Genomic DNA, 110515 nt, shown 5'->3' on the forward strand with positions numbered 1-110515 from the left:
ATCCGCGCGGTCCTGAACCGAATCGATGAACCCCTGGCTCACCTTCGCCTTGTCATGACCATAAGGCAGCAACTCCTCCGCCCCGATCCCCAGCTTCGCGCCAATCTCCAAGATCGGCTTCTTGTTTGCCTCGCGGGCGATTTCTATGTCGGATTTATAGGCCATGGGTGCAATCCCTGCTTGGTGTCCTGGTATACCGGCGCACACGCGCCGGGCTGGTGACAGGAGTAACGTCGCATTTGCAGGGGCAGGATATGGATTCCGACATATTCGCGACGCGAAACGTCGCGCGCTGATTTCGCGGGTCGCGGATCGGAAACCGGTTCCGCGTTATGGTGCCCAGGGGCGCTGATCGGGAATGAACAGCGTCAGGTCATCGCCCAGCCGCAAAGTACCGGGCCGTTCGACCCAGGCGGTGACGCCGCGCCGATCCTGTGCCGCGGGCTTGAAGGCCGCGCCATGACCGGGCTTGTCGGCCTCGACTTCGCGTCCCGGCAGGACACAGGGGCGATTTTCCATGTCGATGGTCAGGGTGGTCCCGTCCCTGCTCTGTAAACGCGAAGAGGGCGGTACATGGGTGAAATCGGGAATGCCACTGACCACGATCGAGGCGCCGAGCCAGGCCGGGTCGAGCCGGTCCAACCCCATTTCAGTGGCGATGGCAGCCAGTTCCTCGGCCGACAGAATCGTCAGCTGACGCACATTGCGGATCTCGGTATCGCGGTCATAGAGGTTGCGCACTCGCACGCAGGACGGACGCGTGGCGCCCTCGTGCCGCTCGCCTGTTACCCCGGAAAAGCTAAGCTCCAGCATATCGACAGGTTCCGCCCGCAGCACCCCACCCGCAGGCACCCACCCCAGCCATTCAACCCGGCCTAAATGACCGCTTTTATCAAGAACCGGCATTAGTCCACTTTCCTTACAGCAACGGTGGCAACCTTAGCTGCCTCGCTGTCGGTGACCAGCCAAAACGAAAAAGGCCCGGGCGGATGCCGGGCCTTTCTGTCAATTCGGTCGCGATCAGGTTGTGGGTTCGGGTTCCAACCCACCCGCAGGCGGCGCCTTGGGCTTCGTTTTGGGGATCGCGGTCACGCTGGCGGCGTTGCCCTGATCCTTGCCCGGATCCTCGTCATCGCTTTCATGCGGAGGTTCACCCTTCATGACCCGCTTGATCTCGTCGCCGGTCAAGGTCTCGTACTCCAACAGACCCTGGGCCAGACGTTCCCAGTCCTCGCGGCGCTCGGTCAGGATGGCATGGGCCTGATCATAGCCTTGCTGGATGAAGCGTTTGACCTCTTCCTCGATCAGCTCCTTGGTATGGGCCGAGACCGAGAAACCGGCAGTATTGCCCGAATATCCCTCATGCGCTTCGGCATAGTCGATATTGCCGACCTTGTCCGACATGCCCCAGCGCATCACCATGGCGCGGGCCAGCTGGCTAGCCTGCATGATGTCACCCGCCGGTCCGTTCGAAACATGGTCCTCACCATATTTGAGAACTTCCGCCGCCTTGCCCGCCATGGTCATCGCCAGTTTCTGCTGGCATTCGTCGCGATGCCAGTTCAGCCGGTCCATTTCCGGCAGGCTGACCACCATGCCCAGCGCGCCGCCGCGCGGGATGATCGTGGCCTTGTAGACCGGGTCGCACATCGGCAGGGCAAGCCCCACCACCGCGTGACCCGCCTCGTGATAGGCGGTCTTTTCCTTCTGGTCCTGGGTCAGCACCATCGAGCGGCGCTCGGCCCCCATCATGACCTTGTCCTTGGCGTTCTCGAAATCCTCCATGGTCACGAAACGCCGGCCCACGCGGGCGGCCATCAGCGCCGCCTCGTTCACCAGGTTGGCCAGATCGGCACCCGAGAAGCCCGGCGTGCCGCGCGCAATGATGCGCAGATCGACATCGGGGCCCAGCGGGGTCTTGCGCGCGTGCACGCCCAGGATTTTCTCGCGGCCCTTGATGTCGGGGTTGCCGACGGTGACCTGACGGTCGAACCGGCCCGGACGCAGCAGCGCGGGATCCAGCACGTCCTTGCGGTTGGTGGCCGCCAGGATGATGACGCCCTCGTTGGCCTCGAACCCGTCCATTTCCACCAGCAGCTGGTTCAGCGTCTGTTCGCGCTCGTCATTGCCGCCGCCGTAACCGGCGCCACGATGGCGGCCCACGGCGTCGATCTCGTCGATGAAAACGATGCAGGGCGCGTTTTTCTTGGCCTGTTCGAACATGTCGCGCACACGGCTGGCACCCACACCCACGAACATTTCCACGAAATCCGAACCGGAAATGGTGAAGAAGGGCACGCCCGCCTCGCCCGCGATGGCGCGCGCCAAGAGCGTTTTACCGGTGCCCGGAGGGCCCACCAAAAGCGCGCCCTTGGGAATCTTGCCCCCCAGACGGCTGAATTTCTGCGGATTGCGCAGAAATTCGACGATCTCTTCCAGCTCTTCCTTGGCCTCGTCGATGCCCGCGACGTCATCAAAGGTGACGCGACCATGCTTCTCGGTCAGCATCTTGGCCTTGGATTTTCCGAAACCCATGGCGCCACCGCGCCCGCCGCCCTGCATCCGGTTCATGAAATAGACCCAGACCCCGATCAGCAGCAGGAAAGGCAGCAGCGTGATGAGGAAGGACTGGAACCCCGATTGCTGCTGCTTTTCGGCGCGCACCGGGATGTTCTTGTCGATCAAGAGGGTGGTCACCTCGGCATCGCCAGGCTTGATCGTGACGAAATCGCGACCATCAGAGGTGCGGTAGCGAATCTGCTCACCGTCGAGGATCACCTTTGTCACATTGCCTTCATCGACGGCACTGACAAATTCAGAATAGGTCTTTTCCTGGCTCTGCAAGGTTCCGCCCGACCCGCTGAACAGGTTGAACAGAGCGAGAATCAACAGGAAAAGGACGACCCAGAAGGCGATGTTACGTGCGTTGCCCAAGGACATTCTCCCAATACTTTCCGGCCGCGGAACTCCGCAGCCAGCTTGTTTCTTAAAATAGAGAGGATCGGGCGAGGTTCAATGCGATAAAAGGGACGCGTAGAAGTCTTCTTCACCGCTTTCCAATTCGGCAGTCCAACCATTGGGCAATCCGGCCAGTGGCGCGGCGACCAGAGTGTCGCCGCTCCAGACCGACGGGCTGGCGATCAGCGCCGCATGGGGGCGCCCGGTCAGACGCCAGTCCGGGCAGAGTTTCAACCCCGCCGCGCCCAGAGCGCGCAACTCTCCGTTCTTGACCACCGGGCCGCGCAGCACCCAGCGCCCATCCCACAGTTCGCCCTGCGGTGCGGTGTGGGTTTCAACCGCCTTGTGTTCACGACAAAACCGGATACGGCGCCCCTGCCCCAGGATCAGGCACCCTCCTAACTGGCCGGAACGCTCGTGGCGCAGCGCAGCAAGTGCCTCTGCCACCGCGGCGCGGCGCGGCGGATATTCGCCACCACCGATCCAGCCAACGATATGCAACAGCATCCGTCGCGCGATCTCGTCAGGCAGGGTGCGAAAACTGCGCGGCTCGAGCAGGACGTCGCCGCCATCGATCCGGGTCAGGTCGCGCGCCGCCAGAAAAGTGTACCAGTCCAGTGCCTCGCGCGCGCGCGCCATGTTGGCCGCCACCTCTGCCAGACCCTGCGCGTCTATGCCCAAGGGTGCCAGATCCGCCAGCGCCCGACGCGCCTTGATGCGGTCATAACGGGCATCCTCGTTTGACGGGTCGTCGGCCCAACTGATGCCTTCGATACGCAAAAAGTTGCGCAGCGTGTCGCGGGTGATGCCCAACAGGGGCCGGATCAGCATCACCCCGTTCTGCATGCGTCGCGGCGCCATGGCGGCAAGCCCGGATACACCGGCGGATCGACTCAGCCGCATCAGCAGCGTTTCCGCCTGATCGTCGGCGGTGTGAGCCAGCGCCAGCGTGGTCACACGGTTGCGCAGCGCCCATTCGGTCAGCAACGTATAGCGGGCGCGGCGGGCCTGGTCCTGAAGATTGCCCTCGCCGGTCCAGCCGGTCCAGCGCAGGGTTTCATGCGACAGACCCAAGCCAGCGGCCTGGCGGGCGACCAGCGCCGCCTCGGAGGCTGCCTCGGGCCGCAAGCCATGGTCGACTGTCGCGACCAGCAGCGTGACGTCACGACCCGGGAAACTGCGGGCCAGCAGATGCATCAGAGCAATCGAGTCCCCACCCCCGGAAACGGCAACGCCCAGCCGCCGAGGCGGCTGGGCGGAGAACTGCGCCCTGAGATGGTCGACGAGGTTCTGGCCGCCAGCCGTCAAGAGCACCCCAGCGAGGACATTTCCCGATTTGCCTCGGCGACGGCAGCCGCCGAAGGGAACCGGACCGATACTTCGCCCAGCGTGATACAAGCCTGGCTGGTCTGCCCCAGTCGACCCAACGCTGCACCCAGCTGGAAAAGCGCCTCGGCGGCAAGCGGCCCGGTGCTGTCACCGGTAAAGCTGGCCAGATAGGCGCGGGCCGCCTCGCGGGTGTCGCCCGTTCCGTCCAGTGCCTTACCGCGTTTCAGATGCGCCTCGGCGGCCAGCGGACTGCCGGGATAGGAGGCCTCGAACTGCGCAAAGAGGTCAGCCGCCTTGGCATAGTCGCCCGCCTCGAGTGACTCGCTGGCGCTGTCGAACTCGGCCTGTTCGCCCACCGCAAGTTCGGTCTTTGGCTGGCTGGATTGCGGCGCCGCCGCAGGTGTCGCCGGCGCCTCACCGCCCAAGGTTGTGCCCTGAGACAGGGTCGAGATGTCGCAATCGGCTTCCAACTCGCACAGACGGAATTCCAGATCGCCCACCCGGTTGCTGCCATCGGCCACCACCCGGTCGATCCGGGCATTGAGCTGTTCGGTCAGCCGGGTAAGTCGCTGCAATTCTGCCTCGATGGCATCGACCCGCTCCAGCACCGTGCCTCCCGCCGCCGAAGACGAGGGCGATCCGGTGGTCGAGAACTCGCGCTTGAGCCGCTGCACCTCGACATGCAGGACGTTCAGTTCCTGCCGGATATCGGCCAGGGTCTGCTGATCCTGCGCCGGAGCTTGCCCCGCAAACGCAAGAGAAACCGCCAGAACCGCGCCTGCAACTCTCATCAGATTACCCCGTCAGATCCGTCGTCAGAACCGTCACCGCACGGCGGTTCTTGGAATAGCAGGCCTCGTCGCTGCAAATCTCGATCGGGCGTTCCTTGCCATAGCTGACAGTCTTGAGCCGGCTACCGGCCACCCCGCGAGAAATCAGGTATTCGCGGGCAGCGTTGGCGCGGCGGGCGCCGAGCGCAAGGTTGTATTCGCGGGTGCCCTGTTCGTCGGCATGACCTTCGATGGTGGCCGTATAGTCGGTGTTGGTCAGCAACCACTGCGCCTGCGCGCCCAGTGTTGCCTGCGCCTCGGCGCTGAGCGTCGACTGATCGACCGCAAACAGGACACGATCACCGATTGCCTGATTGAAATAGGCCGGTGAGGTCGGATCACTCACCAGTCCGCTGCCGACGCCCGTGCCGGCGCCGTTCAGATCGACGGAATTCCCATCGCCCAGATCCTCGGGATTTGTGCAGGCGGCCAGCGCCACCAGCGCGCCCAGGGCGGCAAGCTTGCTCAATACGTTCATTTCAGGTGCCTCGCCTATGCTTTTTGTTGGCTCTTTCATACCACATCGGCTCGCCCATGTGAACGCGAACCGAGGTGGGGAAAACCGGGGTTTACTTTTGCAGCGGCGACCACGAAGGATCGCTGCCGCCATCGGGGGTGCGGACCGGGCGCAGATTGCGGCCCGAGATATCGACGGAATAGAGCGCGGCGCGCCCGCTGGCGCCCTGCGTCTCGCGGGTGAACATGATCACGCGGCCATTGGGAGACCAGGTCGGCCCTTCGTCCAGGAACGAAGCGGTCAGCAGGCGCTCTTCGCTCCCATCGGTGCGCATCACGCCGATATGGAACCTGCCCTTGCTCTGCTTGGTGAATGCGATCAGGTCGCCACGCGGCGACCAGACCGGCGTGCCATAGCGGCCCTGACCGAAACTGATCCGCGTGGCCTCGCCGCCCGAGGCGGACATGACATAGAGCTGCGGCGTGCCGGACCGGTCACTTTCGAACACGATGCGGCTGCCGTCCGGAGAATAGCTGGGTGCGGTCTCGATCGAGGGGGCGCTCGTCAGCCGGGTGCTTTGCCCTGAGGCGATGTTCATCGCGTATAGGTCGGTATTGCCGCCTTGAGCCAGCGAGAAAACAACCGTCTGGCCATCGGGCGAAAAGCGCGGCGCGAAACTCATGGTGCCGTCCTGACTTTGCAGGACGCGCTGCTGAACCTGCCCCACATCAAGAATATGAATACGCGGGAAACCGCCCTGATAACTTGTATAGAGAACCCGGTCGCCGGACGGAGAAAAGCGCGGAGCCAGCACGATCGACGAACTGTCGGTCAGATACTGCACGTTGGCGCCGTCGTAATCCATGATCGCCAGCCGCTTGCGGCGCTGGTCCTTGGGCCCGCTTTCCGAGACAAACGCAACGCGGCTGTCGAAATAGCCGCCTTCGCCGGTGATCCGGCTATAGACCGCATCGGCCACCTTGTGTGCCATGCGGCGCCAGCCGTCGGTGGTGCCTGCGAATTGCAGGCCGCTGCCCAGTTCGGCCCCGGCGAACACGTCCCACAGGCGGAACCGCACCGTCAGACGGTTGCCCGATACACTGACCGCGCCGGTGATCAGCGCCTGCGCGTTGATCGCCTTCCAGTCGGCGAATTGCACCGGCGCATCAAACGAGGTTACCTGGCTGATATAGGCGCTGGACGGGATCTCACGGAACAGACCGCTGCCGGTCAGGTCCGCAGCGACGACACGCGCGATCTCGACCGCGTATTCGGTGGCCGCGGCACTGTCGGGCACGAAATTCGGCGCTGCATAGGGCAAGGGTTCGATGATTCCCTCATCGATGGTGATCCTGAGCGGTTGGTTCTGCGCCTGGGCCGCTCCGGCCAGCAGCGCTGCACCCAGAACAAGGCTGGTCAGAAATCTCATCATTTGATCCGCATCCTCTCGGGATTGAATGTCATTTCGATATCGCGCCAGTGATCGTATTTTTCACTGGGAAGTTTATAGCCCTTGGCCCCGCAACGGATGATAGCACGGCGCGCGGCCTCGTAGGCCTGTTTCGCGGCCCCCGACGATCCGCCAGAGCTTTCGATCATGCGGATCGAGCCGGTATCGGGTGTGCCGTCGGCATTCATCCGCACCGAAACCACCACTGTCGTCCTCAGCGCCTCGCTGGAAAGCGAGCCCACGTTCCAGCATTGCGACACCGCCACGCGCAGCGCGTCCTTCTCGCCGCTTGTCAGCGGCGGGCCACTGGGGGCCGGTGCGGCGGCCGGTTCCTCGGTCGCGGCCAGCGCTTCGGCCAGGGCGTCGTTGACCGCGCTGCGGGTCTCGGCGGCCTGGGCGGCGGGTGCCGGCTTTGCCTCGGGTTTTGCTGTGGGCTTTGCCTCTGGTGTGGCCGCGGGCTTGGCCTCGGCTGTCTGAGTCGGCTGCTGGGGGCGCGTCTTCGGGCGGGGCGAGCGCGACGGTGCCACCTCGGCCTGGGGGTCAGCCTCAGGTTCAATCCGGTCGGTCGCCTCCTCGGGCGCGGTGGCGGGCTGCTCGGGCTGCGGTGTCTCGGCCCCTTCCTCGGCACTCACGGGCGGGGTTTCAACAGGATCCGGGCGTGCATCGGGCGGCGGTGCTGCTACCGGTTCGGGGGCGACGCGCTCAACCGGGCGCGGTTTCGGACGTTTGCCCGGTGGTTCCGGCAGCAGCACGGTTTCGGGTTCGGGTCGCTCCAGGCTGGGCGCCTCGCTGGGCACCTGCGGTTCCGGGGTGGGCTCGACCGGTTGCGGCGCGGGTTCGGGCTCGGGTTCGGGCCGGGCCACCGGCTGCGGCTCGGGGCGCGCGGGCTCCGGCTCGGGCGCGGGCTCCGGCTCGGGCGCTACCGGCGCGGGCTGTTCGATGGGCGCGGTGGGTTGCTCCGGTTCGACGGGCTGAGGAATGATCTCGGGCGCCTCGCGCGGCGCGCTCAGCGCCGCGAACTCCTCGGCCGAAATGACCGAGACCTCCTGCACCTCGAAAGGTAAAGGATCTGAGCGGAAGGCACCGCCCAGAAAGGCCCATGCAACCAACGTGACATGGGCGAGCGCGGAAATCTTGGTGCCGGTCTGCAAACCGCTGCCTCACTCTCCGCCACTGTCGAGCCGTGGTCCGCCGGTATCAGTGACCAGCCCGACATTGGAAAATCCGCCCGCGTTCAGCGCGCCCATCACCTGCATGACCTGGGCATAGGGTATGCCGCCATCAGCGCGCAGATAGACGCGGTCGCTGCTGCGTTCGGCAGCAATGGCACGCAGACGCGCAACCAGTTCGTCGCGCGGCACGGCAGTCGTCTGGATCTGCACCTCACCCGCTGCCGTGACGGTTACGGTCAGCGGCTCCTCGTCATCCGAGGGCAGCGCGCCGGCGGCGGTCTTGGGCAGTTCGACCGGCACCCCGACGGTCATCAGCGGCGCCGCCACCATGAAGATGATGAGCAGCACCAGCATCACGTCCACAAACGGGGTAACGTTGATCTCGGACATCGGCCGGGCGCGTCCGCGACGGCGCCCGCGCCGACGCCCGCCTGACCCGCCTTCGGATTGCTGAACCGCGGCCCCCATGGCTCAGCTGTCCAGCTGACGCGAGAGGATGGTGGCGAACTCGTCGGCAAACGCCTCGTAGCCCGCAACGATCCGGTCGCTGTCGGCGCTGAGCTTGTTGTAGAAGATGACCGCCGGGATCGCGGCCAAGAGGCCCAGACCGGTGGCCAGCAGCGCCTCGGCGATGCCCGGCGCCACAACGGCCAGGTTGGTGTTCTGCTGCTCGGCAATCTCGATGAAGGCGGTCATGATGCCCCAGACGGTGCCGAAAAGACCCACGAAGGGCGCGGTCGATCCGACCGTCGCCAACACCGGCAGGCCGCGTTGCAGCCCTTCGGCCTCCTTGGCGATGGCCACGTCCATCGACCGGTCAATGCGCGCCTGCGCCCCGGCGATCAGGCCGCCGTCGTTGCGATGCGAGCGACGCCATTCGATCATGCCGGCGGCGAATATCTTCTCGGAACTGCCCTCCGGATCCGTCCCGATCTGCTCAAACAACTCGTCCAGCGGCTCGCCCGACCAGAAAGACCGGTCGAACCGGTCCGCCTCGCGCCGGGTCGCGCGATACAGGATGTGTTTCTGAATGATGATGGCCCAGGCCCAGAACGATGCCAGAAGCAGCAACAGCATGACCAGTTTGACCGTCAGCGTCGCGCGGGCAAAAAGCCCCCACATCGAGAAATCGATTTCCTGCGCCAATGCCAGGGCTTCTGTTTCCATGAACCTGCTCTTTATTGCCCTATGACCGGTTTTCCGGCCTTGTTTCGCACGACGCTATAGCAGATTCCCGGCGATTTCCAACAGAACAGCAGAGGCGCCGAAAATTGTTACAGCAATGCGCGAATCTCCGCCGGAAGACGCACCGGGCGTCCCTCGCTGTTCATGCAGACGGCGGTGACGGTGGCCCGAAAGATCTCGGTCTCGCCGCGCCGGACGCTCTGCGCCATGGTCAATCGCACCCCCGACAGTGAGACCACCTCCGTCAGCACCGTCAAGTCGTCCTCGAACCGTGCGGGCGCCAGGTATTCGGCCTCAATCTTGCGCACCACCCAGACCAACCCGGCCTCGCGCATCGCGTTCTGGTCGTTGCCCAGGTTGCGTACCCAGTCCGAGCGCGCCCTCTCGACGTACCGCAAATAGTTGGCATGATAGACGATGCCGCCCATGTCGGTGTCTTCGTAATAGACCCGAACGGGAAACACATGCGTCATTGCGGGCGCTCCATGCGGGCAAAAAGTCTGAGCGCATGAGAGGCGTCCCGCGCCGCCCCTGGCAGGATCGGATCATAGGCCGCACGGATCAACCCGGCAATCTCGGGCCGCAGAATCGTTGCGTCACCCGCCAGCCCAAGCGGCGATTGTTCGCGGAACGCGGCCTCGGACCACAACAGCATGACTTGCACAACCTGGGCCAGCGCCAGCGTCTGGGCCGGCTGTGCCGCCATCTGCGCATCCATACGCAAAAAGACGAATGCCGCGCGGATCGCGCCTCCTTCGTCAAAACGAAAGGCGCGATACTGGTTCGCACTTGCTGCTGTCAGCCGCTCGACCAGCGGCGCCAGATCGGGAATCAGCCTGTCCAAGTCTGGCACCGCCAGCAGTTCCTCCCAGTCACGAAAGAAGAAAACCATGCAGTTGGCCCCCAATTCGGGATCTGTCTCGGCCATCTTGTGGTCCGTCAGCGCCATCACCGCCTCGAACGCGCCCTTTACCACCGACAGCGTTTCATCCTCGACCCCGAACACGATCGGCACCACCGGCCGCCCCCAGCGGGCGAATTGAAAGCTGCCGTCGTCGCGGGTGAACATGGCTTCGATTGTCTCAGGTGTCAGCATGGTGGACAGGCTCCGCAAGAAAGCGCCCCGTTTCTTGTCGAAACCGGCGCCAAGGTCCACCCCCGCCATTGCAAAATCGCAACCTGCGCCCCTTCACTTTGCCCAAAGTACTCCGGGGGAGCCTACAAAATTCGGCGAATTTTGTAGGTGGGGGCAGCGCCCCCTTGCACATCCCCCCTAGCCGAACAGGTCGCTCTGCCCGGGCGGGCGCGGCGCGTCCAGGCCCAGATGCGTCCAGGCCTTCTGCGCCAGCATGCGCCCGCGCGGGGTGCGCTGGATCAATCCCTGCTGCAAAAGATAAGGCTCGATCACTTCTTCCAGCGAATCCCGGCTCTCGCTCAGCGCCGCTGACAGGGTCTCGATCCCCACCGGCCCGCCGCCGTAATTCTCGGCGATCAACTTCAGATAGCGGCGGTCGGCCCCATCAAGCCCCAATTGGTCGACCCCCAGCCGGGTCAGCGCGTGATCGGCCAGTTCGCGGGTGATGCGCCCGTCGCCCTCGACCACGGCGAAATCCACCACCCGGCGCAGCAGTCGCCCGGCGATCCGCGGGGTACCACGAGCACGCCGCGCGATCTCGCGCGCGCCGGCCTCGTCGGCGGGGGCACCCAATTTGCGTGCATTGCGGCTGACGATCTCGAACAACTCGTCCACCGTGTAGAACAGCAACCGGGTGGGAATACCGAACCGGTCGCGCAGCGGCGTGGTCAAGAGACCCATCCGCGTGGTCGCCCCTACCAGGGTAAAGGGCTGCAACTCGATCCGCACCGTACGTGCGGCGGGCCCGTCCCCGATCACAAGATCCAGCTCGAAATCCTCCATCGCAGGATAGAGCACCTCTTCGACCGCCGGGTTCAGCCGGTGGATCTCGTCGATGAACAGCACATCGCGCGCTTCGAGATTGGTCAGGATCGCCGCCAGATCGCCCGCCTTGGCCAGAACCGGCCCCGAAGTCATGCGGAAATTCACTCCCAACTCGCGCGCCATGATCTGTGCCAGCGTGGTCTTGCCCAGGCCAGGCGGGCCATGGAACAGCGTGTGATCCATCGCTTCGCCCCGCTGGCGAGCCGATTGCACGAAGATGCGCAGGTTGGCCCGCGCCTCGGCCTGACCGATGAATTCGTCCAGCGCCTGCGGACGCAGGGCGCGGTCATTGTCCTCGGGCAAAGGGTCGGGCCGCAGGGTCGGATCGGCGTCGGTCATCTGTCATCTCCCGCGAGGACGCCCGCCAGGGCGGATCGAGCGTGCCTCATGTCTTGGGCGCCAGTAGGCGCAGCGACGCGCGGATCAACTCTGACTCTCCGGCCTCGGGCGCTTCAGCGGCGGCCTGTGCCACGGCGGCGGCGGCATCCGAGGGTCCATAGCCCAGGTTCGACAGCGCCGAAAGCGCGCCAGCGGTCGCCGCGCCGGCACCGCTGGGCGCCGCGGTCTTGCGCGGGGCCGGGGTAACCGGCTCGATCACCTCGACCACCTCTGCCGCGCCCTCCATTGCCTGCGCCACCGTGCCGCCCATCGCCATCACGCCCGGCGCCTTGTCCTTGAGGTCGAGCACGATGCGCTGCGCCGTCTTCGGCCCCACGCCCTTGGCCGATTTGACCGAGGCCCAATCGCCCAGCGCAATCGCCCGGCTTACCCCGTCCGGCCCCAATGCGCCCAGAATGGCCAGCGACGCCTTGGCCCCGACCCCCTGGACCGAGCACAGCAGCCTATGCCATTCCTTCTCGGCCAGCGACATGAAGCCATAAAGCTGCATCAGATCCTCGCGCACCACCATATCGGTATAAAGCGCCACAACCTCACCTACGCCGGGCAGTGCCGCCAGCGTCCGATCCGAGCAGTAGACGATATAGCCGACCCCGCGCACATCGATCAGCACATGGTCGCTCGCGCGATAATCCAGCCGCCCTGTCAGCTTGCCGATCATGCCCGCACCTCCCTCTGGCTCAGCGCCCGCGCGCCTCCGTAATAGGCGTGGCAGATGGCGATGGCCAGCGCGTCCGCCGCATCCGCCCCCTTGGGAAGGCAGCCGGGCAATTGCAGCTTGACCATGTGAATGACCTGTTCCTTTTCCGCGTGGCCCACGCCCACAACCGTCTTCTTGACCCGGTTCGGAGCGTATTCGCCCACAGGCAGCCCGGCCTGCGCCAGCGTCAGCAGCGCCACACCCCGGGCCTGACCCAGTTTCAGCGTGCCCGCCCCGTCCTTGTTGACAAAAGTCTGTTCGATCGCCGCCTGATCAGGTCGGTGCGCGGCGATCACCTCGACGATCTGATTGTGCAGCGACAACAGCCGCTCGCCCAGATCGTCGCCATCGGAATGACACAGCCCGTTGGCCACATGCGACAGCCGACTGCCCCGCGACTCGATCACGCCCCAGCCCAGCGTTCTCAAGCCTGGATCAATGCCAAGTATACGCATGTGTCCGCCCTGCCCGCCCGTTGTTGTAACTTTTTTCACGAATTAGCACGAAAGGGGAACATTTTCCAAGCGCTTTACGCTCACGCATGATTCCGACGCCTCGGATCCCGTTTTCGACTTTCTGCACAAAAGCGACATGCTGCAATGCAGAAAGCGACAGGTTTTCACAGTCGATTTACCCAATATTTCATAAGGGTTTCGGTGATTTTGACCTATGCGCACAGCGCATGCCCAACATGCAATTTGCGCGCTTGCTTTGTCGATTTTCGGCGCCTAGATGCCCGGCTGAAACAACGACCACTACTCACAACCCTATAGAGGACGCACGGATATGGCCGCACTGGACACCACCCGCTTCGCTCAAGGCTCCTTCGGCCTCGTTGGCCGTTTCGCTGCTCTTGGCACCACCATCGCAACCGCGATTGCCGCCTGGAACGACGCCCGCGCAACCCGCAATGCGCTGACCGCGCTGAGCGACCGCGAGCTGGAAGATATCGGCCTGAGCCGCGCCGACATCGACACCGTCGCCGCAGGCAAGACCGTCTACTAAGTTCATCCCGCTCCCTCGGGACAACAGCAAACGCCGCATGCACCATAAGATGCATGCGGCGTTTTTTCTTTGCCGAGGGAAATCAGCGCAGAATGGGTCCGATCTGTTCAGCCACGAACCGGCTTGCCGGATCGGCCTGCATCACCCAAGCTCCGGCCTTTTCGACCGGAGTGCCCTCTGCCAAGCGCGACAGGCGGGCGTCATAACTGTCCGGGCCGAGGCTGGCCAAGAGAAATGCCTTGAACGCCAGGATGGCTAGGCACAGCAGCAACAGAGCCCTGAGCGGGGAACGACCGCTCCCCCGCCGCGGCTTCAACTCGATCAGCCCGTCCGTGCGCATGCGGGCTGTATACCCGCGCGACAGGGCCGCGTGCTTCTTGTTCAGTCGACGAATGCGTTGGTCGAAGTCGACATTGTTATCGACCATGGCAGCCTCCATACACCGGCCCCCACCAGCGTTGTATCCAAGCTACGGTCGAAATGAGGCAAAACCAAGGCCCATGCCTACAATGCCTTTAAAACTGGCTTAAAATGCGTCGTTTTTGCGAAGCAGCAGCGTGGTCCAGTCACCAATCACCCCGCGATCTACAAGATTGGTTCCGGCATGTGAATAAACAGCGATCACGTCATCGGCCTGTTCGTTCAGGATGCCGGATAGAATCGCATAACCGCCGGGTCGCAGATGGGCCACCAGATCGGGGGCCAACGCCACCAGCGGCCCTTTCAGGATGTTGGCAAAGATCAGGTCATAGGGCGCATGCGCCGCCAGTTCCGGATGGTCGAAGCCTGCCGCCTCCAGACAGGTGACCGCGCCCTCCATGCCGTTGGCCTTGAGATTGGCTTCGGCGACCTCGACCGCGACCGCGTCGATATCCGAGGCCAGGAATTCGCCCCGCCAGACCCGCGCCGCCGCCATCGCCAGAACCGCGGTGCCGCAGCCGATATCGGCCACCTTGGCGGCGCTGAATCCCTGCTCGATCAGCCCATCAAGCGCGCGCAGACAGCCCAGCGTGGTGCCGTGGTGCCCGGTGCCAAAAGCCATCGACGCCTCGATCAGCAGTGGGATGCGATCCGCTGGCACCTTGTCGGCGTCATGGCTGCCATAGACAAAGAAACGCCCCGCCTCGACCGGTGCCAGTTCGCGTTTGACATGAGCGACCCAATCCGTTTCGGGCAGTTCCGACACCACGAAGGGCTGGGCGCCATGAACCGCCGCCAGCAGCGCCAGTGAAGTGTCGTCGGGGGTCTCGGTGAAATAGCCGCCGACCTCCCACAGGCCCGAGCCGTCCTCCAGCTCGAACACGCCGATACCGGTGGGTTCGGGGGTCAGGCTCTCCATCGCCTCGCCCAGCGCCTCGGCCTGGGATTTGCCGGTCAGGGTGGTCAGCGCGGTAAAGGTGGGCATCAGCGTCTCCTGTATCTGTCCGGATGCGCGTAGGGCCGTGGCGGCGCGAGGTCAAGCCGTGGCAGGTGACAGCGGCCCAGGCTGACCACGAACCGCCAGCCCCAGAACGCGGCCCCCAGCCCCACCACGAGGCTGCACAGCGCTTGCGCATAGATCACGCCCTCGGCCCCATAGGCACCCGCCAGCCAAAGCGCGGCGGGCAACGTCAGCGCCCCGTCGCGCAGCCAGTTGGTCAGCGTCGCCCGCCGCGCCTTGCCCATCGCGTTGAAGGCCGCATTCGAGACAAAGAGCAGCGCGGCAAAGACAAATCCGCCCGCGCCCACATGGGTAAAGGCATGCAGCACGTCGAGCGCCGGTCCCTGCAGGTCGAACACCGCCCCGATACCGGGGGCGGCAAGGCTGAGCAGCGCCCACATCACCAGCGTATAGCCAAGGCCGAACAGCACCGCGTCACGATAGGTGCTGCGCAGGCGGGCGTGCTCTGCGGCGCCGAAGTTCTGGCCGAAGATACCGCCGATGGCCCCCGCCAGCGAGAAGATGCCGCCAAAGGCCACCACCGTCAGCCGCCCCACCACGGCCCAACCCGCCATCGCTTCATCGCCAAACTGCGCCATGACCGAGGTCAGGATGTAATTGCCGACCGGGGCGGCCAGCTGGGTCAGGATCGCCGCAATCGCAATCGCCATGAAAGGCCGCAGCGTTCCCATGAGGTCGCGCCGCCGGGGCCGGGCCAGCAGGTCATGCGACCCGGTCGCGAAACGCAGCGCCATGGCCAGCATGACAAACCGCGACAACACCACGCCCAGCGCGGCGCCATCCAGCCCCATTTCCAGCCCGTAGATCAGGAACGGGTCAATCACCATCGCCACTCCGCCCGAGGTCAGGGTGACCGACATCGAGCGCATGCCGTCGCCCTCGGCCCTGAGTGCCCCATTGGCGACCATTCCCGCCGCCATCACGCCAAGCGACGGGACCGTCAACGCCAGATAGCGCGCCGCCAATGCCGCCGTTTCACCGGTTGCGCCCGACAGGGCGACGATCTGGTGGCGGAACAGGAAAATCAGCAGCCCGGCAAGGCTCTGAACCGCGAAGGCGATCATCATCGCGCTGGTGGCATGCCGCCGCGCCAGCCCGCGCCGCCCCTGCCCGATCCCGCGCGAGATGAGCGCCACTGCACCGATCATCAGCCCGATGCCGACGCTGACCGACAGGAACTGGATGGCAAAGGAAAAGCCGATCGCCGCCATCAGGCGCGGATCCCCTAGCCGGGAAATCCAGTAGAGATTGGCGGCATCGACCAGAAAGACAAAGGTGATCCCCATCGCGCCGGTCAGGGTCATGCGGATCACATGCCCCATTGTTGCGCCTTCGAGGAACCGCCCGCGCCGCTCCATCCGTTTATTCCGCCGGGGCGGCGGGCATGTATTTCGACAGCACCGTCTCGTTGCCCGGCTCGGGGTGGCGCGGAATCAGCAGCGACAGGCCAAGCGAGATCAGCGCCATGCAGGCCGCCAGCCCGAACACCGCCGCAGGGGACACCACCCAGAGCAGACCCAGCAACACCGGCAGGAACACCGCCGCGATATGGTTGATGGTAAAGGCGACAGCAGCGGTGGGGGCGATATCGGCGGGGTCGGCGATCTTCTGGAAATAGGTCTTCAGCGCCAGCGCCAAGGCGAACAGGATATGGTCGATCACGTAAAGGATCGCCGCCAGCATCACGCCCCAGCCGAACCAGTAGATGCCACCATAGGCGGCAAAGACCATCGCCAGACCGGCATACTCGAATATCAGTGTGCGCCGTTCCCCGAACCGGGCCACCGCCCGTCCCAACAGCGGCGCCACGATCATGTTGATCACCAGGTTGATCAGGTAGAGGCCGGTCAGTTCGTGCACGTCAAAGCCGAACTTCTCGACCATCATGAATCCCGCAAAGACCACAAAGATCTGCCGCCGTGCGCCCGCCATGAATTGCAGCGCGTAGTAAAGCCAGTAGCGGCGGCGCAGGATCAGTTTCTTGGTCTGCGGTGTCGGCGCATCGAATTGCGGATAGGCCAGCAGGCAAAAGAGGGCAATCACCACGGTCAATCCGCCCGCCGCCATGAACACGGTGTTATAACTCAGCTCGAACCGGTCCCAGGTCAGCACGATCAGCCCATAGATCACCAACGTCGAGGCCGATCCGGTGGCCACCAGCCAGCCCAGCATCTGCGGGGCCCGCTCCTTGGACAGCCATTGCAGTTGCAGCGATTGGTTCACCGTCTCGTAATAGTGAAAACCAATCGAACTGAAGAGAGTGACCATCAAGAGCCCGCCAAGGCTGGGAAACCAGGCGGTGACCGCCGTGGCCAGCCCCAGCAATATCAGCGAAATCAGCCCCAGCACCTGCTCGCGCATCACCAGGATCACCGCGATCACCCCAACGGCCAGAAAGCCCGGAATCTCGCGCACCGTGTGCAGCAGGCCGATATCGGCGCCGTCGAAGTTCGCCACCTCGATAACGAAGTTGTTGAGCAGCGCGCTCCACGCGTTGAAGGCGATCGGCATGGCAATGGCCATCGCGAACAACAGCGTGATGGGGCGGCGCCAGAACGGCAGGCCGGCGGCCTGAGACAGGGGAACGGGTCGAAACATGGCAAATGCCTTACGCCCATTCCCCGATCTTGGCGAGAGCAAAGCCAGCGCCGCACATCCACCCTGCACCAGCGCGCAGGACGGTTTGACGCCGCCGCATGACCTAAATCAAATCACAAATTGGAATGTATCGCTATAACGGCGCAACTATTGCAGCGCGGAGTGCGTCATGGATCTTGTCAGCCTTGTCGAGCGCATCGGCGAATCCCCCACCGCCGCCCTGTTCGGGCTGATCACCGGCATCACCTTTGGCGTCGCTGCGCAGCGGTCGCGGTTCTGCCTGCGGGCCGCGACGGTGGAGTTTGCCCGAGGCCAGATGGGTGACAAGGTGGCGGTCTGGCTGCTGACCTTTTCGACCGCGCTGGTCTGGGTGCAGGCGGCACAGCTGATCGGGCTGATGAACGCGGCCGATGCCCGCATGATGGCGGTGCCCGGCAGTTGGTCGGGGGCGATCATCGGCGGGCTGATGTTCGGCGCCGGAATGGTGCTGGCGCGCGGATGTTCGGGGCGCCTGCTGGTGCTGGCGGCGACCGGCAACCTACGCTCGGTGGTGTCCGGGCTGATCTTTGCGGTGGTGGCACAGATGAGCCTGTCGGGTCTGTTGTCGCCGCTGCGCGACAAGCTGGCGGCGCTGTGGATCACCGAGGGCGGGCGCAACATGAACCTGCTCACCACCTTTGGCCTGCCGGAATACGGCGGTTTGGTGCTGGGCCTGATATGCGCGGTGATCGCGCTGGTGATCGCGCGTCGCAACGAGATTGGCGCCGCAAGGCTGGTCTTTGCCTCGGGCGTGGGGTTTGCCGTGGCGCTGGGTTGGGTGCTGACCTATGCGCTGAGCCAGGTCGCCTTTGAACCGGTGCAGATCGAAAGCGCCACCTTTACCGGCCCATCGGCGCACACGCTGATGTTCTTTCTCGACCGCAACGCGGTTCTGGAATTCGACGTCGGGCTGGTGCCCGGCGTGTTCATCGGCGCGATGATCGCCGCGGCACTGGCGGGCGAGATGAAGATCCAGGCCTTTGACGGGCCGGTCACCATGCGCAAGGCGATGATCGGCGCGGCGCTGATGGGGTTCGGCGGCATGCTGGCGGGCGGTTGCGCCATCGGCGCGGGCGTGACCGGAGGTTCGATCTTCGTCGGCACGGCCTGGGCGGCGCTGTTCTTCATGTGGGTCGGCGCCATGGCCACCGATTTCCTGATCGACCAGCGCGCCGCCAGCCCGTCGCCCGCCTGATCACGAAACTGCGAGGACACGGATTATTTCCGGCGCGGCGGCGTCCTTTGTTCTGCCGGTTGCATGAGGCGCCGGTTGCATGAGATCAGAAGGACACCCGATATGACCCTGAAACACAGCCTTGCCCTGGCCGCCCTGTCGTTGGCCATTGCCACATCCGCCCTGGCCGCCACCGCGATCCAGACCGGCGACACCGCCAAGGGGGCGGTGCTGACCGATGGCAATGGCCTGTCGCTTTACACCTTTGACAAGGACACGCCCGTCGTATCGAACTGCTATGACGATTGCGCGGCGAAATGGCCGCCGCTCGAGGCCGCCAACACAGCCCGCCCGCAGGGCGCGTTCGGGATCGTGCTGCGCTCCGACGGCTCGCGCCAGTGGACCCACAAGGGCATGCCGCTTTACACTTGGATCAAGGATGCCAAGGCCGGTGACATCACCGGTGACGGGGTCAAGGGCGTCTGGCATCTGGCCCGTCCCTGAGGGCGGAGCGGTAGAATGGCGATCCTCGACCAGATCGAAGCCCTGATCCCCGACTTGCGCCGCTATGCCCATGCGCTGATGGGGGACCGCGAGGCGGGCGACGACCTGGTTCAGGATTGCCTGGAACGGGCGGTGGCCGGTGTTGGTGGCCGCCGCCCCGACGGTTCGCTTAGAGCCTGGCTGTTTCGCATCCTGATCAACCGGCATCGCGACCTGCGCCGCCGCGCGGCGCGCGCGGGACATCTGGTTGCGGTCGAGGATCTGGTGGTGGAACCGGCCCGTCCCGCCGGGCAGGGCAGCCACATGGTCCTGCGCGAGACCGAGGCCGCCATCGCCCGCCTGCCCGGGGATCAGCGCCGCGCGCTTTTGCTCGTGGCGCTCGAGGGCGCCAGTTTCGACGAAGCGGCGGCGGCGCTCGACATACCCAAGGGCACGCTGATGTCGCGGCTGGCGCGCGCGCGGGCCAATCTGAGATCCATGACCGGGCGCGGGGACCCCTCCGCTGGCCCGGCCCAAAGGGGTAAAGGCGTATGACCCAGGACCCGCTGAGCGACGAAGAGCTGATCGCCTATTTCGAGGATGCGCTGCCAATGGACGAGCGCGCCGCGCTGGGGGCGCGGCTGGCGCAGGATCCGCGCGCGCAAGCGCTGTTGTCGGACTGGGCGCGGCAGAACGCCGATATCCGCGCGCTTTACGGCGAGGCCGATGCCGAACCGGTGCCCACGCGGCTGAGTGAGGCCCTGCGCCCACCCCCGGCGCCGCGCGCGGCGCTGCTGCGGCAGGCGCTGGCGGGGATGGCCCTGTTGGCGCTGGGTCTCGTGGGCGGCTGGGCGCCCCCGCCCCGGCGCTGGCCGATGCGGCGCTGACTGCGCATAACACCTATGTAGTCTAGGTGCAGCATCCGGTCGAGGTCCCGGCCAGCCAGCGCGACCATATGGACAGCTGGATGTCTAAGCGCATCGGCGCGCCGGTCAGCCCACCGGACTTGTCGGCCTCGGGCTTTGCCCTGATGGGCGGGCGCATCCTGCCCGCGGACGATAGCACCGCCGGGCTTCACATGTATGAAAATGCCCAAGGTCTACGGATTACCCTCTATGTGGCGCGACAAGAGGCAGGCGACAGCGCCTTTCGCTTTGGCGGGGACCGGCAGACCGAAAGCCTGCACTGGGGCGAGGGCGGATTGGGTTATGTCCTGACCGGCGCCCTGCCCCGCGACGCTCTGCGCCAGATGGCCACCAGCGCCTATGAGCAGTTGCTGTAACCGCGGAGAGGCCGGACAGGGGGCGCTGCCCCCTCGGCCTTCGGCCTCACCCCCGGAGTATTGCCGACCAGAAAGAAACTGGAATGCGGATACTGCTTCTTTCTGGTTCAAAATACTCCGGAGCGCGAGGCGGAGCCTCGCAAAAAGATCAAAGAAAGCTTTGCGGGTCGATATCGACGCTTAGGCGCAGGTCGCCCTTGAGGCGCAGCGGCGCGATCCAGCGGGCGATCGCCTCTTGCAGCGGTGCGCCCTTGGGCGCCTTGACCAGGAGCCGCACCCGGTGACGACCCCGGACGCGGGCGATGGGCGCGGGCGCGGGGCCGAAGACCTGCGCCCCGATCTGGCGCAGGGGCGCATCGTTGCGCGCCATGGCGGTCCCCAGATCGAAGACCGGCCCCGCCTCGGGGCCCGACAGGATGATCCCGGCCATCCGCCCATAGGGTGGCACTCCGGCGGTTTGACGCTCAGCCGCCTCGGCGCGCCAGAACCGTTCCTCGTCGCCGGCAAGAATGGCCCGTATCACAGGGTGGTCAGGCTGATAGGTCTGCAACAGCGCCTGTCCGGTCTTCTCGGCCCGCCCTGCCCGGCCCGCCACCTGCCGCATCAGCTGAAAGGTGCGCTCGGCGGCGCGCAGGTCCGAACCCTGCAGGCCCAGATCGGCATCGATCACCCCCACCAGCGTCAGCAAGGGAAAGTTGTGCCCCTTGGCCACCAGCTGGGTGCCGATGACGATATCTGCCTCACCCGCCGCGATCGCCTCGATCCGCTCCTTCAGCGCGCGGGCGGTGCCGAACATGTCCGAGCTGAGCACCGCGATGCGGGCCTCGGGAAAACTGGCGGTGGCCTCTTCGGCCAGCCGCTCGATACCCGGGCCGACTGGGGCGAGCCGCCCCTCGGCGCCGCAATGGGGGCAGGTTTCAGGGATCGGCTTGGTCTCGCCGCACTGGTGGCACATCAGCCGTTTCAGGAACCGGTGTTCGACCATGCGCGCGTCGCAATGGTCGCAGCCGATCTGCTGGCCGCAGGCTCGGCACAGCGTTACCGGGGCATAGCCGCGCCGGTTCAGGAAAAGCAGCGACTGTTCCCCCTTGGACAGCCGATCGCTTACCGCCCGGCGCAAGCTGGGCGAGATCCAGCTGGAAGGCTGCATCGTCTCGGCCCGCATGTCGATGGCCTGCATCTGCGGCAACACCGCCAACCCATAGCGCGAGGTCAGCTCCAGCCGCTCGTATTTGCCCGCATCCGCATTGGCCCAGCTTTCCAGCGAGGGCGTGGCACTGGCCAGCACCACCCGCGCGCCGCAGATCGCCGCCCGCAGCACCGCCATGTCACGCGCATTATAGAGGACGCCATCCTCCTGCTTGTAAGATGTGTCGTGTTCCTCATCGACGATGATCAGGCCAAGATCCCGAAACGGCAAGAACAGCGCCGAGCGCGCGCCCACCACGAGCTGTGCCTCGCCCTGCCCCACCATGCGCCAGACGCGGCGGCGTTCGGTCATGGTGGCACCTGAGTGCCATTCGGCGGGCCGCGCACCGAACCGCGCCTCGACCCGGGTCAGGAACTCGGCTGTGAGCGCGATTTCCGGCAGCAGCACCAGCGCCTGTCGCCCCATGCGCAGCGCCTCGGCCACCGCCTCCAGATAGACCTCGGTCTTGCCGGCACCGGTCACCCCCTTGAGCAGCGTGGTGCCGTAGCGCCCGCTGCGCAGCCCGGCGCGCAGGCTGTCGGCGGCGCGGGCCTGATCCTCGGTCAGCGCCTTGCCAGGCAGATCGGGATCGAGATGCGGATAGGGCAGATCGCGCGGGCTGTCCTCTTCACGCACGGCCCCCTGTTTGACCAGCCCCTTGACCACCGATGCCGTAACCCCCGCCATTTCGGCCAGTTCCTTGAGGGTGAAGGCCAGCCCGCCATAGTCGCGCAGCACCTCGAGAACGCGGGCGCGCGCATCGGTCATGCGGTCGGGGTCTCCCCCGCCCAGCCGATAGACCTTGCGCATAGAAGGCGGATCGCCCAGACCCGGCGCGCGGGTGGCCAGGCGCAGCATCGCGGGCATCGGAGTCAGCGTGTAGTCGGCGGTCCGGCCCAGAAAGGCGCGCATTTCCTCGCGCATTGGCGCTACGTCGAGCACCCGCAATACCGAGCGCACCTTGGACCGGTCAAAGTCACCCCGACCGGCCCCCCAGACCACGCCCAGCACCTTGCGCGGGCCCAGCGGCACCTCGACAAAGGCACCTGAGAAACAGCCGCCCTCGGGTGCCTTGTAGTCAAGCGTCCGGTCGAGCGGCTGGGTGGTCAGGACCGAGACCAGCGCCCCCTCTTCGAAAAACCCGCCGCTGTCCAAGCCGCCCGTGTCCAAGCTGATAGCTCCCGTCAAACCTCATCCGCCGGCACAGCCCGGCATTCGGGGTTTGCGCCGCCTGTCTCATGAGGTAAAGGCAAGCCAGACCGAGGCCAACCCATCAAAGGACTGCCCCATGAAATTCTTCGTTGATACCGCCGAGATCGACGCCATCGCCGAGTTGAACGACCTGGGCATGGTGGACGGCGTCACCACCAACCCCTCGCTGATCAAGAAATCGGGCCGCGACATCATCGAGGTCACCCGCGAGATCTGCGCCATGGTCGACGGGCCGGTGTCCGCCGAGGTGACCGCAACCGACGCCGATACCATGATTGCCGAGGGTCGCAAGCTGGTCGAGATCGCTGGCAATATCGCGGTGAAGGTGCCACTGACCTGGGATGGCCTGAAGGCCTGCAAGGTGCTGTCGGACGATGGTCACATGGTGAACGTGACGCTGTGCTTTTCGGCCAACCAGGCTCTTTTGGCGGCCAAGGCAGGCGCGACCTTCATCTCGCCTTTCATCGGGCGGCTCGACGATATCAACCTGGACGGGATGGACCTGATCCAGGACATCCGCACCATCTATGATAACTACGGGTTCGAAACGCAGATCCTGGCGGCCTCGATCCGCTCGGTGAACCATATCCTCGACAGCGCGCGGATCGGCGCCGACGTGATCACTGCACCGCCCGCCGTGATCAAGGCGATGGTAAACCATCCCCTGACCGATAAGGGTCTCGATGCGTTCCTGTCGGATATCAAGGCCGCCGGTATCAAGATCCTCTGAGACATAACCTTTGTGGCGTGGCCGCGCGCTGTGAAAAGTCGGGGAAAGGCCGAAGAAAATTCGACGAATTTTCTTCGGCGCCCCGTAATGTCAGCATGCTTACACGAACCGTGTCAGAGCACATCCGGTAGTAGAATTCCGCACGGATGTTGATTTTTCGGCAGAAAAATCGCAATCCCGTGTTATAAAACGTCCCAACATAAAACGAGGCGTGAATGAGCAGCAGCCCGAAACTGGACGAAACCCTGCGCGAAGCGATCATCGCCAAGCCGCAGGCGGTACTGGATGACAAGGACATCATGCATGCGCTTGTCGCCGCGAACGAGCGAGCGATGGGCGGCAATGTGGTCGATCTGCGCGGCATCGCGATGGAGCGGCTCGAGGCCCGGCTCGACCGGCTCGAGGACACGCATCGCTCGGTCATCGCGGCCGCTTACGAGAATCTTGCCGGCACCAATCAGGTGCAGCGCGCGGTCCTTAGGCTGCTCGACCCCGTGGATTTCGAAACCTTCCTGCGCGATCTCGGCACCGAAGTGGCCGAGGTTCTGCGCGTCGATGCGATCCGGCTGGTGCTGGAAAGCAACCAGGCCGAGCGCGGGGCCTCGCTGGAACGGCTCGACGATGTTCTGACCGTGGCACAGCCCGGATTTGTCGACAGTTACCTGACCGCCGGGCGCAACGCGGTGGCGCGTCAGGTCACGCTGCGCCAGCTGCAACAGGCCACGCCGCAGGTCTATGGCCGCCGCGCCGACTGGATCCGATCCGAGGCCTGCCTGAAACTCGACCTGGGGCCCGGACGCCTGCCCGGTATGCTCGCAATGGGAGCCGAGGATCCGCATCAGTTCACCCCGCAACTGGGTACCGACCTGCTTTCTTTCTTTGCCGGCGTGTTCGAACGCACGATGCGCCGCTGGCTGTCGTGAGCCTGATCTCACCCGCCTGCCGCGATGCGTTGCAGCTTTGGCTGGATACGCAACGGGCACTGGCGGGTCGGGCAGAGAATACCATCACCGCCTATCGCAGCGATGTGGTCGAGTTCATTTCCTTCATGACCTTGCATTTCGGCGCGACGCAGGGGCTGGCGCCGCTGGCCCGTATCGGGGTGCCCGATATGCGGGCCTGGATGGCGCAGATGCGCGCCGACGGGATCGGACCGCGCTCGCTGGCGCGCAAGCTTTCGGCGGTCAAGAGCTTCTATCGCTGGCTGGCCGAACGCGAGGGGTTCGAACCCACCGCCGTGCTGTCGACCCGGGCGCCAAAGTTCCAAAAGAAACTGCCCCGCCCACTGGCCGAGGATGCGGCGCGCGCGATGATCGACACGGTCGAGCTGCAATCGACCAAACCCTGGATCGCTGCCCGCGACATGGCGGTGGTGACCCTGCTCTATGGCTGCGGGCTGCGCATCTCAGAGGCGCTGTCGCTGACCGGGCACGCGGCACCACTGCCCGCCACGCTGCGCATTCGCGGCAAGGGCGGCAAGGAACGTCTGGTGCCGGTGATCCCGGCCGCTCGTGCAGCGGTCGACGCCTATCTGCGGCTCTGCCCCTGGCCGCTGGAACCCGAGGCACCGCTGTTTCGCGGTGCCCGGGGCGGCCCGCTGAACGCCCGCAGCATCCAGGCGGTGATGGCCAAGGCACGGATGCAGCTGGGCCTTCCCGCCACCGCCACCCCGCATGCGATGCGCCACAGCTTTGCCACCCACCTGCTCGAAGCCGGCGGCGACCTGCGCGCGATTCAAGAACTGCTGGGCCATGCCTCTCTGTCGACCACACAGGCCTATACCGCCGTCGACACCGCCCACTTGATGGAAGTCTACAACCGTAGCCACCCCAAGGCCTGACGCACACGCCCCGGAACCGATTGCTGCAGACGAATTGCAACCCGAACATTTTTCCGTCATGAGGGGCAGATGACACCTCAGTTCCGTGCCCTCTTCGTCCATCTCTTTACCGCCACCGGCGCTGTCTTTGCCATGCTGGCGATGCTGGCGGCGGTAGATGCCAAATGGGACCTGATGTTCCTGTGGCTGGTTGTGGCCTTCTTTGTCGACGGGCTCGACGGGCCTATGGCCCGCCGATATCACGTCAAGACCTATGCCCCCGAATTCGACGGTGTGTTGCTGGACCTGATCATCGACTATCTGACCTATGTGTTCATACCCGCCTTTGCCCTGTTCAAATCCGGGTTAATGGATGGTTGGACCGGCTGGTTCGCGATCATCATCATCACCTTTGCCAGCGCCATGTATTTCGCCGACACAAGGATGAAGACCAAGGACAACTCGTTCTCGGGCTTTCCGGGCTGCTGGAACATGGTTGTCCTGGTGATATTCGCGCTCGAGCCAAATTTCTGGGTCAGCCTTGTGCTGGTCACCGTGCTGGCGGTGTCGATGTTCCTGCCGCTGAAATTCGTTCATCCGGTCAGAACTCAGCGCTGGCGCGCGGTAACCCTGCCGATGGCGCTGGCCTGGACCTTTTTCGCGGGCTGGGCCGCCTGGGTCGGGTTTCACCCCGAAAGCTGGGCGCATTGGGGCCTGGTGGTGACCAGCCTCTACCTGATTTTTGCGGGGATTGCCCAGATGGTCATTCCCGAGAAAGACATAGCCAGTCCCTTCTGACCCCCGACGCCCGGTTGCCGGGCTGAATCGAGGGCACTCCCCGGATCAGGCGCCGGATCCGCATCCCCTGCGCCGTGGCACTCGCAACCAATGCGTCGGTATCGACCGGGTGGCCCGGCCTCGCTGCCGGGTTCGGCCCATGGCGCAATGACAGGATCATCCGGCCCCGCGGCGACAACTGTGCCAAAGCGGTGATCAATCCCTCTTGCTGCGCTTGCGGCGACAGGTGATGAAACACCCCGATCGTCAGGATCAGGTCAAAGCGCAGTCCCAACCCGCGAAGCCGGGTCAGGTTGGGCAATCTGTCATCGACCCAAATGATCGGGTGGCCGCGATGACGCTGCCGCCCCGCAATGCGAAAGGCAGCCACCGGTTCGACTGCCCAGACCCGATGTCCGCGCGCTGCCAGCCAGGCCGCATCCCGCCCACTGCCGGCCCCGAGATCCAGACAAAGACCGGGGGTTTCAGGCAGATCATCAATGACCGGAGCCAGCACGTCTGCACTGTCCAGCGCCTCGAAAGCGGTAATCAGCGCTTCGGCCTCGGCCGCATAGCCACACCGCACCGGCCGTCTACGCAAGCCGCTCACATGATATCTTCGATCTCGAAGTCCTGGCCGTTATGGGCAAAGCTCTCTCCCGCCCGCAGGTCCTTCATCGCCAGATAGATCGGACTCTGGGTCGAGATGCCCATATAGGTTTTGCCATCGACCTCAAACCGGGTGGTCGAGACACAGACGACGAAGTTGCGACCGCCAAACGAGACCACCGCGCCCGGCCCAACCGTGTCGGTCAACGCAAAATCGGTGTTTTCGATCACGTCGATCTTGGCGTGATGCGCCTGCACCGGCGCATCGAATGCAGCGGCCAGATCGCGGTTCTCGCGCGCGGCCACCAGATCGTCCTTGTCATGCACCTCCCGGTCGCCCAGTTGCGCCTCCTTCAGGAAGGCTTCGTAATGCGCCTTGGCCGCAGCCAGTTCGGCTGCCTCCAGCGACATCAGCTTGTCATGCACGGCCTGTTTCTGCGCGGCGCGGTCGGTCATCTTCGTCTCCTGTCCATGTTCCAGACGATATCTGAATGGGTTGACGCCCAGCTTGCCTTGATCTGGGTCAGATGAGCAAGCCCGCAGCCCCTTCCAGTCGCAAAAGAGCCACCTTGGTCTCCACGCCACCCTCTCCGGAAAACCCGGTCAGGCCTCGGGCGCCCATCACCCGGTGACAGGGGATGATTACCGGGATCGGATTGCCGCCACAGCACTGGCCCACTGCCTGGGCCGAGGAGCCGAGATCGCGCGCGATCTCGCCATAGGTGCGGGTATAGCCATAGGGGATCGCAGCAATCGCGTCGCAAACGGCGCGTTGCAAGGCCGAGCCGCGCACCTTCAAGGGCAGCTCGAACTGCTCCAACTCGCCCCTGAAATAGGCCCTGACCTGCGCCGCCGCCCGTTCCAGCAGAGGCGTGTGGTCCGATCCGCCAAGCCCCCAGGTGGCGCGGATGATCGCACCATCCTCCTCGGTCAGGACAAAGGTGCCGGTCGGCGTATCAACGGTCAGGCTCGGCATGCCCCGACCATGGCGCCGCAGCGGATCATGCACAAGATGTCGCGCCCTGTTCCAACTTCATTTCGCCACAAATACTCCGGGGAGCGCGAGGGGCAGCGCCCCTCGCCCCGGTCGCTGCCGCCCGGCAGCGATCCCCTCAGCCCAGCGCCGCGTCACAGCGGCCGCAGACCCCGGCATGCGTGTGACGCCCGACATCGGGCAGGATCTTCCAGCAGCGCTGGCATTTCTCACCCTCGGCGGTTTCGAACACCACGCCGACGCCTTCGACTTCGGGCAGGCGGAACGCCTCGGAAGGGGCCGGATCACCGGTCACCGTCAGGCCCGAGGTGATGCAGAGATCGTCCATGTCGAGCCCGGCGAGCAACTCGCGCAGGCCCGCATCCTCGACATGCACCACCGGGGCCGCCTCGAGGCTCGACCCGATCACCTTGTCACGGCGCTGGATTTCCAGCGCCGAGGTCACCACCCGGCGCACCCGGCGGATGCGGGCGACGCGCGTCTCCAGCTCGGCGTCGCGCCAGCTGGCGGGTGTGTCAGGGAAATCGACCAGGTGGACCGAGCTGTCCTCGCCCGGATAGCGCTCCAGCCAGACCTCTTCCATGGTGAACACCAGCACCGGCGCCAGCCAGGTGGTCAGCCGGTGGAACAGCAGATCGAGCACTGTGCGCGCCGCCCGGCGGCGGGTGGTGTCGCCGTCGCAATACAGCACGTCCTTGCGGATATCGAAGTAGAAGGCCGACAGGTCCACGGTGGCGAAGTTGAACACCGCGCTATAGACGCCCTGGAAGTCGAAGGCCGCATAGCCCTTGCGCACCTGCTCATCCAGTTCCGCCATGCGGCTCAGCACCCAGCGTTCCAGCGGCGGCATCTCGGCCGGATCCTCGATCCGGTCGGCCTCGGTGAAATCCGAGAGCGAGCCCAGCATGAAGCGCATGGTGTTGCGCAGCCGGCGATAGCTGTCGGCCACGCCTTTCAGGATCTCGGGCCCGATGCGCTGGTCGGCGGTATAGTCGGTCTGCGCCACCCAAAGCCGCAGGATATCGGCGCCGTATTGCTTGACCACTTCGTCGGGCACGATGGTGTTGCCCAGCGACTTGGACATTTTCATGCCCTTCTCGTCGAGGGTGAACCCGTGCGTGACCACGTTGCGATAGGGCGCGCGGCCCAGCGTTCCGCAGGCCTGCAACAGAGAGGAGTGGAACCAGCCGCGATGCTGGTCGGTGCCCTCCATATAGACATCGGCAATGCCGTCCGCGGTACCGTCTTCGCGGTCGCGCAGCACAAAGGCATGGGTCGAGCCGCTGTCGAACCAGACGTCGAGCACATCGAACACCTGATCCCATTCGTCACCCTTGTAATCGTTGCCGAGGAAGCGCTCCTTGGCGCCCTCGGCATACCAGCAATCGGCGCCCTCGGCCTCGAACGCGGCAAAGATGCGGGCGTTGACGGCCGGATCACGCAGCAGGAAGTCCGGGTCGGTCGGCAGCGCGCCCTTGCGGGTGAAACAGGTCAGCGGCACGCCCCAGGCGCGCTGGCGCGAGAGCACCCAGTCGGGCCGCGCCTCGATCATCGAATAGAGCCGGTTGCGCCCGGTTTGCGGGGTGAACTTCACCAGCTGGTCGATCGAGGTCAGCGCGCGTTCGCGGATGGTCTTGCCATAGGTATCCTGCCCGTCATTGACGGGACGGTCGACGCTGGCGAACCATTGCGGCGTGTTGCGATAGATGATCGGCGCCTTGGACCGCCAGCTATGGGGATAGCTGTGCTTGATCTTGCCGCGCGCCAGCAGCCCGCCGACCTCGACCAGCTTGTCGATCACCGTCTTGTTGGCATCGCCCTCGCCGCCCTTGCGGGACAGGATGTACTTGCCGCCGAAAAACGGCAGGTCGGCCCGGAACGAGCCATCGTCCATCACGTTATAGGTGATGACCTGCTCCAGCATGCCCAGATCGCGGTAAAGCTCGAATTCCTCCATCCCGTGGGATGGGGCACAATGCACGAAACCGGTGCCCTCGGTATCGGTCACGAACTCGGCGGCGCGGAAATCGCGGATGTCGTCCCATTCGCCATTACCACCTTCGGCGCCGTGCAGCGGGTGGGTCAGGAAAACCCCAGCAAGGTCACTTGCCGGAACATCTGCGGTACGTTTCCATTGACCTTCGTCAAGCCGTGCACGGCGGAACACATCCCCTGCGAGCTTGTCGGCTAGGATGTATTTGTCGCCCACAGACGCCCAACACTCGTCTGGAGCGCCGGTTACCTCGTAGAGACCGTAGGCAATATCCTTGCCATAGACCACCGCCTTGTTCGATGGGATGGTCCAGGGCGTGGTGGTCCAGATGACGACATAGGCTCCGCGCAGATAGTCTGTCTTCGAAAGGTCCGTGTCATCGTCTTGCGACACCGAATGGACCCGGAACTTCACCCAGATGGTGAAGCTTTCCTTGTCGTGATACTCGACCTCGGCCTCGGCCAGCGCCGTTTGTTCGATGGGCGACCACATCACGGGTTTGGAACCCTGATACAAAGTGCCGTTCATCAGGAACTTCATGAACTCGTCGGCGATCACCGCCTCGGCGTGATAGTCCATGGTGACATAAGGGTCGGCCCAGTTGCCGGTGATGCCCAGGCGCTTGAATTCCTCGCGCTGGATGTCGATCCAGCCCTCGGCAAAGCGGCGGCATTCCTGGCGGAACTCGACAACGTTGACGTCGTCCTTGTTCTTGCCCTTCTTGCGGTACTGTTCCTCGATCTTCCATTCGATCGGCAGGCCGTGACAGTCCCAGCCGGGCACGTAACGCGCGTCGAACCCCATCATCTGGTGGCTGCGCACGATCATGTCCTTGATCGTCTTGTTCAGCGCGTGGCCGATATGCAGGTGGCCGTTGGCGTAGGGAGGGCCGTCATGCAGGGTAAAGGGCGCGCGGCCCTGCTTTTCGCGCAGGCGGTCATAAACGCCGATGCGTTCCCAACGCTCCAGCCATTGCGGTTCGCGCGCGGGCAATCCGGCGCGCATCGGGAAATCGGTTTTCGGCAGGTTCAGCGTGTCTTTGTATTCGGGCGTTTCAGCGGTCGTGTCGGCGCACATCTCGGGCGTCCTCTGGCAATCATGTCGGTTGGGGGATATTCGGTTCGGTGCGATGGCTCAAGCACCTTTGCCCGGCGTCTCGATCTGGTCAGAGCGCCGGGGAGGTAATTCGAATAATGATGGCCGCACGGTGGGTCATGGGCGCCTTATAGGCAATTCCCGAACGGGGGGAAAGCGCCGTTATGACACAGCCGGGTTGCCTTACGCGCATTGGCGTCAAATGGGCTTGCAAACGAGTGCCTGGTTACGCATTCCAAGGGCGAACAGCAATCCACGACAAAGACCAAAATGAACAAACCCCTCCTGCCCTTTTTCGCCCTTGCGCTGACAAGCAATCTTGCAGGTTGTACCGAACCGGCCTCTCCCGGCGCGCAAGCCGCACTGACACTTTCCAACAGCGTGCAACTGAGCGCTGCCGGCAAGGCGACCGCCCCGGAAAAGATCACCCCGGTGCGGATCACCTTTCCCGACAGCCGGTCTTATTCTGCCGTTCCGCCAGCGTTTAAGCCCAAGACCTGCCAGCTTACCAGCAGCCATTTCACCGCCGAGGTGAAAATTCCGGGCGAGGTCAATCTGCCCTCTTATGGCACCAAGACACCGCCGATGCGGGTGCGCTGTACCTCGGAGCAGTTCGAATTCGACGAAACGATCAAGCCGGTGAATCTGACGCAACAGGCCTATTCGGCAGCCGCAGCGGCACATGTTTTGATAGGCTATGGTCTGGTTGGCGCCGCCGTCACCGCCAGCCAGGCAAGCCAGAGAGACAAGACACAGGATCTGTATGGCTATCCGCTGAAGATCGAACTGCAATAACGCGCCTTACCGGCGCTTCAGGCGTGAAACAGCGTTCCCACCCCATAGGCGATGGCCGCCGCGGCCCCGCCTATGGCCAGCGTCTCCAGCCCCGACCGCCACCACGGCGCCAGCGACCATCGGCTTTTCAACGCGCCGATGGCAAAGAACACCGCCGCAGTCATCCAGGCTGAAACGGTGAACGCGCCGTCCAAGTCGAACAGGAACGGCAACAGCGGGATCATGCCCGCCAGCAGAAAGGCCGCGAATGTCGCCAGCGCCGCGCGCATCGGATGCGGGTCGACACTGCCAAGGCCGTATTCACCGTCGATCATCAGCGCGACCCAGTTGCCACGATCGGCGGTGATTGCGTCGGTGGCCTGTTCCAGAACTTCGCCCGACAGCCCCTTCTGCGCCAGGATCTCGCGCACCTCCAGCCGTTCGCCCTCGGGGTAGTGGGCGATATGGCGCTCTTCGACCACGCGCAGGCGCCGGACGTTGTCGAGATCGGCCTTGGTTCCCGAGTAGTTGCCCGCCGCCATCGAAAACCCGTCGGCCAGAACATTGGCCAACCCCAGCGCCACGATGACAAAGGGCGGCAGGCCCGCCCCTGCCACGCCCGCCACGATGGCGAAGGTGGTCACCGACCCGTCGATGCCGCCATAAACAACGTCGCGCAACACGCCGCGCCCGGGCGGGGCGCCGATCCGCTGCGAGACCTCTTTCGGGCTATGTCCATGTTCTTTCATGGCGCTAGCCTTCCCGTTTGCCCGGTGGGCTGTCCTTGTCCCAGATCAAGCGCCCGCCTGTGACAGTATGGCGCTTGCGGATCGGAACCCTATATCCGACTTTAACAGTCAGAAAAGAGACGCCAATGCCCAGCCCCCTGCCCCTGTTCCAGATCACCGCCCCCCAGATCGACCGCGTCGTGAGGGTCTTCTATGCCCGCATCCGCGCCCATGGCGAACTGGGCCCGGTCTTTGCCGCCCATGTGCGCGACTGGCCAGCGCATGAGGCGCGGATCGCCGCCTTCTGGCGCAATTCCATCCTGAAAGAGCGCTGCTACGACGGCAACCCGATGCGGGTGCATGTCGCGCGCCCCGATATACGGCCCGATCATTTCCCGCTCTGGCTTGCCCTTTTTCACGAGGTCCTGGCCCAAGAGCTTGCCGCCGACACCGCCGCCCGCTGGGGGGCGCTGGCCGACCGGATCGGCCATGGGTTGCGGATGGGGCTCACCTCGATGCGACAGAACTCGGACGAGATTCCCTCGCTTCTCTGACCCTGTCTTCATTTCGCCTAAAATACTCCGGGGGAGCCGGTAAAATTCGACGAATTTGTCGGCGGGGGCAGCGCCCCCTTACCACCCGAAGTCAGCCATTGGCCTTGCTGACAATTCCCGTCAGGGCGCGGCGCACCACGCCCCGGACCGAAGGTCGGCGCCGTGCCGAAAACGGCAGGGGCCGGCAAACCTCCATCGCTGCGACACCTACCCGCGCGGTCAGCGCGCCGTTTACCAGCCCCTCGCCGAACCGGCGCGACAGCTTACTCAGGACAGAGCCGCCCAGCACCGGCTCCAGCAGGTCGTCACCCACTGCGACAGCGCCAGTGGCCACCAGATGCGCCATAACCGCGCGGGTCAGCCGCCAGCTGCCCAGCACGCCGGACCGACCTCCATAAATCTCGGCCACACGCCGGATCATTCTGAGCGAAGAGGCCAGCGCGGCGACCACATCGGCCAGCGCCAGCGGCACCAGTGCGGTGACGGTGGCCACCCGGCGCGCGGCCGCCTCGACCTCGCGCTGCGCCTCGGCATCCAGCGGGGCCAGCAGACTGTCCTCGGCCAGCGCCAGCAGGTCATGCGCCTCGAACTGCTCGCCTGCGCGTTCGGCCAACCGTTCGCGACCCCAGCGGGTTTCTTCGCGCCCACGATAGAAGGTATCGAGCTTTCGGCACACGGCGCGCGCCTGAGCCAGGTCATTCTCGGCCAGTGCCGCATCGGCGGCGCGGCGCAGCCCGTCGACCCGGCCCAGCCGCCCGATCGCCGCGAACTCCCGCAGCGCGATCAGCAAAGCCACCAGCACAAAACCCGCCAGCAGCGCGCTCATCGCCCAACCCAGCACCGGGACACGATCCATCAGCCCGGTAACGAAATCCCAGGCCGCGACCGAGATCACCGCCCCCAAAAGCGCAGCGGCCAGACCCCAGAACCAACGCGCCAGCCGCGAGGGGCGCCGCGCCGCCACGCGGGCGGCAGTTTGCATGGCCGCACCCTGCGGGCGATCCGCATCGGGCACCGGCGGCGCCTCGACCACCGCGGGTGGCGGCGTTTTCTCGTCCTTCAGATCGAACAGGATCGGGCCTTGGGTCATGACCGCCTCCATTCATAGCGGATATCGGGCAGGCGCTCTTCGTTGCCCGCGCCATCGGTGCGTGCGGCCTCGACAAAGCCGTGCCGCGCATAGAAACGCTGCGCTCCGGTATTGTGCTGAAAGGTCCAGAGTTCCAGCCGGTCGCTCTGGCCCATCGCATCAGCCAACAGGGCCGCGCCCAGCCCCTGTCCCTGCGCCGCTTTTGCAAGGTAGAGCGAACAGATCTCCTGCCCGTCGCGGGCGATGAATCCGACCACCTGCCCGCCGATAACAGCAACGCTTACCCAGCCACGCCCGATCATGATACCGCAGAAACCCACCGTCTCGGCCCGTTCATAGAGCTTGGGCATCCAGGGCGTGTCCTGTGCAAACCTATAGAGGATGTCTCCGGTCGCCTCGGCATCACCGGGCCGGGCCAGGCGCAGCACCGCGTTCATAGCCGGTCCCCGAACAGGAACTGCGCCGCCCGGTCAAGCCGGATATGCGGCGGCCCGTCGCCCGGCTTCAGCTGCAGCGGCGCGGGCGAAAAACTCATCGCCTGGAACCCCGCCCCCAACCAGGCCTCGGCCCCGGCGCGGGCCGGGCTCAGCAGCTGGCCCGGGTCCTCGGGCAGGGCACCGGGATAGAAGGCCGCCTGCCGTCCACCCTCCAGCAGGGTGCCACGCACGCAAGGCAGATCGCGCCCGTCATGGGCGCGCATCTCCTCGGTAGTGACGCGCAGCGAAGCAAGCGCCAGTGCGGCGGTCTCGGCTCCGGCGAACTGCGCCCGGTCGCGCGCTTCACGGGTCAGCGCCTCGATGATCGCGGTCAACTGCGGGTGCTGTTTATGATGCAGGTGATCGGCTTTGGTGGCGGCAAACAGGATTCGGTCGACCCGGCGGCCCAGCAGCAACCGGTTCAGCCAGGCATTGCGGCCGGGCCGGAAGGCGTTCAGGATATCCGCCATCGCAAGGCGCATGTCCTCAACCGCCTGTGGACCCTTGTGAATGGCGCCCAGCGCATCGACCAACACGACCTGCCGGTCGATACGAGCGAAATGATCGCGAAAGAACGGGCGCACCACCTGCGCCTTGTAGGCCTCGAACCGGCGCGCCATTTCCCGGTGCAGCGAACGGCGCGGCGCGGCGCCCGTCACCGGCAACGGCGCAAAGGTCAGCACCGGCGAACCGGCCAGATCGCCGGGCAGCAGGAAACGCCCCGGCGTGCAGTCGGAAAACCCCGCCCCGCGTGCCGCCTCCAGATAGGCAGTAAAGCTCCGTGCGAGCTCCTGCGCCAAGGGCTCGTCATGGCGCGCGGTCGGGTCCACGGAACCCAGCGCCGCCAGATAAGCCTTCGCCTGGGACCGGCTCCCGATCCGCGCCAGCACGTCGGCAGACCAGTCTTCATAGCTCTTGTCCATCAGACCCAGGTCGAGCAGCCATTCACCGGGATAATCCACGATATCCAGATGCACCGTGCGCGGACCCTGCAATCCGCCTAGCAGACCACCGGGCCGTACCCTGAGCGACAGGCGCAGCTCGCTCACGGCGCGGGTGCTGTCGGGCCAGTGCGGCGCGGGGCCGGTCAGTGCCGCCAGATGCGCCTCGTAGTCAAAGCGCGGCACGGTGTCGTCAGGCTGGGGTTGCAGGAACGCCGCCTCGATCCGTCCCTCCTGTGCCGCGACAAGGCCGGGCATACGGCCCCGGTCGAGCAGGTTGGCGACCAGCGAGGTGATGAACACGGTCTTGCCCGATCGCGCCAGTCCGGTCACGCCCAGCCGGATCACCGGCTCGAAAAGCGCCTCGCTCAGCGTATCCGCAACGGTCTCGACGCCGCGCACCACGCGGTCTGCGATGGAGGTTATGACCAAGTTCTGCCCCTGCCTGTTTCCCCGCCAAGATAAAGAGCGCGCCGCCCGGTTGCTAGGGTTGCAATGTTTTTTGCGAGGCTCCGCCTCGAACTCCGAAGTATTTCCCACCAGAAAGAAGCCCATCCGCCCCGACTTCATTCCGCCGGAAATACTCCGGGGGACTCGCCGCTTGCGGCGGCGGGGGCAGCGCCCCCACTGGACAGGGCGACGGGCGCACGGTACCAGCGCGGCCATGCCACGCTATGCACTGAAAGTCGAATATCTGGGCGCCCCGTTTGCCGGTTGGCAGCGGCAGAAGGACCTGCCCTCGGTGCAGGGCGCCATCGAGGCGGCGCTGGCGCGGCTGGAACCGGGGCCCCATACCATCGCTGCGGCCGGGCGCACCGATGCAGGCGTACACGGCTTGGGTCAGGTGGCCCATTGCGACATGACCCGCGACTGGGACCCGTTCCGCCTGTCGGAGGCGATGAACTATCACCTGAAACCGCAACCGGTGGCGATCACCGCCGCCGCGCGAGTCGCCGAAGACTGGCACGCCCGTTTCTCGGCCACCGAAAGGCAATACCTGTTCCGCCTGCTGATGCGGCGGGCTCCGGCGACCCATGATGCCGGGCTGGTCTGGCAGGTCGGGCACCGGCTGGACGCGCGCGCCATGCAGGCCGCCGCCGACCTGTTGCTGGGGCGGCACGATTTCACCACCTTCCGCTCGTCGATCTGCCAGGCCGCCAGCCCGGTCAAGACGCTGGACGAGCTTCGCGTCGAAGAGGTCCAGAGCTTCGCCGGCCCAGAGATCCGGTTCCACGTCCGAGCGCGCTCGTTCCTGCACAACCAGGTGCGCAGTTTCGTGGGCACGCTGGAGCGCGTGGGTGCCGGTGCCTGGGCGCCCGAGGACGTGCGCCGCGCACTGGAGGCGCGCGACCGTGCCGCCTGTGGGCCGGTCTGCCCGCCGCAGGGCCTCTACCTGGCACGGGTGGGCTATCCGGAACCGGTCTTTGCCTCAGATATGCCCGCCGCCTCCTCGTGATCCCAGCTATAGGCCCAGTGAACCAGCCCGGCGCGGCCTTCGTCGGTCAGGGCATAGACCCCCTTTTCGACCCGTTCGAACCAGCCATAGTGATTATCGCGCATCAGCCGGGTCGCGGCGACAACACCCGTTACGCGTGCTACGTCAGCGCCGCGTGACGCCCCCCTGTCGGCCAGATGAGCCGCGCAGCGCAGCGCATCCTGACGATAGGCGGTGACGATGCCGTGGCGGGTGGCGCCGCCCGCGTTGGGGTCTCCCTGAAGCCTGTCGAACTCGCGCAGCAACCGTCCCTCGCGCGCCTTCGACTTGCGCGGGCGGTAGGGACCGGGATCGCATTGGACCTCGACCCGGCCATCGGCGCGGAGGGTGATCAGGCCCAACCCCAGCCGCCGGCACAGCGCCAGATTGTCACGCAATGCCCGCCGCGCCGTGCGCCCGATCGGGCGCGGCACTGCGACATAGACACTGTCGCTGAGCGCGAGCCGTGCCACCGCCTGATGAAACAGCGACAGCGAGAACCGCAGCTTCATCTCGACGATCACCGGCGGCTCGTCACCCCGGCGCGCGACCAGGTCGGCCGCGCCGACCTCGCCCTTGACGACATAACCCTGCCGCTCGAACATCGCCTTGAGCGGAGGGTAGAGATCCTGTTCGCGTAGCATGGTTGCACGCTAGGCACATCGCCGCGGCAATACAATCGTGCCCCTGCCCCGGGGTTGTCCCCCCGACCCGGGCGGCCTAGCTGTGGGGAAAGCCGGAAATTGCAGGAGCCTTGTCATGTTTCGCGTGTTTTTGATCTGCCTCTGCCTGTTGGTGGCAGGCGGAGCAGCGGCCCGCTGCACCGGAACCGACATGCGCGACCGGCTGACTCCCGAGGCCGAGGCGCGCCTTGCACGCGACATCAAGCAGGTTCCCTTTGCCTATGGTAATCATTGGGTCGCAACCAAGGGCAACCGTCGCATCCATGTCATCGGCACACAGCATACCGGTGACAGTCGGATGCGGGCGGCGATGCGCAACCTGACGCCGGTGATCCGGTCGGCCGATGCGGTGCTGCTCGAGGTGACACAGCAGAAGCTGGCCACGCTCGACACCGTGTTGCGCAACACACCCGGCCTGCTGACCATCCCCAAGGGGCCCGGACTGAACGAGATGATGCGGGCCGAGGACTGGCGCCTGCTCAGCGTCAAGATGGCCATGCTTGGGGTCGACGAGCGGGTGCTGGCCCGGATGCAGCCCTGGTTCATCTCGATGAGCCTGTCTACCTCGGGCTGCGGCGGGCGCGGGTTGTTTGCCTATCAGGGCCTGGATGACCGCATCGAAAAGACCGCGATCCGGGCCAAGGTGCCGATCGGCTCGCTCGAGAATGTCGGCGACGGGATGCGGGCGCTGTCAGCAATCCCGATCCGCGACCAGATCCAGTTGTTGCTGCTCGATCTGAAGAGCGAGATGAACTACGATGATCAGGTCGTTACCATGGCCAATGCATATTTCGAACAGCGCCTGGCCGAGGCAATGCTGATCGAAAGTTGGACACTCTATCGCGACCTCAAGGTGTCGCGCAGCGAAGTCGCGCGTCTGCTGCGCCAGTTCGACGCTCATATCCTGGACCGGCGCAACCGGGCCTGGTTGCCGGTGATCCTGCGTGCAGACGTTCCGGTTCTGGTCGTCGCGGTGGGGGCTGCCCATCTACCGGGCAAGACCGGCATCCTGAACCTGCTGAAACGGCAGGGCTACAGCCTTAGCCGGGCCGAATTCTGATCTTTGCGGGGGCTTGGGATGCGTTTTCTCTCTGTCCTGCTGTTTCTCCTGATGCCGCTGGCAGCGCAGGCCGCCTGCGAGGGGCACGATCTGCGTGACGATCTGCTGGACAAGCACCGCGCCGAGCTGGAGCAGGCCGCAGCAGCCACCCCTTTTCCCGAAGGCAATCATTGGGTCGCGACCCGGGGCGATACCACGCTGCACCTGATCGGCACCCTGCATGTGAACGATGCCCGCATGAGCGTCGCGGCCCAGCGGCTGGCACCGGTGATCGAAAGTGCCGATGCGGTCTGGTTCGAGATGAACACCCCCGATCTGGCGGAATTCGAGCGTGAGGTGATGAGCAACCCCGAAGTGGCGCTGATCACCGAAGGCCCGACCCTGATAGAGTTGATGAGCGAAGAGGGATGGAACCGCATTGCCACAGCCTTGGCAGAACGCAATATCCCGGCCTGGATGGGGGCCAAGATGCAGCCTTGGGTTCTGGGCTCGGTCCTGTCACTGCCGCCCTGCCTGCTGCGCGATCCCAAGGCGAAACTGGGCATGGACCGGCGGCTTGCTGTTCTGGCAGATCACCATGGCCTGCCGCAGCACTCGCTGGAGACCAGCGCCGAACTGCTGGCCTTGTTCACCGCCACCCCGATCGAAGAACAGGCGCGCGACATGGAACTGTTCTCGAACATGCTGGGCGCCAATGCCGACCAGCTGGTAACGCTAAGCGCGATGTATTTCGAAGAGCGCCACGCTGAATTCTTGGAATTCTCGCGACGCGACGCGATGGCGCGCAGCGGTTTGACGCGCGAAGAGTTCGCCCCGCTCTGGGACAGTTTCATGCTGGAGCTGGTCGAGGGGCGCAATCACAACTGGATGCGCCATATCCTTGAGATTCGCGACCAGACCGCCGTGGTCGCCGTGGGCGCCGCGCATCTGCATGGGCGACAGGGTCTGCTGAACCTGTTGGCCGAGGCGGGTTACAGCCTGAAACGGGCCGAATTCTGACGCCGGGACAGACCAAGGGTCGCAGCCCGCACAGCGCCCCGTGACAAGCCCAGTCCACGCCCCTATAAGGCGCGCAAATTCGACCATCCGCAGGATAGAGACATGACCATTCAGGTATTCGGCCACAAATCCCCCGACACCGATTCCACCGGCTCGCCCATCGTCTGGGCCTGGTATCTGACCGAGGTGAAGGGCCAGGCCGCCAAACCGGTGCTGCTGGGCGAACCCAACACCGAAGCCGCCTTTATGCTGAACCGCTGGGGTCTCGACAAGCCCGAGATCATCTCAGACCTGGCAGCAGACGCCCCGGTCGTGATCGTTGACACCAACAACCCCGCCGAACTGCCCGCCAGCGTCAATGACGCCGATATCCGCCAGATCATCGACCATCACGCGCTGATCGGCGGGCTGAAGACCAAGGGCCCGATCGACATCACCCTGCGCCCGCTGGCCTGTACCGCCACCATCATGGTTGACCTTATGGGCGACGATGCCGCCCGCATGCCCGAAGCGATCAAGGGTGCGGCGCTGACCTGCATCCTCAGCGACACGCTGGAATTCCGCTCGCCCACCACCACCGATCACGACCGCGCCGTGGCCGAGAAACTGGCCGCCGATCTGGGCATCGACATTCCGTCCTATGCCGCCGAAATGTTCGCGGCCAAGTCGGACGTGTCGTCCTTCTCGGATGCCGAACTGCTGCGGATGGACTCGAAAGAGTACAATGTCGACGGCAAGGAATTCCGGGTCTCGGTTCTGGAAACCACCGCGCCGCAGGTGCTGCTGGACCGCAAGGACAGCCTGATGGCCTCGATGATCGACGTGGCCAAGGAAGACGGCGCCGATCAGGTGCTGCTGTTCGTGATCGACATCCTGAACGAGGAAGCCACCCTGCTGGTACCCAACGATCTGGTCAAGACGGTGGCCGAAAAGAGCTTTGGCGCCTCGGTTTCGGGCGACACGGTTGTCCTGCCCGGCATCATGAGCCGCAAGAAACAGATCATCCCGAACCTCAAGGTCTGACAGCCACTTCTGTCGAACCGGTTCAAACCGGAGAAAGGGCGCGGATACGCGCCCTTTTTTTGTGGCCGCGATAGTGAGACACTTTGTTCAGCAACCTCGGGAATCGGGCTGTCCGATCTCTGCGTGCTGGCGGGGTTCAGTGCTCCGACCTTTAGAATTGATAACTCATTTTCAATAACCGGAGGTACTAAAATGCCGCTTCTACTGGACCGCCGTTCCTTTATCGGCGCAACCGCCGGCTTTATCGCGCTGCATCCGTTCTCGGCAAGGGCATCCGGGATGCAGGCCCATTTGCGGATCATGGAGACGACGGATCTCCACGTACATGTCTACCCCTATGACTATTACGCCGACAAACCGATCGACACCGTCGGCCTGTCACGCACAGCGGCGCTAATCCAGTCGATCCGGGACGAAAGCACCAACTCGTTGCTGATCGATAACGGCGATTTCCTGCAAGGCAACCCGATGGGCGATTACATCGCCTATGAACGTGGCATGGCCGAGGGCGACAGCCATCCGATCATTACCGCGATGAACACGCTGGGATTTGACGGATCGACCTTGGGCAATCACGAGTTCAACTATGGGCTCGATTTCCTGACAAAGTCGCTGGCTGGCGCGAATTTCCCGGTTGTCTGCGCCAATATCGCCCGCGAGGCGGGCAGTTCCCCGCGCGAGGACAAGACGCTGTTGCCGCCCTATGTCATCTTGGATCGTGAGGTCATCGACGGCGACGGGACACCCCATCCGATCCGGATCGGTCTGATCGGTTTTGTCCCGCCACAGGTGATGAACTGGGACCGGCGGCATCTGGAAAACAACGTGGTCGCGCGCGACATAGTCGATACCGCCCGGGCCTATGTGCCGCAGATGAAGGAACAGGGCGCGGATATCATCATCGCGCTGTGCCATTCGGGCATCGGCGAGGCCAATCATGTGGACGGGCAGGAAAACGCCGCTATTCCGCTGGCCGCCGTCGACGGGATCGACGCGATCCTGACCGGCCATCATCACCGCGTCTTCCCCGGCCCGCAATACGAGGGGACCGCGGGCGTCGACTCGACTGCCGGAACCATCATGGGCAAACCTGCGACCATGGGCGGCTTCTGGGGCTCTCACATGGGGCTGATCGATCTGATGCTGGAACGTGACGGCGGGGCATGGCGCATCGTGGCCCATACCGCCGAGGCGCGCCCGATCTCGAAGCGCAACGAGGATCGCTCGATCACGCCGTTGGTCGAAAGTGTTGCCAAGGTCGAAGAGGCCGCGCGCGCCGAGCATGAGGCGACACTCGCCTATGTCCGCCGCCCGGTGGGCAAGACCGACGCAGCGCTGCACAGCTATTTCGCTTTGGTGGCAGATGACCCCTCGGTGCAGATCGTGTCGATTGCCCAGACCTGGTACATCGCCGAAATGATGAAGGGCACCGAACACGAGGGCCTGCCCATTCTGTCGGCCGCAGCGCCGTTCAAGGCGGGCGGACGTGGCGGGCCGCAGTACTACACCGATGTCCCGGTGGGCGACGTGGCGATCCGCAATGTTGCGGACCTTTACCTTTACCCCAACACGGTGCGCGCCGCGCGGGTGAACGGGGCGCAGCTGCGGGGCTGGCTGGAACGGTCTGCCGGGATCTTCAACCAGATCACGCCGGGCGAGGCCGACCAGGTTCTGCTGAACCCCGATTTCCCGTCCTACAATTTCGACGTGATCGACGGGGTGACCTATCAGATCGACCTCAGCCAGCCGTCACGCTTTACCGCCAAGGGCGACATGGCCAATCCCGAGGCCCAGCGCATCGTCAACCTGTCCTTCAATGGCAAGCCGGTGACGGATGACATGGAATTCGTGGTCGCAACAAACAACTACCGTGCCAGCGGCGGCGGAAGCTTCCCGGGCGCCTCGCCGGATACGATAATTTTCGAGGGACCCGACACCAACCGGGACGTGATCGTGCGCTACATTGTCGAACAAGGCACGATCAATCCCAGCGCCGATGCAAACTGGTCGTTTGCGCCCCTGCCCGGCACCTCGGTCCTGTTCGACACCGGGCCGGCCGCCGCGCAATATGCCGACGGGATAAAAGGTGTGAAGATCGAGGCCGCGGGCGATGGGCCGGACGGGTTCGCCCGGTTCCGCATCGCGCTGTGATCTGACCCGGCGGGATAGCTCCCTGCTAAGCGGGGGGCAGCCCGTCAAAGGCGTGTACGCCCTCGGGAATGATGTGAAACGCCTGTTTCTCGGCGGCGAATACCGCTGCCCTGGGCCCCTTGAACAGGGCCGGATCGTCCAGCGTGCCGATCTTGAGGATCACCGCTGGCAGGCCGGGCCGGTGCGAGGCGACCCCGGTGCCGCAGGTGGCGCAGAAATCGCGGGTCACGCGGTCGGGCCGGTCCTCCAGCCGAAAACTCTTGGGCGTGCCTTTGACATAACGAAAGCCAGCGGCGGGCATCACCATGAACAGGTTGGGCGCGCCGCCCGAATAGGTCTGGCAGGCGCGGCAATGGCATTGTGCCTTGAGCATTGGCGCGCCCTCGGCCTCGTAGCGCAGCGCGCCGCAATAACATCCGCCTGTAAGTGTCATTCTGGTCTCCTTGTGTCGGTGTCACGGCACAGGATGGACGCGGGTCTCACAGGTCGCTAGTGTCACAAATGACATTAATCAAGCCAAAATGGACAACTCGCCATGGACGTCCTTCTGCTGCATCCAACCCCCTGCCAGCGGTCGAGCCTAGCTATCGCCGAGGACATGCTGGACAGCGCCAACCGCGTGGCCGCGTTGCGCGGCGAGCCGGCGCCATTTCGCTGGCGCACCCTGCGACCCGAGGCGGTCAGCCCTGAAACACCCAGGCCCGAGTTGGTGCTGCTGCCGGGCATGGGGCTTGCCTCGGCGCAAGAGTTGCGCACCGCGATGAACGGGTCGGGCTTTGCCATACTGACGGATGCGTTGCACCACCTTGCCCGGCCCGGCACCCGCATCGCCAGCGCCTGTTCCGGCGTTTTTGCACTGGCGGCGGCGGGACTTCTGGATGGGCGACGTGTCACCACCACCTGGTGGCTGGCGCCACTTTTGCGCTCATGGTTCCCCAAGGTCCGGGTCGAGATGGGCGAGGTGCTGTGCAGCGATGGGGCGCTGGTGACGGCAGGGGCCTCCTTTGCCCAGATCGACCTGATGCTGCACCTGATCGAAACCCAGGCCGGTTATGCCCTGGCCGAGGATTGTCGCCGCTTTCTGCTGGCTGACAGCCGACCCAGCCAACTGCCCTATCTGTCGGTGGCGACGCTGGTGGCGGGGGATCCGGCGCTGCAACGGGCCGAGCTGTACCTTCGCCGCCATATCACCCGGCAGGTGCCGCTGGCCGAACTGGCCGATGCCGCCGGGCTGGGCGCGCGCACCTTTGCCCGTCGTCTGTCGCGGGTCGCGGGCATGACCCCGGGCGAGTTCGCCCAGACCCTGCGGGTGACCGAGGCGATCCGCCTTTACCGCACGGGCGGGCTGAGTCTGGAACAGATCGCGCATCGGGTCGGATATGGTGATGCCACCGCGCTCCGCCGCGTGATGACGCGCCGCACCGGGCGGCGGCTGGAAAGCTTTCGCACTTGATGGTCAGCGCTTGCCCATGGTCATCGTCCGGCGCATGCGGCATACACGGCCTGCGACAGTTACAAAGCCGGACCTCGAAATGACCCAGATCATCAACACCCTCTCCGACATCTCCGACCGTTATCGCGCGCTGTTCGTCGATCTGTGGGGCTGTGTCCATAACGGGGTGACGGCCTACCCCGAGGCGGTCGCCGCGTTGCAGGCCTATCGCGCGGCGGGCGGCATCGTGGTGCTGGTCACCAACTCGCCCAAGCCGCGCGCGGGTGTGGCGACGCAGCTGACCCAGTTTGGCGTGCCGCAGGACGCCTATGACACCATCGCCACCAGTGGCGACAGTGCCCGGTCCGCCATGTTCCGGGGCGCGGTTGGGCAAAAGGTCTATTTCATGGGCGAATGGGACCGCGACGCGGGCTTTTTCGAGCCGCTCAAACTGCTGGACAACCCGGTCGAGATCACCCGTGTTCCGTTGCAAGAGGCCGAGGGCATCGTCTGTTGCGGTCCCTTCGATCCCATGGCCGACCCGGCGGTGAACCGGCCCGATTTCCTCTATGCCAAGACCAAGGGGATGAAGCTGCTATGTGCCAATCCCGATATCGTGGTCGACCGCGGCGAAATCCGCGAATGGTGCGCCGGGGCGCTGGCGCGGCTTTACACCGAGATGGGGGGTGAGAGCCTCTATTTCGGCAAACCGCACCCGCCGATCTATGATCTGGCCCGCCGTCGGCTGACCGCGCTGGGCCAGGATGTGGGCGATGGCGAGATCCTGGCCATCGGCGATGGCATCCAGACAGACATCGCCGGGGCGATGGGCGAAGGAATTGATTCCCTCTTCATCTCGGGCGGTCTGGCCGCATCGGAAACCAAAACTGGCCACAGCCCCGACCCCGCGGCGCTAACGGCCTATCTGGACAGGGAAAACCGGACCCCGACCTATACTATTGGACAACTGCGCTGAGCAGAAAGGACTTGATTTTCTGCACCTGCAAAGTAATAAAGTTGCCAAACTCAGGTGGAGACTTGTTCAAAGTTGCTCCGCCACCAGGATAGAGAGGGTGACATGTTGGACAACCTGCCGCGCGGAACGATCTGTATCGAAGATATCGAGATGGGCATGACCCGGTACCTGCGCAAGCAGGTCACCGACGAGGATATCGAGATGTTCGCCCAGGTCTCGACCGACCGCAATCCAGTGCATCTGGACGACGAATACGCCCGCGACACCATCTTTGAGGGACGCATCGCCCATGGCATGCTGACCGCCGGGCTGATCTCGGCGGTGATCGGCGAGCAGTTGCCGGGACATGGCACGGTCTACATGGGCCAGTCGCTGAAATTCCTGGCGCCGGTGCGCCCCGGCGACACGGTCTATGCCGAGGTCAAGGTGATCGACATCGACTTTGCCAAGCGCCGGGTCAAGCTGGACTGCCATTGCGCCGTCGATGGCAAAAAGGTGCTGGTGGGCGAAGCGATGGTGCTGGCCCCCTCACGCAAGTTCGACTGAACCCGACTGCTGTCGAATGCAACCGCAGCACCTCTGGTGCTGCGGTGTTCCCTTGTTCGTCTCGGCCACGTCATCGGCCAAGCTCGGCCAGCTCTCCCATGAACAGATTTTCAAACCCCGTCGGCATCACCATGCCCGGCGCGTGATAGGGATTGGCAAAGGCGACCACAAAGAACACGATCAAGCCGGTATAGGCCGCGAAGATCGACAACAGAAAGATGTTGTTTGTGTTTGGCGCATGGGTGAACAGGCCCGCAGATGTCAGGACCAGCCCGGCGACCGCGGCCATCATGAACAGGTCCTGCACATTGGCGATCGCCGCATTCTCGCGCAATCGCCGCAAACCGGACACCTCGCGCAGGTGGTCGATGACAACTCCCTTCAGCACGTTCTGCCGATCCGTCGCGGGTTCCAGTTCCAGGGCCCCAACATAAGCCGTTTCCCAGGCCGCCCAGGCCTCGGGAGAGAGGATATCCGCCTCTGCAAGGCTATCCCATTCCTGCTCAAGGACAAGACGCACATAAACCGCCAGGTCCTTGCGGATAGGCAGCGTTTCCTCCGGATCATAGCGCTTGAGATCATAGAACGCGTCCCCCACCAGAACCGCCTCGCGCGCGCTGGCGGTGCTGATGTCGCGCACATTGATCAGTTCCTGTGCGAAAACCAGCGCCAGGATCAGTGCATGCAACGCCCCGACACGGGTAAAGATCGGGCCGGCCAGGTCGGACTTTGCCTCACCCGAGCGGCACAGTATCGCCCGGGTCAGCCCATAGGCCGACAATGCCAGCACCAGCGTTGCTGCAACGAACACGAACGCCGCAACCGGAACCGGCAGTTGGAACAGAGTTTGCATCCGATTGTAACTCCTGTCGGGAGGGTCGAAAACACCCCCGCCGATCCCGGAGTATGCGTTGCCGAACCGGTTCCGGCAAGCAGCGCTTGATCCCGCCGTCGCGGGACGCTAGGCCTGCTGCCATGCGGATCATTCGGGATTACAAATTCGTCGAACCTGCCGACCGGGGCGCCAGTGTCGCCATCGGCAATTTCGATGGTGTGCATATCGGGCATCGCTCGGTGATCGAGCTGGCGCGGCAGGCCGCGCCCGACGTACCGCTTGGCGTGATGACCTTCGAGCCACATCCGCGCGAGTATTTCGCCCCCGACAGTCCGCCCTTTCGCCTGATGCGTGGCCCGGCACGCGCGCATCGGCTGCAAAAACTGGGTGTAGAACGGTTGTATGAGTTGCCTTTCAACGCCGCGCTGGCCGGGCTGACACCCGAAGAATTCGCGCGCAGCGTCATCTGCGACGGGCTGGGCCTGGCTCATGTCGTGATCGGTGCCGATTTCTGTTTCGGCAAGGGCCGCAGCGGCAATGCCGCCGACATGGTCCGGTTTGGTCAGGAAATGGGGTTCGGCGTCACCGTTGCGCCGCTTCTGGAACAGACCGAGCGCGTGATCTCGTCGACCGCGATCCGCACCGCGCTGAGCGACGGCCGCCCGCGCGACGCCGCCGCGATGCTGGGCCATTGGCACCGGATCGAGGGCGAAGTGATCGGTGGCGAGCAGCGCGGGCGCGAATTGGGCTTTCCCACCGCCAACATGTCCATCGACGGGCTGCACCCGCCCCGGTTTGGCGTCTATGCGGTGCTAGTCGATGTGCTGGACGGACCGCACAAGGGCAGCTATCGCGGTGCTGCTTCGGTCGGGGTACGGCCGATGTTCAACGGCGAGCAACCCAATATCGAAACCTTTCTGTTCGACTTCTCCGGCGATCTCTATGGCGCAACGCTGAGCGTCGGGCTGGTCGAGTATCTGCGCCCCGAAATGACCTTTGACGGGCTGGACGCCCTTATCGCGCAGATGGACGCCGATTGCGCCCGCGCCCGCGACATCCTGGCGGCGCCATGAAGGATCCGATCGAGCGCTACGGGCTGCGCCCGCGGTTCTGGGAGCGCAAGCCGTTGGCGCGGCTGAGCAAGACCGAGTGGGAGGCGCTATGTGATGGCTGCGGCAAATGCTGCCTGAACAAGCTCGAGGACGAGGATACCGGCGAGGTCGAGCTGACCCGGGTCGCTTGCCGACTGCTGGATGACGAGAGCTGTCATTGCACGCAATACCCGATCCGGCACCAGTTCGTGCCCGATTGCATCGTGCTGACCCCCGACAACCTGGACAGCCACGCCTATTGGATGCCCCGCACCTGCGCCTATCGATTGCTGTGGGAGGGCAAGCCGCTTTACGACTGGCACCCGCTGATCTCGGGCGACCCCGAAAGCGTGCATCGCGCGGGCGTATCGGTGCGCGGCATCACCGTATCCGAGTTTGAAACCCCCGAAGAAGACTGGGAAGACCATATCATCGAGGAGCCGATCTGATGTTCTTTGCCTCTGACAATTCCGGTCCCGTCCATCCCGAGATCCTTGCGGCCCTGACCGAGGCCAACCAGGGCTATGCCATGGCCTATGGGGCAGACCCGCAGATGCAGGCGGTGCAGGAGAAAATTCGTCGAATTTTCGAGGCGCCTGACGCGGCGGTTTATCTGGTGGCAACCGGAACGGCGGCCAACTCTCTGGCACTCGCAACCCTGTCTCAACCGTGGCAGACGATCTTCTGCTCGCCCGTCGCCCATATCCACGAGGACGAGTGCAACGCGCCCGAGTTCTATTCGGGCGGCGCCAAACTGACGCTTGTGTCCGGCGGCGACCGGATGACACCCGAGGCGCTGCGCGCCTCTATTACCGGCGAGGAGACCCGTGGCGTGCACGGGCCGCAGCGCGGCCCGGTCTCGATCACCCAGGTGACCGAACGCGGTGGCGTCTATTCCATTGCCGAATTGCAGGCGCTTTGCGCTGTGGCCAAGGAGTACGGCCTGCCGGTGCACCTGGATGGCGCACGCTTTGCCAATGCGCTGGTCGCCCTCAACGCCTCACCCGCCGAGATGACCTGGAAGGCCGGCGTTGACGCGGTCAGCTTTGGCGGCACCAAGAACGGCTGCATGGGGGTGGAGGCGGTGATCTTCTTCGACCCGAAACATGCCTGGGAATTCGAGCTGCGCCGCAAGCGCGGCGCGCATCTCTTTTCCAAACACCGCTATCTGTCGGCACAGATGGGTGCCTATCTGACCGACGATCTCTGGCTGCGCTCGGCGCGGCGGGCCAATGACAATTGCGCCCGCCTGGTCGAGGGACTGCGGGCGGCGGGCGCCAGCTTCCTGCACGAGCCGCAGGCCAACATCGTCTTTGCCAGCTTTCCCCGCGCGACCCACCGACGACTGATGGGTGCGGGCGCGTCCTATCACCTGTGGGGCGCGGAGCTGGAGGGCGCGGACGAGAACGAGATGCTGGCCTGTCGCATGGTTTGCGACTGGTCTATCGGTACGGATCAGATAGACCAGTTCCTTTCCTTGCTCTGAAGGGGTGCAGGGGGCGCTGCCCCCGGTGCAAAATTCGTAGAATTTTGTCACCTCCCCCGGAGTATTTTTGGCGAAATGAAGAGGCGTGCTCAGCCTGCCCGCGACCAGAGCGCGCGGATATGGGTCGCCGTCTCTGCCGGGTGGCTGATGGGCAGCATATGGCCCGCACCCGAGATAACCTTTTCCGCTGCATTGGGCAGGCGACGTTCGAGGCCCTTCGAAATTGCCTCCATCACGGGGTGGGTCAATGCGCCCCGCAACAGCAGCACCGGCATCGCCGCACGATCGAGCCTCCCTGGCGCCAGAAGCTCGGCGGTGTCGTCGAACAGCGCCGCATCCATCGTCGGCACCACATGGATGCCCCGGATCATGGCAGCGCGGGTCGCTTCGGGCAGATCGGGCCAGCGCGGGCTTGAGGCGGTGCTCCACATCCGGTTGAAAAGCCGCGCGGCAAGCGCACGGTCTCCGGCCAATAGCGCATCGAGATAGGGCTGTGCGTCGCTCGCGTGGCTGTCGATCAACTCGGGCGCGTCCTGGCGGGCCACAGCAAAAAAGACCGGTTCAATCAGGGTCAGGCTGCGCACCCGTTCGGGGTGTTCCACCGCCAGGCGCAGCGCCACCGTGGCGCCGAAGGAATGGCCGATCACATCCATCGGTGCCTCGGTCAGGCAGGTCTCGGCGATGCCCAGTATACGGTCCTGAAAACAACCCTGCCCGTCCCAGTCCGGGCTGCGCCCGTGGCTGAGCATGTCGGGGGCGGTAAAGCGTGCCTCTTCCCCCAGAATCCGGGTCAGCCCCTTCCAGGCGCCGGAATGGGCGATGGTGCAATGCAGAGCCAGCACCGGGCGTGGACCATGGCCGAAATGGCTGACATGGGCGACTTGCGGCAGGGTCTGCGCCACCCTCACCCCTTCATCTCCGCCAGATGGGCGTCGAGATCGTCGAGCCTATCCTGGCCCCAGAACCGCTGTCCGTCAGCGGTGATGTAGAAAGGTGCGCCAAAGACACCGCGCTCGACCGCCTCTTCGAGATTGGCGGCATAGGTTTCGGACCCGGCCAGCAGGCCGCTATCGGCCAATCCCGGGTCGAACCCGGCGCTGGACAGGCAGTCGCGGATCACTTCATCCTGAGCGATATCGCGATCCTCTGCCCAGCAGGCGCGCAGGATGCCATGGCAGAGCGCACCCAGATCGCCACCGCCTGCTTGCCCAGCCGCGATGATCGCATAGGAGGACGGTGCGGCATTGGTCGGCCAGAAAGCCGGCTTCATGTTCAGGGGCAATCCTGTCTTTCGCGTCTGGCGCTGCAACTCTTGCGCGCGATATTCGATACGCGACGGGTGGCGATCCTTGGGCGGCACGCCACCGGTACGGGCAAACAGCGCCATGATGTCTATCGGCTTGTAGGCGATTTTCACCTCATGGCGGGCAGCGATCTCCTCCAGACGCTGCCCCGCGAGATAGGAGAAAGGGGAAAGTGTCGCAAAAAAGTAGTCGATATCAGCCATATTCGTTTTCTCCGCTGCCTGCGCTTTGCGGGACCGTACGCCCATGCTAAGCGGTGTCAACATCACGAATCTGTCACAACAGACAGTGCTGCCTGGGGATAATCGTCATGCCGTCACTCACCGAGCCCAAGCTGATCGCTGGGAACGCCAACCTTCCGCTTGCCCGCTCCATCGCCCGCCGTATGAGCCTCTATCGCGGGGTCGACCAGGGGCTGGTCAATGCTCGGGTAGAGCGGTTTAACGACGGCGAGATTTTCGTCGAAGTGTTCGAAAATGTCCGCGGCGAGGACATGTTCATCATCCAGCCCACCTCGAACCCGGCGAATGACAATCTGATGGAGTTGCTGATCATCGCCGATGCGCTGCGCCGGTCGTCGGCCAGCCGGATCACCGCGGTCATACCCTATTTCGGCTATGCCCGGCAGGATCGCCGCACCAAGGCGCGCACCCCGATCAGCGCCAAGCTGGTCGCCAACATGTTGACCGGCGCCGGGATCGAACGGATCCTGACCATGGACCTGCACGCGGCCCAGATTCAGGGCTTCTTCGACATTCCGGTCGACAACCTTTATGCCTCGCCGATCTTTGCGCTGGATGTGCGCACTCAGTTCAAAGAGCGGATGGCCGATCTGATGGTGGTGTCTCCGGATGTGGGCGGCGTGGCCCGCGCGCGTGAACTCGCCAAACGGATCAATGCACCGCTCTCGATCGTCGACAAACGCCGCGAGAAACCTGGTGAAGTGGCCGAGATGACGGTGATCGGTGATGTGACCGACAAGATCTGCCTGATCGTCGACGACATCTGCGACACGGCCGGAACCCTTTGCAAAGCAGCTCAGGTGCTGCTCGACAATGGCGCGCGCGAGGTTCATTCCTATATCTCGCACGGGGTGATGAGCGGTCCAGCGGTCGAGCGGGTCAGCAACTCGGTGATGAAATCGCTGGTAATCACGGACTCGATCCAGCCAACGGCCGAAATTCTGGCGGCGCCGAATATCCGCGTGGTCCCGACCGCGCCGATCTTTACCCAGGCAATCCTGAATATCTGGAACGGCACGTCGGTTTCATCGCTGTTCGAAGACAAGACTTTGCGCCCGATCTACGAGTCGCTCTATCACATGGACTGAGACCGGATTCCGGTTCAAACGAACCGGAATCCGGTCGGCGCCCCAGAAAATTCGACGAATTTTCTGGGGTCACCGCAGCTGGTCAGATCACCTCCCAGTCGTCTTCGTTCTGGACCTCGCCGATCGCAGTCCATCCCAGCCGCAGACGAGCGACGCGGGTATCGGCCCAGGTTCGGAATACCAGATCAAAACCTTCGGGCGAGACATTCTCCGCCTTGACCTCGGCCCGCACAGCCGCACCGGTATCCACATCCCACAGCGAGATTGAAACCATCACTACCGGTGCAGACCGAAAGGGCTGCTCGAAACCGATGGGTTTGCGCCTTTCGCGGGTGCCCGAGCCGGTCCACATGTCACCGCCATTCTCGAAATCAGAGAACATCGTCTCGTCGCCCTGCTGAATGGCGACGGAATGGGAAGAAAGAAGCTTCATTGGCTCTAAATCCGGGCAGTCCTTGTTTGTTACCTGCGTCTTACCCGGTCAATCGGGCCAAAGCTTGACGCAAAAAGGGCCAGCCCGTTGCCCGGCTGGCCCATGTTCATCTCCCGTGCGCGACAGAGGCTCAAAGCCCCATATGTGTGCCCAGGGCCTCCATATCGGCCAAGAGCTTGGCTGCGTCGTCAACGACGCTGGTATGCTCTTGCCCTTTGGCAGCCTCGTGCGAGCTGCGCGCTTCGGCGATCAGTTCGTCCAGATGCGCACGCGTCACCTCGGTTACCGGAATGGCTTTCTCGGCCAGCACCGACAGCGTGTCGGCGCCGATCTGGGCAAAGCCGCCCGTGACCAGGTATTCGCTGGTGCCTTCGGGTCCTTCGACCTTGAGCACCCCGGGGCGCAGCGTGGTGATGGTGGGGGCATGATCGGGCATCGCCGTCATGTCCCCGTCCGCGCCGGGAATCTGGACCGCGCTGACCTGAAGCGACGCGAGGCGGCGCTCCGGGCTGACGAGGTCGAATTGCATCGTGTTTGCCATCAGGGATACTCCTTAGGCGGCTTCTGCGGCCATCCGCTCGGCTTTGGCGATCACTTCATCGATGCCGCCAACCATGTAGAAGGCGCCTTCGGGCAGGTGGTCGTACTCACCGGCCACAACCGCCTTGAACGACGAGATGGTGTCTTCCAGCGGAACCTGCACACCGTCCGAGCCGGTGAACACTTTCGCCACGTCGAAGGGCTGGCTGAGGAAACGCTGGATTTTCCGGGCGCGGGCCACGGTCAGCTTGTCCTCTTCGCTCAGTTCATCCATGCCGAGGATGGCGATGATGTCCTGAAGCGACTTGTAGCGCTGGAGGATACCCTGAACGTCACGGGCAACCTGATAGTGCTCTTCACCGACAACCTGCGGGTCGAGGATCCGCGACGACGAGTCGAGCGGGTCCACGGCCGGATAGATACCCAGTTCCGAGATCGCACGCGACAGAACGGTGGTCGCGTCGAGGTGCGCAAAGGTGGTTGCCGGCGCGGGGTCGGTAAGGTCGTCCGCGGGAACGTAGACGGCCTGGATCGAGGTGATCGAGCCTGCCTTCGTCGAGGTAATGCGTTCCTGCATCGCGCCCATGTCGGTGGCCAGCGTCGGCTGGTAACCCACGGCCGAGGGGATACGGCCGAGCAGAGCGGACACTTCGGAACCGGCCTGGGTAAAGCGGAAGATGTTGTCCACGAAGAACAGAACGTCGGTACCGGACTGGTCGCGGAATTGCTCGGCCAGGGTCAGGCCGGTCAGGGCGACGCGGGCACGGGCTCCCGGAGGCTCGTTCATCTGGCCGTAAACCAGGGCCACCTGCGACTCTTCCAGGTTATCCGGTTTGATAACGTTGGATTCGATCATCTCGTGGTAGAGGTCGTTGCCCTCACGGGTCCGTTCACCCACACCCGCGAACACCGAGAAACCCGAGTGCACTTTTGCGATGTTATTGATCAGTTCCATGATGAGAACGGTCTTGCCCACGCCGGCGCCGCCGAACAGGCCGATCTTGCCGCCCTTGGAGTAAGGGGCAAGCAGGTCGATGACCTTGATGCCGGTGACCAGGATGTCGGTCGCGGTCGACTGTTCTTCGAACTCGGGTGCAGGCTGGTGGATGGCACGGGTCTCGGTCGCGTTGACCGGGCCCTTTTCGTCCACCGGCTCGCCGATCACGTTCAGGATGCGGCCCAGGGTGGCATTGCCAACCGGCACCGAGATCGGGCCGCCGGTGTCGGACACCACCGCGCCACGGACCAGACCTTCGGTCGCGTCCATCGCGATGGTGCGGACGGTGTTCTCGCCCAAGTGCTGAGCCACTTCGAGAACGAGGCGCTTGCCGTTGTTCTCGGTTTCCAGCGCGTTCAGAATTTCAGGCAGTGCGTCATCGAACTGGACGTCGACGACGGCCCCGATGATCTGCGTGACTTTGCCTTTTGCATTCGCCATGTTTCGTCTCCGGATTTTCTTACAGCGCCTCGGCGCCGGAAATGATTTCGATCAGCTCGTTGGTGATGACGGCCTGACGCGAGCGGTTGAATTCGATGGTCAGCTTGTCGATCATCTCGCCCGCGTTGCGGGTCGCGTTGTCCATCGCCGACATCCGGGCACCCTGTTCCGAGGCCCCGTTTTCGAGCAGAGCCGAGAAGATCTGCGTCGCCACGCCACGCGGCAGCAGGTCGGCAAGGATCGCCTCTTCGCTGGGCTCGTAGTCAAACAGCGCAACTTCGTCGCCCTCGCCTTCGGTTTCGAAGGCCGCCGGGATGATCTGCTGCGCGGTCGGCACCTGGGTCACGACGTTCTCGAACTTCGCGTAGAAGATCGTGGCAACGTCGAATTCACCGTCATCGAACCGCGCAAGAACGTCGCGTGCGATATCCTGTGCATTGGCGTAGCCAAGGGATTTGACACCGCTCAGGTCAACGTGACCCACCATGTTGGCGGCAAAGTCACGTTTGATCGAATCGCGGCCCTTCTTGCCGACGGTCAGGATCTTGACCGTCTTGCCCTTGGCCAGCAGCTCGTGTGCCCGAGCGCGGGCCAACTTGGCGATGTTCGAATTGAACCCACCGCACAGACCGCGTTCGGCCGTCATGACGACCAGCAGGTGCACCTGATCGCTGCCCGTACCACGGAGCAGAAGGGGCGCACTGTCGCTGCCGCCGACCGAGGCCGCCAGCCCCGCCATCACGGCATTGAACCGTTCGGCATAGGGGCGGGCCGCTTCAGCGGATTCCTGGGCGCGGCGGAGCTTTGCCGCCGCGACCATTTGCATGGCTTTGGTGATCTTGCGGGTCGATTTGACCGACTCGATCCTGTTTTTAAGGTCCTTGAGAGAAGGCATGTCCCAACTCTCTCCTTATGCGAACGTGGCGGCGTATTCGTCGATCGCTGCCTTGAGTTTGTCCTCGGCGTCGCCCTTGATCTTGGGATCGTCCTTGGTGATCCACTCAAGAACATCGGCCCGCTTGCCGCGCATATGCGCGATCAGGCCCGCTTCCCACCGGCCAACGTCCTTAAGGGCGATCTTGTCGAGATAGCCTTTGGTGCCAGCAAAGATGACGCAGACGATTTCCGCGTTGGTCAGCGGCGAATACTGCGGCTGTTTCATCAGCTCGGTCAGGCGCGCGCCACGGTTCAGCAGCTGCTGGGTTGCGGCGTCCAGGTCAGAACCGAACTGGGCAAAGGCCGCCATCTCGCGATACTGGGCCAGCGACAGTTTCACCGGACCAGCAACGGTTTTCATCGAGTTGGTCTGGGCCGAAGAACCCACGCGCGACACCGACAGACCGGTGTTCACAGCGGGGCGGATGCCCTGGTAGAACAGTTCGGTTTCCAGGAAGATCTGGCCGTCGGTGATCGAGATCACGTTGGTCGGGATAAAGGCCGACACGTCGCCGCCCTGGGTTTCGATGACGGGCAGAGCGGTCAGCGAGCCAGCACCGAAGTCCTCGTTCAGCTTTGCCGAACGCTCCAGCAGCCGCGAGTGCAGATAGAAAACGTCGCCCGGATAGGCTTCGCGTCCGGGCGGACGGCGCAGCAGCAGCGACATCTGACGATAGGCCACAGCTTGTTTGGACAGGTCATCGTAGATGATCAGCGCGTGACGGCCGTTGTCGCGGAAATACTCGGCCATCGCAGTTGCGGCATAAGGCGCCAGGAACTGCATCGGCGCGGGGTCGGATGCGGTGGCTGCCACGACGATGGAGTATTCCATCGCGCCGTTCTCTTCGAGCTTCTTGACCAGCTGGGCCACGGTCGAGCGCTTCTGGCCAACAGCCACGTAGACGCAGTAGAGCTTCTTGCTCTCGTCGTCGCCAGCGGCATCATTATAGGATTTCTGGTTCAGGATGGTGTCGAGCGCGATTGCGGTCTTGCCGGTCTGACGGTCGCCGATGATCAGCTCGCGCTGGCCGCGGCCGATCGGGATCATCGAGTCGACGGCCTTGAGGCCGGTCGCCATCGGCTCGTGCACCGATTTACGCGGGATGATGCCGGGCGCCTTGACGTCGGCAACGCCGCGCTGCTTGGCATTGATCGGGCCCTTGCCGTCGATCGGGTTCCCCAGACCGTCGACAACGCGGCCCAGCAGCTCGTCGCCCTGCGGCACGTCCACGATGGAGTTGGTGCGCTTGACGGTGTCGCCTTCCTTGATGTCCCGGTCGGAGCCGAAGATCACGACGCCGACGTTGTCGCTTTCCAGGTTCAGCGCCATGCCCATGATGCCGCCCGGGAATTCGACCATTTCACCGGCCTGAACATTGTCGAGGCCGTAAACGCGGGCGATACCGTCGCCGACGCTCAGCACCCGGCCGATTTCGGCCACTTCTGCTTCCTGACCAAAATTCTTGATCTGGTCCTTCAGGATTGCAGAAATCTCTGCAGCTTGGATACCCATTTATCCGACCTCTTTCATTGCATTCTGGAGGGAGTTGAGCTTGGAGCGGATCGAGCTGTCGATCATCTTCGAGCCAACTTTGACGACAAGACCGCCGATGAGGCTTTCATCCACGGTCGCATTGATGGTAACCGATTTGCCAACCTTTTCGCTCAGCGTCTTGGTCAGCTTTTCGATCTGGGTCTTGGTCAGCGCCTTGGCCGATGCGACCTCTGCCGTGACTTCGCCGCGCGCCTCTGCCAGCGCATCGCGCAGCGCGTTCAGCAGTTGCGGCAGCACGAACAGGCGCCGTTTCTGCGCCATCAGGCCCAGCGCGTTGGCCAGCACCGGATTCAGTTTCATCTTCTTGGCAACCGCCGTGATCGCGGCCTCCTGATCGGCGCGCGAGACCAGCGGCGAGGCGATCAGGCTGCGCAGATCGGCGCTTTCACCCAGGGCGGCGGTCAGATCGTTGATGCCGGTTTCCAGCCCCTGGAGGTCGTTATTGTCTTGCGCGATCGCAAAGATCGCGGTGGCATAGCGCTCGGCGATGCCTGCGGAAATCGAAGCTGGTTCGGACACGTCCACCCTTCCGATATTTTGGCCCCGAACGCGCGTGGCGCGCGACCCCGGGGGCGTGAAGATACCCCGCCCTGGCGGCAGGTCATCAAAATCAGGGGGGATGTAGCAGAGCAGTCCCAGTGTCGCAATATAGTATAGCGATAACGGCTTTGGACCCAAATCCTGCGTTTTCAAGGCGTTACCTGAACTGCGACCCTTTGGACCCTCTTAAGTGCTTGAAAAATGTTACCCGTTTGCAGCTTTTCGCGATTCCTGTGACGCATCCGGGGCCTGATCAGGCCGGCTTCAACAACCCGTCCAGCGCCTTGACCGGGCGGCGCGTGGCGTCGCGCACCGGGTTTCCGCGCGGCGGATGCACCCGTTTCGAAACCTCGACGATGAACACCCCACCCGCCATGATGGTGGGCAGGCGGGTTCCGGTCCGCTCGATCAGAGCGCCCGATTTCAGCCAGAACCGTTTGAACGAGGGCGGCTGATACAGGGCCGAGCAATGAAACTCGGGCAGGAACTGGTGCTTGCGCAGCTGGGTCTCCAGCTGGCCAAGTGTATAGGGGCGGCCAAAGCCGAATGGCGTCTTGTCCGAACGTGACCACAGCCCGGCCCGGTTGGGTACCACGAATATCGCCTTGCCCCCCGGCCCCAGCACCCGCCAGCATTCATCAAGCACCTGGGTTGGGTGTTCTGAGGTTTCAAGCCCGTGCATCACCACCAGCCGGTCCACATGACCGGTCTCGATCGGCCACAGCGTCTCTTCGCACAGGACCGAGACATTGGGCATTCCAGCGGGCCAGGGCATCACCCCTTGCGGGCCGGGCATCAGGCCGATCACCCGCCGCGCCTCGGCCAGATAAGGCCTGAGCAGCGGCACCGCAAAGCCGAAGCCAGCTACCGTCTGGCCCTTGGCCTCGGGCCAGATCTCCAGCAGTCGGCCACGGATCGCCGCCTGCGCCGCCCGCCCCAATGTGCTGCGGTAGTAGAAATTCCTCAAGTCCTGCACGTCCAGATGCATTGCAGCCGCTCGCCCGATCTGTTTGGCTGGGGCAGTCTAGCAACGAAAGGCCAAAAGACCATGCCCCTTGAAATCGTTACGGTCCCATGCCTAAGCGACAATTACGCCTTCCTCGTACATGACAGCGATAGCGGCAAGACCGCGCTGGTCGACGCCCCCGAAGCAGCGCCCATCCAGGCCGAACTGAACCGCCACGACTGGTCGCTGGATCAGGTCTGGCTGACTCATCACCACTGGGACCATGTCGACGGGCTCGAGGCGCTGCGCACCCGCTATGACCCCACGGTGATCGGGGCCGAGGCTGATGCCCATCGCCTGCCTCCGCTGGACATGGCCGTGTCCGAGGGCGACCGGTTCGAGTTCGGAGGCGCAACGGTCGAAGTCATCGACGTCTCGGGCCATACTGTCGGGCATATCGCCCTTTACCTGCCCGCAGCCAAGGCAGTCTTTACCGCCGACAGTCTGATGGCGCAGGGATGCGGTCGCCTGTTCGAGGGCACGCCGGACCAGATGTGGGCCAGCCTTTCGAAACTCGCCGCCCTGCCCGACGACACGCTGGTGTGCAGCGGCCACGAATACACCCAGTCGAACGCCCGTTTCGCGCTGACCGTCGATCCCGACAATGCAGCCTTGAAAACTCGCGCCTCAGAGATAGATCAAGCGAGGGCCGAGGGGCGTGCTACCGTTCCCAGCCTGCTGTCGCTGGAAAAGTCCACCAACCCGTTCCTGCGCGCAGCCGATCCCGGTATCCAGAGCCATCTGGGCATGCAGGGCGCCGACCCCGCCCGTGTCTTCGCGGAAATCCGCGCCCGCAAGGACCGGTTCTGATGCCGCAAATGCAACATTCGCGCCACCTGTCACCAGAAATGTGAGCGGCAAAGTCAAGAAAACCCTTGAAGAGCCGCACACATCAACCAAACTCTAATACTATGAGCACATGGTTGGATGTGGGGTCCGACCGCTACTCGGCCCCCTCCCGACCCAAGACAGAGGAGCACGCCTGTGCCTTCATTCTCGAGCACACTTGAGCAGGCCATTCACGCCGCCCTCGCGGCTGCAAACGAACGGCGCCACGAATTCGCCACTCTGGAGCATCTGCTGCTGGCGCTGCTGGACGAACCCGACGCCATTCGGGTGATGCAGGCGTGCAGCGTCGATCTGAAGGAATTGCGCGATACCCTGGTGGAATTCATCGACGAGGATCTGTCGAACCTCGTCACCGATATCGACGGGTCCGAGGCGGTACCGACCGCCGCGTTCCAGCGCGTGATCCAGCGCGCCGCGATCCATGTGCAAAGCTCGGGCCGAACCGAGGTGACAGGCGCCAACGTGCTGGTCGCGATCTTTGCCGAACGGGAATCGAACGCCGCCTATTTCCTGCAGGAACAGGACATGACCCGCTATGACGCGGTGAACTTCATCGCACATGGCGTCGCCAAGGATCCCGCCTATGGCGAGAACCGCCCGGTGACCGGCGCCGAACATGGCGAGGAAGAGACATCGAGTGCGCCCTCCGGCGACGGCGAGCAGAAGGAAAGCGCGCTGTCCAAGTATTGCGTCAACCTGAACGCCAAATCGCGCGCCGGCGACATCGACCCGCTGATCGGCCGTGACCACGAGGTCGAACGCTGCATCCAGGTCCTGTGTCGCCGCCGCAAGAACAACCCGCTTCTGGTGGGCGATCCCGGCGTTGGCAAGACTGCCATCGCCGAGGGGCTGGCACGCAAGATCGTCGCCGGGGACATCCCCGAGGTGCTGTCAAAGACCACCATCTATTCGCTCGACATGGGCGCGCTGCTGGCGGGCACCCGCTATCGCGGCGATTTCGAAGAACGGCTCAAGGCCGTGGTCAACGAGCTTGAGGATCATCCCGACGCGGTGCTGTTCATCGACGAGATCCATACCGTGATCGGTGCCGGGGCCACCTCGGGCGGGGCGATGGATGCCTCGAACCTGCTGAAACCTGCGTTGCAGGGCGGCAAGCTGCGCACCATGGGGTCGACCACCTACAAGGAGTTCCGCCAGCATTTCGAGAAGGACCGCGCGCTCAGCCGCCGGTTCCAGAAGATCGACGTGAACGAACCCACGGTCGAGGACAGCGTCAAGATCCTGAAAGGGCTCAAACCTTATTTCGAGGAGCATCACGAGGTCCGCTATACCGCCGACGCGATCAAGTCGGCGGTGGAACTCAGCGCACGCTACATCAACGACCGCAAGCTGCCCGACAAGGCGATCGACGTGATCGACGAGGCCGGAGCGGCGCAGCATCTGGTTGCCGAAAGCAAGCGGCGCAAGACTATCGGCGTCAAGGAGATCGAGGCCGTGGTGGCCAAGATCGCCCGCATACCGCCCAAGAACGTCACCAAGGACGATGCCGAGGTTCTGAAAGATCTCGAAGCCAGCCTGAAACGGGTGGTGTTCGGCCAGGACAAGGCGATCGAGGCCCTGTCGAGCGCCATCAAACTGGCGCGCGCAGGCCTGCGCGAGCCGGAAAAACCGATCGGCAACTACCTGTTCGCCGGTCCCACTGGTGTCGGCAAGACCGAGGTGGCCAAGCAACTGGCCGAGACGCTGGGCGTGGAACTGCTGCGCTTCGACATGTCGGAATACATGGAGAAACACGCCGTCTCGCGCCTGATCGGCGCACCGCCGGGCTATGTCGGCTTTGATCAGGGCGGGCTTCTGACCGACGGCGTCGACCAGCATCCCCATTGCGTGCTGCTGCTAGACGAGATCGAAAAGGCGCATCCGGATGTATACAACATCCTGTTGCAGGTGATGGATCACGGCCAGCTGACCGACCATAACGGGCGCACGGTCAATTTCCGCAACGTAGTGCTGATCATGACCTCGAACGCAGGGGCTTCGGAACAGGCGAAATCGGCCATCGGTTTTGGCCGCGACCGGCGCGAGGGCGAGGATACCGCCGCCATCGAGCGCACCTTCACGCCCGAGTTCCGAAACCGTCTGGACGCAGTGATCTCGTTTGCGCCGCTGCCCAAGGAGGTCATCCTGCAGGTGGTCGAAAAGTTCGTGCTGCAACTGGAGGCCCAGCTGATGGACCGCCATGTGCATATCGAACTGACCCCGCAGGCCGCCGAGTGGCTGGCCGACAAGGGCTATGACGACAAGATGGGCGCCCGCCCGCTGGGCCGCGTGATCCAGGAGCACATCAAGAAACCGCTGGCCGAGGAACTGCTGTTCGGCAAGCTGGCCAAGGGCGGTGTCGTCCGGGTCAGCGTCAAGGGCGGCGAACTGGTGCTGCAGATCGACGGGCCCGACCGGCCGCGAATTTCCGGCGACAAGCCACCGCTGCTGACCGCCGATTGATGCGCCTGGGGCTGACGCTCCTGTTTTCGCTCGCCGCCTTGCCCGCGGCGAGCGATCCTGTTCTGGACCTGCCAATAGCCTGTACTCTGGGCGAGACCTGCCACATCCAGCAATATGTCGACCGCGATCCCGGCTCGGGTGCGCGCGACTTCACCTGCGGCGGACTCAGCTATGATGGGCACAAGGGCACCGATTTCGCGCTGGCCACCATGGCCCGGATGCGTGCCGGTGTCGATGTTCTGGCCACGGCGCCCGGCATCGTTACCGGGCTGCGCGACGGGGTTGAGGACCGCGTCTATGGCCCCGACAATGCCGCGGCGGTCAAGGGCCGCGAATGCGGCAATGGGGTTGTGCTGCGGCACGAAGACGGCTGGGAAACTCAGTATTGCCATCTCAAGAATGGCTCGGTCAGCGTGCGCAAAGGCGACCGGGTCGAAAGCGGCACGGTTCTGGGTCAGGTCGGGATCAGCGGCAAGGCCCAGTTTCCGCATGTGCATCTTTCGGTTCGCTACAACGGAGCGGTGGTCGACCCGTTCCACACCGGCGACGTGACGCAGTGCGGCGCATCCTCGGGCAGCCTCTGGCGAGAAACGCCCGCCTACGCGGCCAGCGGGCTGCTCGACGCGGGCTTTTCCGACGCGGTTCCCGACTACGACCAGGTCAAGGACGGGACCGCCGCCCGCCCCGATCTGCCTGCGGACGCAGGTGCGCTGGTATTCTATGTTCTGGCCTTTGGCGGGCAGGCCGGCGATATCGTTCGGCTGACCATCGAGGGTCCGCAAGGGCAGCTGATCCAGCAGGATTCGGCGCTGGACCGCGCCCAGGCCCAATTCTTTCGCGCCGCGGGCCGACGGCTCAAGGGCGCGTCCTGGCCCGGTGGAATATATCAAGGTACAGCAACGCTGTTGCGCAGCGGGGTCGAGGTTGACCGGGTACGGTCAGCGGTATCGGTGAACTAGCCGCTATTTCTCGGTCAGCTTCAGTTCGATCCGCCGGTTCTGCGCCCGCGCCTCGGCCGTATCCGCAGGATTGACGGGCTGGTATTCGCCGAACCCGTTCGCTGACAGGCGGTCAGGCGGCAGACCCAGCGCATCGACCATGTAGCGCACAACCGACAGTGCCCGGCCCTGGCTCAACTCCCAGTTATCGGCATATTTGCCGGTGCCCAAGAGCGGCACGTTGTCGGTATGCCCATCGACCCGGATCACCCAGTTGATTTCCGGCGGGATATCGGCGGCGATGGCGCGCAGGATACGAGCCACCTTGGCGATCTCGAACTGACCCTCGAGCGACAGATCGGCGCTACCCGGATCGAACAGTACTTCGGACGAGAACACGAAACGGTCGCCCTCGATCCGCACGCCTTCCTGATTACCCAGCACGTCGCGTAGCCGCCCGAAGAACTCAGAGCGATAGCGCTCCAGATCCTTGGCCTGTTCGGCCAGTACGCGTGCCTCCTCCTCAAGCCGCTTGCGCTCGGCCTCTTCCAGCAGGCGGCGCTTGCGCTCCTCGGAGGCGGCACGGGCCAGCGCAGCGTTCAGGTCCTGGCCCAGGCTTTGCAACTGCACTTCGGCAGAGGCGTTGCGGGCCTTGTAATCATCCAGCAACGCCTGAAGGCTGCCCAGCTGGTTGCGCAGGGCCGCGACCTGCTGGTTCAACAGTGCGGTCTGGCGCTGCGCCTCGGTCGAGACCGCCTGTTCCTCGCTCAACGCCGCTCGGGCCTGCGCCAGCAGCGCGGCGCGTTCCTCGGCCAGGCTGCGCTGGCGGGCGGCACTGCCTTCCGCCTCGGTCTGCGCATCAAGCGCCGCCAGCAGGCGCCGCTGCAACACCTCGTTATCCGAGGCGGCGGCCTGCGCACGTTCCAGCGTTTCCAGCGCCATCAGCAGCCGCGCCTCGACCGAGGCGCGATCTTCGGCGGTGGAATCGGCGGCGGCGCGCGCGGCGGTCAGATCGGCGCGCGCGCGCGCCAATTCAGCCTCCAGCCCGGCTCGGACGCTGGCCGCCTCGGCCTCGCCACGCGCCAGACGCGCCTCCAGATCGGTGCGGGTGGTGTCAGCCTCGGCGCGGGCCTTGGCCAGTTCCGCCTCAAGCGCCTCACGGGCCGCGGCATGTTCGGATTGCAGCCGGTCAAGCTCGTCCTGATATTGCGAGCGGGTCGCCACGGTGGCGGCGCGCTGCCGGGCCAGGGCCGCTTCAAGCGCGCTTTGCGTCTCGTCAGCACGAGCCTGAGCAGCGGCCAGGGCGGCGCGGGTCTCGCCCCCTTCGGCGCGGATACGATCCAACTCCGCCTCGAGCGCATTCACCCGCGCGGCATCCTCGGAGCGGGCCACCTCCATCTGGCCCAGCACCCGTGTCAGACGTTCGGCGAGTTCGTCGCGCTCGCGCGCCTGCGCGCGTGCGGCCTCGATCTGGTCCAGCGCCTCGGCCAGTTTCGCATTCAGCTGCTCGCGCGCGGCATCCGCCGCCGCCAGCAGGGTCAGCGTATCCTCGGCCTCACGGCGCTGCGCCTCGAGCGCAAGGGTCATCGCGGTGAGTTCCGCATCCGCATTTTCAAGCTTTTCCCGCAGGGCCTGAGCGGCGGCGGCCTCGGCCAGTCGGGCGGCCTCTTCCTCGCTTAGCTGCTGTTCCAGCGTGCTGATCTGCGCGGCGTTCTCTTCGCCCGAGCGGCGCAGATCGGCGATCATCGCCTCCAACGCCTCTCGCCGGGCTGCGGCCAGCCTTGCCGCCTCGGCCCGGTCGTCGATCTCGTCACGAGCCTGCGCCAGTGCCAGGTTCAACGCCTCCTGTTCGCTAAGAAGCCGGCCCCGCTCGGCCTCAAGCGCCGCCACATCGCCCAGCGCCCGGTCGCGATCGGCCAACAGCGCGGCGACCTGCGCCTCGAAGGCGGTAATCCGGGTCGCGGCCTCGTCCAGCGCGGCGCGGCTGCGGTCGCGTTCGACCGTCAGCGAGGCGATCAGCGCCTGCGCCTGGCTCAGATCATCCTGGGTATCGTTGAGCGTGGCGTTGAGCGCGCCCAACCGCGCCTGCAACTGGTTGTTGGCGCGTTCCTCTAGCCCCAACGCCTGCGCCAGCCGCCCAACCTCGCCCGCCAACGCGTCCAGCTCGTCCTCTTGCCCGGAAATGGTCTCGCGCAGCACGAACTGCACAACCATGAAAATGGTTAGTACGAAGGTCAGCACCATCAGAAGGCCGGTCATCGCATCCACGAAACCTGGCCAGACCGACCCTTGAAACCTGTGTCCTGTGCGGCGTGACAGGGCCATGGATCACCCCTCGTCGCGGGTGACGCCGCGCAGCGGGCGACGCGGAACCGACAGCGCCTTGGCCAATAGCTCGATATCCTTGCGCAGCTCGGCCATGCTTTCCTGCCGACCGGCCGAAATCTCCTCGAGAATGCGCAGCATCTGCACGTCGATCGAGCGCAGGCGCATCCGGCTTTCAGCGTCCAGCCCGTCATGGGCGCCCTGTTCGCGCAGGAAGTCGATCAGCGCCTCCTGCCCCGCCGCCACCCGGTCAAGCGCGGCGGTCACATCCTCGGTCTCGGCCTGGCGCTGGTTCATCTCGGCAATGGTATCGACCAGCGCCCCCAGCTTGCCATTGACCTCGGCCCGGCCCTCTTCGGAAGTGGCGAACATGGCGTGCAGCGCATCCATCTGCTCGACCATCGCGTCGAGGACCCCGGCAATGGCCCCACTTTCGGAGTGTCCCTCCTCGCCCGAGGAAAACCCGACCCGGGTGATCGTCGACAGCCATTCCTCAAGTTCGCGGTAAAACCGGTTCTGTCCGTGGCCGGTGAACAGCTCCAGCAGTCCGACGATCAGAGACCCGGCCAGACCCAACAGCGACGAACCAAAGGCGGTGCCCATGCCACCCAACTGTGCCTCAAGCCCGGTCATCAGCCGGTTGAAAACGGCAAGCCCCTCTTCGCCTTCCTGCGGATTAAGGCTGCGGATGGTGTCCACCACTGCCGGGATCGTGGTGGCAAGACCAAAGAACGTGCCAAGAAGTCCAAGATAAATAAGTACGTTAGTTATATATCGGGTGATCTCGCGCTCTTCCTCGATCCGCTCAGCCACCGAGTCGAGGATCGAGCGGGTGGAACTGGACGAGATCTGCATCCGAGCCGCGCGCGAGCGCAGCAGCGAAGCCAGCGGCGCCAGCATCGAGGGCGGTCTGGTATCCTCGCGCTCATGCCCGGCGGCGAACTCCTCGATCCAGCGAACCGACCCGATCAGTTGCACCACTTGCCAGAAACAGGCCAGCACGCCGATGAGGAAGACCAGCAGGATGAACCCGTTCAGATAGGGGTTGGCCTGAAACACCGGCAAGACGCGCGGCATGGCGACAAAGACGCCAAAACCCGACAGGCCGATGACGATCAGCATCATCAGGATCTGGCGGGTCGGGTGCGAGAATTGTGGCCTCGCTTCTCGGTCTGGCTGGGCCATACGTGGCGTTCCTGAACCCTTGACTGCTCTGACCCGAACCTATCGAAAAGAGAGGCGCAACGCCAAGGATTTATGCGGTAATCTCGCGTACACGGGCCGAAAGCCAGTCGAGATCGGGATCGCCCAGACCGATTTCCGCCAGATGGGCCGCGGTGTTGTAGAGATACTCGGTATTGGGGCCGCGCCCACCGATGGCGGTGGCAATGATTTGCGCCTGCTGTTCCAGTGGCATGCCGCCGCAATACTGCTCGTGGTGGGGATCGATGACATAGGTCACCGCGCGCACCAGACCACCGATATCCAACGCCACATCCAGCTCACGCTCCAGATAGGCCGAGGAGATCAGCTCGCGTTCGCGCAACTCGTCCAGAGTGCGTGCCTCGTGCCCCGGTTCGACCGCGAAGGCGATGCCGCGGCACTGTGCGTCGTGCACGGCGTCAAGCGCCAGCACCAGTCCCGGTTTTTCCTCGGTGCCGCGATGGTGGATCGAACTCATGCAAAATGATCGCGACCAGCCGTTCAGCGTCGCCAACTCGCGCCTTGCCACCGGAAAACCCGGGTTCCACATCAAAGATCCGTATCCGAATACCCACATCGTCATCATGCTGGTCCTTGCCCGTTTCGGCCTATAAACAGGAAATCGAGCAGAGACAAAAGGGGCAGGCGATGTTGAACCTGGTGCGGGTGGCGCTGCTGGCGGCGGTGGTCTGGTCGGGCTATTGGGCGGTTGCTGGGTTCGGCCTGCGCGGCTCGGTCGTGACCTGGTTCGAAACGCAGGCCGCGCGCGGCTGGCAGGCCGAATTTGCCGAGACCGGCCTGTCGGGCTATCCCTTCCGTCACCGGATCGAAATCGAGGCTCCGGCTTTGGCCGATCCGGACACCGGCACCGCCTGGCAGGCCGACCGGCTGGTGCTGCAAAGCCCGGCGATCTGGCCCGGACGGCGAAGCCTGTTGTTTCCCGACACACCTCAGCGGCTGTCCTATTTCGACCGGACCCTGGTGATCGAGGCCGAGGCTATGCGCGCCGACCTGGATCTGGCGCCTGGTGTGGTGCTGGAGCTGCGCACGATGGGGTTGAGCGCGGGCGAATGGTCGGTCACCCGCGATGGCGAGGTTCTGGCCGACGCCGATGCGCTGACCCTGTCGATGACGCAACAGGATCAACCCGAATCCTATGTGCTGCACGCCGAACTCAGCGATCTGGCACCGGGTCGCGACCTGCGCCACGCCATGGGCGGGGCCGAGGGGCTGCCGCGCAGTTTCGAACGGGCCGAGATCTCGATGGCGGTGACATTCGACCGCCCTTGGGACCGCGCCGCGCTCGAGGAGCGCCGCCCGCAACCGGTCGAGATCGACCTTTCGCTCGCCGAGGCCGCCTGGGGCGAATTGCGCCTCTTCGCCGCCGGAAAGGTCAGCGTCGACGAATACGGGATCCCCAGCGGAGCGGTGGCGCTGAAGGCCGAGAACTGGCGCGAGATGGTGGCGATGGCACAGCAGGCGGGCGCCCTGCCCCAGCAGGCCGCAGAGCCGCTGAGCCGGGTGCTGACCATGCTGGCGGGGCTGGGCGGCAACCCGGACGCGCTGGATGTGGAACTGGGCTTTCGCCGTGGCTATGTGACGCTGGGGCCGATCCCGCTGGGACCGGCGCCGCGCATCATACTGCGCTAGGACACAAAAGCGTCAGCGGCAATAAGGGCCGCCCCGGTGGCGGGCGGTGTCCAGATGCAGATGGTCCTTGTGATAGCGGTCCGCCTCGGGACCCAGAACGGTGCCGAACGGGCCGCAAGCCTCTTTCCACACCTGCCGCAACATCTTGCGGGTTGCGCCGCGCTTCCATCCTTCGAGAACGGTGATCCGTTCGCCGTCATTCATCACAAAGGCCGAGATGTCGATCGCGCGCCCTCTGCCATGCTCCGAGATCTTGGCACCACGCTGGTTGTTGCGGGTGCGGCAGGCGTAGTGCGCCGCGACCTGAAGCTCGACCACCGGACCGCGACGGCGAAAGGTCGGTTTGACGCTGCGCGCAACCCAGTGATTCAGCGCCTCGGCCGTACCGCATTCCATCACCGCAGGGGTACTGAGCCGTACACCCGAAACCGAGGTGACACGCACCGCGTCCTTGATACCGCACCCCTTGATCTTGCCCGGAACCCGGCCTGCCGCACTGCCCTGAATATCCGGGTTTCCGCAGACCGCGCCCTTCATCCGCTTCTTGCGGCCGAACAGCGCGCGTTCCTCCACCTCTTTCGGGCGCAGCTCGGGCCGCGGCGACAGGTCAAGGCCGGGCGCGTCTGGGCGGGTTGGCGTGGCGGCGGCCAGAATCTCCTGTTCCGAGGGCGGGCGCAGGTTCGGGCGCATCCGGGTAACCGCCACCGAGGCGGCAGCCTCCTCAGTCGCCACAGCGATGGCGGCCTGAATAACGGGGTCGGCGGCAGCCGCGCGGGCCTCGGGCCGCAGCGACCGCGCCGGTGCATTCGCCGCCAGCGGTAACGCCCAGAACGCCAGCACCAGCGCTGACAGGAAACGCCCGCGCCCGGTCATGTGGGCTTGCCCTTGACCCGGCCGAAATCAGGGGCGTCGGTGTCCTGCCCCGCCTCGATGATACCCCGGCGGATCGCACGGGTGCGGGTGAAATAGTCGAACAGATAGGTCTCGTCGCCCATCCGGATGGCGCGTTGCAGCATGAACAACTCCTCGGTAAACCGGCCCAGGATATCCAATGTCGCCTCGCGGTTGTTCAGGAACACGTCGCGCCACATGGTCGGGTCCGATGCCGCGATTCGGGTGAAATCCCGGAACCCCGCCGCCGAATACTTGATGACCTCGCTTTCGGTCACCCGCCGCAGATGGTCGGCCACTCCCACCATCGTATAGGCGATGGCATGGGGCACATGGCTGGTCACCGCCAGCACCAGATCGTGATGATCGGCCTCCATCTCTTCGACATTGGCGCCCATGCCCTCCCAAAGGGCGCGCAACCGGGTTACAGCCTGCGGATCGCTACCCTCAGTCGGCACCAGCAGGCACCAGCGGTTGTCATAAAGCTCGGCAAAGCCCGATTGCGGCCCCGAATGCTCGGTCCCGGCCAGCGGGTGAGCGGGGACAAAATGCACGCCTTCGGGAATATGCGGTCCCACCGCGTCGATCACCGCGCGTTTGACCGAGCCGACATCGGACACCGTGGCACCCGGTTTCAGCACCGGGCCGATTTCCGCCGCCACCTGCCCCATCGCACCCACCGGAACGCAGAGCACCACCAGATCGGCGCCCTCGGCCGCCTCGGCGGCACTGTCACAAACCCGATCGCACAGGCCAATCCGGCGCGCGGTGTCGCGGGTCGCCTCTGATCTCGCATAGCCGGTCACCTCGCCCGCCAGTCCGGCGCGCTTGATCGCCCAGAACATGGACGAGGCGATGAGGCCCAGACCGATCAGGGCGACGCGGTCATAGACCGGGCTCATGCGCGACCCTCCTTGAAGGCGCACACGGCATCGACCACGGCACGGCAGCCGGCCTCGTCCCCAACCGTGATCCTGAGCGCCTGAGGCAGGTTATACCCGGCCACCCGGCGCACGATCAGGCCGCGCGATTGCAGAAACAGGTCGCAGGCCTCGGCCTCATCCTGATCGGCGAAACGGGCCAGGATGAAATTGGCGCAGGACACGTCCGAAGGCACGCCAAGCTCGGCCAGCCGAGCGGCCAGCCAGCCCCGCCAGATGGTGTTCTGCTCCCGGCACCGGGCGACCCAGTCCTGATCGCGCACCGCCGCCTCGGCCGCGGCCAGCTGCATGGTCGACAGGTTGAAGGGCTGGCGGATGCGGTTCAGCACGTCGATGATCGCGCGCGGCGCATAACCCCAGCCGATGCGCAGCCCGCCCAGCCCGTAAATCTTGGAAAACGTGCGGGTCATGATGACGTTGTCGCGGGCCGAAACCAGCCCGGCGCCACCATCGAACCCCTCGACAAATTCGGCATAGGCCCCGTCGAGCACCAGCAGCACATGGCCTGGCAGACCGTCCGCCAGCCGGGTCACCTCAGCCTCGGAGATCATGGTGCCGGTGGGGTTGGCCGGATTGGCCAGGAACACCAGCCGCGTGCGGTCGTTGACGGCGGCCAGGATCGCATCGACATCGACAACGCGCTGACGCTCAGGCACCTGAACCGGGGTCGCCCCCGCCATCCGCGCCAGGATCGGGTACATCGAGAACCCGTGCTCGGTATAGATCACTTCGTCCCCCGGACCGGTATAGGCCTGGGCCACGAATTGCAGCACCTCGTCGCTGCCGACACCGCAAATGATCCGGTCGGGGTCCAGCCCATGCACCGCGCCGATGGCGGCGCGCAGTTCAGCATGATCGGTGCTGGGATAGCGATGCGCCTGCGCCGCGGTGGCGCGGATCGCTTCGACCGCGGCCGGGCTGGGGCCCAGCGGGTTCTCGTTCGAGCTGAGCTTGATCACATTGGCCACGCCGTCCACATGGGCCTTGCCGCCTTGATAAAGGGCGATGTCCATGATGCCGGGCTGCGGGGTGAACTGGTTCATGCGGGGCGCTCCTGAAGATTAGCCCCTCATACCGGTCTCATCCGTCTGAGAAAAGACGCAATTCCCTCATGCGGCCTTGAAGCGCGCGGTGGCCGGATCCCCCTGATAGAGCGGCACATAGTCTCCGGTCCGGCGTGACAGGTCGTTCACCGCGTCGATGATGAAGCGCACCGTGTCCTCACTCATGAGATACGAGAAGTTGAGCCGCACCCAGCCGGGCTTGTGCATCTCGCGCCCGGCGGCCAGATCGGCATGCAGCGCCTCGGAGGTGGCCCGGTCGATCCCGAGCAGCCGGTGGCCGTAAGGACCGGCACAGGCACAGCCGCCGCGCGCCTGGATGCCATGCACATCGCTCAGCATCCGGGTGAACAGCTGCTGATGCACCGGGCGGCCAGCGTCGTCGCGCACCTGGAACGAGAAGAAAGGCAGCCGGTGACCCTTGTCGGTGCCCAGCAGCATCAGATGCGGGTTATCGGCCCATCCCTCCAGCGCCATGGCGTTATAAAGCGCCTCGCGCCGGACGATCTCGTCCGCGCCCACCGCATCCTTGACGACAAAGGCCAGCGCGGCGCGGATATCGCCGATCACGTTGGGGGTGCCCGCCTCTTCGCGCGCGGCCAGGTCGGGGCTGTAGTCATGCCCCCAGGGCGAGACAAAGCTGACCGTGCCGCCACCGGGCCAGGTCGGCACGTCGCGCCGCACCGCGCCGCGATTGACCACCAGAACGCCCGAGGCGCCGGGGCCGCCGGGAAACTTGTGCGGCGAGACCACGATGGCATCCTTGCGCAACCCGCCCTCACCCATGTCGATGGGCAGATAGGGCCCGCCACCCGCATAATCCCAGACCGACAGGGCGCCATGCGCCTTGAGCAGGCGGGTCACCGGCACCGTGTCGGTGATGATGCCGGTCACGTTCGAGGCCGCAGAAAAGGCACCAATCATCAGGTCGCTGCCCGCGTGTGCACGCAGCGCCGTTTGCAGCGCGACCAGGTCCGGCCCGCCCTCGGGTGCCTCGGGGATCTCGACCACCTTGGCGCCGCTTTCGCGCCAGGGCAGGATATTGGAGTGATGTTCATAGGGTCCGATAAAGACAACCGGCCGGTCAGCCTCCCCAATCCCAAACAGGCTGACCAGCCGGTTCAATCCGGCAGTGGCGCCCGACCCGGCAAAAATCACCGCGTCGTCTTCCGTGGCGCCGACACACCGGCCGATCTCGTCCCGCGCCTCCCTGCGCAGACGAGTCATATACGATCCGCAAAAAGACGCCTCGGTATGGCTGTTGGCATAGAAGGGCAGCACATGTTCGGTAATGTATTGCTCCACCTGCCGCAGCGCCCGGCCCGAGGCGACGTAATCGGCATAGACCAGCGGCACGTCCCCGTTGAGGCCGGGGATCATCACCCCTTCTCCGATCAGCCCGTTGGCCAAGCGTCCGGCGCGGGCATCGGCTTCGATCACTTGGCGAAACTGGGAAAGGGTCATGTCTGCGGCCTCCTGCTGATGGAGGCAGATTGAACTAACAAAACAGAGAATTTCTCACCTATCTTTAGTTGATTTTCCAGATTTCCGTGTCATTTGATAGAAGATATGAAAAAAATAGACCACATTGACACGAGGTTGCTGAAAGAGCTGCAACGTGATGCCTCGCTCAGCCAGCGGGACCTGGCCGACCGGGTCGGGCTGTCGCAGAATGCCTGCTGGCGGCGGTTGAAGGCGCTGACGGATGAGGGCGTGCTCAAAGGCTCCACCGCCCGCGTCGCGCGCGAGAAGCTTGGATTGGATCTGGTGGTCTTTGTCATGCTGCGCACCCGCCACCATTCGGCGGAGTGGCTGCAGAAGTTCCGCACACATGTGCTGACCATCCCCGAAGTGGTGGATTTCCACCGCATCGGGGGCGACTACGACTATCAACTCAAGGTGGTGACGCGCGACATGGCCAGCTATGACAAGGTCTATCAGCGGCTCATTGAAAAGGTCGAACTGGACAGCGTCACCAGCTATTTCGCGATGGAGGCGATTGCCGAGGGGCGGCCGCTGCCGCTTTAATCCTCGGTCGTTTCGATCATGTCCACGCGAGTTGCATGGCGGCCGCCTTCGAATTCGGCAGACAGAAACGCATCGACGATATCCAGCGCCAGCCCCTCGCCCACCACGCGCGCGCCGATCGAGAGCATGTTGGCGTCATTATGCATGCGGATCATCCGGGCCGAGAACGTGTCGGAACAGACACCGCAACGGATGCCCGCAACCTTGTTGGCGGCCATCATGATGCCCTGACCGGTGCCACACAAAATGATGCCCAGGCTGCAATCGCCCGAGGCGACCCGCTCTGCCGCCGCGCGGCCATGTTTGGGGTAATGGGTGCTTTCGGGTGTTTGCGGGCCGATATCGACCACCTCCCAACCCTGGGCCGAGATATGGTCGGCAACCGCGCGGCGCAGGTCGATGGCGGCGTGATCGCTGGACAGGACGATACGTTTGCTGGCGGTCATGGCGGCAGGCTCCAGTTGCTCAAGGGCACTGGCCGCGCGATACCACAGGGACCGACAGGGTCAACCCGGACAAAAGAAAGCCGCGCAGAATATGCGCGACTTTCTGAATTCGTAAGAGCTGAACGGATCAGTTCTTGGCGTAGTATTCGACGACCAGGTTCGGTTCCATCACCACCGCGTAGGGCACATCGCCCAGGTGGGGGGTACGAACGAAGGTGGCGGTCATCTTCGAGTGGTCGACTTCCAGGTAATCTGGAACGTCGCGCTCGGCCAGCGACACGGCTTCGAGAACCGAGGCCAGCTGCTTGGAGCGGTCACGCACCTCGATCACGTCACCCTCTTTCACGCGGTAGGACGGGATGTTGACGCGCTTGCCGTTGACCAGAACGTGACCGTGGTTCACGAACTGACGGGCGGCAAAGACGGTCGGCACGAACTTGGCGCGGTAGACGACGGCGTCCAGGCGGCGTTCCAGCAGGCCGATCAGGTTTTCACCGGTGTCGCCCTTCACACGCTCGGCTTCGCCGTAGATGCGGCGGAATTGCTTCTCGGTCAGGTCGCCATAGTAGCCTTTCAGCTTCTGCTTGGCGCGCAGCTGGAGGCCGAAGTCGGACATCTTGCCCTTGCGGCGCTGGCCGTGCTGGCCGGGGCCGTATTCGCGGCGGTTGACCGGGGATTTCGGACGGCCCCAGATGTTTTCACCCATCCGGCGGTCGATTTTGTACTTGGCAGACGTGCGTTTGGTCACGGCTGATCTCCTTCGATATGGTCGAGGCCCGCAAAGGCCACTATGAAGGGCGTTGTCCTCTTGCCTTGCGGCATGACAGGCAATCCCTTGCGGGAGCCACCAACACCAATGAAGCCGCGCTTATAGCCGCGCGGCAGGGGGAGTCAACAGGGGTTTTGCAGGGGATGCGCGGAATGATCCGCCCGCGCATCCGGGATCGGCCTCAAGCGGCCTCGTGCAACATCAACGCCGCCTCGGTCGGGGTCAGGCTGCGCCGGGCAAAGCCACCATAGAGATACGGGTCGGCCTCGATCTCGGGCATGCGCTGCAACAGCCGCCGCCGGTCGGTCTCGGCCAGCGCCGAAAGCGCCGCGTGGGCGGGATGAAAGCTTTCGGTTTCGATGCCGTTGGCCCAGAGGATCTGGTGGCTGGGCAGCATAAGGTGGACATAGGTCACCTCGCGCAGGGACAGGTCGACCATGATCGTACTGTCATTGACCAGGTCGCGCGCCGGCACCAGCACCTCGTCGGTGTTGAACAGCGCCTGCGCGGTCGGGCCACGCAACAACATCCGGTGTTCGGGCGAGACCAGCAACTCGGCATCGGGCCGGTCGATGCCCAGCGCCCCCACCCGCATGCGGATCGGGCGCAGATGCGGCATTACGAACAGCCGCGCGCCGGTCATCCGGCGTTGACCGATCCACTGGATTTCCTGCGGGCCGCTGTCTCGGGTCTGGACCTTGTCACCTTCGCGCAGCTCCTCGATCAGGCGCGGGCCGGTCGGCGTGGCGATGCGGGTTCCGGGGGTGAAACAGATCACGCCGCCGCGTTCGCGGGCGCCCGGCAGCGGATCGGCACTGTTCAGGTTGTGATGCACCACCCACAGATCGGTATCGCGCGGTGGCAATTCGTCGATGAACATCAGCAGCGGCGGCGTGCCATTGCCTGTTTCGATAAGGGTGATGGTATAGCTCTGCGCCCCGTTGGTGACCACAAAGGCCTGATCCATAAGCGGGTCCTCGACCTCGACCGCCTCGACATCGGTGCGATGCTGTACCGCAGCCCCCACCAGACGCCTCACCTTGCGGGCCGCGCGTTTGCGCAGCGCCTCTTCTCCGTCCGCCCGGTCCAGCCGCAATACACCCGTGGGTCCATCCACCTGCACGGTCTCGCCACGCCATGACCAGACCGCCCCCGCAGTCAGCGCGTCGAGGGGAGCCCCCTCAAGACCATCCAAATCCGTTTGCGACCAGGAAATGACGAACGTGCCACGAAAGCCCGTTTTCATTAACCGTCTGCCTGCCTCAGTTTTTTTATTAGCTTTTCGGTAGCAAATTATTGCTGATAGGGGAAGAACTTTGTTTCCAGTCTCTTAAAACGTGTTCTTAAGGCCGCAGTGATGCGGTCCAAGGCTGAGTTGCGGATGCTCGCCGTTGATTGGTCTGCTTATTATGACTTATTTTGGCCATTTTCGACCAGTCCTGTTTGGCTATCTTGGCCTCTCACCTTCTGATCGGAGACCAAGATGACCCTTACCCTGCCCTCTGTCTGCCCGCTGGATTGCCCTGATACGTGCAGTTTGAGCGTCACTGTCGAGGACGGCCGGGTTGCGCAGGTACGTGGATCTGCGGCCAATCCGTTTACAGCCGCGGTTATCTGCAACAAGGTCGCGCGCTATTACCCTGATTTCGTTCATGGTCCCCGTCGGCTGACCCACCCCCTGCGCCGCACCGGGCCGCGCGGTTCGCTAGCGTACGAGCCCATCAGCTGGGAGGTTGCGCTCGACCTGATCCACAAGGGGTTCTCTCGCGCTATCGCCACAGATGGGCCGCAGTCGGTGCTGCCGCTGAACTATGCCGGCCCGCATGGAGAGCTGGCAGGCGGGTCGATGGACCGGCGGTTCTTTTACCGGATGGGGGCGACGATGCTGGATCGAGGACCGCTTTGCGGCGGCGTGCGCGGCACTGCCTATACCAGCCTTTATGGTTCTGCCCCCGGCATGCCGCCGGAGCAGGCGGAACAGGCAGATCTGGTGTTGGTCTGGGGCAACAATGTCACCGTCTCGAACCTGCATCTGATGCGGGTTCTGAAACGGGTGCGTGCGGCGGGTGGTCGGGTTGTGGTGATCGACCCGCGCCGGATCAAGCTGGCCCAACAATGCGATCTGCACTTGCAACTCCGCCCCGGCTCGGACGTGGTGCTGGCACTGGCGCTGGCGGCGGAGCTGGAACGACGCGGCGCGCTGGACCATGGTTTCATCGACAAATGGGTGCTGGGCGCCGACCGGTATCTGGAGGCTGCGCGCGCCCATGATGTGGACGCGGTGGTGCGCCATTGCGGGTTGACCCCGGTCGAGTTCCACATGCTGGCCGACTGGATCGCGGGGGCACGCACAATGGCAACCTCTCTGGGCAACGGGATCGAGCGCGGCCGCTCGGGCGGGGCGGGCCTGCGCGCGGCAATGGCCCTGAACGCGCTGACCGGCCAGCATGGCCGCCCCGGCGCAGGCGTGATCGCCAAACCGGGTCTTGCCTTTCCCCGCACCACGGCACGACTTCAGGGCGATCATCTGAAACAGCCCGGAACGCGGGTGTTCAATATCGTCGATGTGGCGGCGCATCTGCTGGACGACAAGCTGGACCCGCCGATCCATGCGCTGATGATCTACAATCACAACCCGGTGGCCACCCATCCGGACCAGTCCAATATGATCCGCGCGCTCAACCGGCCGGATCTGTTCATCGTCGGCGCCGATGTGACCATGACCGACAGCATGGCCTATTGCGACGTGATCCTGCCCGCCGCCAGTCATTTCGAGTTCGACGATATCTATGGCGCCTATGGGCAGACCTGGCTGCAACGGGCCGAACCGGTGATTGCGCCGGTGGGCGAGAGCCTGCCGAATACCGAGATTTTCCGCAGGCTGGCCGCCCGGTTCGGCTATGAGGAGCCCGAGTTCCGCGACAGTGACGCAGCGCTGATGGACCAGGCGATAGACGGCACCGATCCGCGTTTGGGGGGCCATGCGCCCAGTCAAATGCCGACCGATCGCGCGTTGGATATGGCAAGGCCTTCCGATGCGCCGCTGGTGATGTGCGACACCGTGCTGCCCGCCACGCCCTCGGGGCGGATCGAGCTTTACAGTCAGGATCTGGAGGATCGGTTCGGCTGCGGCGTGCCGTGCCATGATCCGGTTGCGCCCGACCTGCCCTTCACCCTGATCACACCCAGTTCGTCGAAACGGACAAATGCCACCTTTGGCGGGCACGCGGACAGCCTTGACCCCGAGACGGTCGAGATGCATCCGCAAGATGCCGCGCGGCTGGATCTCAGCGATGGCGACCCCGTGGTTCTGCGCAATGGGCGTGGCGCGGTGGCGTTGCGGCTGAAGATCACCGACGCCACCCGGCCCGGTGTCCTCTACAGCCCCAAGGGCACTTGGCTCGAAAGCTCCTCCACCGGGCAGACGGTGAATGTGCTGATCCCCTCGGATATCCGTACCGATATCGAGCGGGGCGCGTGCTATAACGAAACCTTTGTGGATGTGGACCGGGCTTAGGCCCGGTCGTCGCCCAAACTGCGGCGTTGCTGGCCGTCGGGGGTGAAATTCTCGGGCGCCAGCCAGTCGGCAAAGCGCTCCCGCAGCTTGGGCCAGTCCCGATCCAGGATCGAAAACCAGGCCGTGTCGCGATTACGGCCTTTGTAGACGATGGCCTGTTCGAACAAACCATCATAGCGAAACCCCAACCGTTCCGCTGCCCGGCGCGACGGCGCGTTCAGCGCGTCGCATTTCCACTCGTAGCAGCGATAGCCCAGCGTATCGAAGGCATGCGCCATCATCAGGAACATCGCCTCGGTCGCCACCCGGCTGCGTTGCAGAACCGGCGCAAAGGCGATGCCGCCGACCTCGATCACCCCATGCTCGGGCTGGATCCGCATATAGCTGGCAATGCCCTGCGCCTGCCCGCTGGCCTTGTCGCAAATGGCAAAGTAGAGCGGATCCTCCCCCCGGCTCATGGTGTCGAGAAACGCCTCGAGATCGGTCTGATCGTCAAATGGGCCAAAGGGCAGATAGGTCCATCCATGCCCCTCGATATCGGCGGCGAAAGCGTGCCAGAGATCGGCGCCGTGACGGGCCGCCTGCAACGGCTCCAGCCGGGCAAAGCTGCCCTCCATCTGCTGCCGCTCGGGTCTGGGACAACCTCGCCAACCCGGCAGCGCCACCCCGATAGGCTGACCCAGTTCGTTTCTGCGTTCCGCCATCTCCGCCCCTCCTGAGCTAGTCTCTGTTTGCCCGCAAGGCGGACAGCCGTTAACCTCCAAAATCAGAATAAACAGGCAAACCAATTTCATGAGCCAGACCTCTTGGCCCGCCATCTCGATTGAGCGCAACAGCCCGGTGCCGGTCTTTGAACAGATCTGTACCGCCATCCGCGCCCGCGCCAGTACCGGCGCCCTGCCCGAGGGCACAGCGGTGCCGCCCACCCGGGTTCTGGCAGTGGAGCTAGGCGTGTCCCGCTCGACGGTGGTAACCGCCTATGAGCAGCTGGTGGCCGAAGGGTATCTGCGCGCACGCCAAGGCTCGGGCCATGTCGTCTGTGCCATGGGGGAAGTCGAGACCGCCCCTCCGGCCGCACGTACCCGACCGACGCAGGTCGAAACCGCCCCCGCCAAAGCGCGTCCTTTCTTGGCGGGCACGCCGGACATGCGACTGTTTCCCTATCGGCAATGGGCGCGCACCGTGGCGCGGCTCTGCCGGTCGAACCCGCAAGCGATGTTCACGACCGGCGACACCTTTGGCAATCCGGCGCTGCGCGGCGCCATTGCCGCGCATCTGCGTGACTGGCGCGGGGTCGAGGCCGCGCCCGAACAGATCATCATCACTGCCGGGGCCACCGATGCGCTGGAACTGTGCATGCGCACCCTGTCGCGTCCTGGCGACGCCATCGCACTGGAGGATCCGGGCTACGAACCGCTGCGCAGCTTTGCCACGGCACAGGGGCTACAGCCGGTGTTTCTGCCGCTTGATGAACAAGGAGCGACCCTACCGCCACCCGACGCAGCGCCGCGACTGGCGGTGCTGACCCCCTCGCATCACTATCCGCTGGGCGGTGCCATGTCCCCCAGCCGTCGCAGTGCCTGGACACAATGGGCGCGGTCCGGCGATGCCTGGATCATAGAGGACGATTACGACAGCGAGTTCCGCTATGCCGGACGTCCGATCCCCGCCATGGCGGGCTTTGATCCACTAAGCCATACCATCTATGTGGGCTCGTTTTCCAAGATCTTCTCGAATGCGCTTCGACTGGGTTACCTGATCGCGCCAGAGCCACTGCTGGAGCCGTTCCGCCAGACCGTTCGCCGCTTTGGCGTGCGGGCCAGTTCGATGCCGCAACAGGCGCTGGCCGAGTTCATGTCGAGCGGCGAGTTCTACCGGCATCTGCGCCGGGTGCGCCGGGTCTATGGCGAGCGACGGCGCTATCTGCTGGACCGGCTGGCACGGGAGTTTGCCGAATATGGAACCGCCACCGACCATCAGGCCGGAATGCAGACGGTGCTGCACCTGCACCCCGGCCTTGACGACACGGCACTTGCCGAGCGCGCCCTTGCGGCGGGGCTGACCGTGTCCGCCCTCTCGCGCTATTGCGCGGTGCCGGGACGCGGCAACGGGCTGATCCTGGGGTTCTGCGCCTTCTCAGAAGCAGAGATGGACCCGGCTTTGGACATGCTGCGCGCCCTGTTGGCGACGGCGTAACCCGAAAGCGAAACGGACCCGCGCCGTTGCGGCACGGGTCCGTCTGCAAGAGTTGGGGCCGGGCGGCAAACCGCCCGGAACATTGGCTTATTCGGCCGGTTTGCCGACGGTCAGACCAAGCTTTTCGCGCTTACCATCGCGATAGAGCGCCTTGACCAGCGACACGCACATCAGCCCCATCACCACAGTGAAGGGCAGAGCACCGATGATCATCGCGCTCTTCAGCGCCTCCATCGGGTCTGCGCCGCCATTGGTCTTGCCCGCGATCAGCAGCGTACCGATCACCGCGGTCAGGATCACGCCCCAGACGATCTTGTGCTTGTTGCCGACTTCCTGATCGCCGCCCGACATGATGGTGTTCATCACCAGGATGCCCGAGTCCGCCGAAGTGACGAGGAAGGTCATGATCAGCACCACGCACATGACGGTGATTGCCGACAGGAACCCACCCGAGAGCATCTGACCCAGGGTCACAAACAGCTTGGCGGTATTCGACGCGCCGATGATGGCGCCATTGGCATTGCCGGTCAGTTCCAGGTCGATGGCGGTGCCGCCCAGGATGGTCATCCAAGCAAAGCAGACCAGCGCCGGGGCGAACAGGCAGCCGATGATGAACTCACGCACCGTGCGACCGCGCGAGATGCGCGCCAGGAACAGGCCAACAAAGGGCGAGAACGCGATCCACCAGGCCCAGTAGAAGGTGGTCCAGCCAGCCTGCCAACCGAATTGACGGCCCGGCTCACCCGCGGCATAGGCTGCGGCCAGAACCTCGTCGGACAGGGCGGCGGCTTCGCCTTCAAGGCCGGATTTGAACCCGTCAAACGAGCCCCAGGCATTGGTCGCCCCACCGCGCAGCGCGTCGGCATAGGGGGCGGCCTCAGTCGGCAGAGCAGCGGCAAAAGCGGCCGGATCCTGCGGGCCATAGGCGCCAAAGCTGATCGACAGGAAGTTGAGGATATAGTCCACCAGCGCCGTGGCATAGGTCGTCATGGCGAACAGGAACGAACCGAACACCACAAAAGTGAACAGCAGGATCAGAGACATCACCAGGTTCAGGTTCGAAAGGTACTTCACGCCGCGGCCCACGCCCGACACCGCCGAAATGACCGACAGCCCCATGATCACGAAGAGACCCGAGATCAGGCCGACGGTGCCCGGTGCAGGCGCCTCGCCGGTCATGTCCATCATCCATTCCATGCCGGTGATGGCATACATGCCATCGATGAACTGCGACACGCCAAAGCCGATGGTCACCGACACACCCAGGATGGTTGCAACCACGCCCAGAATGTCGACCACATGGCCCAGAAACCCGTTCATCAGCGGGCCGAACAGCGGCGTCAGCGCCGAACGGATGGTCAGCGGCATGTCACGGGTATAGGCGTAATAGGCCAGCGCCAGGCCGGTCACCACATAGATCGCCCAAGCGTGAAAGCCGTAATGGGCAAAGGTATAGCGATAGGCCGATTGCAGCGCCTCCTCCGAGTTGCCGGCAACAGCGCCCGAAACCACGACAGGGTTCGAGCCCCAAAGGCCCAGCGGTTCGGCGGTGGCGAACACCATCAGGCCGACGCCCAGACCGGCTCCGAACATCATCGAGAACCAGGAGAAGTTGGAGAACTCGGTGCCCTCGCCGGGCCGGCCCATGATCCGCTTGCCGGTCTGCGGCAGGGCCGCCAGCACGAACAGGAACACGGCAAAGAAGCCGACGATGACGATATAGAAGACGTTGAAGTCCTCCAGCAGACGCCAGTTCAGGCTGCCCAGAACGCCATTGGCATTCGCGGGCCAGACCAGGGCCCAAAGAACCAGGCCGACCATGATCGCTTTGGAGAACAGAGCGATTTCGACGCTATGCCCCTGATAGAAACCGGACGCGGCCCTTTTGACCTCGATCTCGGTGAACGGTGGTTTTATTGACATGCGATCCCTCCCTGACGCAACAATTTGCTTACTCTAGCGATCCCACGCCGGTCAGAGTGACGCAGGACCGATGGTTTTTGTCGCGGAAACGACGTTTGAAATGTCGCTTATGCCGCGATGATCTTTTCGATCCGTTCGAGGGTCGCGACGTTGACCGCGACCCCCTCTTCGCGCGAGCGGAGTCGGCGGGCGCGACGCCCGTCGCCGGGCAAATGGGCGTTGTCCTGATCATGAACCGCCCCCGCCAGACGCGCAACCAATGGGGCAAACCGGTCACCCGAAGTCGCGCCGGGGTCGATCGCGATAAAGAACTGTCCGGTGCGCGGCGGCCCGCCCGCCGTACCGGAAAAGGGCGAAGCGTCGATGCCCAGAGTAGCGCCGGTGAGCGCCGCGGCCATGGTCTCGACCAGCAGGGCAACCCCTACTCCCTTGTAGCCGCCGGACGGTGCCATCGAGCCCTTCAGCCCGACCTCGGGGTCGGTGGTGGGGTTGCCGTCGGCATCCAGCGCCCAGCCAACCGGGATCGGCTTGCCCTCGCGGGCATGTTTCATCACCTCGCTCTTGGCGATGGTGCTGGCGCTCTGGTCGATCAGGATCGCCGGTTCACCATCCTCGCCCGGCACGGCAAGCGAGAACGGGTTGGTGCCGACCACCGGTTTCGAGCCACCCGAGGGCGCGATCGAAGCGGGGGCATTGGTAAAGCCCAGCCCCACCAGCCCGGCGCGCGCCAGACGGGCAGTGTGATAGCCGAGCACCCCGCAGTTATAGCTGTTGCGCACGGTCAGAACGGCCACGCCCTGGCTGCGCGCCAGCGGCATCAGCTGGTCAAAGCCTAGGTCGATAGCCGCGTGGGCAAAGCCGGTCGCTGCATCCGCAGTCAGTACCGAGGGCGCGGGACGGTCAAGCCGGGGTTCGGCCCGCCCGTCGACCTTGCCGCATTGCACATGCTCGCAATAGATCGGGATATACAGCAGGCCGTGGCTGGCGATGCCGTCGGCCTCGGTCGCGGAGGTGGCCACGGCCAATGGCCGTGCATTGGCCTCGGACGTACCTGCAGCCACCAATGCGCGAAAGCTCAGATCTTCGATCTCGTCCAGGCTCAGGGTGCGGGTTTCGGTCATGGGGTCCTCGATTCAGTCATTGTCGGAAAGCCCGGCACCTGCGCCCTTCAACCGGGATTCCTCGGTTGCCGGGGCATAGGTGCGATGGGCAAGGCGGTTCAGGGTGGCCCAGGCCTCGGGCGCGGGCTGGGCGCGGCTGCGGATAGGCGTCACGGCGTCGATCTGGGCGCCCGAGGTCACCTCGACCAGAGGCGCTTGGTCCGGCGCCGTTCCGGAAAGATCGAGCGCCGCACCATCGGTGACGGCACCGCCGCCCTCCCAACGCAGGATGACCGGGCGGCCGATTTGCTGCGCCATCAGCGCGGCAAAGGGCACGAGCAGAGCGGGCCGGGCTACCTGTTCCAGCCGGATCCCGGCATCACCCAGCTGTGCCGCGCGATCCGACAGCGCGGCCCCTGCCGCCAGCGGGCACATCGTTCCGCCCGACGCGACCCAGGTCGTGCCATTTGGGTCAGGAGAAAGATCCGCAAGTGGCACCCCGTCGACCCGGGTCAGCAGCCCGGCCAGTTCGGCGCAGGCGTCAATGTCATGGGCGGCCAGCCAGCGCGTGGCCTTGGCCGCTTCTTCGGCGAGGCCCCAGGGATAGCCCGCGCCGCGCGCGGCGCGCTTGGCGGTGGCCTCGATCTCGTTGAGGGAAAAACTCATGCCGGCACCTCGGGATAGACCCAGTCATCCGCCGTCTCGGGCGAAAGCTCCTCGGGATAAGGGGCGCCGGAATACATGCAAATCCGCACCCAGCGATCCGAACGGGGGTCGAAATGGATGGCACCAAAGAAGGCAAGTTTCGCCCGCAGCATGTCGATGGGCAGCACCGAGGCGCTGATCGTGTTGTCATGGATTTCGCCGTAAGGGGCCAAACGGCTCATCTGGGCACGGCGCACGGTGTGGCGGTGCTCGGGATGGGCCAGCAGGAATTCCGCCACCGGACGGGCACCGTCCCAATCGGCGAGCGCGGCATGGGCCACCGCCGCATCGCGGGCCGGGGCCAGTGGCTGTTCATAGTCGGCAATCGGCTCGTCAAAGCGCTCGCCCAGACGCGGTTCCAGCTTCTCCTCGGACACATACCAGGCGCGGGCGCAGTTTTCGGGCGCCGACCAGTCCAGGTGAAAGGCCCAGGCGTAGCTGGCCGCGATCAGGTCGCGCAGTTCCGAGATCGGCATGGCGCCGTCGATGCGAAATGCACCCGGATTGCCATCGGCCATGCAACTGGCCAGACCGTCGACCAGATCGGGATAGGGTTCCAGGATCAGCGAGGCGACCAATTCCTGCCCCTCCTCACTGAGTGCGCCCTCAGCCCAGTGCATCAGCCGGTCCCAGGGATGATCGTTCAACAGGTCGTCCCCTGCCACATGGCGCGAGAGCGCTTCCATGTCGCGGCGCAGATCGGCCAGCTTGGCCAGTTGGATCGGGTGTTCGGAACGCCACTGGCCCAGCGACACCTCGCTGCGCCTCAGCATCCGGCGAAACTGCGCGGCCGCGTCGGGGTCGGCGGTGGCAACACCACGCACGCGGGCAATCGCCTCTTCGCGGGCCATGACCCAATTGTTGAACAGGATCGGGTGGTTGACGATATAAGGCGCCATGCCCAGGCCGGTGGAATTGCCGATGCCCATCCGCCGGGCCAGCGCCGGGTCCAGATCGACCGCGCCTTCGCCGCCCTTGGCCCGCGCCATGTGCTGCACAAGATCGCGCACGAAAACACGGGTCAGATAGACCGACAGCATCTCGGCCTGAAACGGCACCTGCATCTCGGGGCGGTCGGCGATCTGCTCGCGATCCGCCGCGCCCAGCTTGCCCGAGCCATAGACGGCGGTGGTGCGCATCAGATAGCCCACCTTGTCAATCTCGGCGCGGTCGGGCTGTTGCCCGCTGGCCAGCGCGTCGACCACATGCGCCCAGAGCCGCACCGACCGGTTGGCCCGGCTGACCGAGATTTCGCACTCGCTGACCCGGCCCGCCTCTTGCAGCGGCACGTTCTGCGACAGCCGTGCGATATCATCCTCGGTCGGGATGCCGTCGAACAGCGTGAATGTGGCATCCCAGGCGGTGGCGATCACCCGGTCCGAGCGCATCTCGGGCGGCAGGTCATGGGCAAAGGCCACCAGCGAATAGGCGCGGTCGGGGCCTTGGGCGGTATAGACCGCTTGGCCCACGCCCGCTGCGTCGATGCGGAACACCGGACGCGAAAAACTCCAGTTCTCGCGCGCCATGCGCCGGGTCAGGATGCGCATGAAGCTGAGGCGGCATTGATGCAGCGACCCCAGACGCGACAGCCGCATGACTGTCGCCGGATCCCTGCGCTGGATTTGCCTGTTCGGGGCGGTGTCCATCTCTCTTATCCTTGCGGGACGAAGTTCTGGGCAAAGAACCTGTACCAGTTCCCGCCCATGATCCCGGCCACTTCGTCCTTGCTCAGGCCGGTCGCGCGTAACCCGTTCTCGATATTCCCAAAGTCGCGATTGTCCTCGAACCAGTGCGGCATCGGGGGGAAGCCCGGCGCGCTGGCGGAACCCTCGCCAAAGTCGATCTCCTTGGACCAGCGCCCGGTCCGCATCCATTCCACCACGCTGTCGGGCTGGTCCTGACACAGGTCGGTGCCGATCCCCAGATGTTCGACGCCATAGCGTTCGGCGGTGCGGGCGATCATCTCGCAGAAGCTGTCCAGCGTGCAGTCGGACTTGTCCTTCAGGTGATGGGGATAGACCGAAAAGCCCAGCATGCCGCCATTTTCGGTGACCGCCCGGATCACGTCGTCACGCTTGTTGCGCAGGGCCGGGGCCCAGTCATGCGGGTTGGCATGGGTGATGGCGATCGGGCGTTCAGAGATCTCGGCGGCCTCGATGGTCGAGCGGTCGGCAGAGTGGCTCATGTCCACCACCAGCCCCACCCGGTTCATCTCCTTGATGACTTGGCGGCCCATGCGGGTGATGCCCGCATCCTCGGCCTCGTAACAGCCGGTCGCCAGCAGCGACTGGTTGTTATAGGTCAGCTGCATGAAACGCGCGCCCAGCGTGTGCAGGATCTCGACCAGGCCGATATCGTCCTCGATCGGGCTGGGGTTCTGGAACCCAAAGAAGATCGCGGTGCGCCCGGTCTCGCGCGCGGTGTCGATATCGCTGGCCCATTGCCCCTTCATGATCAGGTCGGGGTATTGTTCGAACCAGCGGTTCCACTTCTCGAAATTCAGGACCGTCTCACGAAAGCTTTCGTGATAGGCGATGGTGACATGCACCGCATCGACATTACCCGCACGCAGCTCGCGAAAGATCTTTTCCGACCAGTTGGCATATTGCAGGCCGTCGATCCGATAGCTCATTGTGGTGCCCCCGCGCTGATGTATGCGGTCTTGACCGTGGTATAGAACTCGGCCGCCGCCCGGCCCTGTTCGCGCGGCCCGTAAGAGCTGTCGCCCCGGCCCCCAAACGGCACATGGTAATCGGTGCCCGCGGTCGGCAGGTTCACCGTCACCACCCCGGTGCGCGCGTTGCGGCGGAAATGGGTGGCGCGCGCCAGCGACTTGGTCACGATACCCGAGGTCAGGCCGAAATTGGTATCGTTCACCACGCTCAGCGCCTCGTCATAGCTGTCCACCTTGATCACGCTGGTCAGCGGCGCGAACATCTCTTCGCGGTTGATGCGCATATCGTTGGTGGTGTTCAGGAACACGCCGGGCGACATGTAATAGCCGTCCTGTGGCATCTCGAGCCGCTGGCCGCCGCAGGCAAGTTCGGCGCCCTCGGACTTGCCCAGATCGACATAGGCGAGGTTCTCGGACAGTTGCTGCTGGCTCACCACCGGCCCCATCTGGGTGCCCTCGGCCAGCGCATGGCCCACCTTCATCGCCTGTGTGCCCACAACAAGTTTCTCGACAAAGGCGTCGTGGATGGCCGCATGCACCACCAGCCGCGAGCTTGCGGTACATTTCTGCCCGGTGCCGCCAAAGGCGCCGCCCAGCGCCAGCGTCACCGCCAGATCCAGATCGGCATCGTCCATCACCGCAAGCGCGTTCTTGGACCCCATTTCCATCTGCACCTTGGTCAGGTTCTGGATCGCGGCTGATGCGATGCCCTTGCCCACCGGTACCGAGCCGGTGAAGGAAATCGCATTGACCAACGGGCTTTCCACCAGCCGCTGACCAATGCTGCGACCCGAGCCCATGACCAGACTGAACAGGCCCTTGGGGATGTCCTGGCGGGCAATGATCTCGGTCAGCGCCACGGCGCTGGCGGGGGTGATATTGGCCGGTTTCCACACCACCGCATTGCCATAGCAGAGCGCCGGCGCGATTTTCCACGAGGCGGTGGCGGTGGGAAAGTTCCACGGGCTGATCACAGCAACGACGCCCACCGCCTCGCGGCGCACGTCGATCTCGACGCCCGGGCGCACGCTATCTGCATTCTCGCCCAGCTGGCGCAGGCATTCGGCGGCGTAATAGGTAAAGAACTGACCGGCGCGATAGACCTCGCCCTTGCCCTCGGCCAGCGGTTTGCCCTCTTCGCGGCTGAGCAGCGTGCCCAGTTCCTCGGCCCGGGCCATCAGTTCGGTGCCGATTGCCATCAGCACCGCCTGCTTGCGCTCCATCCCGTAGGCGGCCCATTCCGCCTGTGCGCGCCGGGCCTGAAGCAGCGTGGCGTCAAGCTGATCGGCGCTAGCCTGGGCGAACATGCCAACCAGATCGCTCAGGTCCGAAGGGTTGCGGTTTTCGATTTCAGCTTCGCCCGCCAGCCATTCGCCCGCGATGAGATTGAGTTTTGTGTCCGACATGCTTCTGGCCCAGTTCCTCGAATGAATTGGGTCATGGTGGACTCTGCCCGCCACATCGGTCAAACTTAAACTTCTTAAGGAAATTTCAGAAAACCTGAACCCATGATCAAGATCGAGATGCTGCGCTGTTTCAGCACCGTGGCGCAAACCGGAAACCTGGCCGATGCGGCGATGCGGATGGGGCGGACCCAGTCCGCGCTGTCGATGACCCTGAAACAGCTTGAGGAACATCTGGGCCAGCGCCTGTTCGAGAACGAGCGCAAGAACCGCCTGACCCCGCTGGGGCAAGAGGTGTTCCGCTTTGCCCAGCAGCAGCTGCGCCAGTTCGACGATACCATACAGGCGATCGAAGCGGCCGCGCGGGCGCCGCAAGGGATCTTGCGGGTGGCGTCGATCCCTTCGGCCTCGGGGCTGGCGCTGCCTGGCGCGATCGAGACGATGATGCACCGCCACCCTTCACTGGATCTGGAACTGCGTGACATGGATAGCGGCAGGGTGGTGGATGCGATCCTGCAAGGGCAGGCCGATCTGGGCATTGTCTCGGGCCAGCCGGTGCTGAACGGGGTCGAAAGCGAAACCCTGTTCGAGGACGCATACGGCCTGCTTTGCGCCACCGGTCATCCGCTCGCACAGCAACCACAGGCACCCGATATCGACGCGGTCTTTGCCTCGGGCTTCATCCGCAACAGCCTGTGCGGGCTGATCGAGGCGCCCGAGATACGCGCCGCCCTGCCCCGCGCCCGGATCACCGTGCACAACACCCATTCGCTGCTGGCGATGGTGCGGACGGGCAAATGGGTGACGATCCTGCCGCGCTCGGTGGCACAGGTACAGCCAACAGAGCTGACTTTCCGCCCCATCGCCGGACTGGAGGAACAGCGCAGCGTGTCGCTCTTGATCCACACCCGGGCCCAGTTCCCGCAGCTGGTCGCGGAATTCGCCGACATCCTGCGTCACAGCCCCTGGACCGGCTGAGGTTCAGATAACCCCGATCTCGGCCAAGGCCCGGTTCAGATCCTCTGGCAACGCATCGTCCTGCGCGCGCCCCTTGGGCAGATCGGGCGGCGTGTCGGCGGGGTTCAGATAGCGCCAGCCCTGAAACGGGCGTTTCTGGGTGCTGTGAGTGCGGTGCAGTTCGGGGTCGAGCACCAGCGCGCAATGCCGGGTACCGTCCTGTCCGGTGACCTCGTCCATTCGCAGCACCCGCTGACGGCACTGGATCAACCCCTTGATCACCCAATAGATCGAGCCGCCGCCCAGGATCTCGCCCTCGCGCTTGGGCCACATGCGGGTGACATGGCGCGGCAACCCGTCCGGCGTCTGCGCCCGGCGCGTCGCCTGCCATTCGGCCAGGTTGTCGACGCTTTCCGTACCGACGCTGAGCTTGATCAGATTGACGTAGTTATCCACAGCTTTCCCACAGAGTCGTCCCGAACCCTACCTCGATATTGTAGCTCACCCCGTCCCGGCATCAAGCAGTTGTGGCCTACCTCACATTTGGTTTAAGCTGGATACCTCTTCCAGCACGAGGGAATCATCCGATGAGCCGTTTCGCCGCCCCCATCGCCGAGCAGATTTGGGACATGAAATACCGTTTCAAACAGGCGGACGGCACCCCGATCGACCAGACGGTCGAGGACAGCTGGCGCCGCATCGCCCGCGATCTGGCCCGCGTCGAACAGGATCCTGACCGCTGGGAACGGGAATTCTACGCCGCGCTGGAGGATTTCAAATACCTGCCCGCCGGGCGCATCACCGCCGGTGCGGGCACTGCGCGGCAGGTGACGCTGTTCAACTGCTTTGTCATGGGCACCATCCCCGACAGCATGGGCGGCATCTTCGAGATGCTGAAAGAGGCGGCGCTGACCATGCAGCAGGGCGGCGGCATCGGTTACGATTTCTCGACCATTCGCCCGCGCGGGGCCGATGTGAAAGGCGTGGCCGCCGATGCCTCGGGGCCGCTCAGCTTCATGGATGTGTGGGATGCCATGTGCCGCACCATCATGTCCGCCGGTTCCCGCCGGGGCGCGATGATGGCGACCATGCGCTGCGACCATCCCGATATCGAACAGTTCATCGCCGCCAAATCCGACCCTGCCCGCCTGCGCATGTTCAACATGTCGGTGCTGGTCACCGATGCCTTCATGGAGGCGGTCAAGGCCAACGGCTCGTGGGAGCTGCAATTCGACGGCAAGGTCTATCACACGGTCGAGGCACGCACCCTGTGGAACAAGATCATGCAGGCCACCTATGATTATGCCGAACCGGGCGTGATCTTCATCGACCGGATCAACGCGGCCAACAACCTGAACTATGTCGAGACCATCGCTGCCACCAACCCCTGTGGCGAACAGCCCCTGCCACCCTACGGCGCCTGCCTGCTGGGCTCGATCAACCTGGCACGGCTGGTGACGAACCCGTTCGAAGACGCGGCACAGCTTGACCCCGAGGCGCTGCAAAAGCTGGTCGCCACCGCCGTGCGGATGATGGACAACGTGGTCGATGCCTCGAAATTCCCGCTGCCCGAACAGGCCGCCGAGGCGCAGAACAAGCGCCGGATCGGGCTGGGCGTGACCGGGCTGGCCGATGCGCTGCTGATGCTAGGCCTGCGCTATGGCAGCGACGAGGCCGCCAAGCAGACCGAGGACTGGCTGCACGCCATCGCCCGCGCCGCCTATCTCGCCTCGGTCGAGCTGGCCAAGGAAAAAGGCGCCTTTCCCCTGTTTGACGCCGAGAAATACCTGGCCTCGGGCACCATGCGGGCCATGGACGAGGATGTACGCGAGGCGATCCGCGCCCACGGCATCCGCAACGCTCTGTTGACCTCGATCGCGCCCACCGGGACCATCTCGCTCTATGCCGGCAACGTGTCGTCGGGGATCGAGCCGGTCTTTGCCTATGCCTATACCCGCAAGGTGCTGCAAAAAGACGGCAGTCGGACCGAAGAAGAGGTGGTCGATTACGCCGTGCAGATGTGGCGCGACAAGTTCGGCGATACACCCCTGCCCGACTATTTCGTCAACGCCCAGACGCTGGCGCCCGCCGATCACGTGCGGATGCAGGCGGCGGCGCAGAAATGGATCGACAGCTCGATTTCCAAGACCATCAACTGCCCCGAGGACATTTCCTTTGACGATTTCAAGGATGTCTACATGCAGGCCTGGGATCTGGGCTGCAAGGGCTGCACCACCTATCGGCCCAATGATGTGACCGGTTCGGTTCTGACTGTCTCGGAAAGCTCCGACAAGGCGCCGGGTGAAAGCGCCCATGCGCCGCACGAGTTCGAAGGGGGCGACGTCATCTACATGTCCGAGCCGCTGGACCGGCCCGAACATCTTGAGGGCAACACCTACAAGATCAAGTGGCCCGACAGCGAGCATGCGCTTTACATCACCATCAACGACATCATCATCAACGGCCACCGCCGCCCGTTCGAGGTGTTCATCAACTCCAAGAACATGGAGCATTTTGCCTGGACCGTGGCGCTGACGCGGATGATCTCGGCGGTGTTCCGGCGCGGCGGCGATATCAGCTTTGTGGTCGAAGAGCTGAAGGCCGTGTTCGACCCGCGCGGCGGCGCCTGGGTCAAGGGCAAGTACATCCCCTCGATTCTGGCCGCCATCGGCGGGGTGATCGAACAGCACCTGATCGCCATCGGCTTTCTCGAAGGCGAGGGCATGGGCCTGAAATCGGACCCGCAGGCGCAGGTGGTGAACGGCGACGCGCCGCGTGGCAAGGCCTGCCCCAGCTGCGGCCAGTTCGACATGCAGATGGTCGAGGGCTGCATGACCTGCCGCAGCTGCGGCCATTCCAAATGCGGTTGAGGCCCAGACGGGCCTGAGCCGCGCGGGCAGGCCTTGCGGTCTGCCCCCGGATGCGGCCATTCTGACCCCGAACGAGCGTGAGGGGCGACATGGATTGGCGTGATCAGGGTATCCTGCTTTCCGTGCGTCGCCACGGTGAGACTTCGGCCATCATCGACACATTCACCGCGGCCCATGGCCGCCATGCGGGGGTGGTGCGGGGCGGCACCAGCCGCCGCATCGCGCCGATCCTGCAACCGGGTGCGCAGCTCGATCTCAGCTGGCGCGCCCGGCTGGAAGAGCATCTGGGTAGTTTCACGGTGGAACCGCTGCGCTCGCGCGCGGCGGCGGCGATGTCGGGGCGGCTGGCGCTGGCCGGGCTGAACGCAGCGGTCTCGCTGCTCTCCTTTTGCCTGCCCGAGCGCGAGCCGCATCCGCGCCTTTACAAGCAATCCGAACAGCTTCTGGACCTGTTGGGGCAGGACGAGATCTGGCCGCTCGCCTATCTGCGCTGGGAACTGGCGCTGCTCGACGCGCTGGGCTTTGGCCTTGACCTGAGCGCCTGCGCGGTGACCGGGTCCAGCGACGATCTGGTCTATGTCTCGCCGCGCAGCGGGCGCGCGATCAGCGCGGGGGCCGCGGGCGAATGGGCGGAGCGGCTGTTGCCCCTGCCCCCCTGCCTGCGCGGCGAAGGCCCGGCACCGGACGCCGAGATCACGCAAGCCCTGCGCACCACCGGCTATTTTCTGGAACACCGAGTCGCGCCCGCCCTGGGCCACGCGCCGCTGCCACAGGCGCGCGGGCGGCTGATCGACCTGATCAGTCGGCTGCCCTGAAAAGCATCTCGTGCCCAGCCTCATTACTCAAGATCAGCACCGCCCCCGAGACCTCGATCTGTTCCATAACCAGAAGCGCCGCGAAGAAGGCCCCCTCGGCCTCCAACTCGGGACAGGCGGCGCGGGTGGCGACCAGATCGGCGATTTCGAACCACGGATAGGGCGCGTCCAGCCGGGCGGTAAAGCTGTTGCACGGCCCCTGCCCCGCAATTTGGCCCGGTTCGGGAAAGCGCAGCGTTGCCTCGGCGGCAAAGGCGGTGCCGTCTATGCTCTCGACCTGCCAGGCCTGCCCGGCGGCGCCATAGGCGGTGGCGGTCTCATCCTGCCCGCAATATCCCAGCGCCAGCGCGGGCAACAGAAGGGCGAGGCGGGCCAGCATCGCGGACCTTAATCCATACCGTCGAGCAGCTTGCGCGCGGCGGCCTGTTCGGCCTGCCGCTTGGCCCCGGCGGTGGCCTCGGCCCGGCGGCCATCGGCCAGTTCCGCCAGAATGGTAAAGACCGGCGCATGATCGGGGCCAGAGCGTTTCACCAAAGTATAGCGCGGCGGGGTTTGGCCACGCGCCTGCGCCCATTCCTGAAGCGCTGTCTTGGCGTCGCGCGCGTCAGCCTCGACCTGATGGATACGCGCCCCCCACAGCCGCAGGATCACCGCCTCGGCGGCGGTAAAACCGCCATCGCGATAGACGGCGGCGATCACCGCCTCCATCGCGTCGCCCAAGAGCGCTAGTTTGCGCCGCCCGCCCGACATCATCTCGGAGCGGCCCAATTTCAGCACCGCGCCCAGATCGGCCTCGCGGGCGACCTCGGCGCAGGTTTCCTTGCGCACCAGCGCGTTGAAGCGGGGCGCCAGTTGACCCTCGGTCGCGTCCTTGTCCGCCTCCAGCAATGCCGTCGCCATCACCAGCCCCAGCACCCGGTCGCCCAGAAACTCCAGCCGCTGATTGTCCTGCCGGGTGGCCGAGGAGATCGAACCATGGGTAAGCGCGCGCACCAAAAGCTCCGGCCGCTCGAAAGAGTAACCCAACCGCGCCTCAAAGGCCTTCATTTCTGCCGAAAGCTTCACTCGATCCCCTTGAAGAAACGATCGCTGCGCCAAGTCCAGAAGAACAGCATCGACCGGCCCGCCGACGAGAACATGATGCGGTCGGCCCGGCCGATCAGGTTCTCGTAAGGCACAAAGCCGACCCCGCCCGCCGATTGCGGCAGGCGGCTGTCGCTGGAATTGTCGCGGTTGTCGCCCATGAAGAAGTAATGTCCCTCGGGCACCGTGTAGACGCCGGTATGGTCCGAGGCCTGATTGCCGATATTGATGATCTTGTGGCTGACGCCGTTGGGCAGCGTCTCGATCTGGCGCGATTTCTGGCAGATGCCGCCCTCACCCACTGGACCGTTCTCGCAGCGCGGGCGCAGGCGTTGGGGGCCTTGCGCCTCGGCCAGCTCTTCGAACACGCCGTCATCTTCCAGCTTTACCGCCTGATCGTTGATGTAGAGGACGCCGTCCTTCATCTGGATGCGGTCGCCCGGTAGGCCGATCAGACGCTTGATGAAATCGCGCCCCGAGACCGGGTGACGGAACACCACCACGTCGCCACGCTCGGGCGCGCCGCCGAACAGGCGGTCATTATCGCCCTTGGCCCAGCCACAAACATCCTCGGCGTCGATGTCGATGCCGAATTGCGGCAATACCAGGCTGGGGCACGAGGCATAGGAATAGCCATAGGCCATCTTGTTGACGAAGAGGAAATCGCCGATCAGCAGCGTTTCCTTCATCGAGCCCGAGGGGATCCAGAACGGCTGAAAGAACAGCGTCCGGAACACGCCCGCGATCAGCAGCGCATAGACGATGGTCTTGATCGTCTCGACAAAGGCATTTCCGGTCTTGGCGGCTTTGCTGGCCATCAGGCTCTCCAGTTGCTGCGGGCGTTTCGGGGGCTACATGCGGGGCGGGGCGGGGTAAGTCAAGTTCACCTCCCCCGCCTCGGCGAGCGGGCGCGCCTCGATCACGACAAAGGCCTGTGCCCAGGGGTGATCGTCGGTCAGGGTGACATGGATGATCGCCTCGTAGCCTTCGGGCGTCATCTCGCGCAGACGCTCGGCGGCCCAGCCGGTGACCTGCATGACGGGCTGACCGGTCGCCAGGTTGCTGACCGCCATGTCCTTCCAGGCGATACCCATGCGCAGGCCGGTGCCCAGCGCCTTGGAACAGGCCTCTTTCGCGGCCCAGCGCTTGGCATAGGTGCCGGCAGTGTCGGCGCGACGCTCGGCCTTGCGCTGCTCGATCTCTGTAAAGACGCGTTTGCGAAAGCGGTCACCGAAGCGGTCGAGCGTGCGCTCGATCCGCTCGATATTGGCCAGATCGGTGCCGATACCCAGGATCATTGCGGTGTCCCAAAGTTTTCCGGAAACTTTGGGCAAGACTTTTTGAAAAAGTCTTGCGCCCGGGTCATGCCCGCGCCTCATCCATCAGGCGGCGCATTTCGGCGATGGCGGGTGTGAGCCCGCGAAAGATCGCCTCGCCGATCAGGAAATGGCCGATATTCAGCTCCATCACCTCGGGAAAGGCTGCGACCGGCTGCACCGTGTCATAGGTCAGGCCGTGGCCGGCGTGCACCTCCAGCCCCAGCGAATGGGCAAAGGCGGACATTTCGCGCATCGCCTCCAACTCGCGGTCGCGCTTGGCGAAATCGCCTTCGGCATGGGCATCGCAATAGGCCCCGGTATGCAGTTCGATCACCTGCGCGCCGATCCGGTGCGCGGCCTCGATCTGGCGTTTGTCGGCGGCGATGAAGATCGACACCCGGCAACCCGCTTCGCGCAGCGGCGCGATGAAATGGGCCAGCCGGTTTTCCTCGCGCGCGACCTCAAGCCCGCCTTCGGTGGTACGTTCCTCGCGCTTTTCGGGCACGATGCAGACTGCGTGCGGCTTGTGGCGCAGCGCGATCTTCTGCATCTCGTCGGTTGCGGCCATCTCGAAGTTGAGCGGCACGTTGAGCGCCGCCATCAACCCGTCGATATCGGCATCGGTGATATGGCGGCGATCCTCGCGCAGATGCGCGGTGATGCCGTCGGCACCGGCCTGCTCGGCCAGGATGGCGGCACGGATCGGGTCGGGGCTGGCACCGCCGCGCGCGTTGCGCACGGTCGCCACATGGTCGATATTCACGCCAAGACGCAGGTGGGGAACAGACATGACGGGATTTCCTTTCCGACTCGCTCGCGCCCGACCCTAGCCGGGATTTTCCGGGTTTGGCAGATCGGCCTGCGCCTTTTTCTTGATCGCCTCGAACTTGGCCTTGATCTTGGAGCGGCGGCGTTTCTGATAGGTGCTGATCACCGGCAGGCTGAGGTAGTAACAGACCACACCCGCAACGATACCCGGTGCGATACCACCAACCAGATAGGGAAAGAACACCTCGTCATAGAACAGGTCGAGTGCCTGCCAGTCGGCGTCGCGATCGGTGAAGAGCGCCAGGAAATTATCCTTCAAGTCGCCCGCGGCACGGGCAAACTTGCGCATCAGGCCTTGTTTGGCGCCTTCGTGAAACTCGGTCCCCAAAAGGAAATGACCGGTCTGCAAAGAGATCACCCCGATCGGCACATAGGTTAGCGGATTGCCGAAGAATGTCCCGCTGAGCCCGGCCAGGATATTGCCGTTGATCAGCCGTGCCAGAACCGCCGCGATCACGAAATGGATGCCATAAAACGGTGTGAACGAGGCGAACACCCCAGCCCCGATGCCACGCGCGATACGTTCGGGCCGGTCCGGCAGACGGCGGACCCGGTGTTTGACATAGTGAAAGGCTCGGGTCCAACCGCCACGCGGCCAGATCAGTTCCCACAGCACCTGCAGCGGAGAGCGTCGATCTCGGCGCTTGAAAACCACGCTTGGATGTCCTTTCCCTGCCTGTCGGCCTTTACCCGGCCGCGGCGCCCGCTTTGGCCTTTTCCCTGTAGCGCTCGACCGAGGCCACGTCACCCTCGGCCTCGAGCGCCAGCATCAACGAATGCAACTGTTCCACATCCCGCAATTCGACGCTGATCATCAGGCGATAGAAATCCGGTTTGCGGTCTATGAATTCCAGGTTGGAGATATTGGCCTTCTTCTCACCGATCAATGTGCAAATCCGTCCCAGCACCCCGGCATCATTGCCGATGGTCAGGTCCAGCGTAGCACCATAGGCGGCAGGGTGGGTGCCGGAATGCCAGTGCAAATCGACCCAACGTTCGGGTTGGGTCTCGAACTCGCTCAACCGGTCGCAGTCGATGGTATGAACCACCACACCCTTGCCGCGATAGGTGATGCCGACGATGCGCTCGCCCGGCAGCGGCTGGCAGCAGGGCGCGCGGTCAAAGCTCTGCCCCGGTTCCAGACCGATCACGGCGCGGCGCGGGGGAATGGCGTCGCCCTCGTCTGGGGCCAACTCGGGATAGACCGCCTGCACCACGTCATGCGCGGTCAACTCGGCCGAGCCCAGCCGCGCCAGCAACTCGTCGCGATCCTTCAGTCGCAAGTGCTTGGCGGCGGTATCAAGCGCCTTGTCGGTAGCCTTGCGCCCCACATGGTCGAAGGCCGAACGCGCCAGTTCATGCCCCAGCTTGATGAACCGTTCGCGGTCCACCTCGCGCAGGGCACGGCGGATCGCGGTCTTGGCCTTGCCGGTCACCGCAATCTCAAGCCAGCTTACCTGCGGGGTCTGGCCCTCGGCGGTGATGACCTCGACCGACTGGCCGTTCTTGAGGCGGGTCCACAGCGGCACCCGGATCCCGTCCACCTTGGCCCCGACGCAGGCATGCCCGATCCGGGTATGGATGGCGTAGGCATAGTCGATCGGGGTGGCGCCGCGCGGCAGCTTGACCACATCGCCCTTGGGGGTGAAGCAGAACACCTGGTCGGAATACATCTCGAGCTTGACCGCTTCGAGGAAGTCTTCGTGATCCTCTTCGCTGTCGAACTGTTCGGTCAGGCCCGCGATCCACTTGGCCGGATCGACGGCAAAGGGGTTCTGGGTGCGCACCCCGTCGCGATAGGACCAATGCGCAGCAACCCCGGTTTCGGCCACGTCATGCATCTGGCGGGTGCGGATCTGCACCTCGACCCTCTTGCCGTCGCGCCCCGACACCGTGGTGTGGATCGAGCGATAGCCGTTCGATTTCGGCTGGCTGATATAGTCCTTGAACCGGCCCGGCACCGCGCGCCAGCGCTGGTGGATAGCGCCCAGCGTGCGGTAACAATCCTCTTCGGACTGGGTGATGATGCGGAACCCGTAGATGTCGGACAGGCGCGAGAAGCCCTGATCCTTTTCCTGCATCTTGCGCCAGATCGAATAGGGTTTCTTGGCGCGACCGAACACCTCGGCCTCGATGCCCGCCTTGTCCAGTTCGTGCCGCATGTCGCCGGTAATCCTGTGGATCACGTCGCCGGTCTCGCGTTGCAGCGTGATGAAACGCCGGATGATCGACTGCCGCCCCTCGGGGTTGAGCACGCGAAAGGCCAGGTCCTCCAGCTCTTCGCGCATCCACTGCATGCCCATGCGGCCGGCAAGCGGCGCATAGATATCCATGGTCTCGCGCGCTTTCACGGCCTGCTTCTCGGGCCGCATTGCCTTGATGGTGCGCATGTTGTGCAAACGGTCGGCCAGCTTGACCAGGATCACCCGCAGGTCCTTGGACATGGCCATGAACAGCTTGCGGAAGTTCTCGGCCTGCTTGGTCTCGCGCGACGATAGTTGCAGGTTGGTCAATTTGGTCACCCCATCGACCAGCATCGCCACCTCTTCGCCGAACAGCTCGGACACCTGGCCATAGCTGGCCTTGGTATCCTCGATCGTGTCGTGCAACAGCGCGGTGATGATGGTGGCATCGTCCAGCCGCTGTTCGGTCAGAATCGCGGCGACGGCAACGGGATGGGTGAAATAGGGTTCGCCCGAATGGCGGAACTGGCCATCATGCATCTGATGCCCGAACGCGTAGGCACGGGTCAGACGCTCGGCATTGGTCTTGGGATTGTAGTTGCGGACCAGGGCAATCAGGTCGTCAGCAGAAATCATCCTGTCCGCATCCTCTCACGCGGCGTTCTCAGCCCTGCCCCTGTGCCTCCATGAGGGCACGCAGCAGGCGTTCCTCGGACATATCGTCCTCGGCCGGGCGGTCGCTCTCGGCACCCATCAGCAGGGCCATCTGGTCGTCTTCGGGCTCGTCCACCTCGATCTGGGTCTGGTTCGCCTCGATCAGGCGCTCGCGCAGCTCGTCGGCGCTCTGGGTCTCGTCGGCGATCTCGCGCAGCGACACGACAGGGTTCTTGTCATTGTCGCGGTCCACGGTGATCGCGGCGCCGGCAGAGATCTCACGCGCCCGATGAGCGGCAAGCAATACCAGCTCGAACCGGTTCGGAACCTTGTCTACGCAATCTTCTACCGTCACGCGGGCCATCAGCGACTCTCCAAAGTGCAGCTTTGTCCAGAAAGCACGGTTCTAGGCGCGTTTCCCCGGCTTGACAAGCAGGAAATGCCCGGCTTTCCGGTCAGACCGGCCGGATTTCCGCAAGGTCTTCGGGCGGCAGGGCCGCCAGCATCTCGCGCACGGTCAGGCCCGACACCGGGTGGCGCCAATCCGGCACGACATCTGCCATCGGCACCAGAACAAACCCCCGTTCCTGCAAGCGTGGATGCGGCAGAATCAGCCGGTCAGGAGCCAACTCGGCCTGACGGGCCGGGTCCAGTTGCAGCCAGGCCTCATAGCCCGTGCGGTCGGGCAGGACCTCGCCTCCATAGCAAACCAGATCCAGATCCAGCGTTCGCATACCCCAACGCTGCGCCCGCGCGCGCCCGAATTTCGCTTCGACCTCGTGCAACAGCGCCAACAAAGCAACCGGAGATAGATTTGTGTTGATGGAAATCGCTGCGTTGATGTAGTCAGGTCCTGCGCCTGCCGGGAAGCAGGGTGTCGTGAAAAAACGGCTCTCGCCGCGAATCACCAAACCCCTTTCAGAAAGCTCACGCACAGCATTCCGCAACGTCACTTCTGGAGGGTTTTGATCAAAAGATAGATTTCCACCCAAGGCGATAACGGCAATTTGCTCGGAATCCATCATTTTCGGTTTCCGTTCACGTCAAGAGTGCACTTGCCATACATGCCGATTCTCCTACATTGGGGCTACTGATCCGCCGATTTTAAGCACTCACTCACGGATACATGGCGGCTTCGGTGCATACCGGAAGGAACAATTATGTTTTATAAGGACGAACGGCTAGCGCTGTTCATCGATGGTTCTAATCTTTATGCGGCGGCCAAGGCTCTGGGCTTTGACATTGACTACAAACTCCTCAGGCAGGAGTTCATGCGTCGCGGCAAAATGCTGAGAGCCTTCTACTACACTGCGCTGCTGGAAAATGACGAATACTCTCCGATCCGTCCGCTTGTCGATTGGCTGCACTATAACGGGTTCACCATGGTGACCAAACCGGCCAAGGAATATACCGACAGCATGGGGCGCCGGAAGGTCAAGGGGAACATGGATATCGAACTGACCGTCGATGCCATGGAACTGGCTCCGCGCGTCGATCATATCGTGCTCTTCTCGGGCGATGGCGATTTTCGCCCGTTGGTGGCCAGCCTGCAACGTCAGGGCGTGCGTGTGTCGGTCGTATCGACCATCCGCAGCCAGCCGCCGATGATCTCGGACGAGCTGCGCCGCCAAGCCGACAATTTCATCGAGCTTGAAGAGCTGCGTGACGTGATCGGCCGCCCTCCGCGCGAAGTACCGGCAGAGCCGCGCTCGTTTGCGGCCAACGGCAACTGAGCCGAACTTCAAAGACCCTGCTAAGGTAAAATAAACGGCCAGGTGAGCGCTCACCTGGCCGTATGTCATTAAGTAAGAATGCATGCTTCAATACCCGCCTTCTACCCCCCTTCAGTGACGGATTCGTGACACTCAGAACCGGGCTGGATCTGGGCCGCACAAATCCTTACCTGTGCTCAGGCAAGGAGACCCGCCCATGACCAAATCGCCGCTCACCCTTTATCTTGCCGCGCCGCGCGGGTTTTGCGCCGGTGTCGACCGCGCCATCAAGATCGTCGAGATGGCAATCGAGAAATGGGGCGCCCCCGTCTATGTCCGGCACGAGATCGTGCACAACAAGTTCGTCGTCGACGGGCTGCGTGCCAAGGGGGCGGTGTTCGTCGAGGAACTGGATGAATGTCCCGATGATCGCCCGGTGATCTTTTCCGCCCACGGCGTGCCAAAGTCGATCCCGGCCGAGGCCGAGCGGCGGCGGATGGTCTATGTCGATGCCACCTGCCCGCTGGTGTCCAAGGTCCATATCGAGGCCGAACGGCACGCGGAACGCGGCCTTCAGATCATCATGATCGGCCATCGCGGCCACCCCGAGACCATCGGCACCATGGGACAATTGCCTGAGGGCGAAGTGCTGCTGGTCGAAACGGTCGAGGATGTCGCCCGCATCGCGGTGCGCGACCCCGAACGCCTCGCCTTTGTTACCCAGACAACCCTGTCGGTGGACGACACGCGCGATATCGTGACAGCACTTCAGGCCCGGTTCCCGCAGATCGTCGGCCCGCACAAGGAGGATATCTGTTACGCCACCACCAACCGGCAAGAGGCGGTCAAGGCGGTAGCGCCAAAATCGGATGCGCTCTTGGTCGTTGGGGCGCCCAACTCTTCGAACTCGCGCCGTCTGGTCGAGGTCGCCGCCAAGGCGGGCTGTGCCTATGCGCAACTGGTGCAGCGCGCCGATGACATTGACTGGCGCGCGCTGGACGGCATCGCAACCATTGCCGTTTCCGCCGGCGCCTCGGCCCCCGAACTGCTGGTGAACGAGGTGATCGACGCCTTTCGCGCGCGGTTCGACGTGACGGTCGAGGTGGTCGAAACCGCAGTCGAACACGTCGAGTTCAAGGTTCCGCGCGTATTGCGGCAACCGGCATGAGCTTGCGCCAATGATCCCAGCCCGAATTTCGGCACCTAAGACGGTTCTGTTGCAAGCGTGACAGCCAGCATTCGCAACCTGCTGGCAAAACGTCACCGAAACCGCGCTTTCACCCAACGGCATTCGTGGCTAGTCTGGCCGCGAATACCCAACAGGCGCAGTCCGCAAGCTTGGTCAGGCTCTTGAGACCCTTTCGTTTCCATCTCGGCAGTTCTGTCGGTTTCCTCGTCGGCTCACCTCTGAAGGAGCGCACATGACCACCATCCCCCGCGCACCGCTGATCCTGGGCCTTGCCGGGCTGATCCCCTTCCTCTGGGGCGCGCTCACCTACCTGAGTCCCGCCCTGCAAGCCTGGGGCGCCGCTGCGCTCGGCCCACGTTTTGTCGGGCCTTATGTGCAGATCGCCTATGGCCAGATCATCCTGGCCTTCATGTCCGGCGTACTCTGGGGCTTTGCGACCAAGGCCGATGACCGCCGCGCCGCAACCGGCTATGCGCTTGCGGTGCTGCCCGCGCTCTGGGCCTTTTTCATGACCGGGGGCGGCCCGACCGGCGCGGCGATCAACCTGATCTTCGGCTTTCTGGGCCTGTTGATGCTGGATGCCGCCTTTGCCAGTTGGGGGCTGGCGCCGGTCTGGTGGATGCGACTGCGCCTTTTACTGACGGCGGTCGTCACCTTGTGCCTGGCGGTGGGGGCCTTTCTATGAGCGATCCCGAAACAATCCGCATCTATGATGACCGCGCCAGCGACTATGCCGCGCTGACCGAGGATCACAATGCCGCCGACCCCTTGCTGGAGGCCTTTGTCGCCATGCTGCCAAGCGGCGGTCGGGTGCTGGATCTCGGGTGCGGCCCCGGCACCTCTGCGGCCCAAATGGCGCGGGCAGGACTTACGGTCGTGGCGGTCGATGCCTCGGCCGAGATGGTGGCGTTGGCGGCGCAACACCCGGGCGTCACCGCCCGTCAGGCCCGGTTCGACGAGATCGAGGATACCGCCGCCTATGACGGCATCTGGGCCAATTTCAGCCTGCTACATGCCCCCCATGCCGAGTTTCCCGGCCATCTCGCCCGGCTCCATCGGGCCTTGAAACCCGGCGGAATTTTCCATATCGCCCTCAAACTCGGAACCGGCGAAGGGCGTGACAGCCTCGGTCGGTTCTACAGCTACCATCAGGAGGACGCGTTGGAGCATCTGTTGCAGCAGGCCGGTTTCACCGTTATCGACCGCGCCTTCGGCGCCGGGCCGGGCCTCAGTGGCGCGGTCGAGGACTGGATCGCGATGCGCGCCCATGCCTGAGCTCTTTGCCTATACCGACGGCGCCTGTTCCGGCAATCCCGGCCCCGGCGGCTGGGGCGTGCTGTTGCGCGCCATCGAGGGCGAGACCGTGCTGAAGGAACGTGAGCTTTCCGGCGGCGAGGGTGAGACCACCAACAACCGAATGGAGCTGCTGGCCGCGATCAACGCGCTGGAAACGCTGGAACGGCCCTCGAAAATCACCGTGGTCACCGACAGCGCCTATGTAAAGAACGGCGTGACCGGCTGGATCTTCGGCTGGAAGCGCAACGGCTGGAAGACCGCCGGCAAGAAGCCGGTCAAGAATGTCGAACTGTGGCAGCGGCTGGATGCGGCACAGGCGCGCCATGACGTGACCTGGGAATGGGTCAAGGGCCACGCGGGCCACCCGGAAAACGAACGCGCCGACGAGTTGGCGCGCGCAGGCATGAAACCCTTCAAGCCGAAGAAGGCCCGCGCGTGAGCCTGCTTGCCCTGCTCGATTACGCCTCGGTCCTTGTCTTTGCCCTGACCGGCGCGCTGGTGGCCAGCCGGGCGCAGCTCGACCTGGTTGGATTTGCCTTTGTCGCCTGCCTGACGGCGGTGGGCGGCGGCACCATGCGCGACCTGCTTTTGGGCCGCGACCCGGTGTTCTGGGTAGGCCAGCCCGCCTATATTCTGATCGCCTCGGGTGCCGCGGCGCTGGTCTTTTTCACCGCACACCTGGTCGAAAGCCGCTATCGCCTGTTGATCTGGCTGGACAGTTTCGCGCTGTCCATCGCGGTGGCGGCAGGCACCGGGGTCGCACTGGCGCAGGGGCAACCGCCGGTGATCGTGGTGCTGATGGGGATGATGACCGGCTGTCTGGGCGGACTGATGCGCGATGTAGTTTGCAACGAGGTGCCGTTGGTCCTGAAACAGGGTGAGCTCTACGTCTCCTGCGCGCTGGCGGGCGCGGTGGCGGCGGTGATCGCTACCGGCTTGGGGCTGGCCACTCTGCCCGCGCTGGGCCTTTGCGCGTTTGTCTGCTGGGGTCTGCGCGCCGGATCGCTGGTCTTTGGCTGGCGCCTGCCAGTCTATAAAAGCCGCCCGCCGCGCACGCGCGGCTGACCCCCCCTTCATTTCGCCCCAAATACTCCGGAGCGCGAGGCAGAGCCTCGCATCTTCCGGCCTGTCTCAGCGCCGCCGCAGATAGGTCTGCCACAGCCAGACCACCAGAAGCGCCCCCAGAACCGCGCCGACAAAGCCCGACAGCCAGCCCATCATCGTCAACAGCGCCCGCAGGATCAGCCCGCCGATCAGCGCGCCCACGATGCCGATCAGCATGGTGGTGGGAATATCCGCCTCGATCCGCATCAGCCGGGTGGCCAGAAACCCGGCAGCGGCGCCGATGATGATCAGGACAACGATATGCATCTCATTTCCTCCAGTGGAAGGGCACGATGATGAGCGCCCCGATGGACGAAAGAAAGGCGTTCATCCCCGGAGACCCGAAGCCGATCCCGAACATGATCCGCACGAAATAAAACAGGAAGGCCCCACCGACGCAGATGATGATGGATTGCAGATAGCCGTTATGAGTGAACCCCGATTTCTCGGAGATGTAGCCGACGATCCCGGCGATCACCACCGTTCCCATCAGAACCATGAACATACGCGATCCCCTTCTACAGGCGGGTTCCCTTTGGCACGGGCCAGCCCCGCAGGAAGATGTCGGCATCCTGCGCCCCTTTGCCCGCCCGTTGCAAGCGGGTGAGTGAGATAGCACCTGTGCCGCAGGCGACAGTCATTGCATCGTCCAGCACTGCGCCGGGGGCGCCCTGCCCCTCGGCCAGGCGTGAGGCGAGGAGTTTCACCCTTTCACCCGTGATCTCGGTCCAGGCACCGGGAAAGGGAGAGAGACCCCGGATTTGCCGGTCGATCTCGGCCGCCGGGCGGGTCCAGTCCACCCGCGCCTCGGCCTTGTCGATCTTGGCGGCATATGTGACGCCCTCCTCGGGCTGAGGCTCCGCAGTCAACTCGGGCAAATGTGCCAGCGCCTCGACGATCAGTTCGGCGCCCATGGCCGACAAGCGGTCATGCAGCGCACCAGTAGTCTCCTCCGCCCCGATGGGTGTGGCGGCGCGCAGCAGCACGGGGCCGGTATCCAGTCCCGCCTCCATCTGCATGATGCAAATGCCCGTTTCAGCGTCGCCCGCCATGATGGCCCGATGAATCGGCGCCGCGCCGCGCCAGCGCGGCAACAGGCTGGCATGGATATTCAGGCAGCCGTGGCGCGGCGCGTCCAGCACCGCTTGCGGCAGGATCAGCCCATAGGCCACCACCACCGCCACATCGGCGCCAAGTGCTGCGAAATCCGCCTGCGCCTCGGCCCCTTTCAGCGAGACCGGGTGGCGCACCTCCAGCCCCAGTTCCAGCGCGCGGGCATGGACCGGGGTCGGGCGGTCCTTTTTCCCCCGCCCCGCCGGGCGCGGTGGCTGGCAATAGACGGCGGCGATCTCATGCCCGGCCTCAACCAGCGCCTCCAGCACCGGAACCGAGAAATCGGGGGTTCCCATGAACACGACGCGCATGACCTCAGCCTCCCAGCTTGCGCGCCTTGCGCAGCAGCATGTCGCGTTTCACCTTGCTGAGATTGTCGAAATACATCCGCCCGTTCAGGTGGTCGATCTGGTGCTGCACGCTGGTCGCCTCGATGCCGACGAAATCGCGCCGGTCGACCTGACCCTGTTCGTTCAGGAACCGCACCGTCACCGCGCGCGGGCGCTTCAGCTTGGCCGAGACGCCGGGCAGGTTGGGGCTGGCCTCCTCATGTTCACGCAACTCGACCGAGGCATGCAGGATCTCGGGGTTCGCCAGACGCACCGCGCGACCCCGCTCGGACGAGCCATCGACCACCGCCAGCCGCAGCATCACCCCGATCTGCGGCGCGGCCAGGCCCACACCGGGCATCGCCTCCATCGTGTCGATCATGTCGGTCCAGATGGCGCGGATCTCGTCGGTGATCTCGCTCACCTCGGCGGCGGGGCTGCGCAGATGCTTGTCGGGCCAGGGCAGACAGCGGCGGACGGTCATGGATGGTTTTCCTCAAAAGCGCAAAGCATGGCGGCGCGGGCCGGCGGGTCCAGATGATCCAGCGTGACGACCCCGTTCAGATGGTCGAATTCGTGCTGGATACAGCGCGCCTCGAACCCGTCGAAATCGGCCATGTGAATGTCGCCCTCGGGCGCGGTCCATTGCACGGTTACCGCCTTGTGTCGGGTAACGGGTATCGAGAGGCCGGGGATCGACAGGCACACCTCCTCCATTTCGACCGGCACCCGCTCTGCGGCCATGATCACTGGGTTGATCATCGCCATCGGGCTGGGCGTGCCCTCTTTCCAGCCGACATCCATGACGAAAAACCGCTGCATCACGCCCACCTGCGGCGCCGCCAGACCACGCCCCTTGGCGGCATACATGGTATCGAACATGTCGCGGATCAGATCGTCGGGCACGATCCCCTCGACCGGATCACAGCGTTGCGACAGGCGTGCATCAGGCCAGGTCAGGATCGGCAGGACGCTCACGCCCGGGCCCGCTCGCGCTTCAGCTTCTGCATCTTGCGGGTGATCATCTGGCGTTTCAACGGCTTGAGATAATCGATGAACAGCTTGCCATCCAGATGGTCGATCTCGTGCTGCACACAGGTGGCCCAGAGCCCGTCAAAGGTTTCGCTTTGCAAGTTGCCGTCACGATCGATCCATTCGACATCCACCACCTTTGGGCGGGTCACCTCGGCATATTGCTCGGGGATGGACAGGCAGCCCTCCTCGTAAACGTTGGTCTCGTCCGAGGCGGCCAACACGCGCGGGTTGAACATCACCAGCGGGCGGGCGGCAGCGCCCTCTTCCTTGACGCAATCCAGCACGATCAAGCGGTCGAGCACACCGATCTGCGGCGCGGCCAGGCCGATGCCCGGCGCGTCATACATGGTCTCCAGCATGTCGTCTGCCAGCGCGCGCAATTCGTCCGAGATATCGGCCACGGGCGCGCAGACCTTTTTCAGGCGCGGATCGGGATGAATGAGAATAGCACGTTTCATGCTCCCGATTTAGGCGATTGACCGCCCTGCTGCAACGCCCCTTGCGCATGGCGGCAAACTGGCTAGCCTCTGGCCGACAATTGACCCTCGGAGACCCAGATGAGCTTTGACGACCTGATCGACCGCCACGGAACCTTTTGCTCGAAATGGGACATGATGGAACCCATCTATGGCGTGCCCGCACAGGACGGTCTGGCCATGTGGGTCGCCGACATGGATTTCCGCGCGCCCGAACACGTGCTGGCCAAGCTGCGCGAGATGACCGACCATGGCATCCTGGGCTATGTGAACTATGACAAGCCCTATACCGACGCGATCCGCTGGTGGATGCGCAGCCGCCACGACTGGGATGTGGCGCCCGAGGCGATCTTTACCACCACCGGGCTGGTGAACGGTGTGGGCATGTGCCTTGACACCTATACCCAGCCGGGCGACGGGATCGTGCTGTTCACCCCGGTCTATCATGCCTTTGCCAAGGTGATCCGCAATGCGGGCCGGCAGGTGGTGGAATGCCAGATGGTCAACACCGATGGCCGGTATGAAATGGATTTTGCCGCCTATGACGCGCAGATGACCGGCAACGAGCGCATGGTGATCCTCTGCTCGCCGCACAATCCCGGCGGCCGGGTCTGGACGCAAGAGGAACTGCGCGCGGTGGCCGATTTCGCCAAGCGGCACGATCTGCTTCTTGTGTCGGACGAGATCCATCATGACCTGGTCTATCCGGGACACACCCATATCCCGATGCCCAACGCGGCGCCCGATATCGTCGACCGGCTGTTGATGCTCACTGCGCCGTCCAAGACGTTCAACATCGCGGGCCTGCATACCGGGCAGGTAATCATCCCCGACCCCGAACTGCGTGGACGTTTCGCCAAGAGGATGGCCGCGCTCTCGCTGGCACCGAACTCGACCGGGCAGATGGCGACGCTGACCGCATATTCTCCCGAAGGGGCGGAATGGGTTGATGGGCTGCTGGCCTATCTGGACGAGAACCGGCGCCTCTTCGAAAGCGCCATCTCGGCCATTCCCGGTTTGCGCGCGATGCCGCTCGAGGCGACCTATCTCGCCTGGGTGGATTTCTCGGGAACGGGCATGGAGCGGGCCGAATTCACCGAGCGGGTCGAACAACAGGCAAAGATTGCAGTGAACCACGGCACCAGTTTCGGCACCGGCGGCGAGAGTTTCCTGCGCTTCAACCTTGGCACCCAGAGGGCGCGGATCGAGGATGCGATCGACCGGCTCAACAGCGCCTTCGGCGATCTGCAATAGGTGATATGCGGTAGGCGAGCCCGGTTCGCGCATCGATAACCAGACCGACCTCGATCAACCTGACCCGCATGGTTGCACAGGGCCCGTCGAGGACGCCCGCAAGGCAGAGGAGGCTACTCCTTGCCCAGCAACCCGATGGGCGCGTCCACTCCGCGTTCAAAGTCGAGCGGGGCATGATCCTGCGCCAGCGTGTGCCGCTTGAACTCATAGACCATCTCGCCGCCTTCAGCGCCCGAGGCCACGATCAGGCATTGATAAAGCAGGTTTGACCCCTCGTAGATGTCGACCAGACCGCGTAATGGCGGCGTATTTTCTGCCTCGACGGCAAATCCGTCGCGCCAAAGCCGAAGTACAGTATAAAACATACCGATATGTTCCACCCGCAAGCGGCTCATCTTCTTCAATCCAGCGATCCGGGCCCGGGCCAGATCCTCGCCGACTTCTTTTGAAATATAGGTGCTCATAAAGCGTCTCCGTGCGAACCTCATCAGCCTGCCCCAGCATCCATTAAAATCAAGCAAAGATTTTCATGTTCGGTGCATGGCACCCGCGTGCTTTCCGCGGGGCCGCGCCGGATGTGCACCTGCGCAGGTCAGGTGCGCGGCAACGGCGTGGTATCCCGCACCGCAGATCCTAGATGCTGATCAAAGCAGAAGGAGACTGCGATGGGCCTGCTGATCGACGGCATCTGGCATGACACCTGGTACGATACCAAATCCAGCGGCGGCGCCTTCCAGCGCTCGGCGGCGCAGTTCCGCAACTGGGTCACCCCCGATGGCACCCCCGGACCATCCGGCAAAGGCGGCTTTGCCGCCGCCTCGGGGCGCTACCACCTTTATGTCAGCTATGCCTGTCCCTGGGCACACAGGACCCTGATCTTTCGCGAAATCAAGGGTTTATCCACACATATCCCGGTTTCGGTCGTGCATCCCGACATGCTGGACCAAGGCTGGACCTTTGCACCCGAGACAGAGGGCCGCACCGGTGACCGCCTGTATGGGCTGAACTATGCCCATCAGATCTATACCCGTGCCGACCCAGCCTATTCCGGACGCGTCACCGTGCCGATCCTGTGGGATACCGAGCGCCAGACCATCGTGTCCAACGAAAGCGCAGAGATCATCCGCATGTTCAACTCGGCCTTCGATCACCTGACCGGAAATCACGAAGATTTTTGGCCGGAGTGCATCCGAGAAAAAATCGAGACGGTGAACGCGCGTATTTACGAAAACGTAAACAATGGCGTCTACAAATGCGGATTTTCCACGACTCAAGAGGCATATGACGCTGCGGTGCACCCACTGTTCGACACTCTGGACTGGTTGGAATCACGTCTTGCGAACAACCGTTACCTAATGGGTGACCAGGTAACCGAGGCTGATTGGCGCCTGTTCACCACGCTGATCCGCTTTGATCCGGTCTATCATCTGCATTTCAAATGCAACCGGCGGCGGCTGATCGATTATCCAAACCTCTGGGCCTATACGCGGGAACTGTATCAATGGCCCGGTGTGGCGGGAACCGTGCATATGGATCACATCATCCGGCACTACCATTACAGCCATGACAGCATCAATCCGCACCGAATCGTTCCGATCGGACCCGAGCTCGACCATCTCGCGCCGCATGGTCGCGATCAGCGCGCGGTGGCGTAGTGTTCCACCATCGCCGCAAGATCCTCGGGCGGCGTATCGCCATGCACATAGGCGCAGGCGTTCGGACTGTGAGCAAAGATTGAACCGTCTGAAAAGAAAGTCGTATTGGTAACGAAAATCACCCGTGCATCCGGGCGGCGGTAGCTGGCGAAATCCGCAACCGCCAAGGCGCTGCCCTGCTCAAGCACCAGATCCAGAACAATAATCTCGAACTCCGCCCGGTAGAGTGCCAGGATCGCATCCTCTTGCGACGTCACTAACGTGACCTGCAAACCCTGACGTTGCAGGTGGCGCTGCCAGAGCGTGCCAAGCTCTGGGTTACTTTCGACGATCAACACATGCATAACAGTAAACCCGGCACTTCTGTTTGAGTTCGTTGGTGGCGCCAGTCTCCCTTGGCTCCGTAATCTGATCAAATGCTTTACAAATTGTTAACATCGGTTCCCTCGCACCGGAAGCCGCGTTCGTCCCTTGAGCTTCGGGCGGAAATCCGCTTGATGCAAGTCGCGATGTCGGAGAAGACAAGAACATGAACACGGGATTTGCCAATCCGCCCACACTGCCGGACGATCCGACCGATCCGCGCGCGCGCCGCGATCATGGCGGCGGGCTGGACGGGGCGATGCGCCAGTATGGCGGCGCGCACGCCGACTGGATCGACCTGTCGACCGGCATCAATCCCTTGCCCTATCCGGTCGGCACGCTGATGCCCGAGGACTGGACCGCCCTGCCCGATCACGGCGCCTTTGGTGAACTGACGCGCGCCGCCCGCCGGTTCTGGCACCTGCCCGACGCAGCGGCGATCCTGCCCGCGCCCGGCGCCTCGGCCCTGATTGCGCGCATTCCGGCGCTGGCAGGTCCCGCGCGGGTACGGATCACCCGGCCCACCTATAACGAACATGCCGCCGCCTTTGCCGCCCATGGCTGGCAGGTGGTCGATGATGGCCCGGCCGAGGCACGGGTGATCGTGCACCCCAACAATCCCGATGGCCGGGTCTGGACCGAGGACGAGGCCGAAGGCGCGCTTTGCGTAATCGACGAGAGCTTTGGCGACGTGGCACCCGAGACCTCGCTGGCGCATCTGGCCACGCGCCCGGGCACCCTGGTGCTGAAAAGCTTTGGCAAGTTCTGGGGGCTCGCCGGGCTGCGGCTCGGCTTTGCCATCGCCCTGCCCGACACTATTGCGCGCCTCAACGACCTGACCGGCCCCTGGGCGGTGTCGGGACCGGCGTTGCGCATCGGGACAAGGGCGCTGAGCGATCCTGCATGGGCCGAAGAGA

The 110515-nt window shown here is 64.3% G+C and carries 119 protein-coding genes (1 of these 119 cut by a window edge); 44 read left to right on the forward strand and 75 right to left on the reverse strand.

Going from position 1 to position 110515, the window contains the following annotated elements; genetic code table 11:
- The 15 genes from AC2FNA_RS08355 to ruvC all read right to left on the reverse strand — a co-directional run.
- Window positions 1-165: formate--tetrahydrofolate ligase (locus tag AC2FNA_RS08355; protein ID WP_496825984.1), on the reverse strand; the 165-nt coding region annotated here is incomplete at its 3' end.
- A gap of 165 nt (window positions 166-330) precedes the next feature.
- Window positions 331-906, reverse strand: a complete 576-nt coding sequence (locus tag AC2FNA_RS08360) for an MOSC domain-containing protein (RefSeq protein ID WP_496825564.1) — start codon at window positions 904-906, stop codon at window positions 331-333.
- Between the two features lie 114 nt (window positions 907-1020).
- Window positions 1021-2934 (reverse strand): ATP-dependent zinc metalloprotease FtsH, encoded by a 1914-nt coding sequence (gene ftsH / locus AC2FNA_RS08365; RefSeq protein ID WP_496825566.1) that lies wholly within the window; start codon window positions 2932-2934, stop codon window positions 1021-1023.
- Between the two features lie 78 nt (window positions 2935-3012).
- Window positions 3013-4272 carry a tRNA lysidine(34) synthetase TilS gene (gene tilS / locus AC2FNA_RS08370; RefSeq protein ID WP_496825568.1) on the reverse strand — a complete coding sequence of 420 codons (1260 nt, stop codon included), beginning with the start codon at window positions 4270-4272 and terminating at the stop codon, window positions 3013-3015.
- The gene (gene ybgF, locus AC2FNA_RS08375) at window positions 4263-5078 is read right to left on the reverse strand and encodes a tol-pal system protein YbgF (RefSeq protein ID WP_496825570.1); all 816 of its coding nucleotides are present in this window, start codon (window positions 5076-5078) and stop codon (window positions 4263-4265) included. The genes tilS and ybgF overlap by 10 nt, the downstream gene beginning before the upstream one ends.
- Before the next feature lie 4 nt (window positions 5079-5082).
- Window positions 5083-5595: a peptidoglycan-associated lipoprotein Pal gene (pal, locus tag AC2FNA_RS08380; RefSeq protein WP_496825572.1), complete on the reverse strand. Its 513-nt coding sequence runs from the start codon at window positions 5593-5595 to the stop codon at window positions 5083-5085.
- A 91-nt stretch (window positions 5596-5686) separates the two neighbouring features.
- Entirely contained in the window at window positions 5687-7006 is a 1320-nt protein-coding gene (gene tolB, locus AC2FNA_RS08385; protein ID WP_496825574.1) for a Tol-Pal system beta propeller repeat protein TolB, read from the reverse strand.
- Window positions 7003-8175, reverse strand: coding sequence for a cell envelope integrity protein TolA (gene tolA / locus AC2FNA_RS08390; protein ID WP_496825576.1), 1173 nt, complete (start codon window positions 8173-8175; stop codon window positions 7003-7005). The genes tolB and tolA overlap by 4 nt, the downstream gene beginning before the upstream one ends.
- A gap of 9 nt (window positions 8176-8184) precedes the next feature.
- Window positions 8185-8664: a protein TolR gene (tolR, locus tag AC2FNA_RS08395; RefSeq protein WP_234172621.1), complete on the reverse strand. Its 480-nt coding sequence runs from the start codon at window positions 8662-8664 to the stop codon at window positions 8185-8187.
- A gap of 3 nt (window positions 8665-8667) precedes the next feature.
- A complete protein-coding gene (gene tolQ, locus AC2FNA_RS08400) occupies window positions 8668-9363 on the reverse strand; it encodes a protein TolQ (RefSeq protein WP_234139756.1) in 696 nt (231 codons plus the stop codon).
- Between the two features lie 107 nt (window positions 9364-9470).
- Complete coding sequence (ybgC, locus tag AC2FNA_RS08405) at window positions 9471-9854, reverse strand: tol-pal system-associated acyl-CoA thioesterase (RefSeq protein ID WP_496825579.1); 384 nt, start codon at window positions 9852-9854, stop codon at window positions 9471-9473.
- On the reverse strand, window positions 9851-10477 hold the full coding sequence (locus AC2FNA_RS08410; protein ID WP_496825986.1) for a hypothetical protein: 627 nt from the start codon (window positions 10475-10477) through the stop codon (window positions 9851-9853). The genes ybgC and AC2FNA_RS08410 overlap by 4 nt, the downstream gene beginning before the upstream one ends.
- Window positions 10478-10654: 177 nt before the next feature.
- Window positions 10655-11680 (reverse strand): Holliday junction branch migration DNA helicase RuvB, encoded by a 1026-nt coding sequence (gene ruvB / locus AC2FNA_RS08415; RefSeq protein WP_496825581.1) that lies wholly within the window; start codon window positions 11678-11680, stop codon window positions 10655-10657.
- 46 nt (window positions 11681-11726) lie between these two features.
- Window positions 11727-12401, reverse strand: coding sequence for a Holliday junction branch migration protein RuvA (gene ruvA, locus AC2FNA_RS08420; RefSeq protein ID WP_496825582.1), 675 nt, complete (start codon window positions 12399-12401; stop codon window positions 11727-11729).
- Window positions 12398-12895 (reverse strand): crossover junction endodeoxyribonuclease RuvC, encoded by a 498-nt coding sequence (gene ruvC, locus AC2FNA_RS08425; RefSeq protein WP_496825584.1) that lies wholly within the window; start codon window positions 12893-12895, stop codon window positions 12398-12400. Before ruvC ends, ruvA begins: the two co-directional genes overlap by 4 nt.
- 331 nt (window positions 12896-13226) lie before the next feature.
- Here ruvC and AC2FNA_RS08430 point away from each other — a divergent pair, with 331 nt between their 5' ends.
- On the forward strand, window positions 13227-13445 hold the full coding sequence (locus AC2FNA_RS08430; RefSeq protein WP_496825586.1) for a DUF1127 domain-containing protein: 219 nt from the start codon (window positions 13227-13229) through the stop codon (window positions 13443-13445).
- 82 nt (window positions 13446-13527) lie between these two features.
- Here AC2FNA_RS08430 and AC2FNA_RS08435 read toward each other — a convergent pair whose 3' ends face one another.
- From AC2FNA_RS08435 to AC2FNA_RS08450, 4 genes are all read right to left on the reverse strand, one after another.
- Window positions 13528-13872: a hypothetical protein gene (locus tag AC2FNA_RS08435; RefSeq protein WP_496825588.1), complete on the reverse strand. Its 345-nt coding sequence runs from the start codon at window positions 13870-13872 to the stop codon at window positions 13528-13530.
- 99 nt (window positions 13873-13971) lie between these two features.
- Window positions 13972-14850: a 50S ribosomal protein L11 methyltransferase gene (locus tag AC2FNA_RS08440; protein WP_496825590.1), complete on the reverse strand. Its 879-nt coding sequence runs from the start codon at window positions 14848-14850 to the stop codon at window positions 13972-13974.
- Entirely contained in the window at window positions 14850-16244 is a 1395-nt protein-coding gene (locus tag AC2FNA_RS08445; protein ID WP_496825591.1) for an MATE family efflux transporter, read from the reverse strand. The genes AC2FNA_RS08440 and AC2FNA_RS08445 overlap by 1 nt, the downstream gene beginning before the upstream one ends.
- 4 nt (window positions 16245-16248) lie before the next feature.
- On the reverse strand, window positions 16249-17484 hold the full coding sequence (locus AC2FNA_RS08450) for an MFS transporter (RefSeq protein WP_496825593.1): 1236 nt from the start codon (window positions 17482-17484) through the stop codon (window positions 16249-16251).
- Between the two features lie 169 nt (window positions 17485-17653).
- Between AC2FNA_RS08450 and AC2FNA_RS08455 the strand changes: the two genes are divergently transcribed.
- From AC2FNA_RS08455 to AC2FNA_RS08475, 5 genes are all read left to right on the forward strand, one after another.
- The gene (locus AC2FNA_RS08455) at window positions 17654-18718 is read left to right on the forward strand and encodes a YeeE/YedE family protein (RefSeq protein WP_496825595.1); all 1065 of its coding nucleotides are present in this window, start codon (window positions 17654-17656) and stop codon (window positions 18716-18718) included.
- 102 nt (window positions 18719-18820) lie between these two features.
- The gene (locus AC2FNA_RS08460; RefSeq protein ID WP_496825597.1) at window positions 18821-19201 is read left to right on the forward strand and encodes a COG4315 family predicted lipoprotein; all 381 of its coding nucleotides are present in this window, start codon (window positions 18821-18823) and stop codon (window positions 19199-19201) included.
- A 15-nt stretch (window positions 19202-19216) separates the two neighbouring features.
- A complete protein-coding gene (locus AC2FNA_RS08465; protein WP_496825599.1) occupies window positions 19217-19735 on the forward strand; it encodes a sigma-70 family RNA polymerase sigma factor in 519 nt (172 codons plus the stop codon).
- On the forward strand, window positions 19732-20067 hold the full coding sequence (locus AC2FNA_RS08470; RefSeq protein ID WP_496825601.1) for an anti-sigma factor family protein: 336 nt from the start codon (window positions 19732-19734) through the stop codon (window positions 20065-20067). The genes AC2FNA_RS08465 and AC2FNA_RS08470 overlap by 4 nt, the downstream gene beginning before the upstream one ends.
- Before the next feature lie 26 nt (window positions 20068-20093).
- Entirely contained in the window at window positions 20094-20462 is a 369-nt protein-coding gene (locus tag AC2FNA_RS08475; protein WP_496825603.1) for an anti-sigma factor family protein, read from the forward strand.
- Between the two features lie 148 nt (window positions 20463-20610).
- Here AC2FNA_RS08475 and AC2FNA_RS08480 read toward each other — a convergent pair whose 3' ends face one another.
- Window positions 20611-22821 carry a primosomal protein N' gene (locus AC2FNA_RS08480; protein ID WP_496825605.1) on the reverse strand — a complete coding sequence of 737 codons (2211 nt, stop codon included), beginning with the start codon at window positions 22819-22821 and terminating at the stop codon, window positions 20611-20613.
- 118 nt (window positions 22822-22939) lie between these two features.
- Here AC2FNA_RS08480 and fsa point away from each other — a divergent pair, with 118 nt between their 5' ends.
- From fsa to AC2FNA_RS08500, 4 genes are all read left to right on the forward strand, one after another.
- Window positions 22940-23593: a fructose-6-phosphate aldolase gene (fsa, locus tag AC2FNA_RS08485; RefSeq protein ID WP_496825607.1), complete on the forward strand. Its 654-nt coding sequence runs from the start codon at window positions 22940-22942 to the stop codon at window positions 23591-23593.
- 215 nt (window positions 23594-23808) lie between these two features.
- Window positions 23809-24516 carry a DUF484 family protein gene (locus tag AC2FNA_RS08490; RefSeq protein WP_496825609.1) on the forward strand — a complete coding sequence of 236 codons (708 nt, stop codon included), beginning with the start codon at window positions 23809-23811 and terminating at the stop codon, window positions 24514-24516.
- Entirely contained in the window at window positions 24513-25433 is a 921-nt protein-coding gene (locus AC2FNA_RS08495; protein WP_496825611.1) for a tyrosine recombinase XerC, read from the forward strand. Before AC2FNA_RS08490 ends, AC2FNA_RS08495 begins: the two co-directional genes overlap by 4 nt.
- Before the next feature lie 69 nt (window positions 25434-25502).
- Window positions 25503-26210 carry a CDP-alcohol phosphatidyltransferase family protein gene (locus AC2FNA_RS08500; protein ID WP_234139774.1) on the forward strand — a complete coding sequence of 236 codons (708 nt, stop codon included), beginning with the start codon at window positions 25503-25505 and terminating at the stop codon, window positions 26208-26210.
- Here the strand turns inward: AC2FNA_RS08500 and AC2FNA_RS08505 are convergent.
- From AC2FNA_RS08505 to ileS, 4 genes are all read right to left on the reverse strand, one after another.
- The gene (locus AC2FNA_RS08505) at window positions 26176-26790 is read right to left on the reverse strand and encodes a class I SAM-dependent methyltransferase (protein ID WP_496825613.1); all 615 of its coding nucleotides are present in this window, start codon (window positions 26788-26790) and stop codon (window positions 26176-26178) included. The genes AC2FNA_RS08500 and AC2FNA_RS08505 overlap by 35 nt on opposite strands.
- Before the next feature lie 5 nt (window positions 26791-26795).
- Window positions 26796-27254, reverse strand: coding sequence for a hypothetical protein (locus tag AC2FNA_RS08510; protein WP_496825615.1), 459 nt, complete (start codon window positions 27252-27254; stop codon window positions 26796-26798).
- A gap of 67 nt (window positions 27255-27321) precedes the next feature.
- A complete protein-coding gene (locus tag AC2FNA_RS08515; protein WP_234142988.1) occupies window positions 27322-27774 on the reverse strand; it encodes a methylated-DNA--[protein]-cysteine S-methyltransferase in 453 nt (150 codons plus the stop codon).
- 136 nt (window positions 27775-27910) lie between these two features.
- Window positions 27911-30862: an isoleucine--tRNA ligase gene (gene ileS, locus AC2FNA_RS08520; RefSeq protein ID WP_496825617.1), complete on the reverse strand. Its 2952-nt coding sequence runs from the start codon at window positions 30860-30862 to the stop codon at window positions 27911-27913.
- A gap of 288 nt (window positions 30863-31150) precedes the next feature.
- On the opposite strand from ileS, the gene AC2FNA_RS08525 reads away from it, so the two are divergent.
- On the forward strand, window positions 31151-31675 hold the full coding sequence (locus tag AC2FNA_RS08525; protein WP_496825619.1) for a hypothetical protein: 525 nt from the start codon (window positions 31151-31153) through the stop codon (window positions 31673-31675).
- Window positions 31676-31692: 17 nt separating this feature from the next.
- Here the strand turns inward: AC2FNA_RS08525 and AC2FNA_RS08530 are convergent, their stop codons facing one another.
- Entirely contained in the window at window positions 31693-32403 is a 711-nt protein-coding gene (locus tag AC2FNA_RS08530; protein ID WP_496825621.1) for a VIT1/CCC1 transporter family protein, read from the reverse strand.
- A gap of 125 nt (window positions 32404-32528) precedes the next feature.
- Between AC2FNA_RS08530 and AC2FNA_RS08535 the strand changes: the two genes are divergently transcribed.
- Window positions 32529-32936, forward strand: a complete 408-nt coding sequence (locus tag AC2FNA_RS08535) for a group III truncated hemoglobin (protein ID WP_496825623.1) — start codon at window positions 32529-32531, stop codon at window positions 32934-32936.
- Between the two features lie 91 nt (window positions 32937-33027).
- Here the strand turns inward: AC2FNA_RS08535 and AC2FNA_RS08540 are convergent, their stop codons facing one another.
- Genes AC2FNA_RS08540 through AC2FNA_RS08550 form a run of 3 tightly spaced genes read right to left on the reverse strand, consistent with a single transcriptional unit; the run spans window position 33028 to window position 35875 of the window.
- Window positions 33028-34026 carry a YcjF family protein gene (locus tag AC2FNA_RS08540; protein WP_496825625.1) on the reverse strand — a complete coding sequence of 333 codons (999 nt, stop codon included), beginning with the start codon at window positions 34024-34026 and terminating at the stop codon, window positions 33028-33030.
- Window positions 34023-34463: a GNAT family N-acetyltransferase gene (locus tag AC2FNA_RS08545; protein ID WP_496825627.1), complete on the reverse strand. Its 441-nt coding sequence runs from the start codon at window positions 34461-34463 to the stop codon at window positions 34023-34025. The genes AC2FNA_RS08540 and AC2FNA_RS08545 overlap by 4 nt, the downstream gene beginning before the upstream one ends.
- Window positions 34460-35875 carry a YcjX family GTP-binding protein gene (locus tag AC2FNA_RS08550; protein WP_496825629.1) on the reverse strand — a complete coding sequence of 472 codons (1416 nt, stop codon included), beginning with the start codon at window positions 35873-35875 and terminating at the stop codon, window positions 34460-34462. Before AC2FNA_RS08550 ends, AC2FNA_RS08545 begins: the two co-directional genes overlap by 4 nt.
- A gap of 232 nt (window positions 35876-36107) precedes the next feature.
- Between AC2FNA_RS08550 and truA the strand changes: the two genes are divergently transcribed.
- Entirely contained in the window at window positions 36108-36899 is a 792-nt protein-coding gene (gene truA / locus AC2FNA_RS08555) for a tRNA pseudouridine(38-40) synthase TruA (protein ID WP_496825631.1), read from the forward strand.
- Here the strand turns inward: truA and AC2FNA_RS08560 are convergent.
- Complete coding sequence (locus AC2FNA_RS08560) at window positions 36851-37561, reverse strand: DUF2161 domain-containing phosphodiesterase (protein WP_496825633.1); 711 nt, start codon at window positions 37559-37561, stop codon at window positions 36851-36853. The two genes, truA and AC2FNA_RS08560, sit on opposite strands and share 49 nt — an antisense overlap.
- Before the next feature lie 115 nt (window positions 37562-37676).
- Here AC2FNA_RS08560 and AC2FNA_RS08565 point away from each other — a divergent pair, with 115 nt between their 5' ends.
- The 4 genes from AC2FNA_RS08565 (at window position 37677) to AC2FNA_RS08580 (ending at window position 42833) form a co-directional block, all read left to right on the forward strand.
- Window positions 37677-38660 (forward strand): TraB/GumN family protein, encoded by a 984-nt coding sequence (locus tag AC2FNA_RS08565; RefSeq protein WP_496825635.1) that lies wholly within the window; start codon window positions 37677-37679, stop codon window positions 38658-38660.
- 18 nt (window positions 38661-38678) lie between these two features.
- Window positions 38679-39659 carry a TraB/GumN family protein gene (locus tag AC2FNA_RS08570; RefSeq protein WP_496825637.1) on the forward strand — a complete coding sequence of 327 codons (981 nt, stop codon included), beginning with the start codon at window positions 38679-38681 and terminating at the stop codon, window positions 39657-39659.
- Between the two features lie 102 nt (window positions 39660-39761).
- The gene (locus AC2FNA_RS08575) at window positions 39762-40682 is read left to right on the forward strand and encodes a manganese-dependent inorganic pyrophosphatase (protein WP_496825639.1); all 921 of its coding nucleotides are present in this window, start codon (window positions 39762-39764) and stop codon (window positions 40680-40682) included.
- 192 nt (window positions 40683-40874) lie between these two features.
- Window positions 40875-42833, forward strand: a complete 1959-nt coding sequence (locus AC2FNA_RS08580; protein WP_496825641.1) for a bifunctional 2',3'-cyclic-nucleotide 2'-phosphodiesterase/3'-nucleotidase — start codon at window positions 40875-40877, stop codon at window positions 42831-42833.
- 25 nt (window positions 42834-42858) lie between these two features.
- Here AC2FNA_RS08580 and AC2FNA_RS08585 read toward each other — a convergent pair whose 3' ends face one another.
- Complete coding sequence (locus AC2FNA_RS08585; protein ID WP_234139791.1) at window positions 42859-43266, reverse strand: GFA family protein; 408 nt, start codon at window positions 43264-43266, stop codon at window positions 42859-42861.
- Window positions 43267-43368: 102 nt separating this feature from the next.
- On the opposite strand from AC2FNA_RS08585, the gene AC2FNA_RS08590 reads away from it, so the two are divergent.
- The 3 genes from AC2FNA_RS08590 to AC2FNA_RS08600 all read left to right on the forward strand — a co-directional run bounded on the left by AC2FNA_RS08590 (window position 43369) and on the right by AC2FNA_RS08600 (window position 45787).
- Window positions 43369-44286, forward strand: coding sequence for a GlxA family transcriptional regulator (locus AC2FNA_RS08590; RefSeq protein WP_496825643.1), 918 nt, complete (start codon window positions 43369-43371; stop codon window positions 44284-44286).
- A gap of 79 nt (window positions 44287-44365) precedes the next feature.
- Window positions 44366-45241 (forward strand): HAD family hydrolase, encoded by an 876-nt coding sequence (locus tag AC2FNA_RS08595; RefSeq protein WP_496825645.1) that lies wholly within the window; start codon window positions 44366-44368, stop codon window positions 45239-45241.
- 102 nt (window positions 45242-45343) lie between these two features.
- Window positions 45344-45787, forward strand: a complete 444-nt coding sequence (locus AC2FNA_RS08600) for a MaoC family dehydratase (protein WP_044028673.1) — start codon at window positions 45344-45346, stop codon at window positions 45785-45787.
- Window positions 45788-45857: 70 nt separating this feature from the next.
- Here the strand turns inward: AC2FNA_RS08600 and AC2FNA_RS08605 are convergent, their stop codons facing one another.
- Window positions 45858-46640 (reverse strand): bestrophin-like domain, encoded by a 783-nt coding sequence (locus tag AC2FNA_RS08605; RefSeq protein ID WP_496825648.1) that lies wholly within the window; start codon window positions 46638-46640, stop codon window positions 45858-45860.
- Between the two features lie 122 nt (window positions 46641-46762).
- Here AC2FNA_RS08605 and AC2FNA_RS08610 point away from each other — a divergent pair, with 122 nt between their 5' ends.
- The 3 genes from AC2FNA_RS08610 to AC2FNA_RS08620 are packed head-to-tail and all read left to right on the forward strand — an operon-like array spanning window position 46763 to window position 49199.
- A complete protein-coding gene (locus AC2FNA_RS08610; RefSeq protein ID WP_496825650.1) occupies window positions 46763-47695 on the forward strand; it encodes a bifunctional riboflavin kinase/FAD synthetase in 933 nt (310 codons plus the stop codon).
- Entirely contained in the window at window positions 47692-48162 is a 471-nt protein-coding gene (locus AC2FNA_RS08615; RefSeq protein WP_496825652.1) for a YcgN family cysteine cluster protein, read from the forward strand. Before AC2FNA_RS08610 ends, AC2FNA_RS08615 begins: the two co-directional genes overlap by 4 nt.
- Entirely contained in the window at window positions 48162-49199 is a 1038-nt protein-coding gene (locus tag AC2FNA_RS08620) for a threonine aldolase family protein (protein WP_496825654.1), read from the forward strand. The genes AC2FNA_RS08615 and AC2FNA_RS08620 overlap by 1 nt, the downstream gene beginning before the upstream one ends.
- 89 nt (window positions 49200-49288) lie before the next feature.
- On the opposite strand, the gene AC2FNA_RS08625 is transcribed toward AC2FNA_RS08620, so the two are convergent.
- Window positions 49289-50101, reverse strand: coding sequence for an alpha/beta fold hydrolase (locus tag AC2FNA_RS08625; protein WP_496825656.1), 813 nt, complete (start codon window positions 50099-50101; stop codon window positions 49289-49291).
- 2 nt (window positions 50102-50103) lie between these two features.
- Window positions 50104-50706: a 2-hydroxychromene-2-carboxylate isomerase gene (locus AC2FNA_RS08630; RefSeq protein ID WP_496825658.1), complete on the reverse strand. Its 603-nt coding sequence runs from the start codon at window positions 50704-50706 to the stop codon at window positions 50104-50106.
- 107 nt (window positions 50707-50813) lie between these two features.
- Here AC2FNA_RS08630 and AC2FNA_RS08635 point away from each other — a divergent pair, with 107 nt between their 5' ends.
- A complete protein-coding gene (locus tag AC2FNA_RS08635) occupies window positions 50814-51833 on the forward strand; it encodes a ribose-phosphate pyrophosphokinase (protein ID WP_496825660.1) in 1020 nt (339 codons plus the stop codon).
- 82 nt (window positions 51834-51915) lie between these two features.
- On the opposite strand, the gene AC2FNA_RS08640 is transcribed toward AC2FNA_RS08635, so the two are convergent.
- The 7 genes from AC2FNA_RS08640 to AC2FNA_RS08670 all read right to left on the reverse strand — a co-directional run bounded on the left by AC2FNA_RS08640 (window position 51916) and on the right by AC2FNA_RS08670 (window position 58263).
- Window positions 51916-52266: an H-type lectin domain-containing protein gene (locus AC2FNA_RS08640; RefSeq protein WP_496825662.1), complete on the reverse strand. Its 351-nt coding sequence runs from the start codon at window positions 52264-52266 to the stop codon at window positions 51916-51918.
- Between the two features lie 130 nt (window positions 52267-52396).
- Window positions 52397-52807 (reverse strand): F0F1 ATP synthase subunit epsilon, encoded by a 411-nt coding sequence (locus AC2FNA_RS08645; RefSeq protein WP_234142965.1) that lies wholly within the window; start codon window positions 52805-52807, stop codon window positions 52397-52399.
- A 12-nt stretch (window positions 52808-52819) separates the two neighbouring features.
- A complete protein-coding gene (gene atpD / locus AC2FNA_RS08650; protein ID WP_496825664.1) occupies window positions 52820-54244 on the reverse strand; it encodes a F0F1 ATP synthase subunit beta in 1425 nt (474 codons plus the stop codon).
- A gap of 19 nt (window positions 54245-54263) precedes the next feature.
- Window positions 54264-55139, reverse strand: coding sequence for a F0F1 ATP synthase subunit gamma (locus AC2FNA_RS08655; protein WP_496825666.1), 876 nt, complete (start codon window positions 55137-55139; stop codon window positions 54264-54266).
- Between the two features lie 15 nt (window positions 55140-55154).
- Window positions 55155-56693 (reverse strand): F0F1 ATP synthase subunit alpha, encoded by a 1539-nt coding sequence (gene atpA, locus AC2FNA_RS08660; RefSeq protein WP_496825668.1) that lies wholly within the window; start codon window positions 56691-56693, stop codon window positions 55155-55157.
- Window positions 56694-57254, reverse strand: coding sequence for a F0F1 ATP synthase subunit delta (locus AC2FNA_RS08665; RefSeq protein WP_496825670.1), 561 nt, complete (start codon window positions 57252-57254; stop codon window positions 56694-56696). It lies immediately after the preceding gene.
- Window positions 57255-57528: 274 nt separating this feature from the next.
- Window positions 57529-58263 (reverse strand): class I SAM-dependent methyltransferase, encoded by a 735-nt coding sequence (locus AC2FNA_RS08670; RefSeq protein ID WP_496825672.1) that lies wholly within the window; start codon window positions 58261-58263, stop codon window positions 57529-57531.
- 60 nt (window positions 58264-58323) lie between these two features.
- On the opposite strand from AC2FNA_RS08670, the gene gloB reads away from it, so the two are divergent.
- The 3 genes from gloB to AC2FNA_RS08685 all read left to right on the forward strand — a co-directional run bounded on the left by gloB (window position 58324) and on the right by AC2FNA_RS08685 (window position 62552).
- Window positions 58324-59091 carry a hydroxyacylglutathione hydrolase gene (gene gloB / locus AC2FNA_RS08675; protein ID WP_496825674.1) on the forward strand — a complete coding sequence of 256 codons (768 nt, stop codon included), beginning with the start codon at window positions 58324-58326 and terminating at the stop codon, window positions 59089-59091.
- A 174-nt stretch (window positions 59092-59265) separates the two neighbouring features.
- Entirely contained in the window at window positions 59266-61593 is a 2328-nt protein-coding gene (clpA, locus tag AC2FNA_RS08680; protein ID WP_496825676.1) for an ATP-dependent Clp protease ATP-binding subunit ClpA, read from the forward strand.
- Complete coding sequence (locus tag AC2FNA_RS08685) at window positions 61593-62552, forward strand: M23 family metallopeptidase (RefSeq protein WP_496825678.1); 960 nt, start codon at window positions 61593-61595, stop codon at window positions 62550-62552. The genes clpA and AC2FNA_RS08685 overlap by 1 nt, the downstream gene beginning before the upstream one ends.
- A 3-nt stretch (window positions 62553-62555) precedes the next feature.
- On the opposite strand, the gene AC2FNA_RS08690 is transcribed toward AC2FNA_RS08685, so the two are convergent.
- From AC2FNA_RS08690 to AC2FNA_RS08700, 3 genes are all read right to left on the reverse strand, one after another.
- The gene (locus AC2FNA_RS08690) at window positions 62556-64856 is read right to left on the reverse strand and encodes a peptidoglycan -binding protein (protein ID WP_496825680.1); all 2301 of its coding nucleotides are present in this window, start codon (window positions 64854-64856) and stop codon (window positions 62556-62558) included.
- Between the two features lie 3 nt (window positions 64857-64859).
- On the reverse strand, window positions 64860-66041 hold the full coding sequence (locus AC2FNA_RS08695; RefSeq protein WP_496825682.1) for a biopolymer transporter ExbB: 1182 nt from the start codon (window positions 66039-66041) through the stop codon (window positions 64860-64862).
- 70 nt (window positions 66042-66111) lie between these two features.
- Complete coding sequence (locus AC2FNA_RS08700; RefSeq protein ID WP_496825988.1) at window positions 66112-66588, reverse strand: gamma-glutamylcyclotransferase; 477 nt, start codon at window positions 66586-66588, stop codon at window positions 66112-66114.
- Between AC2FNA_RS08700 and AC2FNA_RS08705 the strand changes: the two genes are divergently transcribed.
- Both AC2FNA_RS08705 and AC2FNA_RS08710 read left to right on the forward strand, forming a co-directional pair.
- Window positions 66536-66673 (forward strand): hypothetical protein, encoded by a 138-nt coding sequence (locus AC2FNA_RS08705; protein WP_496825999.1) that lies wholly within the window; start codon window positions 66536-66538, stop codon window positions 66671-66673. The two genes, AC2FNA_RS08700 and AC2FNA_RS08705, sit on opposite strands and share 53 nt — an antisense overlap.
- A gap of 34 nt (window positions 66674-66707) precedes the next feature.
- Window positions 66708-67709, forward strand: coding sequence for a DUF2125 domain-containing protein (locus tag AC2FNA_RS08710; RefSeq protein WP_496825684.1), 1002 nt, complete (start codon window positions 66708-66710; stop codon window positions 67707-67709).
- 12 nt (window positions 67710-67721) lie between these two features.
- Here the strand turns inward: AC2FNA_RS08710 and AC2FNA_RS08715 are convergent, their stop codons facing one another.
- The 4 genes from AC2FNA_RS08715 to AC2FNA_RS08730 all read right to left on the reverse strand — a co-directional run bounded on the left by AC2FNA_RS08715 (window position 67722) and on the right by AC2FNA_RS08730 (window position 72066).
- Window positions 67722-68582 (reverse strand): extensin-like domain-containing protein, encoded by an 861-nt coding sequence (locus AC2FNA_RS08715; protein ID WP_496825686.1) that lies wholly within the window; start codon window positions 68580-68582, stop codon window positions 67722-67724.
- A complete protein-coding gene (locus AC2FNA_RS08720; protein ID WP_496825688.1) occupies window positions 68579-69502 on the reverse strand; it encodes a prephenate/arogenate dehydrogenase family protein in 924 nt (307 codons plus the stop codon). The genes AC2FNA_RS08715 and AC2FNA_RS08720 overlap by 4 nt, the downstream gene beginning before the upstream one ends.
- Window positions 69499-70584, reverse strand: a complete 1086-nt coding sequence (gene hisC / locus AC2FNA_RS08725; protein ID WP_496825690.1) for a histidinol-phosphate transaminase — start codon at window positions 70582-70584, stop codon at window positions 69499-69501. Before hisC ends, AC2FNA_RS08720 begins: the two co-directional genes overlap by 4 nt.
- A 66-nt stretch (window positions 70585-70650) precedes the next feature.
- Window positions 70651-72066 carry an aminotransferase class V-fold PLP-dependent enzyme gene (locus tag AC2FNA_RS08730; RefSeq protein ID WP_496825692.1) on the reverse strand — a complete coding sequence of 472 codons (1416 nt, stop codon included), beginning with the start codon at window positions 72064-72066 and terminating at the stop codon, window positions 70651-70653.
- A gap of 105 nt (window positions 72067-72171) precedes the next feature.
- Here AC2FNA_RS08730 and AC2FNA_RS08735 point away from each other — a divergent pair, with 105 nt between their 5' ends.
- Window positions 72172-72630, forward strand: coding sequence for an Lrp/AsnC family transcriptional regulator (locus tag AC2FNA_RS08735; RefSeq protein ID WP_234139818.1), 459 nt, complete (start codon window positions 72172-72174; stop codon window positions 72628-72630).
- On the opposite strand, the gene rpiB is transcribed toward AC2FNA_RS08735, so the two are convergent.
- From rpiB to AC2FNA_RS08750, 3 genes are all read right to left on the reverse strand, one after another.
- Complete coding sequence (rpiB, locus tag AC2FNA_RS08740) at window positions 72627-73076, reverse strand: ribose 5-phosphate isomerase B (RefSeq protein WP_496825694.1); 450 nt, start codon at window positions 73074-73076, stop codon at window positions 72627-72629. The two genes, AC2FNA_RS08735 and rpiB, sit on opposite strands and share 4 nt — an antisense overlap.
- A 127-nt stretch (window positions 73077-73203) precedes the next feature.
- The gene (gene rpsD / locus AC2FNA_RS08745) at window positions 73204-73824 is read right to left on the reverse strand and encodes a 30S ribosomal protein S4 (RefSeq protein ID WP_496825696.1); all 621 of its coding nucleotides are present in this window, start codon (window positions 73822-73824) and stop codon (window positions 73204-73206) included.
- Between the two features lie 202 nt (window positions 73825-74026).
- Window positions 74027-75091, reverse strand: coding sequence for a Hint domain-containing protein (locus tag AC2FNA_RS08750; protein WP_496825698.1), 1065 nt, complete (start codon window positions 75089-75091; stop codon window positions 74027-74029).
- A gap of 237 nt (window positions 75092-75328) precedes the next feature.
- Here AC2FNA_RS08750 and AC2FNA_RS08755 point away from each other — a divergent pair, with 237 nt between their 5' ends.
- Window positions 75329-77362: a molybdopterin-dependent oxidoreductase gene (locus AC2FNA_RS08755; RefSeq protein ID WP_496825700.1), complete on the forward strand. Its 2034-nt coding sequence runs from the start codon at window positions 75329-75331 to the stop codon at window positions 77360-77362.
- Here AC2FNA_RS08755 and AC2FNA_RS08760 read toward each other — a convergent pair.
- Window positions 77359-78066: a GNAT family N-acetyltransferase gene (locus tag AC2FNA_RS08760; RefSeq protein ID WP_496825702.1), complete on the reverse strand. Its 708-nt coding sequence runs from the start codon at window positions 78064-78066 to the stop codon at window positions 77359-77361. The two genes, AC2FNA_RS08755 and AC2FNA_RS08760, sit on opposite strands and share 4 nt — an antisense overlap.
- Window positions 78067-78154: 88 nt before the next feature.
- Between AC2FNA_RS08760 and pdxR the strand changes: the two genes are divergently transcribed.
- Window positions 78155-79558 (forward strand): MocR-like pyridoxine biosynthesis transcription factor PdxR, encoded by a 1404-nt coding sequence (gene pdxR / locus AC2FNA_RS08765; protein WP_496825704.1) that lies wholly within the window; start codon window positions 78155-78157, stop codon window positions 79556-79558.
- An 87-nt stretch (window positions 79559-79645) separates the two neighbouring features.
- Here pdxR and AC2FNA_RS08770 read toward each other — a convergent pair whose 3' ends face one another.
- The 6 genes from AC2FNA_RS08770 to AC2FNA_RS08795 all read right to left on the reverse strand — a co-directional run bounded on the left by AC2FNA_RS08770 (window position 79646) and on the right by AC2FNA_RS08795 (window position 87366).
- Window positions 79646-81481 carry a BCCT family transporter gene (locus AC2FNA_RS08770; protein ID WP_496825706.1) on the reverse strand — a complete coding sequence of 612 codons (1836 nt, stop codon included), beginning with the start codon at window positions 81479-81481 and terminating at the stop codon, window positions 79646-79648.
- Between the two features lie 107 nt (window positions 81482-81588).
- Window positions 81589-82602, reverse strand: coding sequence for an Ldh family oxidoreductase (locus AC2FNA_RS08775; RefSeq protein ID WP_496825708.1), 1014 nt, complete (start codon window positions 82600-82602; stop codon window positions 81589-81591).
- A gap of 12 nt (window positions 82603-82614) precedes the next feature.
- Window positions 82615-83247 (reverse strand): DUF3726 domain-containing protein, encoded by a 633-nt coding sequence (locus AC2FNA_RS08780; protein WP_496825710.1) that lies wholly within the window; start codon window positions 83245-83247, stop codon window positions 82615-82617.
- Window positions 83244-84932 carry a hypothetical protein gene (locus AC2FNA_RS08785; RefSeq protein ID WP_496825712.1) on the reverse strand — a complete coding sequence of 563 codons (1689 nt, stop codon included), beginning with the start codon at window positions 84930-84932 and terminating at the stop codon, window positions 83244-83246. Before AC2FNA_RS08785 ends, AC2FNA_RS08780 begins: the two co-directional genes overlap by 4 nt.
- Window positions 84933-84937: 5 nt before the next feature.
- Complete coding sequence (locus tag AC2FNA_RS08790) at window positions 84938-85918, reverse strand: membrane dipeptidase (RefSeq protein WP_496825714.1); 981 nt, start codon at window positions 85916-85918, stop codon at window positions 84938-84940.
- Window positions 85915-87366: an aldehyde dehydrogenase family protein gene (locus AC2FNA_RS08795; RefSeq protein WP_496825716.1), complete on the reverse strand. Its 1452-nt coding sequence runs from the start codon at window positions 87364-87366 to the stop codon at window positions 85915-85917. The genes AC2FNA_RS08790 and AC2FNA_RS08795 overlap by 4 nt, the downstream gene beginning before the upstream one ends.
- A gap of 102 nt (window positions 87367-87468) precedes the next feature.
- On the opposite strand from AC2FNA_RS08795, the gene AC2FNA_RS08800 reads away from it, so the two are divergent.
- The gene (locus tag AC2FNA_RS08800) at window positions 87469-88341 is read left to right on the forward strand and encodes a LysR family transcriptional regulator (RefSeq protein WP_496825718.1); all 873 of its coding nucleotides are present in this window, start codon (window positions 87469-87471) and stop codon (window positions 88339-88341) included.
- A gap of 3 nt (window positions 88342-88344) precedes the next feature.
- Here AC2FNA_RS08800 and AC2FNA_RS08805 read toward each other — a convergent pair whose 3' ends face one another.
- On the reverse strand, window positions 88345-88776 hold the full coding sequence (locus AC2FNA_RS08805) for a DUF1489 family protein (protein WP_496825720.1): 432 nt from the start codon (window positions 88774-88776) through the stop codon (window positions 88345-88347).
- Between the two features lie 131 nt (window positions 88777-88907).
- Between AC2FNA_RS08805 and AC2FNA_RS08810 the strand changes: the two genes are divergently transcribed.
- Together AC2FNA_RS08810 and recO are read left to right on the forward strand one after the other, a co-directional pair.
- On the forward strand, window positions 88908-91190 hold the full coding sequence (locus AC2FNA_RS08810; RefSeq protein ID WP_496825722.1) for an adenosylcobalamin-dependent ribonucleoside-diphosphate reductase: 2283 nt from the start codon (window positions 88908-88910) through the stop codon (window positions 91188-91190).
- 89 nt (window positions 91191-91279) lie between these two features.
- Entirely contained in the window at window positions 91280-92005 is a 726-nt protein-coding gene (gene recO / locus AC2FNA_RS08815) for a DNA repair protein RecO (RefSeq protein ID WP_496825724.1), read from the forward strand.
- Here the strand turns inward: recO and AC2FNA_RS08820 are convergent.
- The 9 genes from AC2FNA_RS08820 to folK form a co-directional block, all read right to left on the reverse strand.
- Window positions 91989-92384, reverse strand: coding sequence for an META domain-containing protein (locus AC2FNA_RS08820; RefSeq protein ID WP_496825726.1), 396 nt, complete (start codon window positions 92382-92384; stop codon window positions 91989-91991). The genes recO and AC2FNA_RS08820 overlap by 17 nt on opposite strands.
- Before the next feature lie 8 nt (window positions 92385-92392).
- Entirely contained in the window at window positions 92393-93070 is a 678-nt protein-coding gene (gene rnc, locus AC2FNA_RS08825) for a ribonuclease III (RefSeq protein WP_496825728.1), read from the reverse strand.
- Complete coding sequence (lepB, locus tag AC2FNA_RS08830; RefSeq protein ID WP_496825730.1) at window positions 93067-93906, reverse strand: signal peptidase I; 840 nt, start codon at window positions 93904-93906, stop codon at window positions 93067-93069. Before lepB ends, rnc begins: the two co-directional genes overlap by 4 nt.
- 33 nt (window positions 93907-93939) lie before the next feature.
- Window positions 93940-94386: a holo-ACP synthase gene (gene acpS / locus AC2FNA_RS08835; RefSeq protein WP_496825732.1), complete on the reverse strand. Its 447-nt coding sequence runs from the start codon at window positions 94384-94386 to the stop codon at window positions 93940-93942.
- A gap of 64 nt (window positions 94387-94450) precedes the next feature.
- Entirely contained in the window at window positions 94451-95197 is a 747-nt protein-coding gene (locus AC2FNA_RS08840) for a pyridoxine 5'-phosphate synthase (RefSeq protein ID WP_496825734.1), read from the reverse strand.
- Window positions 95198-95233: 36 nt separating this feature from the next.
- Complete coding sequence (locus AC2FNA_RS08845) at window positions 95234-95890, reverse strand: DUF2062 domain-containing protein (protein WP_496825736.1); 657 nt, start codon at window positions 95888-95890, stop codon at window positions 95234-95236.
- A 31-nt stretch (window positions 95891-95921) separates the two neighbouring features.
- Window positions 95922-98054: a RelA/SpoT family protein gene (locus AC2FNA_RS08850; protein WP_496825738.1), complete on the reverse strand. Its 2133-nt coding sequence runs from the start codon at window positions 98052-98054 to the stop codon at window positions 95922-95924.
- 28 nt (window positions 98055-98082) lie between these two features.
- Window positions 98083-98436 carry a DNA-directed RNA polymerase subunit omega gene (rpoZ, locus tag AC2FNA_RS08855; RefSeq protein ID WP_496825740.1) on the reverse strand — a complete coding sequence of 118 codons (354 nt, stop codon included), beginning with the start codon at window positions 98434-98436 and terminating at the stop codon, window positions 98083-98085.
- A gap of 91 nt (window positions 98437-98527) precedes the next feature.
- Complete coding sequence (gene folK, locus AC2FNA_RS08860; protein WP_496825742.1) at window positions 98528-99097, reverse strand: 2-amino-4-hydroxy-6-hydroxymethyldihydropteridine diphosphokinase; 570 nt, start codon at window positions 99095-99097, stop codon at window positions 98528-98530.
- Window positions 99098-99232: 135 nt separating this feature from the next.
- Here folK and AC2FNA_RS08865 point away from each other — a divergent pair, with 135 nt between their 5' ends.
- The 6 genes from AC2FNA_RS08865 (at window position 99233) to AC2FNA_RS08890 (ending at window position 103334) form a co-directional block, all read left to right on the forward strand.
- Window positions 99233-99805 carry a LabA-like NYN domain-containing protein gene (locus AC2FNA_RS08865; RefSeq protein WP_234172050.1) on the forward strand — a complete coding sequence of 191 codons (573 nt, stop codon included), beginning with the start codon at window positions 99233-99235 and terminating at the stop codon, window positions 99803-99805.
- A gap of 196 nt (window positions 99806-100001) precedes the next feature.
- Window positions 100002-100952 (forward strand): 4-hydroxy-3-methylbut-2-enyl diphosphate reductase, encoded by a 951-nt coding sequence (gene ispH / locus AC2FNA_RS08870; protein WP_496825743.1) that lies wholly within the window; start codon window positions 100002-100004, stop codon window positions 100950-100952.
- Between the two features lie 253 nt (window positions 100953-101205).
- Complete coding sequence (locus tag AC2FNA_RS08875; RefSeq protein ID WP_234165829.1) at window positions 101206-101658, forward strand: DUF3429 domain-containing protein; 453 nt, start codon at window positions 101206-101208, stop codon at window positions 101656-101658.
- Window positions 101655-102248 (forward strand): class I SAM-dependent DNA methyltransferase, encoded by a 594-nt coding sequence (locus tag AC2FNA_RS08880; RefSeq protein WP_496825746.1) that lies wholly within the window; start codon window positions 101655-101657, stop codon window positions 102246-102248. Before AC2FNA_RS08875 ends, AC2FNA_RS08880 begins: the two co-directional genes overlap by 4 nt.
- On the forward strand, window positions 102241-102708 hold the full coding sequence (gene rnhA / locus AC2FNA_RS08885) for a ribonuclease HI (protein WP_234216945.1): 468 nt from the start codon (window positions 102241-102243) through the stop codon (window positions 102706-102708). The genes AC2FNA_RS08880 and rnhA overlap by 8 nt, the downstream gene beginning before the upstream one ends.
- Window positions 102705-103334, forward strand: coding sequence for a trimeric intracellular cation channel family protein (locus tag AC2FNA_RS08890; protein ID WP_496825748.1), 630 nt, complete (start codon window positions 102705-102707; stop codon window positions 103332-103334). Before rnhA ends, AC2FNA_RS08890 begins: the two co-directional genes overlap by 4 nt.
- 66 nt (window positions 103335-103400) lie before the next feature.
- On the opposite strand, the gene AC2FNA_RS08895 is transcribed toward AC2FNA_RS08890, so the two are convergent.
- Genes AC2FNA_RS08895 through def (AC2FNA_RS08920) form a run of 6 tightly spaced genes read right to left on the reverse strand, consistent with a single transcriptional unit; the run spans window position 103401 to window position 106308 of the window.
- A complete protein-coding gene (locus tag AC2FNA_RS08895; protein WP_496825750.1) occupies window positions 103401-103640 on the reverse strand; it encodes a GlsB/YeaQ/YmgE family stress response membrane protein in 240 nt (79 codons plus the stop codon).
- Between the two features lies 1 nt (window position 103641).
- Window positions 103642-103878, reverse strand: a complete 237-nt coding sequence (locus tag AC2FNA_RS08900) for a hypothetical protein (RefSeq protein WP_496825752.1) — start codon at window positions 103876-103878, stop codon at window positions 103642-103644.
- A 13-nt stretch (window positions 103879-103891) separates the two neighbouring features.
- Entirely contained in the window at window positions 103892-104797 is a 906-nt protein-coding gene (gene fmt, locus AC2FNA_RS08905) for a methionyl-tRNA formyltransferase (protein WP_496825754.1), read from the reverse strand.
- Between the two features lie 4 nt (window positions 104798-104801).
- The gene (gene def / locus AC2FNA_RS08910; protein WP_496825755.1) at window positions 104802-105299 is read right to left on the reverse strand and encodes a peptide deformylase; all 498 of its coding nucleotides are present in this window, start codon (window positions 105297-105299) and stop codon (window positions 104802-104804) included.
- On the reverse strand, window positions 105296-105793 hold the full coding sequence (gene def, locus AC2FNA_RS08915) for a peptide deformylase (protein WP_496825757.1): 498 nt from the start codon (window positions 105791-105793) through the stop codon (window positions 105296-105298). The genes def (AC2FNA_RS08910) and def (AC2FNA_RS08915) overlap by 4 nt, the downstream gene beginning before the upstream one ends.
- The gene (gene def / locus AC2FNA_RS08920) at window positions 105790-106308 is read right to left on the reverse strand and encodes a peptide deformylase (RefSeq protein WP_496825759.1); all 519 of its coding nucleotides are present in this window, start codon (window positions 106306-106308) and stop codon (window positions 105790-105792) included. The genes def (AC2FNA_RS08915) and def (AC2FNA_RS08920) overlap by 4 nt, the downstream gene beginning before the upstream one ends.
- Before the next feature lie 99 nt (window positions 106309-106407).
- On the opposite strand from def (AC2FNA_RS08920), the gene AC2FNA_RS08925 reads away from it, so the two are divergent.
- Window positions 106408-107580: a MalY/PatB family protein gene (locus AC2FNA_RS08925; RefSeq protein ID WP_496825761.1), complete on the forward strand. Its 1173-nt coding sequence runs from the start codon at window positions 106408-106410 to the stop codon at window positions 107578-107580.
- A gap of 113 nt (window positions 107581-107693) precedes the next feature.
- Here AC2FNA_RS08925 and AC2FNA_RS08930 read toward each other — a convergent pair whose 3' ends face one another.
- The gene (locus AC2FNA_RS08930; RefSeq protein WP_496825763.1) at window positions 107694-108044 is read right to left on the reverse strand and encodes a hypothetical protein; all 351 of its coding nucleotides are present in this window, start codon (window positions 108042-108044) and stop codon (window positions 107694-107696) included.
- A 201-nt stretch (window positions 108045-108245) separates the two neighbouring features.
- Between AC2FNA_RS08930 and AC2FNA_RS08935 the strand changes: the two genes are divergently transcribed.
- A complete protein-coding gene (locus tag AC2FNA_RS08935; protein WP_496825765.1) occupies window positions 108246-109235 on the forward strand; it encodes a glutathione S-transferase family protein in 990 nt (329 codons plus the stop codon).
- Here the strand turns inward: AC2FNA_RS08935 and AC2FNA_RS08940 are convergent.
- Complete coding sequence (locus AC2FNA_RS08940) at window positions 109217-109579, reverse strand: response regulator transcription factor (protein WP_496825767.1); 363 nt, start codon at window positions 109577-109579, stop codon at window positions 109217-109219. The two genes, AC2FNA_RS08935 and AC2FNA_RS08940, sit on opposite strands and share 19 nt — an antisense overlap.
- Window positions 109580-109764: 185 nt before the next feature.
- On the opposite strand from AC2FNA_RS08940, the gene cobD reads away from it, so the two are divergent.
- A protein-coding gene (cobD, locus tag AC2FNA_RS08945; protein WP_496825769.1) for a threonine-phosphate decarboxylase CobD crosses the window boundary here: on the forward strand, window positions 109765-110515 show its 5' portion. 239 nt of this gene lie beyond the right edge of the window; 751 of the gene's 990 nt are visible here — the first part of the coding sequence; the start codon lies at window positions 109765-109767; its stop codon lies off the right edge, out of view.

Source organism: Ruegeria sp. YKSD163 (assembly GCF_059612905.1).

Bases quoted from the DNA above. Each gene is read 5' to 3' on its own strand.
- AC2FNA_RS08360 (WP_496825564.1), bottom strand. From the start codon at position 906: ATGCCGGTTCTTGATAAAAGCGGTCATTTAGGCCGGGTTGAATGGCTG.
- ybgF (WP_496825570.1), bottom strand. From the start codon at position 5,078: ATGAGAGTTGCAGGCGCGGTTCTGGCGGTTTCTCTTGCGTTTGCGGGG.
- pal (WP_496825572.1), bottom strand. From the start codon at position 5,595: ATGAACGTATTGAGCAAGCTTGCCGCCCTGGGCGCGCTGGTGGCGCTG.
- tolB (WP_496825574.1), bottom strand. From the start codon at position 7,006: ATGATGAGATTTCTGACCAGCCTTGTTCTGGGTGCAGCGCTGCTGGCC.
- tolR (WP_234172621.1), bottom strand. From the start codon at position 8,664: ATGGGGGCCGCGGTTCAGCAATCCGAAGGCGGGTCAGGCGGGCGTCGG.
- tolQ (WP_234139756.1), bottom strand. From the start codon at position 9,363: ATGGAAACAGAAGCCCTGGCATTGGCGCAGGAAATCGATTTCTCGATG.
- ybgC (WP_496825579.1), bottom strand. From the start codon at position 9,854: ATGACGCATGTGTTTCCCGTTCGGGTCTATTACGAAGACACCGACATG.
- AC2FNA_RS08410 (WP_496825986.1), bottom strand. From the start codon at position 10,477: ATGCTGACACCTGAGACAATCGAAGCCATGTTCACCCGCGACGACGGC.
- ruvB (WP_496825581.1), bottom strand. From the start codon at position 11,680: ATGACCGACGCCGATCCGACCCTGCGGCCCGACCCTTTGCCCGAGGAC.
- ruvA (WP_496825582.1), bottom strand. From the start codon at position 12,401: ATGATCGGCAAGCTGACAGGGCGGCTGGATTATCGCGCGAGCGACCAT.
- ruvC (WP_496825584.1), bottom strand. From the start codon at position 12,895: ATGCGTATACTTGGCATTGATCCAGGCTTGAGAACGCTGGGCTGGGGC.
- AC2FNA_RS08430 (WP_496825586.1), top strand. From the start codon at position 13,227: ATGGCCGCACTGGACACCACCCGCTTCGCTCAAGGCTCCTTCGGCCTC.
- AC2FNA_RS08435 (WP_496825588.1), bottom strand. From the start codon at position 13,872: ATGGTCGATAACAATGTCGACTTCGACCAACGCATTCGTCGACTGAAC.
- AC2FNA_RS08440 (WP_496825590.1), bottom strand. From the start codon at position 14,850: ATGCCCACCTTTACCGCGCTGACCACCCTGACCGGCAAATCCCAGGCC.
- AC2FNA_RS08445 (WP_496825591.1), bottom strand. From the start codon at position 16,244: ATGGAGCGGCGCGGGCGGTTCCTCGAAGGCGCAACAATGGGGCATGTG.
- AC2FNA_RS08450 (WP_496825593.1), bottom strand. From the start codon at position 17,484: ATGTTTCGACCCGTTCCCCTGTCTCAGGCCGCCGGCCTGCCGTTCTGG.
- AC2FNA_RS08455 (WP_496825595.1), top strand. From the start codon at position 17,654: ATGGATCTTGTCAGCCTTGTCGAGCGCATCGGCGAATCCCCCACCGCC.
- AC2FNA_RS08460 (WP_496825597.1), top strand. From the start codon at position 18,821: ATGACCCTGAAACACAGCCTTGCCCTGGCCGCCCTGTCGTTGGCCATT.
- AC2FNA_RS08465 (WP_496825599.1), top strand. From the start codon at position 19,217: ATGGCGATCCTCGACCAGATCGAAGCCCTGATCCCCGACTTGCGCCGC.
- AC2FNA_RS08470 (WP_496825601.1), top strand. From the start codon at position 19,732: ATGACCCAGGACCCGCTGAGCGACGAAGAGCTGATCGCCTATTTCGAG.
- fsa (WP_496825607.1), top strand. From the start codon at position 22,940: ATGAAATTCTTCGTTGATACCGCCGAGATCGACGCCATCGCCGAGTTG.
- AC2FNA_RS08490 (WP_496825609.1), top strand. From the start codon at position 23,809: ATGAGCAGCAGCCCGAAACTGGACGAAACCCTGCGCGAAGCGATCATC.
- AC2FNA_RS08500 (WP_234139774.1), top strand. From the start codon at position 25,503: ATGACACCTCAGTTCCGTGCCCTCTTCGTCCATCTCTTTACCGCCACC.
- AC2FNA_RS08510 (WP_496825615.1), bottom strand. From the start codon at position 27,254: ATGACCGACCGCGCCGCGCAGAAACAGGCCGTGCATGACAAGCTGATG.
- AC2FNA_RS08515 (WP_234142988.1), bottom strand. From the start codon at position 27,774: ATGCCGAGCCTGACCGTTGATACGCCGACCGGCACCTTTGTCCTGACC.
- ileS (WP_496825617.1), bottom strand. From the start codon at position 30,862: ATGTGCGCCGACACGACCGCTGAAACGCCCGAATACAAAGACACGCTG.
- AC2FNA_RS08525 (WP_496825619.1), top strand. From the start codon at position 31,151: ATGAACAAACCCCTCCTGCCCTTTTTCGCCCTTGCGCTGACAAGCAAT.
- AC2FNA_RS08530 (WP_496825621.1), bottom strand. From the start codon at position 32,403: ATGAAAGAACATGGACATAGCCCGAAAGAGGTCTCGCAGCGGATCGGC.
- AC2FNA_RS08535 (WP_496825623.1), top strand. From the start codon at position 32,529: ATGCCCAGCCCCCTGCCCCTGTTCCAGATCACCGCCCCCCAGATCGAC.
- AC2FNA_RS08540 (WP_496825625.1), bottom strand. From the start codon at position 34,026: ATGACCCAAGGCCCGATCCTGTTCGATCTGAAGGACGAGAAAACGCCG.
- AC2FNA_RS08545 (WP_496825627.1), bottom strand. From the start codon at position 34,463: ATGAACGCGGTGCTGCGCCTGGCCCGGCCCGGTGATGCCGAGGCGACC.
- truA (WP_496825631.1), top strand. From the start codon at position 36,108: ATGCCACGCTATGCACTGAAAGTCGAATATCTGGGCGCCCCGTTTGCC.
- AC2FNA_RS08560 (WP_496825633.1), bottom strand. From the start codon at position 37,561: ATGCTACGCGAACAGGATCTCTACCCTCCGCTCAAGGCGATGTTCGAG.
- AC2FNA_RS08565 (WP_496825635.1), top strand. From the start codon at position 37,677: ATGTTTCGCGTGTTTTTGATCTGCCTCTGCCTGTTGGTGGCAGGCGGA.
- AC2FNA_RS08570 (WP_496825637.1), top strand. From the start codon at position 38,679: ATGCGTTTTCTCTCTGTCCTGCTGTTTCTCCTGATGCCGCTGGCAGCG.
- AC2FNA_RS08575 (WP_496825639.1), top strand. From the start codon at position 39,762: ATGACCATTCAGGTATTCGGCCACAAATCCCCCGACACCGATTCCACC.
- AC2FNA_RS08580 (WP_496825641.1), top strand. From the start codon at position 40,875: ATGCCGCTTCTACTGGACCGCCGTTCCTTTATCGGCGCAACCGCCGGC.
- AC2FNA_RS08585 (WP_234139791.1), bottom strand. From the start codon at position 43,266: ATGACACTTACAGGCGGATGTTATTGCGGCGCGCTGCGCTACGAGGCC.
- AC2FNA_RS08590 (WP_496825643.1), top strand. From the start codon at position 43,369: ATGGACGTCCTTCTGCTGCATCCAACCCCCTGCCAGCGGTCGAGCCTA.
- AC2FNA_RS08595 (WP_496825645.1), top strand. From the start codon at position 44,366: ATGACCCAGATCATCAACACCCTCTCCGACATCTCCGACCGTTATCGC.
- AC2FNA_RS08600 (WP_044028673.1), top strand. From the start codon at position 45,344: ATGTTGGACAACCTGCCGCGCGGAACGATCTGTATCGAAGATATCGAG.
- AC2FNA_RS08605 (WP_496825648.1), bottom strand. From the start codon at position 46,640: ATGCAAACTCTGTTCCAACTGCCGGTTCCGGTTGCGGCGTTCGTGTTC.
- AC2FNA_RS08610 (WP_496825650.1), top strand. From the start codon at position 46,763: ATGCGGATCATTCGGGATTACAAATTCGTCGAACCTGCCGACCGGGGC.
- AC2FNA_RS08615 (WP_496825652.1), top strand. From the start codon at position 47,692: ATGAAGGATCCGATCGAGCGCTACGGGCTGCGCCCGCGGTTCTGGGAG.
- AC2FNA_RS08620 (WP_496825654.1), top strand. From the start codon at position 48,162: ATGTTCTTTGCCTCTGACAATTCCGGTCCCGTCCATCCCGAGATCCTT.
- AC2FNA_RS08630 (WP_496825658.1), bottom strand. From the start codon at position 50,706: ATGGCTGATATCGACTACTTTTTTGCGACACTTTCCCCTTTCTCCTAT.
- AC2FNA_RS08635 (WP_496825660.1), top strand. From the start codon at position 50,814: ATGCCGTCACTCACCGAGCCCAAGCTGATCGCTGGGAACGCCAACCTT.
- AC2FNA_RS08640 (WP_496825662.1), bottom strand. From the start codon at position 52,266: ATGAAGCTTCTTTCTTCCCATTCCGTCGCCATTCAGCAGGGCGACGAG.
- AC2FNA_RS08645 (WP_234142965.1), bottom strand. From the start codon at position 52,807: ATGGCAAACACGATGCAATTCGACCTCGTCAGCCCGGAGCGCCGCCTC.
- atpD (WP_496825664.1), bottom strand. From the start codon at position 54,244: ATGGCGAATGCAAAAGGCAAAGTCACGCAGATCATCGGGGCCGTCGTC.
- AC2FNA_RS08655 (WP_496825666.1), bottom strand. From the start codon at position 55,139: ATGCCTTCTCTCAAGGACCTTAAAAACAGGATCGAGTCGGTCAAATCG.
- atpA (WP_496825668.1), bottom strand. From the start codon at position 56,693: ATGGGTATCCAAGCTGCAGAGATTTCTGCAATCCTGAAGGACCAGATC.
- AC2FNA_RS08670 (WP_496825672.1), bottom strand. From the start codon at position 58,263: ATGCATCTGGACGTGCAGGACTTGAGGAATTTCTACTACCGCAGCACA.
- gloB (WP_496825674.1), top strand. From the start codon at position 58,324: ATGCCCCTTGAAATCGTTACGGTCCCATGCCTAAGCGACAATTACGCC.
- AC2FNA_RS08685 (WP_496825678.1), top strand. From the start codon at position 61,593: ATGCGCCTGGGGCTGACGCTCCTGTTTTCGCTCGCCGCCTTGCCCGCG.
- AC2FNA_RS08690 (WP_496825680.1), bottom strand. From the start codon at position 64,856: ATGGCCCTGTCACGCCGCACAGGACACAGGTTTCAAGGGTCGGTCTGG.
- AC2FNA_RS08695 (WP_496825682.1), bottom strand. From the start codon at position 66,041: ATGGCCCAGCCAGACCGAGAAGCGAGGCCACAATTCTCGCACCCGACC.
- AC2FNA_RS08705 (WP_496825999.1), top strand. From the start codon at position 66,536: ATGCAAAATGATCGCGACCAGCCGTTCAGCGTCGCCAACTCGCGCCTT.
- AC2FNA_RS08710 (WP_496825684.1), top strand. From the start codon at position 66,708: ATGTTGAACCTGGTGCGGGTGGCGCTGCTGGCGGCGGTGGTCTGGTCG.
- AC2FNA_RS08715 (WP_496825686.1), bottom strand. From the start codon at position 68,582: ATGACCGGGCGCGGGCGTTTCCTGTCAGCGCTGGTGCTGGCGTTCTGG.
- AC2FNA_RS08720 (WP_496825688.1), bottom strand. From the start codon at position 69,502: ATGAGCCCGGTCTATGACCGCGTCGCCCTGATCGGTCTGGGCCTCATC.
- hisC (WP_496825690.1), bottom strand. From the start codon at position 70,584: ATGAACCAGTTCACCCCGCAGCCCGGCATCATGGACATCGCCCTTTAT.
- AC2FNA_RS08730 (WP_496825692.1), bottom strand. From the start codon at position 72,066: ATGACCCTTTCCCAGTTTCGCCAAGTGATCGAAGCCGATGCCCGCGCC.
- AC2FNA_RS08735 (WP_234139818.1), top strand. From the start codon at position 72,172: ATGAAAAAAATAGACCACATTGACACGAGGTTGCTGAAAGAGCTGCAA.
- rpiB (WP_496825694.1), bottom strand. From the start codon at position 73,076: ATGACCGCCAGCAAACGTATCGTCCTGTCCAGCGATCACGCCGCCATC.
- AC2FNA_RS08750 (WP_496825698.1), bottom strand. From the start codon at position 75,091: ATGAAAACGGGCTTTCGTGGCACGTTCGTCATTTCCTGGTCGCAAACG.
- AC2FNA_RS08755 (WP_496825700.1), top strand. From the start codon at position 75,329: ATGACCCTTACCCTGCCCTCTGTCTGCCCGCTGGATTGCCCTGATACG.
- AC2FNA_RS08760 (WP_496825702.1), bottom strand. From the start codon at position 78,066: ATGGCGGAACGCAGAAACGAACTGGGTCAGCCTATCGGGGTGGCGCTG.
- pdxR (WP_496825704.1), top strand. From the start codon at position 78,155: ATGAGCCAGACCTCTTGGCCCGCCATCTCGATTGAGCGCAACAGCCCG.
- AC2FNA_RS08770 (WP_496825706.1), bottom strand. From the start codon at position 81,481: ATGTCAATAAAACCACCGTTCACCGAGATCGAGGTCAAAAGGGCCGCG.
- AC2FNA_RS08775 (WP_496825708.1), bottom strand. From the start codon at position 82,602: ATGACCGAAACCCGCACCCTGAGCCTGGACGAGATCGAAGATCTGAGC.
- AC2FNA_RS08780 (WP_496825710.1), bottom strand. From the start codon at position 83,247: ATGAGTTTTTCCCTCAACGAGATCGAGGCCACCGCCAAGCGCGCCGCG.
- AC2FNA_RS08785 (WP_496825712.1), bottom strand. From the start codon at position 84,932: ATGGACACCGCCCCGAACAGGCAAATCCAGCGCAGGGATCCGGCGACA.
- AC2FNA_RS08790 (WP_496825714.1), bottom strand. From the start codon at position 85,918: ATGAGCTATCGGATCGACGGCCTGCAATATGCCAACTGGTCGGAAAAG.
- AC2FNA_RS08795 (WP_496825716.1), bottom strand. From the start codon at position 87,366: ATGTCGGACACAAAACTCAATCTCATCGCGGGCGAATGGCTGGCGGGC.
- AC2FNA_RS08800 (WP_496825718.1), top strand. From the start codon at position 87,469: ATGATCAAGATCGAGATGCTGCGCTGTTTCAGCACCGTGGCGCAAACC.
- AC2FNA_RS08810 (WP_496825722.1), top strand. From the start codon at position 88,908: ATGAGCCGTTTCGCCGCCCCCATCGCCGAGCAGATTTGGGACATGAAA.
- recO (WP_496825724.1), top strand. From the start codon at position 91,280: ATGGATTGGCGTGATCAGGGTATCCTGCTTTCCGTGCGTCGCCACGGT.
- AC2FNA_RS08820 (WP_496825726.1), bottom strand. From the start codon at position 92,384: ATGCTGGCCCGCCTCGCCCTTCTGTTGCCCGCGCTGGCGCTGGGATAT.
- lepB (WP_496825730.1), bottom strand. From the start codon at position 93,906: ATGGCCAGCAAAGCCGCCAAGACCGGAAATGCCTTTGTCGAGACGATC.
- acpS (WP_496825732.1), bottom strand. From the start codon at position 94,386: ATGATCCTGGGTATCGGCACCGATCTGGCCAATATCGAGCGGATCGAG.
- AC2FNA_RS08840 (WP_496825734.1), bottom strand. From the start codon at position 95,197: ATGTCTGTTCCCCACCTGCGTCTTGGCGTGAATATCGACCATGTGGCG.
- AC2FNA_RS08850 (WP_496825738.1), bottom strand. From the start codon at position 98,054: ATGATTTCTGCTGACGACCTGATTGCCCTGGTCCGCAACTACAATCCC.
- rpoZ (WP_496825740.1), bottom strand. From the start codon at position 98,436: ATGGCCCGCGTGACGGTAGAAGATTGCGTAGACAAGGTTCCGAACCGG.
- folK (WP_496825742.1), bottom strand. From the start codon at position 99,097: ATGATGGATTCCGAGCAAATTGCCGTTATCGCCTTGGGTGGAAATCTA.
- AC2FNA_RS08865 (WP_234172050.1), top strand. From the start codon at position 99,233: ATGTTTTATAAGGACGAACGGCTAGCGCTGTTCATCGATGGTTCTAAT.
- ispH (WP_496825743.1), top strand. From the start codon at position 100,002: ATGACCAAATCGCCGCTCACCCTTTATCTTGCCGCGCCGCGCGGGTTT.
- AC2FNA_RS08875 (WP_234165829.1), top strand. From the start codon at position 101,206: ATGACCACCATCCCCCGCGCACCGCTGATCCTGGGCCTTGCCGGGCTG.
- AC2FNA_RS08880 (WP_496825746.1), top strand. From the start codon at position 101,655: ATGAGCGATCCCGAAACAATCCGCATCTATGATGACCGCGCCAGCGAC.
- rnhA (WP_234216945.1), top strand. From the start codon at position 102,241: ATGCCTGAGCTCTTTGCCTATACCGACGGCGCCTGTTCCGGCAATCCC.
- AC2FNA_RS08895 (WP_496825750.1), bottom strand. From the start codon at position 103,640: ATGCATATCGTTGTCCTGATCATCATCGGCGCCGCTGCCGGGTTTCTG.
- AC2FNA_RS08900 (WP_496825752.1), bottom strand. From the start codon at position 103,878: ATGTTCATGGTTCTGATGGGAACGGTGGTGATCGCCGGGATCGTCGGC.
- fmt (WP_496825754.1), bottom strand. From the start codon at position 104,797: ATGCGCGTCGTGTTCATGGGAACCCCCGATTTCTCGGTTCCGGTGCTG.
- def (WP_496825755.1), bottom strand. From the start codon at position 105,299: ATGACCGTCCGCCGCTGTCTGCCCTGGCCCGACAAGCATCTGCGCAGC.
- def (WP_496825759.1), bottom strand. From the start codon at position 106,308: ATGAAACGTGCTATTCTCATTCATCCCGATCCGCGCCTGAAAAAGGTC.
- AC2FNA_RS08925 (WP_496825761.1), top strand. From the start codon at position 106,408: ATGAGCTTTGACGACCTGATCGACCGCCACGGAACCTTTTGCTCGAAA.
- AC2FNA_RS08930 (WP_496825763.1), bottom strand. From the start codon at position 108,044: ATGAGCACCTATATTTCAAAAGAAGTCGGCGAGGATCTGGCCCGGGCC.
- AC2FNA_RS08935 (WP_496825765.1), top strand. From the start codon at position 108,246: ATGGGCCTGCTGATCGACGGCATCTGGCATGACACCTGGTACGATACC.
- AC2FNA_RS08940 (WP_496825767.1), bottom strand. From the start codon at position 109,579: ATGCATGTGTTGATCGTCGAAAGTAACCCAGAGCTTGGCACGCTCTGG.